The following is a 110,119-nucleotide window of genomic DNA, read 5'->3' on the forward strand; positions in this document are numbered from 1 at the left end:
GCGAAGTGTCGGTGACGGTCCTGCACATCTTCCAGGAGAACCCGTCGGGGGCGTCCGTGAACCAGGTCGGGTCGGTGCGGCGCGCGACCGAGGTCCTGGAGGAAGCGGGCGTGGAGTACAACCTCGACGAGGAGTCCGGAACGCCGTCGGACGAGATCGTCGAGCGGGCGAACGAGCTGGACGTCGACTGTATCTGTGTCGCGGGTCGGAAGCGCTCGCCGACCGGGAAGGCGTTGTTCGGGAGCGTCTCCCAGGACGTCATCCTGGACAGCGACCGGCCGGTCCTGTTCGCGCACATGGACGACAGGTAGCTCCATCGGGAGCGGCCGTCGCCGAGCGTGGCGGTCGGCGAGCCGACAGACCTTTTGTGTTCCGTGTGAGGAACTGTGCAAGTAACGATGCTGGAGGGTCTCGAATGAGGCGACGGAAGCTCATGGCCGCGGTCGGGTCCACGGCGACCGTCGCCGCGACCGCGGGCTGTCTGACCGGCGGGAACGACGACGAGGACACGACCGCGGCCGGCGACGACAGCGGTGCAGCGACGAACGCGTCGAACGCCGACGGGTCGACGACCGCAAGCGACGGTGACGGTGCGGGAGCGGACGAGGAGGGCGATGGTGCGACGACGAGCGAGGACGCGTCGAGCGGTGACGGGAGCGATGGGAGCGCGAACGTGGACTTCGAGGCGACCGTGGAGCGCGTCGAGACGTGCTCTGCGACGTGCCGGACGCTCACGTACGCCCTGGAGAACCGCGGAACTGACGTAGCGCCGGACGTCGTCGTCCGCATCCGCGTGTTCACTGGCGGGAAGAAGGTCTGGGACGAGGAGCAGGCGGTCGGGAGTATCGAGGCGGGCAGCACGTTGTCGGGTATCGGTCGCGACATCGACGTCGGACTCCTCGGTGGACAGAAGATCAAGAGCAACGACGGCGAGGTCGTCATCAAGCTCACGCCACGGGCGGCCGGCGTCTCGGAGACGTTCACGTTCGAACGCACGCTCGACGTCTGAGTGCCGCCGACGGGGGACAGGGCACGGTCGACCGACCGGGGCCGCCGCAGGCACGGTCGACCGACTGGGGCCGTCGCAGGCACGGTCGCCCGACGGGGGGCGCGCGAGCACGGTCGGCCGATCACGTCGACGAACGTGTTCGGGGGAACGACGACGGACGCGGCTCGACGACGCTAGCGTGCATGACTGGAACCGAGATCGACGTTCGTGAGGTACCACCGCAGGAGCGACATCCGATGATCCACGAGGCGTTCGAGAACGTGGCGAGCGGCGAGTCGGTGACGGTGGTGAACGACCACGACCCGAAGCCGTTGTTCTACGAGTTCGACGCCGAGGTGGAGTCGTTCGACGCGGACGGCTACGAGGTGGAGCGCGTCGGCGCGAACGAGTTCCGGGCGACGTTCCCGAAGGAGTGACGGCTGGAGACGGACGCGTGGTCGACGAGGTCGACGGGGTGGACGGCGTGGACGAGGCCCAGGAGCGCGTCGACGCGTACGGCGACGCGGTCGTGGCCACGGTCGTGGCGGACGCGGAGCGGGAACTGGCCGCGTGTCGGGGGATGGACGGTGAGGGACCGGCCCTCGACCCGGTGGAGCGCGCGGTCCTGGAGCGGTTGGCGTCGCGGATCGCCGAACGGACGCTCCCGGACGTCAGTGCGACGGCCGACGCGGGCGTTCCGGACGCGATGGTCGCTGCGACCGTCGCGGCGTTGTTCCCCGAGCGATAGCGCGGTTCCCGGGCACCGTCACCTCGTTTTCTGCTGCGGTCAGTTCGGCGCTTCGAGGTCGCGGTCCGCGGGTGGTTTGCGGACGTGGAGGACGATGGGGTGGTCGGTGTCGACGCGCATCTCGACCTCCATCGGCGTCTCGTCGGTCGGTTCGAACCCCAGCGATTCGTAGACGTGGATGGCGGTGGGGTTGTCCCGGGAGACGTCGAGCGCGACGCCGTCGCAGCCGTCGCTGGCGGCGTGCGCGAGGACGTGCTTCGTGAGTTCGGTGCCGAGGCCGCGGCCGTGATGGTCGGGGTCGACGTAGACGAGCATCTCGGGGACGGCGGCGTCCCGCGGGGCGTACGCGGCGTGCCCGACGACGTCGCCGTCGAGCGTGGCGACGACGTTCCGGCCGCGCGCCGCGAGGCTGTCGAGCCACTCGCGGATGCGTACCTCGTGGACTGGTGGGATGCCCATCGAGCGGTGTTCGGCGGGGTAGTCGCGGTACATCGCGACGAGGTCGTCGAGGAGACCGGCGGCGGCGTCGTCAGCTGCGAGCTGGACGAGGTACGGACGGCCGTCGCTGTCGCGGAACCGCGGACATCGTGGTGGGCAGGCGCTGGTGCCCTCGCAATCACCGTGCCACCACGCGCTGCACGCGTTCGAAGCCATGACTGCACGGGAATACGACGTTCAGGTCCCTGAAAGGGTCGTGTGATTCTCTCGCAGTGAGAACGAGTGGCAGTGGTAGCCCGAACTCGTTCGGTCCCGCTCCGGCGAGTCGTGCTCGCGTGACGACGTCGGTTACGCGCAGACGCTGGACCCGTTCTGGAAGTCGCCGTCGTCGACGGCGACCGTGACGGACTGGTCGGGTTTGCTGCAGCGCGTCGCGTCGACGTGGACGACGCGTTCACTGTCCGCGAGTTCGACGACGTAGACGATGGTCGGTTCGCTGTCGTACCCGTCGAGTTCGACGGTCGCGTTCCCGCCGGCGGGGACGAGCGCGCTCCCGTTCGCACCGTAGGGGCTAGCAACTGTGACGTTCCGGTAGTCCGCGTCGTTCTGCCAGAAGACGGCCTCGAAGCGGACGCGTTCGCGTCGGTCATCGGTGGTGGCCAGGAAGTCGACCGAGGAGGGCTGGTCGACGTCCTGAACGGCGTAGGCGGTGACGCGATACGTCCGGTTCTGGTCGTGGTTCTCGACGGTGACCGTCGGTGGACCGCCGAGCGGGGGGAGGGCGAGCGAGACGACGATGGCGGCGAGCACGAGCGTCGCGACGACGTGGCGCGGGCTCGGACGTTCCATGGCCGTTCCGCCTCCGCCGATTGGTAAATGTTTTCTGATACGTTCGAGGGTGGGTGGTCGTCGTCTGTCGACTCTGGTGAGTCGATGAGCGCGTGGAGCGACGGCGTTACCGGCGTGGTGCTCGATGGGCGCGTGGAGCGACGGCGTTACCGGCGTGGTGCTCGATGGGCGCGTGGAGCGACGGCGTTACGGGTGTGGTGGTCGAAGCGCGGACAGATGGCGGACTCGAACGAGGGGGACGCGTCCGGCGACGACGACACCGCCGAGCGTCGCGGCTCCCGACCAGTAGCAGGCGTGGTGCTCGCGGGTGGCCGGTCGACGCGGTTCGAGGGCGGCGACAAGGCGCTCGCGACCGTCGACGGGGAGCCGATGCTGGCGCGCGTCGTCGACGCCCTCGACGCCGCGTGCGCGTCGGTCGTCGTGAACTGCCGCGGGGACCAGCGCGACGCGTTCGCGGCCGCCCTCGACGATAACGGCGTCGACGTCGACGTCCGGTTCGCGCTCGACGAGCGCCCGGACGAGGGCCCCGTGGCGGGACTGGCGAGCGCGCTCGCTTGCGTGGACGCGCCGGTGGTCGTCGTGGCGGCGTGCGACCTCCCGTGGCTCGACCCGGCGCTCGTCCGGTGGCTCGCTGGAGCGCTCGACGGGCACGAATCCGGCCACGCCGAATCCGCGGCCGAGGACGCGGTCGACGCGGTCGTCCCGGTCGTCGACGGCTACCCGAAACCGACGTGCGCGGCGTACAGGACCGACGCGCTCGCCGCTGCGGTCGACGCGACGCTCGCCGCCGGGTCGCGCCGGTTCCGCGACGTCCTCGACGCGCTCGCGGCCCACGAGGTCGACGTTCGCGACCACGGGTTCTCGACGCGGTCGCTCTCGGACGTCGACTCGCGAGCGGACCTGGAGCGCTGACCGCGTCAGTCCTCGGCGTCCTCGGTCTCGCGCTCGCGGACGGCGTCGGCGCCGCATTCGGGGCAGGTCTCGTGGTCGGCGTGCAGTCGAGTCCCGCAGGCGCGACACGCGAACTCGGCGGTCTCCTCGGCCGTCGACTCGACGGTTCGTTTGAACTGCTCGACGCTCCGCCCGAGTTCACTGAAGAGTCCCATCTCCATCGTCAGTCGAGCGCCAGTCGGAAAAGCCCCCGCCGTCTCCCCGCGTCGTCAGTCGTCGAGCCAGATGGCGAGCTGGACCTCGTCCACGAGCTCGTCGTCGATGCGGTAGTGGCCGTCCCGCGTCGATTCGGTCGTCCAGCCGTTCGCCTCGAGGAAGGCGACGGCGGCGTCGTTCGTCGCGGGAAGGTTCTGGTAGACCTTCTCGACGCCCGCGGAGCGCGCCCAGTCGAGGCCGCGTTCCATGAGCGTCGACCCGAGGCCGCCGCCGCGGTACGCGTCGAGGACGCCGACGGTGAGCTCGGCGGTGTGAGACATGTTCGGCGCCTGGACGACCTCGACGTGCAGCCAGCCGACGGCGTCGTCGTCGACGGTGGCGACGAAGAACACGCGGTCCTCGCTCTCGTTGTGCCGGAGGAGGACCTCGTCGCGCGTCACGTCGGCGGCGAGTCGTCGCGCGACGACGTACGCTTCGTCGCTCGCGATGGTCTCGATGACGCCGAGGATGCCCGCGATGTCCTCCTGTTGGGCGGGGCGGACGGTCGCTTCGACGTCGTCGAGTTCGACGGTGGTGGCGTCGGCGTCGATCGGGATGGCGACGCGGAGCTTCCCGTCGCGCACCTCGAGGTGTCCGTCGCGTTCGAGGATGCTGACGTGGTGGTCGAACTCCTCGCTCGACATCGGCACGGACGGTTTGAGTTCGGCGCCGGAGCGCGCTGGCTTCGAGTTGCTGCTGGGCTGCACGAGCAGCGCCTGCCGGGCGTCCTCGGGGTCGACCGCGCCGTTGCGTTCGACGTACTCGTAGATCTGGCGTCGCCTGTCGTGGTCGAACTCGTGCGAGCGAGCCATGGTCGAACCCACCGCGTCCGCCCTGTTAGTTCTTGGCAGGCTACCGGGTTACCGCCAGGGGTCGGCGCCGAGGAGGTGGAGGGCGACGACGACCGCGAGCGAGACGGCGAGCAGGAGGGCGGCGAGCGGGAGTGCGGCGTCGAGACCGCTGCCGACGAACGCGCGCCAGATCTGGACGGGGACGGTGCGCGGGTAGTACGCGACGAGCATGGTGGCGCCGAACTCGCCCATCGAGCGGGCGAACGTGAGCGTGACGCCGGCGAGAACGCCCGGCCAGGCGAGCGGGAGGACGACGCGGCGGAACGTCGCGAGTTCGTCGTGCCCGAGGCTGCGCGCGGCGTCCTCGAGGGCGGGGTCGACGCGGTCGAACGCGGCGGTGGCGGTGACGACGACGAACGGGGAGGCGACGAACGTCTGTGCGGCGACGATGCCGAGGTACGAGCGCGTGAACTGGACGCCGAACGCGGTGGTAGTGGGGGCGAGCCCGTTCGGGCCGAAGACGCTGACGAGGAGGATGCCGGCGACGACGGGCGGGAGGACGAGCGGGAGGACGACGATGCCAGTGACGGCGGTGGCGAGGCGGCCGCCGGTCCGGGAGAGCCAGTACGCGAGCGGGACGCCGAAGACGGTGGCTATCGTGGTGGCGGCGGTCGCAGTGGCGAGCGAGTTCCCGACGGCGCGCAGCGTCGCGGGGTCGCCGAGGCGCGCGAGCAGTTCGCCGGGTGGCGTTGCGATGGCGAGTGCGAGCACGGGGATTGCGTAGAGCGCGAGGAGCGCGACGCCGAGGCCGGCGGCGACGAGCGGCCAGTCGACGCCGGGACGCCGCCGCGGCGTCGCCAGCGCCGACTCGTCTGCGGTCATCGGCCGGCGAGCGCGTCGGGCGCGTCCCGCGTGAACCGCGGGAACGCGCTCGGGACCTCGAACCCGTGCGCGTCGAGGTAGTCGCCTGCGACGAGCGTCTCGAAGACGCCGCGTGCGACGTCGTCGTCGGGGGAGCGAAGCGTCGCGCCGTACTCGACGACGCTCCCGCGGACGACGCCGCCGTCGGGGAGGTCGTACGACGCCTCGGCGTAGGCGTCGGCCCGGTCGGGGTCGGAGAGGTCCACGGCGGCGGGGAGGTCGACGGCGTCGTAGCCGCGGTCGGCGGCCATGCTCTCGTAGACGACGGCGGCGTCGATGGCGCCGGTCTCGAACCCGGAGAGGAGCGCGGTCTCGGGGTAGACCTGGTCGCGCGAGAGGACGGCGTCGCGGAGGCCGGGGCGGTCGTGGCGGGCGGCCAGGAGGTCGAGGAGGAAGACGGTCCGGTACCCGAGCGGGTCGAGGTCGGGGTCGGTGCGACCGAGTGCGGCGTCGTCGTCGAGGACGGGGTCGTACCAGTGGGCGTCCTCGCGGTCGCTGGCGTCCGCGACGGCGCGCCCGCCGGAGGTGTCGGCGGTGGCGACGGCGAGCGCGTTCGACGCGAACGAGGCGTGCCAGTGGTCGTCGAGGAGCCGGTCGAAGAGCGCGACGTCGGCGAGCGCGAGCACGTCCGGGTCGCGCGTGCCGTCGGCGACGAGGCGCGCGGCGGCCGCGGACCCGCGGGCTTCGACGGCGACGGGTGCGTCGACGGCGTCGCGGAGCCCCTGATCGAGTGCGCGCTGGAGGCTCCCGGCGGCGAGCACGCGCACCGGGTCGCTCCGCGTCGAGAGGGCGCTGCAGCCGGCGAGCGCGACGCTACCTACAGTCGCGGCGGTCGCACCTGCGGCTGCGAGGAACGAGCGACGTGACCGGCGCATAGCGAGCGTTGTGTCGAAAAGGACATAACGGTTTCGCCGCAAGCGTTCGGCATGGACGCCGGCTTCGAAGCGCACCTGCGGGTCGGGGACGCGACCGTCGACGAACGCGACGTCGCGCTGCTCTCGGCGGTCGACCGCGAGGGGTCGCTGTCCGCGGCGGCGGACGCCCTCGGACGGTCGTACTCGCGAGCGCACAAGCGACTCGGCGCGCTGGAGGACGAACTCGGCGCGCTCGTCGAGCGCGAGCGCGGTGGCGCGAGCGGCGGCGGGAGTCGACTCACGGACGACGCTCGCGCGCTCCTCGCGCGGTTCGCCAGGGTCCGCGCCGCGTTCGCGGACACCGCCGGGACCGAGGTGGCGGTCCTCACCGGCGAGGTCCGCGAGCGCGACGGCGAACTCGCGACGGTCGCGACCGACGTCGGCGACGTCCGCGCGCTCCTGTTCGAGGACGCCGACGACGTCCAGGTGGCGGTGCGCGCGGACGCGGTCACGCTCCACGACCCCGACGACGCACCGGCCGCGGACGCCTCTAGCGCCCGCAACCGGTTCGCGGGTACCGTCGCGGGCGTCGACCGCCGAGAGTCCGTCGCGCTCGTCGACGTCGCGATAGGTGATGGCGACGTGACGCTCCCCGTGCTCGTGACGGTCGACTCGCTGGAGCGCCTGACGCTCGAACCCGGTCGTGAGGTGGTGGCGACGTTCAAAGCGACGGCGACGCGCGCGACGCCGCACTGACCGGCGAGCGGACGGTCAGTTCGCGTCGAGCGCGTCGAGCGCCGTACCGACGGCGACCGGCGTCGCCTCCGCGATGGCCCCCTGGACGACGTACTGCTCGTACGCGTCGTCGACGTCGTGCGAGTAGAGTTCGCCGGATTGCTGGGCGAGTCGTTCGTCCGCGAACCGGACGCTGCTGGCGGCGTACCGGAGGGCGGCGCGCGCGAGGACGGGGGCGTCGCTCCGACGGGGCGCGGCGCGGAGCGCCTCGTGGGCGGTCGCGTACGCGTCGCGAACCGCGTCCGCGCCGGTCACCTCGTAGCGCGTCCCGGAGGCGACGCGCTCGCGGACCGCCCGATAGGCACGGACTGCAGCGAGTTGCCTGATCGCGTCGAGCACTCCGGACGCCGGGCCGTGGCGCGACCTGGCTGGGTCACCGGCGGTCGCTTCGAAGTGGAGTTCGTAGAGGAGGCGTTCGGTCCTCGTGTCATCGATGTCGGCGCCGGTGACGGTCATCGCGGCGTCCTCGCTCGGGAGGTCGGCGACCGCCGACTCGATTTCCTCGCGGAGTCGCTGGCGTGCGTCCACGATGGTCGGTCGGAGCGACGCGGCGTCGTCGGGCTGGCGGTCGCGGAACCGGTCCGCAATCATCCTCGCGTCCGCGAGCGACGCGGTCGCGCGCTCGACGTGCTCGCCGAACTCGGCGACGCGGAGGACGCGAACGTCGCCGTGAGAGACGTCCTCGGAGACGGACCCGGCCTCGTCGAGCAGTCGCTCGCGGCTGGCGTGGACGACGACCGCGGGCGCGGGGTCGGTGCCGACGTATTCCATCGCGTGCTGCGCGTCGGCGGCGCGTTCCGCGACGTCGGTCGCCTCGTCCTCGAGCGCGGCGACGGTGAGGCCGTCCTCGATGGCGTCCCAGCCCACGGACGCGTACCGGGCGTGAGCGCGCGCCGCGCGGAGCGACTCGAGGGTCTCGCGGGGCGTGGGCGCTCTGAGCGCCTCGTCGAGGCGGTTTCGGGCCTCCGTGACCGCGTCCGCGAGGTGCTCGCGGACGTGCCCGTTCGGGACGCGTCGTGCACCCAGGGGAGTTGGGACGTCCTCCAGCGCGTCGTTCGCTCGAATCTGTGCGTCCCGGCGGTGCGAGCGCGGAACCGACGTCGGGTACGTCGCACCGACCGCGACGACCGGGTGGTCGTCGACGTCCGGGAGCTCGGAAGCGTGGAAGGTCACTCGGTCGGAGCCGTCGTTCGAGAGCGTCGAACACCCGGCGAGCGCCGCGACCGCGCCCGTGGCGGTCGTCGCACCGAGCGCCGAGAGGAACCCACGGCGAGAGTCGTCGCCGTCGCTCCCAGTCACGCCGAATCCCCCTCCGTCGTCGTCCCGTCGTCGTGCCCGGGTGGCTCGCCGCCCGCGACCGGTTCGTGGTCGCCGGGACAGCCGCCGGTGCCGGTGCTCGACCCCATGCTTGTCACGTCATCGTGACTGAGCGCGTCCGGGAGGCGGAGGAATCGCGCTTCGGTCACCTTGGCGTCCGCCTCGCAGGGGACGTCGTACGCGAGACCGACGCGCGAGTACTCGAGGTCGATGTCGGTACTCGTCCACGACGCCCCGCAGAGTTCGAGCCGGTAACACGAGGGGACCTCGCGCTGGTCGACGTAGACGGTCTCGGCGTCGAAGTCCGTGTCGGCGACGAACTCGCGGACCGCGTCGACACCATCGATGTCCGCGTATTCCAGGTCGTCCGCGCGGGACTGCGAATCCACGACGTGCGGGCCCGGATACCGTCGGGCCTCGCGCCGGGACTGGTCGCCGCGGGACCGCCAGACCGCCGCGAGGTCTGTGTCGACGCGGAGGTACGCGTACGGCGGGGGGTCGCCGCCACCGCCGTCGGCGGGATTCGCGGGGGATTCGTCGTGCGATTCGGACGAGCCGGTGCCGCTACAGCCCGCGAGCGCGACGCTCGCGGTCGCGGCCGTCGCTGCGGAGAGGAGGGCGCGTCTGGAGGGCGACATCGTCCGTATCGTAGCCGCTCCCCGACCCATAAGTTTCGTGACTCGTCCCAGCGTCTGCAACACGAGGGATGCCCGCACGTCGCCGGCGGGGTCCCCGGAACCCGGAGCGAACGTGTTCGGGTGGATTCCCGCTTCGACAGGGGTGGACGCGACGTTTATCCGCGTCGGCCCGCAACTCGAACGTAGATGCTTTCGGACGCGTTCGGCCGCGAGGTCTCGGGCGTACGAGTGTCCTTGACCGACCGGTGTAACTTCGACTGCGTCTACTGCCACAACGAGGGCCTCGGCGACACGCGCGGCCCGCAGGAGCCCCAGGACGACGAGATGACCGCGGACGAGGTCGTGCGGTTCCTCGACGTCGCCGCCGAGTACGACGTGGGGAAGGTGAAGTTCACGGGCGGGGAGCCGATGCTCCGCGAGGACCTGGAGGAGATCGTCCGCCGCACGCCGGATTCGATGGAGATCTCGGTGACGACGAACGGGACGTTCCTCCCTGGGCGCGCCGAGGCGCTCGCGGACGCTGGCGTGGTGCGCGTGAACGTCAGTCAGGACGCGGTCGACCCGGAGGCGTTCGCGGAGATAACGCAATCCGGAGCGTACGACCGCGTCGTCGAAGGGGTCGATGCGGCGCTCGACGCTGGCCTCGCGCCCGTGAAGTTGAACATGGTCGTGTTCGAGGGGACTGCTGGATACGTCCCAGAGATGGTCGACCGCGTCGCCGAACGCGACGGCCTCCAGCTCCAGCTCATCGAGTACATGCCGGAGATCGCGGGGAACCCCGAGTGGGCGATAGACATCGAGCGCGTCCACGGGTGGCTCGCCGAGCAAGCCGACCGCGTCGAGCACCGCGAGATGCACGACCGACGGCGGTACTTCGTCGACGGCGGGATGGTCGAGATCGTCGACCCCGTCGGGAACGAGACCTTCTGTGCGAACTGTCACCGGGTTCGGGTCACGCACGACGGCAAACTGAAGGGCTGCCTGAACCGCGGCGACGACCACCGGTCGATGGGCGAGATGACCCGAGACGAGATCCGCGAGACGTTCGAGGAGACGGTCGCGAACCGCGTCCCGTACTACGGCGAGTACCTCGTCGAGGACGACGACGGCGAGTGGGTCGTCAACGAGAAGTACCTTCCTGCGCCGACGGCGGGCGACGACTGACCGCGCTCCTGGCACGGGATGGTTCGATGCCTCGGTTTGGTTCGACGTGTCGACCCGCGAGCGGTCGCTGTCAGGTGTCGAGCGTGATGCCGAACGTCGATTCGAGGACGACGTCCCAGTCGGTGGGTGGGACGGGGCGTTCCCTGGTTCGTTTCTCGATGCGGGTTCGGTCGTCGCGGCCGACGGCGTCGGGGCCGGGGCTGGTGCCGTCGTCGGCGTCGTGGAACGTGACGAGCGTGTGCGTGTCCGCGTCGAGCTTCCGGTAGCCGTCCGGGGTGGCGATGGAGAGCGTCGGCCCGGCCGTGAAGGGGGAATCGGGCGAGGTCTGGAGGTAGTCGTTGGTGGCGTCGAAGTACGAGAGCGTGCGCGGCGTGGTGTCGAAGACGTATCTGGTCTGCCAGTCGCGCTCGTGTGGTTCGCGGTACTGGGTCTCGTAGTCGGCGTCGTCGCGGTCGCTCTCGACGACGCGCCACGTGACCCCGGCGTCGTCCGTGACCTCGGTGCCGTCGAGGGGCGTCGGTTGCCGCATCTGTGGGGTGCCCATGCCGACGTCGACGACGAACGGCCGGTGGAGGTGGACGACGTTCGCGTGATGGTTCGCTGGCGGGCGCGCGTCGCCGTCCCGGCCGACGACGCGTGCGGCGACGCGGTCGACGTCGTACCCGAGTTCGGCGAGGAGCGAGTGGAAGAGTCCGTTGAGTTCGAAGCAGTACCCGCCGCGCTCGCGCTCGACTATCTTCTCGAAGATGGCGTCGGTGTCGAGGACGACGCCGGTGGCGAGGGCGTCGACAGGATTCGCGTCGTCGCCCGATGTCGCGTCCGCGCGGTGGGGGTGTCCGACGATGGCGAGGTTCTCGAAGGGGACGTGCTGGACGTGCGCGGCCTGGAGGCGCGAGAGCGTCTCGTAGTCGGGCTCGGGGACGCTGTCGACGTCGACGCCGATGCGGTCGAGGTACGCGTCGACGTCGAGGCCGTCGAGCGAGTCGGACCCTGTCATTCGGTTTGGACGTTCGGTCGCGCGGTACTTGAGCGTGTGCCGAACCCGATTGCAGGGTACTTCCGTCACCGGGATCGCCAGACGGCGTCCGGGTTCGTGACGAAAAGGATTATGACGGTGTACCGAAACGTCGGGGTATGGCTACCATCGTCGGGATGCCGCTCCCGGAGCCGTACTCGAGCACCGTCCAGTCCGTTCGAGACGACCTCGTCGCCGAGTTCGACGTGGACCCGTACGCGAATCCCTTCCCGCACTTCTCGCTGTACGCGCTCGCCGACGACGTCGACGTCGACGCCGTCGAGCACGCGGTCGCCGAGGCGGCGAGCGCACACGACCCGTTCGACGTGCAGACGGACGGCGTCGGCGTGTTCCCCGGGAACCACGTGTGGTTGCCGGTGGCGCGCCGGCCGGAGCTGACGGCGCTCCACTGCGACGTCGTCGACGCCCTCGAGGAGTTCGAGACCGCGCCGGTCCCGTTCTACGAGCCGCGACGGTGGTTCCCGCACGTCGGATTCGCGCTCGGCCTCGACGACGAACGAGCCGCGAACGTCGTCGAGCACCTCCTCGACAGGGACTTCGAGTGGACCGTCGAGATGAACGAGATCACGGTGACGCGTCCGCCAGCGGACGGCGAACGCTACGAGGAGGTCGCCTCGATCGGCCTCTGAGCCGACCTGGATGCGGCAACTGGACGCGACCGGTCAGGGCCCTTCGTGCCGCCAGAACGCGTCGTCGACCGTGACCTCCTTCTTGAACAGTGGGACCTCGTCCTTGAGCCGGTCGATGCCGTCCTCGACGGCGCGGAACGCTTCGCGGCGGTGGCCGGCGAGGACGACGACGAACACGATGTCCTCGCCGGCGTCGACGACGCCCGTGCGGTGGTGGAGGCGGACGTCGAGGACGCCGTCGCGAGCTTCGATGTCCTCGCGGATGGCGGCGAGGCGCTGGTCGGCGACGCCGTCGTACTTCTCGAACTCGAGGTGCGTGGTCTCGACGTCGTCGGCGTCGTCCTTCGCGCGGACGCGACCGGTGAACGTGGCGATGGCACCGGCGCGGTCGGCGCGCGGCGAGGACTTGACGTCGGCGACGAGCGACCCGAGGGTGTGGTACGGTTCGAGCGCGTCGACGGCGTCGACGGCGGCGTCGACGTCCAGAGCGTCGGGCGACCGAGCGCGTTCGAGGACGGGGTCGGCGACGTCGCGGTCGCCGAGCGCGAACTTCGGGAGCCTGCTGTCGCTGTAGCCCTCGACGACGACGTAGTCGTGCCGCGGCGCGAGCCGGTCGAGGACGTCGGCGAGCGTCGCGTCCGCGCCGGTCGCGAACCAGTCGCCGTCGTCCACGAGACCGTACGTCTCGCTCGCGCCGGCGGCGCGATGCCGAGCGGTGTCCTTGCCGTCGGTGTCGACGTCCGGGGCGTGCGTCAGGTGCTTGACGGTGCCGACGCGCCCGCGGTCCGCGAGGCGCTCGGTGAGCGCTTCGACGACCGTCGTCTTCCCGGAGTCGGACGCGCCGACGACGCTCACGACCTGCATGGTCGAGGGTAGCGCCCGGGGGGTCGTAAGCCTGTGGTCGTCGGGATTGCAATGTGGGTCATGGCGTCGAGGTCAGTCGTCGAGGAGGTCGCCGAGGACCTTGCGTTGCGCGGCGGCGAGGTGTTCGGCGAACGTCGACGGCGAGATGTCGAGCGCGTCGGCGACGTCGCCGCCGCTCGCGCCCCGCGGGCGGTCGAAGTACCCGAGGTGGTACGCGGTCTCGAGGACCTCGGTCTGCCGGTCGGTGAGTCGCGAACGGTCGACGAACGCGAGGTCGTCGGCGTTCGCGCGCCCGGACTGCCAGAGGCGGCGGACGGTGACGCCGCCGTGCCGGTCCCGGAGTGCTTCGACGACGTCGCGGACTGCGTCGACGTCGGTCGCGTGGAACGTGACGTGCAACTGGCCGTCGTCGGCGTGCGCGTCGACGACGGGGATGCCGTGGGATTCGACGACCTGGCAGACGCAGGGGGTCTCGCGGTCGGCGTCGAACCGGTAGACGTCCCCGGTGTCGGTCTCGAAGAGCCGGCGGCAGTCGACTGCGGGCGCGTCCTCGCTGCGGGCGTCCTGGAGTTCGAACTCGCCGACGGTGCTGCCGTCGACCCCGCCGTCCTTCGAGCGGGAGACGCGGCACGCGCGCCCGCCGGTCTCCGCGGACGCGTCGGCGACGGGACAGCCCCGCGGGTCGGCCACGACGAGTTCGGTGCGGATGGCGCCGGGTTCGGTGTCACCGGCGGCGGTGGGAGCGCTGCTGGTCATGTTCGACGCTTGGCGGTCCAGGGTGAAGACCCGCGGTCTCGCTCTCAGCGGACGACGACGAAGGCGAACATGTTCGTCGCTGGTTCTGGCTCGATGGTCCTCCCCGCCTCGCTGGACGCAGCGGCGTCAGTCCCCGTCGGGGAGGACGCGTTCGAGGTCGCGGACGCCCGGTTTGTCGAGGCGGTCAGCGTTCGCGGCGACGGCGACGCGGTCGACGCCGAGTTCGACGAAGTCGAGGTCGAGTGCGACCGCGGTCTCCCGGAGGCCGAGGCCGACGTCGACGACGCCGTCGGCGACGCGGCGCGCGGGGCTCTCGTGGCCGCGGGTTTCGAGCGCGTACCCCGATATCCCGTCGACCAGGTCCTCGCGGGACGCGTCGCGGTCGGCGGCGAGCGCGTCGAGCGCGTCGTCCAGGCGTGCGCGCACCCCGGATTCGGCGTCGCGGTTCGCGAACGAGAGGTCGGCGTCGACGAGCGCGTCGAGGCCGTCGACGCCGTCGGGGTTCCCGGCGGGGACGACGAGCCCCCAGTCGCGACGCCACGACCCGAGGACGCTGGCGGTGTCGTCGCCGTCATCGGCGAGCGCATCGTCGGCGTCGGGGCCGGCGAGTGCGGCGGCGTCGGCGACGCCGTCCCGGCGCGACCGACGGCCGCTGGCGCTGCCGGCGGCGAGGTAGCGCGGTGACGCGACGTCGTCGAGGGCGCGCGAGAGCGAGGGGTCGTCCTCGCCGACGACGAGCACGCGCGGCGGCCGCACGGACGGCGAGAACAGTTCGACGGTGACGGGGTCGCCGGCGTCGACGTAGTTCGTGTCGGGGTCGACGGGGACGACGCCGTCCGCGGCGGTGAGCGTCGTCGTCGCACCGCTGCCCTTGTCCACCGGATAGGCGAGCGTCGCGCCGTCGCCGTCCTCGACGAGCCCGACCGGAATCAGTCGGAGGCGGCCCTCCTCGCTGCGTTCGCGCGTCGCCATCGTCGCGTCGACGGTCGCGGTCCGCGTCGGCGGTCGCGCCGCGGCCGCCCGGATTCGGGGTGCGACGAACGTCCGGAAGATCGAGAGCGCGCTCACGGGGTAGCCGGGGAGCCCGACGTACGCGGTACCGTCGATGGTCCCCACCAGGGTCGGCTTCCCGGGTTTGACCGCGACGCCGTGAAGCAAGCGTTCGCCGCGCTCTTCGACGACGCGGTAGACGACGTCCATCGCGCTCGCCGAGGTCGACCCCGACGTGAGGACGAGGTCGCACTCGCTGGCGGCGGTCTCGATGGTCGCAGCCATCTCCGCCTCGTCGTCGCCGACGTGCTCGTAGACGACGGGGTCGCCGCCCGCGTCGCGGACGCCGGCGGCGATGGCGTGCGTGTTCACGTCGTGTATGTCGCCGGCGCCGTGATCGAGGTCGTCGCCGGGCGGCACGAGTTCGTCGCCCGTGGACACCACCGCGACCCGCGGTCGGCCTCGCACCGGGACCGCGTCGACGCCGAGCGCCGAGAGCAACCCGATCTCGCGGGGCGTGACGAGCGTCCCCGGGCCGAGCGCGCGCTGGCCGGCGGCGATGTCCGCGCCCGCGGCCATGACGTGCGTGCCGGGGGCGACCGCGGTCCGAATCTCGACCACGCGGTCGCGCTCTCCACTGCCGGCAGCGTCGCCGCCGTCGGCGTCGGTCTCGCGCTCGCTGGTGTCCTCGACCATCACCACCGCGTCCGCAGTAGTGGGGACGACCGCGCCGGTCGATATCTCCACGCAGTCGCCGGGTTCGAGGGCGACGTCCGGGCGGTCGCCGGCGTGGACCTCGCCGATTACGTCGAGTTCGACCGGGTCGGTCTCGCTGGCGCCGAACGTGTCGGCGGCGCGCACCGCGTATCCGTCCATGGCGGCGCGGTCGAACCCGGGGACGTCGATGCCGGCGTCGACGCGCTCGGCGAGCACGCGGCCGCGAGCGTCGTCGAGCGCGACCGTCTCCGCGCCGGGGTCGAGGTCGAGACCGGCGAGGGTCTCCCGGAGGACGTCGGGCGTGGCGAGGTCGCGGAACTCCTTGTGGTCGCTCATGGCCGATACTCCCAGTCTTCGACGGCGACGGTCGCACCCGCGTCGAGTCCTTCGACGGACTCGGGTATCGTCAGCCAGCCGTCGGCGTCGGTGACGCTCGACAACACGCTCGCGCCCGAGGCCCGAACCGGAGCGGCGACGGGGGCGTCGTCGGGCGATTCCGCGCCCGAGTCGAGGTCAGGGTCCTGGAGTGCGACGCGGACGAACTGGCGGACGCCGGGTTCGCTCGCGACCTTCCGGTCGAGCGTCGCGGTCGTCGTCGGCTGCGGTACGCTGGGGAGGTGGCCGGCGCGCTTGAGCGCGGGCCGGAGGAGCGAGACGGCGGTCACGATACACGACACGGGGTAGCCGGGGAGCATCAGGATTGGGGTGTCGTCGACCACGCCGAACCCCGCCGGATGCCCGGGCTTGATCGCGAGGCCGTGGTGGACGACCACGCCCGCATCCGCGACGACGTCGGCGATACGGTCGCGGTCGCCGACCGACGAGCCGCCCGTGGTGACGACGAGGTCGCTCTCGGCGACGCCGCGCTCGACGGCCGCGCGGAGGCGCGCGTCGTCGTCCGGAACGACGTCGCGGTAGTTCGCCGTCCCGCCCCAGGCGTCGACGTACCGCGAGACGGTGAGCGCGTTCGTCTCGACGACCTCGCCGGGTTCGGGCGCGCGGCCGGCGGTCACGTCCGCGGGGACGAGCTCGTCGCCCGTCGGAATCACGTCGACGACGGGGGACTCGTAGACCTCGACCGTGGCGCGGCCGACCGACCTGAGCAGCCCGAGGTCCGACGGGCGGAGCCGGTGGCCGTCCGCGAACAGGTCGGCGTCGCCGGGGACGTCCTCGCCGACCGGCGAGACGTTCTCGCCCGCGGTGACGCTCCCGCGTATCTCGACCTCGTCCTCGAACCGCTCGGTGCGTTCGACCATCACGACCGCGTCCGCGCCCTCGGGGAGTTCGCTCCCGGTGTGGACCGGGACGGCGGTCCGCGCGTCGACCGTCGCCTCGACCGAGCCGTCGCCGTCGGTTGCGTCGCCGTCCTCGGGGCCGCTGACGTGGAGGACGTTCGGCGAGCGGTCGCTCGCGCCGAACGTCGACTCGGCGACGACCGCGTAGCCGTCCATCGCCGCGCGGTCGTAGTGCGGGACCGGGCGGGCGGGCGTCACGGGGGCCGCGAGGACGCGGCCGTCGGCGTCCGTTACGGGGACGGACTCGGTGCGGTCGAGCGGTGCGACCGCGTCGAGGAGCGACTCGCGCGCCGCGTCGAGTCGCGTGCGGTCGCGGAAGCCGCGCCCGTCCGTCATACTGACTCCCTCGGGTTCGTCGCGGTCATCGACACTCCCTCTCGCGCTCGGCAATCATGCGTGCCCGTTGTCCCGCGACGCTCATGGATGCTTCGTGCGAGCGAGCCACGTCTCGGGGTTCTTGCGCATCACCTCGAACGCATCGAGTGCGTTCGCGTCGACGAGCGAGAGCAGGTAGTCTCGGACCGGCGTCGGGTCGCGGTCGCTCACGAGGAAGAACGCCTCGCCCGCGTCGAGCGAGGTGAAGCGCTCGCGGACCGCGTCCTTGCGGTCCTCGGGGGCGAGGCCGCGGACGTCGACGGCGTGCTCGGGGAAGTCCTCGCCCCAGACGTCGTCGTACGCCGAATCGACGGCGTCGGCGAGCGCGAGCGCGTCCTCGGGGAGCGCGTCGCGGTCCGGTTCCGGGTTCGACTGCATCTCCGGCGTGAATGGCAGTTCGGCGAGCACGGGCACATCGAGGGCGTCGAGCGGGTCGTCGCCGCCGAAGAGGTCGTGGGCGTGCCCGCACTCGTCGCAGACGAACTCGCCCATGTTCGAGACGACGCCGAGCGCGGGCACGTCGTTCTCCTCGAAGAGTTCGAGGGCGCGCGCGGTGTCGGAGACCGCGGCGTGGAACGGCGTGGTGACGAGGACGACGCCGTCGATGGGGACGTCCTGGAGCGTCGTCAGCACCACGTCGCCGGTGCCGGGCGGCAGGTCGACGACGACGGTGTCGGGGTCGCCCCACGCGGTCTCCTCGAACAGGTCGCTGAGCGCGTCGTGCGCCATCGCACCGCGCCACGCGAGCGGGCCGCCCTCCGAGAGCAGGCCGACGCTCATCGCTTCCAGGCCGTCGACGTCCACCGGAACCGGGTTGCCGTCGTCGTCGGAGTACACGGGCCCGGTCGCTGCCAGTATCTCGGGGACGTTCGGCCCGTAGATGTCCGCGTCGAACAGCCCCACGGATTCGCCGGTGGCGGCGAGCGCGCACGCGAGCGACGTCGCAACGGTCGTCTTCCCGACGCCGCCCTTCGCGCTCGCCACCGCGATGACGCGGTCCGCCGACCGCATTCCGACGTCGCGGTCCGCGACGTCCGGCGAGGGGTCTATCTGCTCGACGCGCGCCCCCCGGATGCCGTCGACGTCGCGTGCGGCCTGCACCATCGCCTGCGTCGCGCGCTGGGCGGCGTCCGGCGGGAACTCGCGGAGGTCCGCCTCGACGGTGACGCGCCCGTCGGCGACCCGGAGGTTCTCGACGATGCCCGCGTCGAGCACCGACTGGTCGGTCTCCGGGTCGCGGACGCGTTCGAGCGCGTCCTCGACGTCGTGGGTCGACGCATCGCTCGCGCCGGCACCGTCGGCGTCGTGCGTCGAGGCGGTGGTCTCGGTACTGTCGCCGCCCGATGGCGGGTCGTGGTCGTCGACTGGCGTGTCTCGCTCGTGCATGCTAGAGGTCTGGTCGTCGGTTGAGGGTGCTCTCGCCGGGCAGGTCGGCGCTCCGGTCCTCGGTCCCGCCCGTGAACTGTCTGCGGAACTTCCCGGGGTCGGCGTCGAGCGCTCGCGCGGCGGTACTGCGGACGACCTGGGGTTCGGTCTCGTCGCCTGCGATGGCGTCGAGGCGGTCGCGGGCGCGGTCGTCGTCGACGCCGGCGAGCAGGTGCGCGCTCCACTCGCGGAGGCGCTCGCTCTCGCTCTCGGTCGCGTCGAGGAGGTCGGGGAGCAGGGCTTCCCCGCGGTGCTTGTACAGCGAGACGAGTGCGTTCCGGACGACGGCGTGGTGGTCGTCGTCGAGCGCGCGCTCGATGCGGACCTCGTGCGCACCGCGGTCGATGCGGTCGAGCGCGACGACGGCCTCGGCGCGCACCCACGGGTCGGGGTCGTCGAGCGCGGCGCTCGCCGCCTCGGCGGCGCGGTCGCCGCCGAGCTGCCCGAGCGATTCGACGGCGAACTGGCGGACGTCCGCGTCGTCGTCCGCGAGCCCGTCGGCTGCGAGCGCGTCGACGACGCCCGGCGTCCGGGACTCCTCGCCGAGCGCGAGCGCGGCGCGGCGGCGTTCGACCGCATCGCCCTCCCGGAGGTCTCGGACCTTCTCGGTGGCGTCCGCGCCGACGAGCGGCGCGACGTCGGTCGCGGCGAGCTCGCGCGGCGTCGCCTCCCCGATGGTCACGTCCCGGTCCACCTCGATGTCCTCGAGGCCCGCGGGCTCCTCGCCGAACCCCGGGCTCTCCTCGGGGTGGACGCGCGGGTCCGTCGGGCCGTCGGTCGCCTCCTCGGGGTCGCGCGTCATGCCGACACCTCCGTCGCTGCGTCGGTGGCGTCGGCGGGTTCGGCCTGTCCGAGCGAGTCGGCGTCGCTGGCGACGAGGAGCGCGCCGAGGACCACCGCTGCTGCGGCGGCGGGCGTCGCCGGAACCCCGGCGGCCGCGAGCACGAGAGCGCCGGCGGCGAGTGCGAGGGCTCCGCGGCGAACCCCGGCGACGGTCGCGGCGACGACGCCGCCGGCGGCGGTGGCGACCAGCACGTGGGGACCGCCGACGACGCCGAACCCGACGAGGAGCGCGCTCCCCGCGACGTAGGGCGCGGCCGCGGTCGCCCAGAGGACGGCGGCCCCGACGCCGATACCGGCGCCGAGCGCGACGCGGTCACCTCGGAGGCGGACGACGAGCAGCGAGAGCGCGGCGAGCGCGGCGACGCTCCCGGCCTCGCGGAGCCCAGCGGGGAGGACGCCCGTGGTGCTGCCGAGCGAGAGTGCGACGGCCGCGACGAGCACGGCGGCGACGACGCGGACGCGGGCCTCGCGGTACGTCGAGGGGACGCCGAGTGCGCCGGCGAGCGCGAGCGCGCCACCGGCCGGGACCGCGAGGGTCGCAGGGAGCGCCGCGCCGTCCGCGACCGTCCCGAGGGCGCCGAACGCGGCCGCGAACAGACAGCCGACGCGGACCGACGCGGCGTCGTGGTCGAGGCCGACGGCTGCGAGCGCGACCGCGACGGCGAACGCGCCCAGCACCGCGACGCCACGGAGGACCCCCGGTCCGACCGCGAGCGGGTCGAACGGGACGTTGTGGAGCACGCGCAGCGCGGTGACCGCGGCGGTCGCGAGCAGCGCACCGGCGGCCGCGAGCAAACGCCGGTCCCGTCGCGACGCGACGACAGCGCGGACGCCCCCAGAGCGCGTTCGCGATTGCGGGTCCGAGGTCACCTCCGGCGAGGACTCCGCGCTCACGCGCCCTCACCTCCCGCTTCGTCCGCCGTCGTCCGCCCGGCGCCGACGTCGAGCCGGTCGTCGAGGTCGTCGACGTCCGCCGAACTGAACGCGTCGAGGAACCGCGCGAGCCGACCGTAGATGCTCGTCCCCGGCTCGTCGTCGAGCGCCTCGCGGAGTCCGGAGACGAGCACGCTGAGGTGGCGGTCGTGGAAGTCCAGGCGCGCGCGCCGGGCGCCCTCGACGTCGACGGCCGCGTCGACTGTCGGTGCCGCGGCGGCGACCCGGCAGAGGTAGCCCGCGAACTCGAGTTCCAGCCGGACGTGGTCGTGGTGCCGGCGCTCGTCCTGGTCGACCTCCACGCCGAAGTACTCGTAGGCGCGAGCGAGGTCGAGGTTCACGTCGTTCCACGACACCTCCGACCGGTACGCGGACTCGTAGAGGGACACGGGCGGGCCCTCGCTGTGGACGGTGCCGTCGGTGCCGTCGACGACCTCCGAGTACCCGACGACGAACAGGTCGTTGTACCGCGCCGCGAGCGTGTCCCGGTCGTCGTCGACGGTGAGGTCCGGCGGGGCCACGTCGAGGCCGGTGCGGTCGACGAGCGCCGCGAACTCGTCGTCGAGCGACCCGTCCGCGAGCGCCGCGTACAGGTCCTCGTCGGGTTCGGTGAACGTCCGCGCGGCGAGCGCGTACACCGCGCCGCGAGCGCCCGTCTCGGTGTCGACAGCGTCGGCGAGTGCGTCCGCCTCGGCGTCGGCCTCGTGGTTCGTCGCCACGGTCAGTCACCTCGCGTTCGCCGGACGCCCTCGACCGTCACGAGCGTCGTGAACACGATAGCGACCCCCGCGACAGACCAGAGGATGGCCTCGTACGGCGGCCCGCCGGTGTCCGGACCGAGCGCGAGGTAGTACCACTCGCTCGTGGACTTCTGGCCGGAGCGTTCCATGTTCGAGCCGTTCCAGACCGCGAGCGCGACGTCGACGTCGCGGTCCGTCGGGATGGTCGTCGCGTTCGTCTGGTCGGCCGCGAGCGGCCGCGAGAACACGACGTGCCAGCGGCCGTCCGCGTGGGTCGCGTTCGCCCGCACGCTCGACTGCTCGAACTCGGTCGTCGACCCGGGGCCGCCCGCGAGCAACTCCTCGGTGTCGCCCGTGGCCGTCCAGTACCAGACGTTCACCGGGTTGCTCGAAGAGCCCATCGCGAGCGGCGGCCGCGAACTGTGGTTCACGGGTACCTGGACGGCGACGGCGTCCGCGAACTCGCGGACAGCGTCGGTGTCGCCGTCCGCGGTCGCGTCCCGCCACGACACCCGGACGTAGAGCCGGTCGTCGGTGCGTGCGACCGAGAACTTCGCCTGCTCGACGGTCACGTTGCTCGCCTGCGGGACCCCAGCGCCCGCGCTGCTCAGCGGTATCGACGCCGCCGGGACCTCGCCCCACGCGTCGCCCGTCGGCTCCTGGAGGTCGCCCGCCTCGGTCTGGTAGGTGACGGGGACCTCGTACGCCGGCCGTGCGTCGACGAGCATCGGCGCGAGCGCCGCCGATCCGACGAGCACGAGCGCGAGGACGGCGGCGAGCGTGCGCTCGCTCGGCGCGCCGGGGAGCGCGTCAGTCCTCATCGTCGAACACCTCCAGGCGGTACTGGTCGTCGTTGTTCACGGTCGAGAGGATGTCCATGAGTTCCGACTCCTCGCCGCGGCGGACGCGGTCGCGCTCGCGGTTGATGGTGTTCAGCGCCTCGTTGACCTTCGGCCCGAACAGCTCCTCGAGGTAGTTCCGCGGGATGCGCTCGGCGTCGAGCGTCTCCCCGCTCTCTGACGTCTGCGGGGGCGCGAACGGCGGGATGTAGTACACGTTCGGCTCGGTGCGGTACTCGGGGTGCAGGCGCACCGCGACCTCGTACTCGTTCACGAGCTTGTGGATGGGGCCGTCCTCGTCGTCGAGGAAGCCGACGTGCCGGAGCTGGGGCGGACAGTCAGCCGCACAGCTCGGCGGCTTCACCTCGCCGTCGGGCCCCTCGCCCTCGATGCGCGGATAACAGAAGATGCACTTCTCGCTCGTCTTCTGCTCGGCGTTGTAGAACACCTTCTTGTACGGGCAGCCCTCGACGCAGTACCGGTAGCCGCGACAGCGGTCCTGGTCGACGAGGACGATGCCGTCCTCCTCGCGCTTGTATATCGCCGAGCGCGGACACGCTTCGACGCAACTCGGGTGCGTGCAGTGATTGCAGATGCGCGGGAGGTAGAAGTAGTACGAGTTCGGGTACTCGCCGGCGCCCTCGTCCTCGTCCCAGTTCGGCCCCCAGTCCGCGTTCTCCATCGGCCGCAGGGGCTCGTCGCTGCCCTCGTACATGATTGCCTCGTGGTTGAAGTCCCACGCGCGACCGTAGTCCTCGCGCTCCGGGAGGTCGCCGGGCGACCGCTTCTTGCCGTCTTCCTGCCAGCCGCCGCCCATGTCCTCCCAGTCGCGGGGGTATCCGGAGCCGGGCTTGGTCTCGACGTTGTTCCAGTACATGTACTCGCGGCCGCCGGACTCCGTCCAGTTCGTCTTGCACGCGATCGTGCACGTCTGGCAGCCGATGCACTTGTTCAGGTCCATCACCATCGCGACCTGATGGTCGATGCCCTCCGCGACGTCGACGGTCGAATCGTCGGATTTGCTCATCAATCGTCACCTCCGAGGAGTTTCCGGACCTCCGCAAGTGGCCCGTCGGCGTCCGACTCGTCGTCGAGCGAGCGGTCCGCGAGCGCGTCCTCGCCGAGCGACGACGCGTCCTTGTTCACGACGTCCGCCGCGCTCCTGGTGTTCGACCCGCTCGCGACCTTCTCGACCTCGACGCGGACGTCGCTGTTCACGCCGGTCGGCCCCCAGTAGTTCGGGAAGAAGTACAGGTGCTCGCCCGTGTCCTCCGGGTACTGCACCAGTTGGGTGGGCTTCATGTACATCGGGACGAGCGAGTTGAAGTTCTTCCTGTCCGGGTACTGGAAGCGCTCCCAGCTGAAGTAGTGCCGCGCGGTGCCGCGTTCGCCGCTCGGGTAGATCTTCGCCTGCACCTCGACGCTGTCGAGGTCGTTGTAGACGCGGACGGTGTCGCCGTCCTCGATGCCGCGCTCCTCGGCGTCCTCCGGGTTCAGGTACACGGTGGGTTCGCCGCGCTGGAGGCGCAGCATCTTCGAGTTGTCCCGCCACGTCGAGTGGATCGACCAGCGGCTGTGGGGCGTGTTGTACCCGAGCGGGTACTCGGACTTCTCCTGCAATACCGGGGCGTCCTTGTGCGTCGGGAGCGCCTCGCCGAGTTCCAGGAACCAGTCGTGGTCGATGTAGTACTGCTGGCGGCCCGTGAACGTCGGCCACGGCTCCTTGTCCTGCACGTAGTCCTGCCAGGGCGTGTACGCCTCGCCGTCCTCGATGTCGCTCGTCCAGTGGTCGCCCGCGGTCAGGAGCCGCCGGGGCTGCTCCTCGACGTCGTCGAACGTCAACTGCTCGTCGCTGCCCTCGGGATTGCTCTCCTCGCTGTGTTCGAGGATGAACTCGGCAGCGGCCTTGTCCTCGGCGAGCGCGCCGGGTTCCTCGTCGAGCCAGTCGCGAACGTAGTCGTCGTGGACCGACTGCAGGTCGATCTCGCGGTCGAACTTCCGGTCGTCGACCGGGTCGACGCCGCGTTCCTCGGCGACCGCCTGTATCTTCGCGGCGAGCTCGCGGAAGATCTGCCAGTCCGTCTTCGACTCGCCGAGCGGTTCGACCGCGGGCGTGAACGGATGGACGTAGGTGTGCATGTCCGTCACGCTCAGGTCGTGCTTCTCGTAGTGACTCGCCGCCGGGAGCACGATGTCGCTGTTGAGCGCGGTGGAGTCCATCCGGAAGTTGACGTCGACGACGAGGTCGAGTTTCGGCCAGAGTTCCTCCTCGACGGCGACGTTCCCCTTCGCCTGGTTGAAGTAGTTCCCGCGCCAGCAGAACATGATTCGCGGGTCGGGCCGCGACCCGTCCTCGCGCTCGCTCGGGTAGAGCGGCATCCAGTCCTTCTCGATGGCCTCCTCTATCTTCGCCGCGGTCTCCGGGTCGGTGTTCTCGAGGATGCCGGCGTGATAGTACGTCCATAGCGTCGTCGGGACGCCGCGGACGCTCCCGGTCGGGAACGAGAGCGTCTTCCAGCCGTGGAACGTCCAGATCTTCTCCTGGCCGACGTAGTGGTCGAGCCCGGTGCCCTGCCGGCCGAGATTCCCGGTGAGCGTGACGAGGAGCTGGATGGCGCGGTTCCCGAGGTCGTTGTGGTACCAGTCGTTCACGCCCTTCCCGTGGATGATCTTCGCGCGGTCGACCTCGGCGAACTCGCGGGCGATCTCCTGGTGGGTCTCGCGACCGACGCCCGTGATCTCGTTGACGGTGTCGGGGTCGTAGTTCGCGAGTTCGTCCTGGAGGTTCAGCCAGACGGTCCGGGTCGACACCGTCCCGCCGTCGGCGGTGTCGACGTCGCGCTCGACCGATAGCTGCGGGTCGAAGTCGAGTTCGATGCTCGCGTCCGGGTCCTTCTTGCCGTCGCGTTCGCCGAGACTTCCGGGCGCGGTGCGGAGGTCGCCGTCGGCGTCCTGCATGACGAACACCTGGTCGGGGCGGTCCGCGTCCACCTCCAGGCCCGCGACCTCGCTCGCGCGCAGGAACTTCCCGGTGTCCTCGCGCACGAGGAGGGGCATGTCGGTCTGCTCCTTCAGGTGCGGTTCATCGTAGAGGTCCTCGTCGACGATGGTCCTGGCCATCCCCATCGCGAGCGCGGTGTCGGTGCCGGGCTCGGGCCCGATCCACTCGTCGCAGTGGATGGCGGTCTGACTGTAGTCCGTGAAGATGCCGACGCGCTTCGCGCCGTCGTACCCGGCTTCGAGGAAGTACTTCGCGTCCGGGATGCGCGTGACGTTCACGTTCGACCCCCACGCGATGATGTAGTCGGCGTTGTACCAGTCCGCGCTCTCGGCGTTGTCGGTCTGGGTCCCCCACGTGATGGGTTGGCCCGGCGGGAGGTCGCTGTACCAGTCGTAGAACGAGTGACTGACGCCACCGAGGAGGTTCACGAGTCGACTCCCGGACGCGAAGCTCACGGGACTCATCGCGGGGATGGGCGTGAACCCGCTGATTGCGTCGTACTCCTCGTCCTGGACGGTGTCGACGACCTCCTCCGCTATCTCCGTGAGCGCCTCGTCCCACGACACCCGCTTCCACTTCCCTTCGCCGCGCTCGCCGACGCGCCGGAGCGGGTGCGTGACGCGCTGGTCTGCGTTCACGTAGTCCGAGAAGCACGCGCCCTTCTGGCAGCCCCGCGGGTTCGGGTCCGGGAGGCTCTCGTCGAACCGCGGGTAGTCGCCAGCCTGCTCTTCGCGCCACACCTGGCCGTTCCTGGTGTAGACCTGCCACGAGCAGCTCCCCGTGCAGTTCACGGAGTGCGTCGACCGGGCTTTCGAATCCCAGTCCCACTCCTCGCGGTAGAGGTCCTCCCAGTCCCGATACGGATACGACCCGATGGGGTCGTCGACGACCTCCAGTCCGGTCATCTCCGCGAGGTCGTCCGCGACCCCGAGGCCGGACGCACCGACCACAGACGCGACGCCGAGGCCCTTCAGGAAGTCGCGTCGGACGAGGCCGAGGCCGTCGCTCGCCGCGTCGTCGGGCACCGCGTCGTCGGTCGTGTCGCGCACGCCGCCATCCGTGCTGGTTGCGTCGCCGGTGCGGTGGTCGTCGCTGGGTCGGTCGTTCTCGCTTTCGTTACGCTGGTCGTCGCTGGGTCGGTCGTTCTCGCTTTCGTTGCGCTGGTCGTCGCTGTGTTCGTGGTCGGTCATTGTTCGTTGACGAGTACGGTCGCTAGTCCGAGCGCGACGCCGAGCGTCGCGTACGCGATACCTGCGAGCGTGCTGCCGCCGGTCTCCAGGCCGAGCGCGACGAGCGCGACGCCCGCGAGCTTCGTGATGCGGTCGAGCCAGCGGTACCGGCGCGCCGAGAGCGCGACGGTGCGGTCGGCGGTCGCGTCAGTCATCGTCCACCTCCGCGTCCTCGGCCGCGTCTGCGTCGGTCCCTCCGTCATCTCCTTCGTCGCTTTCGTCGTCCCGGAACCCGCCGAGGGTCGCGTAGACGACCGTTCCGGCGGTCGCGGGGACGAGGACGAGCGCCGCGATGAGGTACGGTTTCAGTGCGGCGGTCGACGTGTGGAGTATCTCGGCGAGGATGACGTCCATCCCGGCGATCGAGGCCACCATCACGAACGTCACGCCCGCGATACCGACCGCGGTCGGGAACGGGCGCTCCAGGGGGTTCGCGGTGAAGTGCACGGGTTCGGGTTCGCGGTCGACGAACGGCCAGACCGCGACCGCCGCGAACACGAGCCCCGGGAGCGCGAGGCCGCCGACGAACTCCGAGCTGACGTGGACGCCGAGGACGTCGAAGCTCAGCCACGACGGCGTGAGCTTCAGGAACCCGTACCCCCACATGAGGAACCAGTCCGGCATGATGAGGCTCGGCGTCGACGCCGGATCCTGCGGGCCGTACTCCGCGATGTTGTGCACCGGGAGGAATCCCGCGAGCAGCGAGAGGGTGGCCATCGTCAGGAAGAACACGACCGCGCTCACCGCCGTCTGGTTCGGGAACGCCGGCAGCCCCACGACGACGGTGTCGTCGTCGCGGTCGACCCTGGTCGCGGTCCCGCCGTCGCTGGCGGTGGCGTCGCCGCCGGTCGCCCCGTCGCTCGCGGCGGCCGGTTCGGGCCCGACGACGTCCTCGTCGCGCTGGGCCTCCGTGTGCTTCTGTTTCAGGAGGATGAGCATGTGGACGCCGATGAGGCCCGCGATGACGACCGGGATGACGAGCACGTGCAGGAAGAACAACCGCGGGATGGTCGCGCTCGACGGGAACGACCCGCCGAAGACGATCTGCGCGAGCGGGTCGCCGACGAGCGGGATGGACTTCGCGACGTTGAAGCCGATGCCGACCGCGGTGCTCGCGAACTCGTCGAACGGGAGCGCGTACCCCGTGTACGCCGCGAACATCGACATTCCGGCCAGTCCGGTCCCGACGAGCCAGTTCGGCTCGCGGGGGTTCCGGTACGCGCCCGTGAAGAACACGCGCAGCATGTGCAGCGCCATGGAGGCGACGAACAGGTGCGCCGCCCAGTGATGCATCCGCCGGATGAGCATCCCGAACGGGACGTCGTACGTGATGTTCAGGACGCTCTTGAACGCCGCTGGGAGCTCCTCGCCCTGGTACTGCGCGACGCTGCCCTCGTACTCGACGGCGGTCGTGCTCGGCTCGAAGAAGAACCCGAGGAAGACGCCGGTGGAGACGAGGACGAGGAAGCAGAACAGCGCGACCTCGCCGAGGAGGAACGAGTCCTCGGCGGGGAACGCCTTCCCGAGGTAGTCGCTGGCGTCGTCGAGGTCGAGCCGGGAGTCCGCCCACTCGTAGGCGGCTTCGAGTCGCGACATCGCTACCCACCTCCCGCGCCGACTGGCGCGTCGAAGTCGCCGGTGGCGACCAGGTAGCCGTCGCTCGACACCGTGATGGGGAGTTGCGGGAGGCCGCGGGGCGGCGGGCCGCCGACGACGCTCGCGCCCGTGGTCGGGTCGAACCGCCCGGAGTGACACGGGCAGACGAGGACGTCGCCGTCGCGGTCCGCGACCATGCAGCCGGCGTGCGTGCACACCTTCGAGAACGCGGCGTACCCGCCGACCGTGTACTCGCCCTTGACGTCACCGCCGTAGACGTCCTCCTCGAACCGCACGAGGATGGTGGGCGCGTCCTCGATGCCCGGCCGAGCTTCGGGGAACACCGTCAGTTGCTCGCCGGGCTTCAGCCGGCCCTCCTCGATGCGGTTCCCGTCCGCGTCGACGAGCGCGATGCCGTCGGAGTACACGGGGCCCTCGTACTTGCGGTCGAACACCTGCGTCAGCCCCGAGACGGGCGCGACGAGGCTGCCGAGCGCGGTGAACCCGCCGACGGTCGCGAGGACCTTCGCGTAGTCCCGGCGGCGAAGTTCGGCGCGAGCGTCCTGCCAGAATCGCTGGTAGATGCTCGGCTGAATACTCGAACCGTCGCCGTGCGGGCACGCGTCGCAGTCGCCGCCTTCGCTCGACGCGAACGCGCTACCGTCGGCGTCCTCGCCATCCGGGCGGGGGTACGATTGGTCGAGGAGGTGTTCGCGAGTCGGTTCCGGCGCGTCCGCGTGGTTGTCTTCAGTCATCAGTGATCCCTCCGTTCTGCGACCTCGACGTGCGGCATGAACCAGGCGTAGTACGACACCGTGAGCCCGGTGAGGCTCATGAACATCCCGAAGACGTAGATGCCGAAGAACTGGGTGCGGGCGAGCGTGAGGTACTCGGCGGTGAACAGCGCCGCGAACGTGATCGCGAGCACCGTCAGGCCGCCCATCGCGACGAGGCCTTCGATGGCGTCGCTCGGCGCGTGGTACTCGACGACCCAGCGGTCGCGCGTGGCGAGCCACGGGAACGTCGTCTCGGTGCCGCCGTCGGCGGCGGCGACGTCGGTCGTCGCGGGCTCGGTGGCATCTGGCCGCGCGGCGTCGTTCATGAAGCGGTGGAAGAACGCCAGGAGGGCGACGAGCGCGAGCAGCGCCACCCACACGATGACGCCGACCTGGCTCGGCGAGAGCTTGTTCGGGGTGTCGACGAACCCCTCGAGGGGCCGTATCTCGTTCACGCTGTGGTCGATGCGTATCTCCTCGCTCGGCGGTTCGCCGTGCGCCGCGACGTACCACGTCGGCGCGAGCACGGCGAGCACCACGAGGACGATTACGAGCGTTCGTCTGTCCATAGGTCTGAGTGTGTCATTGGTGGTTGGCGAGCGGTCCGCGACCACGTCAGTGCGACGTGGTGGTCCTCGTCGCGCCGCCCTCGGACGCCCTCACACCGGACTCGTGTCCGGTCGTGACGCGTGAGGGCCGGGTGGCGCGACGTCCTGCGTGCGTTCGTACACTCGCTGCCGTCGGGTGTTGGAGATGGGACCGCACTATCGCGGTGTTTTATAAGCGCTCACGCGTGGTCGTGCGCTCGTCGGGTGCTCGAACGACTGTGCCGTCCGCGGGTTTCTCGACCACCTACGGGTAGACGTCGGGAGCGAGACCCCGTCGGTCTCTCGGCGAACATCTTCGGCGGAACGCCCGTGCTCGACGGCACACGACATGGAAGTATGTTCGGTATCGGCCGCGAGCGCGACGACGACACGTTCGACCGCGCGGACGTCTTCGAACCGGCGCACCTCCCCGACCCGGGGTCGTTCCTCGGCGACGTCGACGTCCTCGTCGGCGACGAGCACCTGGCCGTGCATCGGCTGGCAGCCGAGCTCTTCGAGGAGCGCGGCGTCTACGACGTGACGTTCGGGTACAACCTCGCGCGACTGAACCGCGACCGCCGGCATCCCGACGCCGGGTTCCGGTACGGGACCGAGGTCCGTCGCGCCGATGGCACCGCGGACGACGGCGACGAGTCCGCGGACGACGCCACCGTGAAGGGCGACGACGCGGCGCCGACGCGAGTCCTCCGCGCGGAGTTCACGCCGACGACCGAGTTCTGTCCGCAGAGCGAACAGCTCGCGACCGGCGCGTTCCGGGCGTGGAACGGCCTCGGTGAGCGCCACGAGTTCGACGTGGTCGTCGTTCGCGTCGACGGCATGCACCAGGAGAGCGCGCGCATCAACGCCGCGCTCGCCGAGTTAGACCCCCGGAGCGTCGACGCGAACGCACCGTCGACGGCGAGTGCGGACGGCGGACGCGACGGCGAGTCGTCGCCTGCAGGCGGGTTCGAGTCGCCGTTCTAACGCTAGGCAGGTTCGAGTCGCCGTTCTAACGCTAGGCAGGTTCGAGTCGCCGTTCTAACGCTAGGCAGGTTCGAGGCGGCGTTCTAACGCTAGGCAGGTTCGAGGCGGCGGTCTAACGCTAGGCAGGTTCGGGTTGCCGTTCTAGCGGTCGGTATCGACCTCGCCGCGGGTTCGTCGTGGCGCGAGCGCACCGAGGACGACGGCGTGGACGCCGCGGGCGGCGTGGTGGTGGACGACGCCGACGAGGTTGCCGGCGAACGCGAGCACGCCGACGGCGGCGAGCGTTCCGGCGAGTGCGACGAGCGCGTCGGGGACTGTGAGGACGCTGGCGGCGAGCGCGCCGAGGAGTGCGACGACGACGAGCGCGAGTTCGCTGCGCGCGACCCGCGCGTCGTAGAGGTCGTCGATGCTCGGCACGGGCTCGTACCCGAGGCGGTCGCTGTAGCGTTCGACCCAGACGAGGAACGGGACGACGTGATAGCTCGTGCCGGCGACGACGAACCCGACTGCTGCGACGAGCAGGAGCGGGCCGACGTCGGGTGCGCCGAGGAGCGCGTCGGGCGCCGTCGGGTCCGAGAGCCACGCCGGGGCGCTGGCGGCGGCCCAGGCTGCGAGCGCGAGCGCGGCGACGGCGTACCGGCGCTGGAGGGCACCGGGCTCGACGCGAGCGTGCCAGAGCCGACGCGCGAAGACGACGGCGAACGTGAACGCGCCGAGGACGACGAGGACACCGCCGATTCGGGCGACGACGACGGCGTCCGCGAATCGACCGGCGGCGAGCGCGAGCACGCCCACGGGATGTGCGACCGACTCGACGCGGCGGCAGCGGTGGTCGAGCGCGTCGAGGTCGGACTGCGTGAACATCGGCGCGAGCTGGTAGAGCGCGCCGTAGACCGTCGTGAGAATCGCACCGAACACCGCGAGGGCGACGTGCGCGCCGCGAGCGGCGGCTTGGTCGACGCCGAGCGCGGCGAGGACGCCGGTCGCGTAGTTCCCGGCCATGAGGACGCCGAGCGTCGAGAGGAGGACGAACGCCACGAGTGCGACCGCGAAGTGGCCCTCGGTCGTCCCCGGGTCGTCGACGGTCAGGAGCGTCCGCGCGAGGTTGTACGCGAACGCGAGGAACCCCAGCCACATCGCGAGCGCGCCGGCGAGTAGGAGCCACCACGAGGTCGTCGCGAACGCCACCGCGAACGTCGCCACGCCACCCCCGACGAGGACGAGTTGGAGGTTCGCGAGGCGTCGCGAGTACAGCGTCGTGCCCGCCCACACGGGGACGAACTGCGTCATCGCACCGAGGATGGTTATCGCGATCCAGCCGACGAACAGGAGGTGGACGTGCGCGAGGTGCGCTACGCCCGGAACCGCACCGGCCGCGTCCGCGGCGCCGACGAGCACGCCGGCGACGAGGAACGCGAGCGCGACGACCACGTGCCGGAGCGGTACGGCGGTCGGCGGCCCACGCGTCGCGTCCACGGACCCGAGTATCGCGCTCATGTACCACGGTACGCTCGCGACGACCCTCCCGGTACTCCCGAACGCGTTCGGCCGCAGCCGGCGATTCCACCACGAGCCCCGGTCGTCGTGGACGCCAATCGCCGCAACCGCTACCTGCCTGCGGTTCAGGTTCGAAATCGACCCATGGGTTTAACCACGTAATTGATAAGCGGCGACGGGCTAGCGGCGCACCACATGCGACACACAGGCCTGAAGGTACGGATGGCGGTCGTCGGAACGCTCCTGTTCGCGTTCTACGCCGCCGCCGGTGCAGTCGTCTACGCGATGTTCGGACAGGGCGCGATACCGCTCGTGCTCGTCGGCTCGGTGGTCCTCATCGGGTTCCAGTACAAGGTCGGGAAGTGGGCGGCGCTCCGGAGCGTCGGCGCTGAGGACATGCCCGAGAGTGGCGAGTACGCACGCATCCACCAGCAGGTCGAATCGATGAGTCGCGACATGGGCATCGACAAGCCGCGGCTGATGGTCGCGGACATGGGCGTCCCGAACGCGTTCGCGGTCGGCCGCAAGGGCGCGGGGACCGTCGTCGTCTCCCGCGAACTCCTCCACCTCCTGGAGGACGACGAGGTCGAGGGCGTGCTCGCGCACGAGCTCGCGCACATCGCGAACCGCGACGTCGTCATGATGGTGCTCGGGCAGGGCATCGCGAGCATCGTCGGGCTCGTCGCGCAGTTCGTCGTGCTGCTCGCGGGCGACAACGACCTCGCGGACTTCTTCCTCGCCATCATCGTCGGGAACGTCGTGCAGTTCATCGTGATGCTGTTCGTGCTCGCCATCTCGCGGTACCGCGAGTACGTCGCCGACGCGGACGCCCGCCGCGTCATCGGGAGCGGCGACCCGCTCGCGCGAGCGCTCTCGAAGATCAGTCGCGGCGCGGAAGGCCGCGAGTCGAAGATCGACGAGGACGTCTCCGCGCTCTGTATCTTCGGCACGGGCGGCGGGTTCCTCTCGAAGCTCGTGTCGACGCACCCGCCGATGGAGAAGCGCATCGAGCGGCTCCGTAACTGATGGTCGAACCGGGTCTCACGGAGGCGCTGTCGGCGGTCCTCGGCGTCGGGTTCGGCGCGTTCATGATCGCGAAGCCAGGGATCGTCCTCGCGGTGCAGACGGCGGGGACGCGCCCGGACCGCCAGCCTGGGCCGAGCGGCGACGCCCCGAGCGAGGGCAGCGTCTGGGAGACCCTTATCCGCGTCGCCGGCGTCGGGTTCGTCCTCGCCGGCCTCTACTTCGCGTCGCTGTTCCTCTGACGACCCACCACCCCGTCTTCGGGGAGGCCTTTCTCGGTCGGCGAGGCCCGCGTCTCACGGTCGGCGAGCGTGCCGTCCCCCGCTCGGCGAGCGTGCCGTCCCCCGCTCGGCGAGCGTGCCGTCCCCCGCTCGGCGAGCGTGCCGTCCCCCGCTGGCGCGTGCAGGGGTTGCACGCTGTGCACGGGGTGCACTGAAACGCCGTCGGTTCCTTCGTCGGGGTGCGGGCCACGAACGGGGACCCGGCCCGACGAGGGGGGAGTGTCGATTGAACGGGCTTGAAGCGCCGCGTCGGGGTTCGGGGGAGCGCCGACGCAGCGGCACTTGGTCGGTCGGCTCGGCGTCTGGTTACTCGCGGAACGAGTCTATCTTCGCTCGCGCCCAGTCGCGGACCGCGGGCGTGGTCGACTCGATGAGCGCCCGTGGTTCGCCGTCCTCGTCGACGCCGACCTGCACCACGTCGTCGAGGACGCCGACGTAGAACGGGACGTCGGCCGGCGCCCGTGACAGCGTGAACCCGTCCGCTGCCTGGAGATCCGCCGCAAGTGCGGCGTACCCGGGGGCTTCGAGGAGGGTCTCGACGACCCGTGGGCCGGCGACGAGTTCGACGGTCGCGTCGCCGTCGACGACGGACTCGTGGACGGCCTCGGTCGCGTGCAGGCCGAGGAACGGGACCGCGGCGAGGACGTCGGTGCTGCGTTGTATCGCCGCGACGTGCGCGTTCACCATCGCGAGCGGATCGCCCGGTTCCGTGACGGTGACGGTTGCCTCGTCGAGGAGTCCGAGGTCGACGTCGAACGCGTCGTCGTCGACGTGCTCGAGGAACGGCCGGAGGCGGTCCGCGATGCCGACCGTCGACTCGAGGTCGAGGAACCGGTCGACGATAGCGTCGGTGCCCGGAGTCAGCGCGTACTCGCGGTCGGTCGCGCGCACCCAGCCGCGGTCGCAGAGCGCATCGAGGTTCCGCGAGACCGTGGTGCGCGACGCCGAGAGCGCCTCGCGGAGGTCCTCGCGGGTCGCCGGCCCGCGTTCCCGGAGCGTCTCGAGCAGTCGAATGCGAGTGGTCGACCGGGCCAGGAACTCGACGTCCTCGATCCTCGCTGTCCGTTCGTCCATGGTCGTTCCAAACGTTCGGAGTGAGACCTATCAGTCCTGCGGCGTGTTGCAGCGGGTGCGACGCGGGGCGGCGAGTGCGATAGCGTCGTCCAACCCGGGAGTTATGCCGTCGCCGCGAGTAGCGCCGTGTATGCTAGTGGTATCCAACAGGTTCCACGTCCACGAGGACCACGTCGAGGAGTTCGAGGAGCGCTTCCGGAATCGCATGGGCGAGGTCGAGTCGATGGACGGGTTCGTGCGCTTCGAGTTCCATCGCCCGGTCGACCACGGCCACATCGACACGGGGACGCACGCGGCGGTGACGTACTGGGAGTCGATGGACGCGTTCGAGGCGTGGACGGAGAGCGAGGCGTTCCGGGAAGCCCACCGGAATCCGGCGCCCGAGGAGTGGTTCGAGCAGGAGGGTAACGTGGAGATACACGAGGTCGGGTTCGACGCCGGCGGCGACCGGTAAGCGGGTTCGACAGCGGACGCGAGCGCTAGCGAGGCGGTCGGTCCTCGCGGACGTCGAGTGCGGCGGCGAGGACGTCGGCGTGGTCGAACCCGAGTTCGGGCGGGTCCCGTGGGTCGAACGTCCCCACTTTCGTCGCCTCCTCGCGTGCTTCGGGGGTCGCGTCCGGGTCAACGGGCTCGCAGACGTAGGCTGCGCTCGCGGTGTGTCGCGGGTCGCGGTCGGGTGCGTCGAACAACCCGACGAACGCGGTCGGTTCGACCGCCATCCCGGTCTCCTCCTCGACCTCGCGCGCGGCGGCGGTCGCGGCGGTCTCCTCGGGTTCGACGAACCCACCGGGGAGCACCCACGAACCCTCGTCTGGCGGGTGGTTGCGTTCGAGCAGGACGACCGCGTCGTCGACGAATACGACGCCGTCCGCGGTGAGTGCGCGCACGTCGTGACTCATGCGTCGGCGTTCGCGCCGACGAGCGTAAAAGACACGTCATCGAAACCGTCTTTCCCGAGCGCCGTATCGGTCTGGTTCCATGAGCGAACGCATCAACGAGGGGTTCGTCGACAAACGGACGGGTGCGCTCCAGGAGCGGTACGGCGCGGTGGACGTCGTCGAATCGACGATGGAGGTGCCCGCGGCGAAGTTCGACGAGTGCGTCGCGAACGCCCGCGACGGCTACGTCGGCGGGGCGTACGCGTGGGTGTCCCGGGAGCCGGAACAGGCGGGCTACCCGAGCGAATCGTACGTCGGCGACGGGATAGAGCGCGAGCAAGCGCTGCTCGTCCTGCCCCGCGGCGACGACGAGTGGGGCATCCCCGGCGGTGGCGTCGAGGACGACGAGTCGTTCGAGCGCGCCGCCCGCCGCGAGACCCTCGAAGAGACCGGCGTCGGGTGCGAGATTTCTGGACTGTGGCTGCTCGACCGGAAGACGTGGCAGAGTACCGATCCAGATGAAGACCGCGAGACGGTGTCGCTGCACGCGTTCTTCGACGCGGACTACGTCGGTGGCTCCATCACCGTCCAGCCCGGCGAGGTCGACGGCGCCGCGTGGTTCGCCGAACCGCCCGCAGCGCTGATGGAGGAGACCGCGATGCGTGCCGACTCGTTCTTCTGAAGAGGGTCACGCGACCGGTATTGGTCTCCACGCACCGACGTCACTCGCCGCTACCAGCGATCAGGTGCCGGCGTCGGTCGACGGCGCACTCCACGGCATCGCAAACGGCACCGCCGCTACCGCACTCCCGCTCGACGCGGTCTACAACGAGTTCCTCGCGTAGCCGTGGTTCGGGAGACAGCCCGAAGGCTCGAAGCAGCCCGAAACAGCCAGTAAGCGCCCCGATTACGCAATATCACCTTATCCACCCAGGGCGCGACTAGAAGCAGTGAGAACCATCATGAAGCAATTCAAAATGAACGTCCTCGATTGGATCGTACTCGCCCTCGTCATCGTCGGTGCGGTCAACTGGGGGCTCGTCGGCATCGGGTACTTCGTGGACTCGGCCGCGAACTGGAACCTCGTGAACATCGCGCTCGGGTCGATTCCCGAACTCGAGTTCCTCGTGTACGCCATCGTCGGCCTCGCGGGCATCTACGGCATCTACTTCGCCACCCGCATCTCGGGCGTTCGCGTGGACGACATCGACGAGATGACCGACGAGATGACCGAGCGCGTGTCCCCGAAGTAATTCGGGCTCGAACGGTTCACGCGGATTTTTCCAACTCGACTCCGACTCCGTTTTTCGTCGGTATCAGTCCGTAGAGCGAACGCGCCCATCCAGCGGTTCGTGGCTAGTGGTTCGTGGCTAGAAGTTCTCGACGTGCGGGCGGACGTCCAGTTCGAGCGTCCACGACGACCGGTCCTGCTCGACGAGGTGCCAGTACTCGGCCGCGATGCTGTCGGGGTCGAGGTAGGTGTCGGCGTCGCCGTCGGTGTCGCGGCCGGCGACGTCCGGCGGTCGTATCTGGCCGTCGATGACGACGTGGGCGACGTGGACGCCGTCGGGGCCGAGTTCGCGCGCCATCGACTCGGCCATGCCGCGGGCGGCGAACTTCCCGGCGCTGAACCCGACTGCACCGTCGCGGCCGCGGACGGCCGACGTCGCGCCGGTGAAGATGACGGTGCCGCCGTCGCCATCGAGCATGTCGCCGACTGCCTCCTGTGAACACAGCAGCGCGCCGCGTGCTGAGACCGCGAGGGCGTCGTCGAACTCGTCGACCGAGATGTCCTCGAGTCCCTTCCACGCGCCGCCGCTGGCGTGATTCACGAGGACGTCGACGGGCCCGAACGCGTCGCGGACCGTCTCGAACCCCTCGCTGACTGCTCCGGGGTCGGTGACGTCGACCTGGACGGCGATGGCGGCGTCGCCGAGTTCGTCCGCGAGCACGTCGACGTAGTCGCTGGACCGGGCGAACAGGGCAACCTGGCAGTCCTCGTCGACGAATCGTCGAGCGAGCGACGCGCCGAGACCCGGGCCGACGCCCGCGATGACGACAGTACGTGTCATGCGTTCACGCAGGACCGCCAGCGGGAAAACGCTGTGCGTGGCTCGCACGCACCCGGTGGTGTCCGGTCTGCCCTGACCCCTGGTTCGGTCGCTGTCGGTTCCTACGTCGACGTGACGCGGTCGACGAAGTCGAGGGTGTGCTCGACGGTGCGTTCGAACCAGGGGTCGTCGGTGAAGAAGAAGTGGTCGCCGGGCGGCGTCTTCAGTTCGACGTCGACGCCCGCGCAGTTGAGGACGTCGCGATAGGCGCGAGTTTCGCGACGCGTGAGCCACTCGTCGTCGTCCGCGTGATAGAGGAGCGCGGGTGGATGCTGGCCGTCGGCCTGCTCTCGCGGCGAGGCCGCTCGGTATCGGTCGGGGACGTCGGTCGGATCACCGCCCACGAAGTCCGCGGTCTCGCTCCCGGGTTCTGCACCGAAGAGGTCGTAGGGGCCGTCGAAGCAGACGACGCCATCGACGGCGGTGGATGCCTCACCGTACGGGTCGGTGGGCGTTGGCGAGTGCGCCGGCTGTGACGCTGTCGCGGCGGTGAGGGCGGCGAGGTGCGCGCCCGCGGAGTGGCCGACGAGGACGACGGCCTCCGGGTCGAATCCGAGCGGACGTTCGCTACGAACCCACCGGACTGCGCTCCGGACGTCCTGGAGGGCGGCGGGGTACGTCGCTTCGCCGGAGAGCCTGTAGTCGACGGTGACCGCCGGGAGGCCGCGGGCGGCGAGTGCACGACAGCGGTCGTCGAAGAACTCGCGGTCGCCGCGATTCCAGACGCCGCCGTGGACGTGCACCGCGACCGCCCCACGTTCGAGGTCCTCGCTCGACGCACTCGGACGGAAGCAGTTCGCGTGGAGGTCGCGTTCGGGCGTCGACTTGAACGAGACGTCGCGGTCGACGATACCGGAGGGCATAGCCACCACGTCGAATTGACTGGTTGTAAGCACCACGAACATCGGCGATTGCGCGGGGACGGACCACGGGCCAGCGGTGGAATCGCACGGCCAGCGGTGGAATCGCACGCGTCGTTCGCTTCGACTGGTCCCGGGCTCTGGAGACATGCTTTTGGGGCCCGCGAGAGTGGTCGGCCGTGATGGCAGACGGCGACGCGACGTCGACCGACGACCGTCCCGCAGCGGGCGGTCTGGACGTCCTCGACCCGTTCCGGCAGTTCCTGTCGCTGCGCCGGGACGTGCTCGTGTTGTCGGTGGCGATGCTCGCGTTCAGTCTGGCGTTCCAGATGACGAGTCGGTACGTCCCGGAGTACATGCGCGTCCTCGGTATCAGTCCGGTCCTCATCGGCGTGTACCTGAGCGTCGGGAACCTCGTGAGTGCGGTCTACCCGTACCCGGGCGGGTGGGTGAGCGACCGCGTGGGATCGCGGACGGCGCTGACGGCGTTCGGCGTGCTGTCGACGCTCGGGTTCCTCGTGTGGTACGCCGTGGAGTCGGTGTCGGCGTGGACCCCACTCGGGTTGGCTTTGCCGGCGTTCGCCGTGATGACTGTCGGCCTGCTGTTCACGCAGGCGTGGAAGTCCTTCGGGCTGGGTGCGACGTTCGCGGTCGTCAAGCAGGCGACCGAGCCCGAGCACCTGGCCGCGGGGTTCGCGAGCACGGAGACCTTCAGGCGGATCGGGTTCCTCGTCGGGCCGCTGCTCGCGACGGCGCTGCTCGCGGCGACGACCGGGTTCGTCGAGGGGTTCCAGCGCATCCTCCTCGTCGCCGTGGCGTTCGGCGCGGTCGCGACCGTCGCCCAGCACTACCTGTACGACGCGAGCGAGGACACCGTCGGGGACTCGTTCGCGGGCGTCTCGCAGGTGCTCGCGGACCTCCGCGGCCTCCCGGACCTGCTCCGACCGCTGCTCGTCGGGGATACGTTCGTCCGGTTCGCGAACGGGATGGTGTACGGGTTCTTCGTGCTGTTCGTCACCGACGAACTCGGCGTGGGATTCCGGGCGTTCGGGGTGGCGCTGCGGCCGGACGCGTTCTTCGGTGTGCTGCTCGCGGTGGAGATGGTGGTCGCGCTCGCGTCGATGATTCCGGTGGCGACGCTCGCGGAGCGCGTGGGCCTGAAGCCCGTTGTCGCGCTCGGGTTCGTCGTGTACGCGGTCTTCCCGACGCTGCTGGCGTTCTCGCCGGCGGACCAGTGGGCGCTCGTCGCGCTGTTCGCGTTCTCGGGGCTGCGGTTCGCGGGGCTGCCGGCGCACAAGGCGCTCATCGTCGGGCCCGCGGAGGCGGACGCTGGCGGCCGCGTCACGGGGACGTACTACTTCGTGCGGAACGTGGTCGTCATTCCGAGCGCGGTGCTCGGTGGCGTGCTCTACGAGGTGTCGCCCGCGCTGGCGTTCCAGGTGGCGTCGGTCGTCGGCCTCGTCGGGACCGGATACTTCCTGCTGCGGGGCGGCGAGTTCGAGCCGTACGCCTGACCGGCCGCGCCCAGCTATGGATAATTCCCCGGCCCCTGGAGAACGTTTAGATTCCCCTATAGATACCGTTAATATGATAAAGTTTGGTTATGTAATTTATATCTATGTCGAGTATGGGGCACGTTCGCGCCGACGACGACGAGAGTCGCGTCGCCGTGTCGTCGGACGGCGTGCAGGTACGGAAGTGGGTGGCGACGAACGCGGCGGCGGTGCCGGTCGTGAAGTACGAGCTCGCGTCAGCCAGGGACGACGCGGTGGCGGTTGCGGTGAACGACGTCGTCCCGGACCACCTCGACGCGGACGACGTCGGGTTCCACGACGACCACCACGGCGACTGCTGGACGCGCCCGGGACCGGACGCCCTCCGGTTCGAGGTGACGCTGGACGGGGGCGAGGAGGTGACGACGGTGTACGGCATCCGGCGGGATTCCGTCGACGACCCGGCGCCGTACCTGGACCGACCGTCGCTCGACGTGACGGTCGATCCAGGCGTCGAGGACGCGAGCGACGATGACGCGTCGACGTCGGCGGCGTCGCCGGACGCGGTCGACGAACGACTCGAGCGGGCGCTCGAGGATGCCGCCGCCGCGTCCGAGTCGCCTGAGACTCCGGGCGGCGCGGACGACGGGTCGGCGTCGAGTGACGCTCAGGCCGAAGCATCGGGGAAGTCGGACGAGGAGCCGACGGAGACGCTCTCGCTCGCGGACCCGAAGGCGAACGAGGCGGCGGACGACAGCAGCGAGGAGGCCACGGCCACCGACTCGGGTCCGGTGTGGGAAGGTGGCGAACCGGAAGCGGCGCTAGCGACGGAAGACCCCGTCGCGCTGGCGACGAACGACGCGTCGACCACCGTTGCGGCCACCGAGGAGGACCCGGAGGACGTCGGCGAAGCGGACCCAACGGCCACGGGAACAGCTGCTCCGACGGACTCGGCCGCTGACGCGACCGGCGCGAGCGCTGACGCGACCGTCGGGTCCGAGGACGCCGCAGCCGCGGTCGGGAGCGAGAGCGAGGGCGTGGTGGCGTCGCTCGCGACCGAGTTGCAGTCGTCGGACGTGGACGCCGAGACGAAGGAGGCGCTGGCGCGCGAACTCAACCTCCAGTTGTCGGCGTCGTCCTCGCAGTTCGTCGAGCACCTCCAGTCGCGGATGAAGGAGAAGCGCGGCCAGCTCGAGGCCGACATCGAGCGGTTGGAGGACTCCATCGCGGAGCTCTACGGGCTGAAGGCGGACTCGTCGACGCTGTCGTCGGTTCGCGCGGAGAAGGCGGACGCCGAACGGGTTTCGACGCTATCGGAGTCGGTGTCGGCGCTCGAGGACGCGAAGGCGGACGCTGCGGCGGTGGCGGCGCTCGAGGAGGAGCTGGCGTCGGTGGAGTCGACGGCGGCGACGACGACGGACCTCGCGGACGCCCGGTCGTCGCTCGAGGACCGTATCGCGGCGCTCGACGCGACGCTCTCGAACGTCGACGAGCGCGCTGCGAGCGAGGCCGGCGTCGAGGAGCTCGCGCGCGGCGTGCGGGACCTGGACGACCGAACGCCGAGTACCGACGCGTTCGAGACGCTCCAATCGGACCACGAGACGCTGCGCGAGGACCACGAGCAGCTCCGCGACGCGCACGAATCGCTCGCCGAGGACGCGGCGAGGGACGCGGACCTGGCGGGCGTGGAGCGGGAGCTCGCGTCCCTCGACGAGTCGCTGTCGGCGGAACTGGAGCGCGTGACGTCGCGGCTCGAGGACCGCGTCGACGAGGAGGCGACGATGCGGGCGGACGCGGTGGCGGACGTCGAATCGGAACTGGAGCGCGTCGAGTCGACGAGTGCGACGGCCGAGCGCGTCGGGAGCGTCGAGGCGGACCTGGAGCGGCGGTACGTGACCGAGGCGGACATCACGGACGCGCTGGAGTCGCGGTTGCGGACGAGTCTGTTCGCGCGCACGCTCCTGCTGGGGGCTGGTGGCGCGGTCGGTGCCGGTGGTGCGTTGCTCGCGTCCGGAACGACCGGTGGCGTGGTGCTGGTGGTGCTCGGGCTCGCAGCGCTCGCGTACTGGTGGTGGTTGAACGACGGGGAGCTCGGCGAGGGCACCGACGAGTAGCGCACGGGAGCAGTAGCGCACGGGAACGGTCGTCCAGGCGGACGAGACGCGGATGGGTGGCGACGTTGGCTGCGAGTTCGCGGCTTCGACGGACCGGAGCACGCGTTTCGAAAGTTATCTCGCAGATTTAGTTTCGCATCTGAACGTATCGGGTATCTAATCGGCAAGATGATAACAGTGCATTCGGTAATTACCGTAGATGAGTGGGTCAGAGCACGCGTCCGTCGACGCGGACGACGACAGGGTGGCAGTCACCGCAGGTGGCGTCCACGTCTCGAAGTGGATGGCCGAGACGGGGTCCGCCGTCCCGATAGTGAAGTACGAGATCAGATCCGTTCGCGAGGACGACGTCCGGGTCGCCCTCACGGACCGCATCCCGGACGGACTCGACCTCGACGACGTCGGGTTCCACGACGAGTACCGCGGCGAACACTGGCAGCACGCCGGAGCGAACGCGCTCCGGTTCGAGACGGAGCTACCGGCGGGAGAGACGGTTACGACCGTCTACGGTGTCCGGCGAGAAGCGGTCGAGGACCCGTCGACGTTCCTCGCTCGCCCGGAGCTCTCCATCTCCTCAAGCGCCAACGTGACCGACGGCGCCGACGAGGACGCCACTGGTGGTGATGACGCGGCCGGTGCCGACGACGACGGCGAGAACGCGGCCGGGGACGACGACGACGAGAACGCGGCCGGGGCCGACGACGGCGAGAACGCGGTCGACGGCTCGGACGCGACTGCTCCGTCCGTCGACGCTGTCGTGCCCGAGGACGACAGCGAGTCCGGAGCGGAGTCCGACGAAGACGAGGACGGCTCCGGGGGCGGCGACGGCAGTCCGCGGTCGACGCTCTCGCTCGCCGACCCGACGGCCGAGGGGGCAACCGCCAGCGACGCCACGACCGATGGGGACGACGACGGCGGCGGCGACGAAGCGCTCGACGACGAGAGGGGCCCGTCGATTCTGGAGACGTCGACTGCGGACGAGGAAGAGAGCGACGACGCCGGTACGGCGGACGCAGCCGCGGACGAGCCCCCGGGCCGCGAAGGCGCTGGTGACGGCGACGCGGCGGTGGTGGAGCGGTTCGTGGCGGCGCTCGAGTCCGAGTCGGTCGACGAGGAGACGCGTGCGGCCCTCGGGCAGGCGCTGAACGTGCAGTTGTCGGCGTCGACGTCGCAGTTCGTCGAGCACCTCCAGTCGCGAGCGAAGGAGAAGCGCGGACAACTGGAATCGGACCTGGAGTCCCTCGAGGACTCGGTCGCGGAACTGTACGGAACGAAGGCGGACGCGTCGACGGTGGCGTCGCTCGACTCGCAGAAGGCTGACGCGGACACCGTGGACGCGCTCGCGTCGGACGTGACGGCGCTCGCGGACTCGAAGGCCGACGTCGAGGACGTAGAGCGGGTCCGTGACGCGCTGGAATCGTTGGACGACGCTGCGGCGATGGAGAGCGACCTCGAAGCGACCGAGGACGCGTTCGACGAGGAAGTGGACGCGCTCCGCGCGGACTTGGAGGCGCTCGAAGCGTCGGCGGCGACCGCGGACGCACTCGAGAAGCTCGGCGAGGACGTGGAGTCGCTGGACCGGCGGACGCCGGCGCTCGACGCGTTCGAGTCGCTGCGCGCGGACCACGACGACCTCGAATCGGTCGTCGACGACGTCGAAGCGACGCTGGAGGCGGACATCGAGACGGTCGCCGACGACCTCGAAGCCGAATCCGCGTCGCTCGCGGACGACCTCGAAGCCGAGTCCGAAGCGCTCCGTTCGGAGGTCGACGACCTGGAGACGCTCCTGTCCGACCGCATGGAACGCGAGCGCGCCGAGGTCGACGACGAGTTGGGGGAACTCGAGGAGTCGAAGGCGGACGCTGCGGCGTTGTCGGACACGTCGAGTCGCGTTGACGACCTCGCGGCGTCGAAGGCGGACGCGGACCGGGTCGCCGCCGTCGAGTCGACGCTCGAGGACGAGTACGTGACGGAGGCCGACATCACGGACGCGATCGAGGCGCGGATGCAGCGGTCGTTGCTCTCGCGCACGCTCCTGGTCGCGGGTGGCGCCGCAGCGGGCGGTGGGACCGCACTGGTTGCGACGGGCGTCTCGGCCGGCGGCGGTCTCGTCGTCGCCGCACTCGTCGCGTTCGCGGCCTGGTACTGGCTGCACCGCCGCGAACTCGCACCGCAACCGTCTACCGAGCCCGTTCTCGATGACCGCGACGGGGCGGAGACGGAGGAGGCACCACCGGAACTCGCCGCAGCAGAACACACCGAGACCGCTGACGCCGAGGCGACCGAATCCGACGACGCAGACGAGACCGAATCCGACGACGCAGACGAGACCGAATCCGACGACGCAGACGAGACCGAATCCGACGACGCAGACGAGACCGAATCCGACGACGCAGACGAGACCGAATCCGACGACGTCGAGGGCGACGGCGAGCCCTCCGAGGCCGTCAACGCCGACGACTGACGGCACCGACGACTCCAGGAACTCCTTCTCTGCCGAGAGCGAGCCCATCGCTGAGCGTCGAGCGATCGCGTCGCAGTCGTCCCCTGGGACCCGTCGAAAGAAAGACTGGACGTCAGCGGAAGTGGGAGGGCCGCACGTCAGCGGAAGTGGGAGGGCCGCACGTCAGCGGAAGTGGGAGGACTCCACGTCAACGGGGGCCTATCGAGGGAATCGCGGCTGTGCGCCGTCAGACGGGGTGGCGTTCGAGGGCGGGCTCGAACCCGCCCGTGACGAGGGAGGTGTCGGGGTCGACGGCGCGGGACTCCCATTCCTCTCGCTCGTGCGCGGTGAGCGTGTGCCAGCGCTCGCGGAGCCGGCGGTTCGACGTCGAGAGCGCGCCGCGTTCGTCGCGCACGAGCGCCTTCCCGAGTGCGACCGCCTCGGCGGCGGGTGTCGAGCGCGCCAGGCACGCCCGGCGGACGACCGTGTGGTTCGCGCGGCACGACGGCGCGTCCTCGATGCGGTCCGAGAGCACGTGCCGCGTCCACGCCTCGCGGCCCGTGAGCGGCAGTCGCTCCACGGCGACGCGCGGGTCGCACGTCCACGTCGGGAACTGCGGTGCCTCCCGATACGTGTCGCCGAACGTGCCGAGGTCCTCGCAGCACCGCGTGGACAGTACGTCGTAGCACGGCTCGCAGACCGCGACGAGGTTCGAGAGCGCCCACTCGGGCTCGCCCTCGGCCGCGACCGAGTGCACGTACCCGAGCGACGTCTCCTCGTCGGACTGGCGCGCGACCTTCGTCCCGCAGCGACCGCAGCGGTGGCCGTAGAACGCGAGGATGGCCTCGCGGCGCGCGGGATAGTCGACGGGAGCGTCCCTGTCGGAATCGACTGCTCCGGTGTCGCCGTTGCGGTCGGGTGCTGCCGGTCCGTGGTCGCGGTCGCGGTCCACGTCGTACTCGTGGTAGAGGTGCGACCGGTCGTCGACGAGGTACGCGACGTTGTACGGCGCTACGCTCGGGTCTGCGATGAACGCTGGCTCTGACATTGGATTGGTGACTTGCTGGTGTGCGGTCGGGCGACGCGATTCCCCTCGTGTATCCACCAGCGGGCGCGAGGGCCGAGGCTGGTGGATACAGGGTTCGCGGGTCGACGCGGGCGGGCGTCGACGGTCAGAGCTCGATGAGGATGCGTGACGTGACCGCCGGCTCGTCGCCGTGTGCGGCGTACTGGTGGTCGCCACCAGTGCGGGCCTCGTTCCGGGTGGGAGCGCGGCGGGTCATCTGTATTCTCACATTGTGAGACTGAGTACTTAATTTTTACTATTATGACCCCCGTTCGGAAGCATACGGCTGTCGATTGGTTTCATTCTCCGAGAATCGTCAGGTTCCAGGAGAGATAAGCGGAGATTCCGGTAGCAGCCTGCTACGGCGCGGAGCGGTCGATAGCGAGGGCGGCGCGGGCGGCGACAGCGGCTCAGGCGTCGGGTCACCGACTCGGTCAGGCGCCGGGTCACCGACCCGGTCAGGCGTCGGGTTTGATGCGGCCGAGCCGGAGGGCGTTCCCGGTGACGCCGAGGGTCATGCCGGCGTCGCCGACGAGGACTGCGAGCGCGAGACTGACGTTCACGTACGGGACGGCGACGCCGACGGCGAGCGCGGCCTTCACGCCGAGGCTCGCGTAGATGTTCTGGCGGATGACGCCGTTCGCGCGATGCGAGAGGTCGTAGAGGTACGGGAGCTTCGCGACGTCGTCGCTCATCAGCGCGATGTCCGCGGTCTCGATGGCGGTGTCGGTGCCGGCGGCGCCCATGGCGACGCCGACGGTCGCGGTGGCGAGCGCGGGCGCGTCGTTCACGCCGTCGCCGACCATCGCCACGCCGCCGTCGTACTTCGCGTCGAGCTCGCGGACGGCGTCGACCTTGTCCTCGGGGAGGAGACCGGCGCGGTAGTCGTCCACGCCGACCTGTTCGGCGACCGCGGCGGCGGTGCGCTCGTTGTCGCCGGTGAGCATCACGACCTCCAGGCCGAACGATTGGAGTGCGCTGACGGCCTCGCGAGCGCCGGGGCGGACCTCGTCGGCGACCGCGACCAGGCCCTCGAGTTCGTCCTCGGTCCCGACGAGGATGACGGTCTTCCCCTCGCCCTGGAGGCGCGGGATGGTCTCCTCGGCGAGGTTCAGGCACCCGTGGCGGTCGCAGAGGTCCGTGACCTCCGCGGAGACGCCCGCGCGGCCGTCGTCGCCGCTGGCGCCGGCGGTGCGTTCCGCGCCCTCGGCGCCCTCGGCGCCCTCGGCGTGCTCGCTGGCGGCGTCGACGACGTGCGCGTGCTCGAGTTCGAACCCGAGGTCGTCGAACCACGCGGGCTTGCCGGCGTAGTGCGCGGTGCCGTGGAGCGCGCCCGTCACGCCTTTCCCGGTGACGGACTGGAAGTCGTCCGCGCCGGAGCTGTCGGCGTCGACGCCGACGGTGCCGTCGGCAGCGGCGACGATGGCGTCCGCGATGGGGTGCTCGCTCTTCGCTTCCAGGCCGCGCGCGCACCGGAGGACGTCCGCTTCGGTGCGGTCGCCGAGCGGGACGACGTCCGTGACGGTGAGTTCGCCCTTCGTGAGCGTCCCGGTCTTGTCGACCGCGATCGCGTCGACGGCACCCATCGCCTCCAGGTGGTTCCCGCCCTTGACGAGCACGCCGTTCCTGGCGGCGGCGGTGACGCCGGAGACGACGCTGACGGGCGTGGAGATGACGAACGCGCACGGGCAGGCGAGGACGAGCATCGTGATGCCGTTCACGAACCATTCGGTCCACGGCGCGCCGAACGCGAGCGGCGGGACGACGGCGATACCGATGGCGAGCGCGACCATGACGGGCGTGTAGTAGTTCGCGAACCGCTCGACGAACTGCTCGCGCTCGGTCTGGTTCGCCTCCGCGTCCTCGACGAGCGAGACGATGCGCGAGAGCGTCGAGTCCTGGGCTTCGGCGCGGACCTCCACCTCGACGTAGCCGGCCTCGTTGATGGTGCCGGCGTACACCTCGTCGCCGACGGTCTTGTCGACGGGGACGCTCTCGCCGGTGACGGGCGCCTGATTGATCGCGGTGTCGCCGTCGACGACGACGCCGTCCGCGGGCACCTTCTCGCCGGGTTTCACGACGACGACGTCGCCGACCGCGAGCTCCTCGACGGGAACGGTCTCCGTCTCGCCGTCCGCGCGTTTGACCGTCGCCTCGTCGGGGGAGAGTTCGACGAGTTCCTGGAGGCTGTTCCGGGTTCGGTCCATCGCGTAGCCTTCGAGGAGTTCGCTGACGCTGAAGAGGACGGCGAGCGTCCCGGCTTCGAGGTAGTAGTGCTCGCCGAACCCGACGCTCGCGGTGATGGCGGCGACGATGGCGGCGCTCATCAGGAAGTCGATGTCGAGCTGGGTGTTCTTCGCGGAGTAGTAGCCGCCGCGGAGGATCTCCTGGCCGGCGGCCGCGGTGGCGGCGAGGAACGCGACGTCGGCGACGGTGAACGAGGCGCCGAGGACGGTCGCGACGGTGGCCAACCCGTCGAACCCGAACTGCGCGAGTAGGCCGACGGCGAGGAAGGCGGCGCCGGCGTAGGTCTTCTTCGCGCGGGTGCTCCGCCAGACGCTCCGGTCGTCGCCGCCGTGGTCGTGCGCGCCGTCGCCGGCGTCGTCCTCGGTAGCGTCGCTCCCGGTGACGTCGTAGCCGGCGGATTCGATGGCGTCGCGGAGCGCGGTTACGGCGGTGTCGTCGTCGTACTCGATGCGGACGGTCCCGGACGTGGGGCGCGTGCTCACGTCGAGGACCCCGGCGCGGCCGTCGAGTGCGGCCTCGACCTTGTCGGCGCACGACGAGCAGTCCATGTCGGGGACGTCGAACGTGACCGTCGAGACGCTCGTGGCGGCGACGTCGTAGCCTGCTCCCTCGACGCCGCTCGCGACGTCGTCTGCGGTGGCGCGCGATTCGTCGTAGGTGACGGCGACCCGGCCCTGGGTGGGACTGGTCTCGATGCGTTCGACGCCGTCGACCCCGGAGACGCCGGCTTCGACCTTGTCGGCGCACGACGAGCAGTCCATGTCGGGGACGTCGAGGTCGACGGTTCGACTGGTCGAGGGCCCGTCCTCGCGCTCGTCGGGTGGTTCGTCGGGTGGTTCCGAGGCGTCCGCACGTGTCATATGCGAGGGTAGACGACGACCGTATATTAATCCCGCTACTACGAGAGCGCCGCTGATGGCCAGATATTAACAACTCGACGCCCGTAGGTTAGTAACGTCGGGCGCAAGCGCCAAGTGAACGCGTTGCTAGTTTCGAGTATGGGAGACGCCGTCATCGTCGACGCCGTGCGGACGCCCTTCGGGGACCGCGACGGCGCGTTCAGAGACACGCACCCGCAGGACCTCGCCGCCGCACCGCTTTCCGCGCTCGAATCCCGCGTCGGCTTCGACCCCGCGACGGTCGAGGACGTCGTGTACGGCTGCGTGACGCCGAAGGGCGACCAGGGGAGCAACATCGCTCGCATCGCGCCGCTCGTCGCGGGCTGGGGCGAGGACCTCGGCGACGACCCCGAGGCCGGGGACTCTTACTCGGGGCGGCACGGCCCGCCGGGCGTCCAGCTGAACCGGATGTGCGGGAGCGGCCAGCAGGCCGTGAGCTTCGCCGCCGGCCAGGTCGCGGCCGGGTTCCAGGACGTCGTCGTCGCCGGCGGCGTCGAGCACATGACCCGCGAGCCGATGGGGAGCGACGGCGGGTCGATGGCGGACACGTACTTCGAGCACTTCGAGGAACTGATTCCGCAGGGCGAGTCCGCGGAGCGCATCGCGGAGCGCTGGGGGTTCTCGCGCACGGACCTCGACGAGCTCGCCGCGGAGTCCCAGTCGCGCTGGAAGGCGGCGTGGGACGCCGGCCGGTACGACGACCAGGTCGTGCCCGTGGACACCGACCTCGACGGCGAGGCCGTGACCGTCGAGGAGGACGGCCACCCGCGCCCCGAATCCACCGTCGACAGTCTCTCCGGGGTGCCGCTCGCGTTCCGCGAGGAGGGCGAGGGCGTCGTGCACGCCGGGAACTCGTCCGGTATCGTCGACGGCGCGAGCGCGCTCCTCGTGACGAGCGAGGCGACCGCCGAGGCGAACGACTGGGAGCCGCTGGCGCGCATCGTGGACACGCAGGTCGTGGGCGTCGACCCGACGACGATGCTCACGGGACCGATTCCGGCGACCGAGCAGCTCCTGGCGGCGAACGACCTGGGCGTGGACGACGTGGACCGCTACGAGGTGAACGAGGCGTTCGCGAGCGTGCTCGCGGCGTGGCTCGAGGAGACGGGCGCGGACTGGGACCGCGTGAACGTCGACGGCGGCGCCATCGCGCACGGCCATCCCCTCGGCGCGACCGGCGCGGCACTGATGACGAAGCTCGCGCACATGATCGACCGCGGCGACGCCGACACCGCGGTGTCCACGATGTGCATCGGGTTCGGGCAGGGCGTCGCGACGCTGCTGGAAGCGCCGTAGGCACGACCGAGCGTCCACGGCGGGTCGTCGGTCCCGGGGAACCGACGGGCCGAAGCGTACTTGCCTCGGTCCGCCTATTCAGCTGACATGAGTGACGCGTCCTGGTTCGCGTTCGGCGTCTGCCTGTTCCTCTACGGCGCGTGGCTGGTGGCGAAGCCGCGAGCCTGGGCGAACTTCAGCGAGCAGCTCGACGCGATCGGCAGCGACCGCGACGGGACCGACGTCGAGGCCACGGAGTCGCACGTGACGGCGAACCGGTACGGCGGGTACGCGTTCGCGCTCGTGGGGCTTGCGATGATTTCGAGCGTGGTGTTCTGAACGCCGCTGGGAACGCGGGGCTTTTGTCCGCCTCGGCCGTCTCGTCGCGCATGACGCTGTCGTCGCTCCCGGACCGCCCGATGACGGGCGGGGAGGTCCAGTCGCTGAACGAACAGGACAACGAGCTGTCGGTGGCGCCAGCGAACTACGTGCCAGAGCAGGACCGCGTGTTCGCGGTGTACTTCATCCGGAGTACTCGTGGGCACGCGGTCGTGTTCGACGAGGGCGAGGAGGGCTGGCGGGTGCTGGAGGCGGTGGACGACGACGTGGAGAACGCGTTCGCGGTCCTCCAGGACGCGGTTCGCGAGTGGGCTGACGACGCCGAGTTCGACGACGAGTACGTCGAGGGCGAGACGACGGTGGACTTCGACGACCCGGACGCGGTCGTCGACGACCTGGACGAACGGTAGCGCTCGCGGCCCGGTCGCGGGGTGTCACCGCTCGGACACCGAAGACGTTTCAGTGAGGCTGAACGAAGGGAGGTATGGTCTCACCGGACGGCCTCGCGTACGGGCTGGCGACGGCGGTTCTCGGCGGCGGAGTCGTCCGGTTCGCGCACGTCATCTCCATGCTAGCGGGCGTCCTCCCGGTCGTGGAACCCGAGGGCGATGCCAGGACCGCGACGGGGATGCGGACGCTCCTCCTGAAGGGCACGGGCGTGTTCGTGGCCGGGGTCGGCGTGCTCGTCACGCTCCTCTCTGTCGGGAACTGACCGGGCGAGGTCGTCGGTGGAGACCGCACGACTGCGGTCCGACGGATGCGAACGTTCAAATTCGACGACCGACTAGGGCGAGCATGAACTCGCTGCTGAGTGTCGTACTCGGGTTCGCCATGATCGTCGGCGGGCTGCTCGTCTATCGGTACGCCGACGGTATCGCCGGCGTGCGGACGCGAGCGCTGCCCGCTGGCGTCGCGGGCGCCCCCGGTGACGGACAGGAGTTGAAGGTCGCACTGAACCGCGCGTTCGCGCTCGGTGCGGTCGTCCTCGGCGCCGCGACCGTCCTCGTCTCGCTGACGTGACGCCGCGGGCGGCAACGGCCTCGTCTCGCTGACGTGACACCGCGGGCGGCAACGGCCTCGCCTCGCTGACGTGACGCCGGTACCGGTCTCGGCGGTCGCCGACGGCTTCTTGCGGGTTCGGGTTCGACGCTTCGTGCATGAGCGATAGCGACGTGGTCGCGCTCGCGGACGCGCTCCGCGACGCGCGGTCGGCGGTGGCGTTGACCGGCGCGGGGCTCTCGCGGGCGTCGGGCGTGCCGACGTTCCGCGGCGAGGACGGCCTCTACGAGGAGTTCGACGAGTCCGCGTTCGCGCTCCGTCGGTTCCGCGCGGACCCGGACGCGTTCTGGCGGGACTGGCTCGCGCTCCACGAGCACTTCTTCGACGAGACGGTCGCGCCGAACGCCGCGCACGACGCGCTCGCGGCTCTGGAGCGCGACGGATTCCTCGACGCGGTAGTGACGCAGAACGTCGACGGGCTGCACGTCGCGGCGGGCAGCGAGTCGGTCGTGCACCTGCACGGGACGGGGTCGACCGCGACCTGCGAGGGCTGCGGCGACGAGGTCGACGTCGAATCCGCGAACGCGGTCGTGGAGGCCACTGACTCTGCTCCCGAGTGCGACTGCGGTGGCGTCTACAAGCCCGACACCGTCCTGTTCGGGGAGCGACTGCCGGAGGCCGCGCTCGCCGAGGCCCGGCGACGCGCTGCACGCGCGGACGTGCTCGTCGCCGCCGGCTCGTCGCTCACCGTCGACCCCGCAGCGGGTCTCCCGGCGGTCACGCAGCGCGAGGGCGGGACGGTCGCGGTCGTGAACCTCGACGCGACGCGGTACGCCGACCGCGCCGAGTTCGTATTCCGCGACCGCGTCGAGGACGTCCTCCCCGCGGTCGTCGACGCGCTCTGAAGCACGAGCGCGCGCCGCACCGACGACCCGGACACCACCGCGTCCGCAGTAAACCACGGGCGGTGGAGCCGGGGCCGGGCTCGTCAATCGAGGACCGACTCCGTCCGCCGAACGAGCACGACGTCGTACGCCTCGTCGCTCGCGACGCTCGTCCCGACGCTCTGGAGGCTCGTGACGATGCCGCCGGCGTCCGTGCTCCCGATGAACACCATCGTCGCGTCGACGTCGCGAGCGAACGCGCGGATCTCGTGGCTTATCTTCCCCGTCGGCGCGTACCGGTCGACGGTCGTGTGCTGGAACGACACCGCGTCGCTGACGTCGTGCGCGCGCTCCTGGAGCCGCGAGACGACGAGTTCGTTCCCCCAGGACTCCCCGGGGTCGAGGAGGTCACGCTCGCGCGCCCACTCCCCGTGCTTGCGCGGGACGACGCTGAACGCGACCACGCGCACCGACCGCGGCGCCAGCTCGACCGCGCGTCGGATACCGACGCACGACTGTTCCGTACCGTCGAAGGGAACGACGAAGCTCATGGTCGACGCTTGGACACCGACCGGTAACAATCGCTCGGCCGTTCTCGAAACCGAGGAAGCGGCCGGGTTTCGCGCCGCGGTGCGACGGCACGAGAGGGACAGCCGTCAGTACGAGTACGTGTCGACGGTGGTGCCGGCGTCGTCGGTGAGCGTCGCGGTGTCGCCGCCGTTGTTCCAGACCGCGGACTCGTAGCCCCAGTAGAGGTCGGTGCTCGTGTCGGTGCCCTTCCCCGTATGGACTTTCACCGTGGAGTTTACGTCTAACGTAAACCCACTCGGGAACTGGTACGTGTAGCCGGCGGCGTCCGAGAGCGTCCACCCGCTCATGTCGACCGCGCTACTGCCGCCGTTCTCGACGACGACGTACTCGTCGTTCAGCGTCGCGCCGTCCTCGCTGACGTTCGTGATAGCCATCCCGCTCGGGGACGTGCCGCCGTCGTCGCCCGTGTCGTCGAAGCCGTCGTCCTCGTACGTCACCGAGAGGACGGTCGACCCGGCGTCGTCGACGACCGTCACCGTGTCGCCGGTGTTGTTCCAGACGCCACCGCTCTCGCCCCAGTAGACGTCAGTGCTCGTGTCGGTGCCAGAACCGGTGTGGAGCGTGACCTGCGCGCCGGCGTCGAGCGAGAACTCCGAGAAGACGTACGTGTTGTCGGCGGCGTCGCTGACCTCGTAGTTCGTCAGGTCGACCGCGGCGTCGCCGACGTTCTCGAACACGACGTACTCGTCGTTGAGGTTCTCGCTCTCCGTGCCTTCGGCGTCCGCGTGCACCTTCACGAGGTCGACGTCGCCAGTCCCGGTACTGCCGCCGCTCGTCTCGAGCGCGGAGAACAGCGGGAACGACGTGTCGAACCGCGTGGTCGTCGGAACGGTCGCGTCCGAGTTCACGTTGTTCGTCGCGTCCTCCACCTGGTCGTCGCTCAGGCGGAGGTCGCTCCCGAGCGCGCTCGCGACCTCGTGGAGGTTCGAGCGCGCGGTCGCCGTCGTCTCGCTCCCGCCGACGAGGACGACCGCGCCGCCGTTCGCGGCGAACGACGAGAGCGCGTCGAGTTCGCTCGACGTGAACGCCTGCGGCGGGGAACTGACGACGACGGCTTTCGCGTCCGCGAGGTTCGTGCTCGTGACGTCGTTCACCTGGTCGTAGTCGGTGTCGACGCCCTCGAGGAACCGCTGGAAGTACGCGGTCTCCTCCGCGGAGAGCGCGTAGCCCGCGGAGAACTGGCCGTGCCCGCCGTCGACGACGACCTTCCCGGACTTCGAGCCGAGGTAGTTCGCGAGGTTCGCGGTGAACACGAAGTTCTCGTACGTGCTCGTGTCGACCGCGTAGTCCTCGGCCTGCTCGTATGACTCGTCGACGAGGGGTGCGCCGACGAGCGCGACGTTGTTCGGTTCGTCGAGGCCGGCGAGCGGGACGTCGCTATACGTGACCGACGGACTCCCGGTCTGGGTCGCCTCGCTCTCCGCGACCACCGGGACGCGGCTCGCGTCGATGGCGCCGCTACTGGTGCGGACGCTCGCCGCGGTCGGGAAGAACAGGTCGTCCGCGTCGCGGTTCCGGATGGGGTCCGAGGCGTCCGGGTCGCTCGCGCCCCAGACGTTCACGGCGTCGGCCTGCGCCTGCGATTCCGCGCTCATGAACGCGTCGTGCTTGCTGAACGACGACGAGTACACGCGAGCGTACCCGTTCTGGACGGTGCGGAGGTTGTAGAACTCGCTCCGGGTGCCGTCGCCCGTGCCGTCGTAGTAGATGTACGCCAGAAGGCGGTCGAACTGGTCGAAGATACCGGGTTCCGCGTCGTCGAACGCGATCTCGACGGTCTTCCCGGAGAGCTCGCCTTTCGCCCAGTCGGTCGCGTTCGCGCCCCAGTCGGCGAGGTACGTGAGCGACTCGAGGCCCTCCCACTCCTGGGTGCGCTCGTACTGCTGGTACTGCTCCTTCTCGGGCGTGTCCAGCCCGAGGACGCGGATGTTCTCGCGACGGCCGCTGTCGAACTCGATGTCGACCGTGTCGCCGTCGGTGACGTCTTTCACGTCGACGACGTGGTTCGCGTTCGGGTCGATCTCCATGCCCTTTCGGTCCGCGAAGAAGTCGAACGTCGCGTCGAACCGCGTCGTCTGCACGCGGTAGGACGTCCCGTTCGTGTTCGACTCGGTGTCGAGCACCTGGTCGTCGTTGAAGCGGAACGCGAGGTCGAGACCGTTCGCGAGGTCGTTCAAGTTCTGGGTCTCGTCGAAGTTCGAGTAGTCGGCGGTGTCGTGGACGAACGCGACGCCGCCGTCGTCCACGAAGTCCTTGAGCGCCGATTGCTCGCTCGCGGTGAACGCCGCGGACGGGCTCGTTATCCAGACGGCGTCGGCGGTGGAGAGGTCGTCGGCGAGCGTCGACGTCGCCGAGACCGCGTAGCTCTCCTGGGTCTCGGCGTAGTTCGCCATGTTCGAGAACGTCGTGAGGGTGTCGTACTGGTCGTGGCCCTCGTCGTAGAGCACGGTGCCGGAACCGCCGAGGTACGCGTCCCAGACGTTCAGGAGGAACTCCTCGTTCCCGCTCTGGAAGTTCGCGCCGTCGCTGACGAGTTCCGCGCCGAACCCGACGACTGCGCCGCCGCCGCTGCGTTCGTCGACGGCGACCAGCGGGATGTCCGTGGAGCCGTAGTCGACGGCGTCGCCGTTCCCGTCGTCGTCGACGTTGAACGCGGACGCCTCCGCTTTCACGGCGACGAGCGCATCGTCCGTGAGCAGGTTCCGGTTCGCGTCCAGCAAGCTCGCCGAGGAGTCGAACTCGAGGAAGTCGACGGTGCCCGAGGCCGCCGCCGCTGGCTGACTGCCGAGTGCCCCTGTCAGCCCGAGTGTGGTTGCAGTGCCCGATAACGACGCCAGGAAGGTACGTCGTCGCATACCATCAACCGGAACGCGAGGATTAAAATTCTTGGTAATTACTTTTGGTATCCCTCCATAGCCAAGGTTCGGCCGGTTGACCAATCAGGATAAGTAAAACCACGTCGGGGCAGGGTGGGCGCCCGGACGCTCCACGCCCCGCCCTCGCACACGGAACATCCTCGCACACGCCCCGGCCTCGCTACCGCCGCGCCGACGCCGCCCGTCAGTTCCCGCGAACCACGCCCGCCGTCAGTTCCCGCGAACCACGCCCGCCGTCAGTTCCCGCGAACCACGCCCGCCGTCAGTTCCTCGACACTCCCCGTGGTCGACCACGCGGGCGTGTCGACGCGCAGTCGCGTCTCCGGGGTGACGTCGACGAACTTGCAGTGGAGCGCGAACGAGCCGTCGGCGGCGACGTTCGTCGATTCGAGCTGGTCGGAGTCGACGGGCGTCACCCACGCGTTCTCGCCGGCGTGCTTCGCGTGGACCTCGCCGCGGACGACGAACTCGCTGATACCACCGCTGTTCCCGGTGACGGGATACCCGCGGTCGGTCCACTCGAAGAACCCCTCGTCGATGACGTAGACGTTCTCGAAGCCGGCGTTGATGAGCTGGCTCGCGCGGATCGAGGAGAGGTGGTGCGGGCACCCGCAGTAGCAGATGATGCGGTCCTGCTTCCCCCACTGCTTCGTCGGGTCGTCGCTGTCGCGGAAGCGTTCGGCGGCGGAGCTGAACACGGCGCCCTCGATGTGGCTGTTCTCGTACTGGTCGGGGCCGCGCGCGTCGGCGAACCGAGCGCGCCTGTACGCCCACCAGACGTGCGCGTCGTCGACCGGCAGGAGCGGGACGTCGACGCCGTTCTCGGTGACGGTCTTCAGGTTACTCGTGTCGACCTCGCGGTCCTCCGGCTTGGACTCGACCTCGTCGGGGTAGCCATCGACGTCCGCGGGTAGGCCCGAAGCCGTCCCCGGCGACCCGCCCGAGCCGGAGGAGCCGTCGTCGTTCGACCCGCTCGTCGTCTCGCCGCCCAAGCCGAACTGGCCGCCGAGGCAGCCAGCCAAGCCCGCGAGCGACCCTGCGGCCGCCGTTGCGAACGTGCGTCGCTTCATAACTTCGCCTAGGAATCGATGTGAAAAGAGGGTTCTGGTACGGGAACCGAACGGTTCGACCGCTGACAACCGTCCACCCACCCCACCGCGTCCGGAGTTCTCGCCGCGCCGTCGCGCGCCGAGTCCGACGTCAATCCGTCCGGGCGAGCGCGCCGTCGTCGACCTCCCGAGCCGCGTCGTACCCCGTGAGCGCGAGCGAGAGGTCGAGGTCCGCGCGGACGTTCGAGACGACCGCGCGGACGCCGTCCTCGCCGTCGACGGCGAGCCCGTAACAGTACGGGCGCCCGAGGAGGACGGCGTCCGCGCCGAGCGCGAGCGCGACGAGCGCGTCGGCGCCACGACGAATCCCGGAGTCGAACAGGACCGCGGCGTCCGGGTCCGCGTCGCGCACGGCGTCGGCGACCGCGGGGAGTTGGTCGAGGGCGGCGACGGCGTCGTCGACCTGGCGGCCGCCGTGATTCGAGACGACGACGCCGTCCGCGCCGGCGTCGATGCACCGGCGGGCGTCCTCGGGGTGAAGGACGCCCTTGCAGACGACGGGGAGGTCAGTGCGGTCGAACAGCCAGTCGAGGTCGTCAAATTCGAGCGTCGGGTCCGCGAAGACGTCCACGAACTCGCGGGCGGCCTCCCTGGGGTTCTCCTCGGGGTCCGAGTCGAGTCGGTCGCGGAACGCGGGGTCGGTCGTGTAGTTCGCGATGCCCTTCCCGTCGAGGAACGGGAGGTAGCCGCCCTGGAGGTCGCGTTCGCGCCACCCGAGGTGTGGCGTGTCGAGCGTGAGGCAGATGGCGTCGTAGCCGGCGTCCTCGGCGCGGTCGACGAGCGACGCCGTCACGTCCCGGTCCTTCGACCAGTACAGCTGGAACCAGGTCGGCGGGCCATCCTCGCTCCCGGCGTCGAGTTCCGCGGCGACGTCCTCCAGTGGATAGCTCGATTGCGTCGACGTGACGTAGGGGACGCCCTCGGCGGCGGCGGCGCGGGCGCTCGCGAGGTCGCCGTCGTCGTGCATCACGCCCTGGACGCCGATGGGGGCGAGCGCGAACGGCACCGGCCACGTGTCCCCGAGGACGTCGACGCGGAGGTCGCGCTCGCTCGTGTCCCGGAGGACGCGCGGGACGAGTCGATGGTCGTCGAACGCGCGGCGGTTCGCGCGCTTCGTGGACTCGCCGCCGGCGCCGCCCGCGACGTACGCGTACGCCTCGTCGCTCATCGCGTCCTCGGCCGCGGCCTTCAGGTCCTCGTAGGCGACCGGGACGTCCGGCGTGTCGCCGGTCAGCATCCCGGTCGTGAACACCTCCGTCTGTCGGTATCGACCGTACGGCGTGGACGCCTCGAAGTCGTCGTCGCTCATGGCTGGCCTCTCACGGCCGAGCGTGTTGGTTGTTGGCATGACGGCAGCGTGCTGCGCGCAGTCGTGCCAGGGCAGCGTCGCCGGTCGTTTTCATCGAGTAGGAATCACCGCCTGGTCGTTTATATACCGGACGCGTAGGGAGGAATAGGTGAAACAGGATGTACCAGGACTCGGCCACCGGAACCCGGACGCCCCAGACCCAGCAGACGCAGTCGACCGAACGCACGGAGAGCCCGCTCCCTGACGTCCCCTTCATGGGCATCGCCGCGTTCCTCGGGTTCCTCGTGCTCGTGCTCATCGCCGCGGCCGCGTACAGCCTCTCGTCGAGCCTCCAGGGCTTCACGGTCGACCCGCAGCTCTGGGCGCCCGCGGCCTTCATGCTCCTGGTCGCAGCCCTGTTCTGGGGCATCGACCGCTACCAGCCCCGCTCGCACACCCGCTGAGAGTCCCGATCCTTCAGGCTAACACGTCATAGAGCCAGGGTCTCGAACCGTACATCACGAACCCGACTTCTCCGACAGCTATCCCCTCCACGGAGCGTCAGCAGCGGCCGCGGCGAGTCACGCGAGGACGATAGGCCAGAGCGTGTAGCCGAGCAGGAGCGCCATCGCCGTCGCGAGGACGACGACGACGACGTCGAGGAGGACGCCGGCGCGCAGCATGTGCTCGCGTTCGACGTACCCGGCGCCGTACACGATGGCGTTCGGTGGCGTGGCGACGGGGAGCGCGAACCCGTAGCTCGCGGCGACCGCGCCGGTGACCGCGAAGAGGACGGCGGCGAGGTCGTTCGTGGTGCCGAGCGCGCTCGCGTACGTCGGCCCGACCTCGACGAGGAGCGGGGCGAGGATGGCGGCCATCGCGGTGTTCGACGCGAGTTCGCCGACGAGGACGACGAGCGCGACGACGCTCAGGAGGACGACGACGATGCCGGCGTCGCCGAGCGCCACGAGGGTGACGTCCGCGAGCCACGCGGTCGCGTTCGTGTCCTTGAGGGCGTTCGCGAGCGAGATGCCGCCACCGAGGAGGAGGAGCGTCCCCCAGTCGACGTCGAGGAGGTCGTCGAACTCGTTCGCGCCCGTGACGACGAGCGCCGGGATGGCGAGGACGCCGACGAGGACGTAGAAGAGGACGCCTTCGTGACCCGTGGTGCCGAGGGCGTTCGCGCCGTCCCCGCCGAAGACGGTGACGTACCACTCGGTGGGGAGGACGCCCGCGAACGCGAAGTCGAAGCCACCGAGCAGCCACAGGCCGGCGGTCGCGACGAACACGGCCACGGTGCGTTTCGCGGCCGGTGACAGCGCGCCGAGTTCCGAGCGGCGTTCGCGCGCGGTCTCGCGGGCCGCGGAGACGTCGTAGGACTCGGGCGGGTAGACGACGTACGTGAGGAGCGCCCACGCGACGGGGAGCGTGACCGCGACCATCGGGAGGCCGATGGCGAGCCAGTCGACGAACGATATCTCGACGCCGACGAGGTCGTCGAGCTGGCCGACGACGATGGCGTTCGGTGGCGTGCCGACGAGCGTGCCGACGCCGCCGAGGCTCGCGGCGTACGCGACGCCGAGGAGCATCGCGATCTGGAGGTTCGACGCGGCCGCGTCGGAGTCGGCGGCGGCGTCGGCGCTGGTGAGGTCGGTGACGCTGTCGACGATACCGAGGACGATGGGGACCATCATCGCGACCGTTGCGGTGTTGGAGACGACCATCGAGAGGAGCGCGGTCGCGACCATGACGCCGCCGACCAGGCCGCGCGCGCTCGTGCCGAACCGGACGAGGACGACGAGCGCGACCCGGCGGTCGATGCCGTGCGCCTGGAGCGCTTCGGCGAGCACGAACCCCGCGAGCAGCAGGAAGACGACTGGGTCCGCGAACCCGGCGACGGACTGCGCGAACGACGGGTAGACGCCGAGGACGGTGAGCGAGACCGGGACGAGGAGCGCGGTGAGGGCGAGCGGGAGTGCGCCGGTGACCCAGAGCACGGCGGCGAACGTCATCGTCGCGAGCGCGTACTGCCCGGCGAGCGTCAGCCCGGCCGGCGTCGGGAGGCCGGCGACGACGACGGTCGCGAGGACGGCGCCGAGGAGCGAGAGCGTGCGAGTGCGCGAGAACGACACCAGTGAATCCTCCGAACGGGCCGTCGAACGCGTCCGCCTTCAGCGTATCCCTCCCCGAGAACGCGACCGCCTCACGCGGTGGACGACGCCAGCGGTCACACGACGAACGACGGGAGGTAGAGGAGGAAGCAGACGACGGCGGCTCGCCGGTCGATACCTCGACGCCAGTAGAAGAGGCCGAGGACGACGATGGAGACGACGAGCATGTACACGAGCGACGGCTGGAGCGCGGCGACGTCGGTGACGACGACGTCGAAGAACACCGCGCCGATACCGAGCGAGAACACGGGGTCGGTGATGTTGCTCCCGAGGATAGAACCGACGCTGATGCCGCCGCGGCCCTCGTGGGCGGCGATTCCGGCGACGACGATCTCGGGGAGCGTCGTCCCGAGCCCGGTCAGCAACCCAACGACGTACTCGGGGATGCCGGCGAGTCGGGCGAGCGCGACGCCGTTGGTCACCATCAGTTGCCCGCCGACGACGACGAGAACGAGCCCGACGACGATGAGCGGGACCGCCTCGCGCGGGGACTTCCGATCCTCGACGACCTCCTCGGCGATCTCCTCGCCGCCCTCGTTCGTGTAGAGGACGTAGACGAACTGGACGTACGCGAGCATCATCAGGAAGCCCTCCGAGCGGCCGACGACGCCGTCGTCGAGCGCGAGGAGCATGACGATCATCGCGAGCAGCATCGCGCTCCCGTAGACGAGGACGTTCCGTCTGTCGGTGACGAACGGCGCGACGAACGCGACGACGGCGATGGCGAGCGTTATCTGCGCGGTCTCCGAGCCGACGATGTTCCCGACGACGAGGTCGCCGGCGCCGTAGTACGCCGCGTAGACGCTCGTCACCATCTCCGGGACGCTCGTGCCGACGGAGATGAGCGTGACGCCGATGAAGAACTGCGAGACGCCGTAGTAGAGCGCGAGGTCCGCGGCGGCGGTGACCGCTCGGTTCGCGCCGGCGACGAGCGCTGCCAACCCTACGGCGAAGAGGATGGCTTCGAGGTACACGGTCCGTGGTTCGTCTGGTGAGCGCGTAAACCTGATGCGTGAGTGCTCCTGGCGGTTCCAGAGGTCCGAGTGCGCACGTCCACGGTCTCGGCGGGCGTGAAGCGACTAGTCGACGGTCGCGAGCGCGGTGACGGCGACGAGGTAGACGACGGTGGCGGCGTCGTACGCGGCCCCGCCGACGCCACCGGTGGCGCCGAGCGCACCGGTGAACCCGACCGTGACGCCGGTGCCGCCGAAGACCGCGAGCAGGCCGGAGACGCCCGCTGCGACGCACCCGACGCACGTCGCGGGTCCGAGGACGGCGGCGGCGAGCCCGCGGGTCGCTCGCGTGAGCGCGACGTACGTCAGGTACGCGAGCGCGGCGTAGCCAGCGACGACGAACGGGACGACGCTCGCGCCGACGGGGCCGACCATGAGCGTCACGATTGGCGCCCACCCGGGGAGGCCGCCGAAGGCGGAGAGCGAGTACATCCACTCGGGCATCACGTAGACGGTGCCCGTGAACCAGAGGAGGACGGCGAGGTACGCGAGTGCCACCGCGGCCGCCAGCGCGCGCCGGCGGCGACTCCCGGCCGCGCTCGGGGCGTGCCAGACCGCTGCGGCGCCGACCGTGAGCCACACGACGGGGTAGAACGCGTACCGTGGTTCGGTGACGGCGACCTCGGCGACGACCGCGTACCCGAGGACGACGACGAGCTGGACGACCGCGAGCGCGAGCCACGGCGTCGACGCCGCGAGCGCGCTCGCCGCGCGGTCGAGGACGGCGGCGACGCGGTCGGTCGAGTCCGTCCGGGCGTCGCTCACGACGCCCGCACCTCCGGCGTGTCCGCCGTTCCGTCCGCGACCTGTGCCGCGGTCTCGTCGCCCGCGCGGCCCGCGGTGTCGTCCCCGTCCGCGGCGCTGGACGCGTCCGCGGCTGCCTCGTCGTCGAGGCCCCAGTCGCGGCGCGTGTTCGCGACGACGAGGAGACTGCTCGCGGTCATCGCGACCGCGGCGACGAGGGGGTTCAGGAGGCCCGCGACGGCGACGGGGATGGCGACGGCGTTGTACGCGAACGCCCACGCGAGGTTCCCGCGAACCCGGCCGTGGGCCGTGGTCGCGAGGTCGAACGTCGTGCCGACGGACGCGAGGTCGTCGTCGACGACGACCGCGTCCGCGGCGTCCGCGGCGAGCGCGGTCCCGGAGCCCATCGCGACGCCGACGTCGGCCGCGGCGAGCGCGCCCGCGTCGTTCGAGCCGTCGCCGACCATCGCAACGTCACCCTCGCTCGCGAGCGCCCGGACGATCTCCGTCTTCGACTCCGGGCGGACGTCCGCGTACACGTCGCTGACGGCGTCGTGGCGTTCGAACCGCGAGGCCGCGGCGTGGTCGTCGCCCGTGAGGACGACGACGTCCCGGCCGTCGTCGGCGAGTCGCTCGCAGGCGCGCTCCCAGCCGGGTCGCGGGTCGTCGTGGACGACGACGAGCCCGTGGGCTTCGTCGCCGCGAACGACGAACACGGGGAGGGCGCCGTCGTCGCGAGCCGCGTCGGCCGCGTCGGCGAGCGCGCTCGGGAGCGCGACGTCGTGTTCGGCGAGCAGGTCGCGGTTCCCGACGAGCACGCGCTCGTCGTCGACGCGACCGGCCACGCCGCGTCCCGGGTGGCGTTCGACGCCACTCGCCGCCGGAATCCCGTCCAGGTCGGTGGCGTCGTCGGCGCGGTCGACGATGGCTTCTGCGGCGGGGTGGTCGGCGTACGTCTCCAGCGCCGCGGCCGACGCGAGCACGTCGGCTTCGGTCGCGTCGGGGGTCGCGACGACGCGTTCGGCGGTCATCTCGCCGGTCGTGAGCGTCCCGGTCTTGTCGAACACGACGGTGTCGACGTCCGGGGCGCGCTCGAAGACGCTGGCGTCGCGGACGACGACGCCGCGGTCCAGGCCACGAGAGACCGCCGAGGCGACCGCGAGCGGCGTCGCGAGCCCGAGCGCGCACGGACAGGAGACGACGAGCACGGCGAGCCCGGTGAGGAGCGCGGTGGCGACGTCGCCGGTCGCGTACAGCCAGTACGCGGTCGCGAGCACCGCCGCGGTGACGACGAGCGGGACGAACACGGCCGCGAGCTTGTCCGCGAGGCGCTGCGCGCCCGAGCGCGACGCGGCGAGGTTCCACGTCGTCTCGACGAGTCGGTCGAGCGTGCTCGCCGTATCGGGGTCCGGTTCGAGGACGACGCCGCCGTCGACGACCGTGGACCCGCCGACGACGCGGTCGCCCGGCGCCTTCGCCACCGGCTTCGATTCGCCCGTGAGCAGGGACTCGTCGACCGCTGCCTCGCCCTCGACGACCGTGCCGTCGAGGGGCACGCGGTCGCTCTGCCCGACGACGACCGCGTCGTCGGCGGCAACGGCTTCGACCGAGACCGTCTCGGTCGACCCGTCCTCGCGGCGGACCGTCGCCTCGGTGACGCGCTCCTCGGCGAGCTCGCCGACGCGGTCGGCGGCGCGCTCGGTCGCCCGCCGTTCGAGGTAGTTCCCGATGGAGACGACGAGGACGATGGCGACCGTGACGTCGAAGTACACCTCGGTCCGGCCGAGGAGGAGCGCCGCCGTCGAGTACACGTACGCGTTCACCGCCGCGATGGAGACGAGGAGGTCCATGTTCGGTTTCCCGGCGGCGAGACTGACGTACGCGCCGCGGAGGATGGGGTAGCCGGTGTACGCGAGGACGATGGTCGCCATCACCCAGACGTTCGCGAGCAGGTACGTGCCGGCGCTCCCGCCGACGTCGAGGAAGGAGACGTCCCACCCGAGGTAGTCCGGGTAGAGGAAGAGGACGTACCAGAGCATCGTCATCATCCCGAAGAACCCGCCGACGATGAGGCGGCCGCTCGAACGCTCGACGTCGTCCGCGTCGTCCATCCCGCGAGCGCGGTAGCCGTACCCGGTCAGGCGCTCCGGGAGCGCGTCGGCCGCCAGCGCGCTGGAGTCGTACGCGACGCGGACGAGCCGCGAGCCGTAGGACGCGTCCGCGGCGGCGACGCCGGGTTCGCGTTCGGCGACGCCCTCGACGAACGTCTCGCACGTCGTGCAGTGCATGCCGTCGACGCGCAGGTACGTCTCCGCGTCCGCTTCCGCATCCGCCATCGCGTCAGCCCCAGCACCCCCCACCGCGTCCGCTGTTCCGTCAGCGTCCGATTCGGGTGCAGCGGCCCCATCGAGCGCACTCGCGACGTCCCCGGAGTCGACGGGCCCGTCGACGGCGACGTCGCCGACGGTCTCGTGCACCTGCTTGCAGCCCTCGCAACAGTACGTTCCGTCCGGACCCGAAACGGGCGCGTCGGGGACGTCCAGCCCGCAGAGCGTGCAGGTCTCGTCGTCGCCGACGGGAGGCCGGGTCTCGTTCACGGCATCACCCACGGGTGGAGCGGATGCATCGGGACGTCGACGCCGAGCGCGGCGAGCCCGGACAGGAGCGGCATCGTCCCGAGCGCGACCATGAGGACGCCGAGGACGCGGTGGAGTTGCTGGCGACGGGACGCACCGATGGAGCCAAGCGCCGCGCCGTACGCGAACACGAGCGGGAACGTCCCCAGACCCAGTGCCGCGAGTGCGAGGCCGCCACGCGTCGGCGACCCCGTCGCGAACGCGTACGCGAACGCCGGGTACAGTATCGGACACGGGAGCGCCGCGTGCGCCGCACCGAGAACAGCCACCTTCGGCCCACGAACCCACTCGTCGAGCCGCTCCGCGCTCGCCCCCACGACCCGCTGGAACACGCCCGTCGACGGCACGTGCCCGCTGACCTGCCGACCGAGCACGTACCACGCGCCGACGCCGACCACGAGGACGCCCGCCAGGACGCCGACGAAACCGCGCGCCGCCTCGCCGACGACAGCGACGCCACCAGCGACCACGAACCCACCGAGGAGACCGAGGACTGCGCCGACCGCGGCGTACGCCACCGTCCGCCCGGCGTTGAACAGGAACTGCTGGCGGACCGCGAACCACGACACGTCACCGCGGTCCCCGACGCGGTCGGCGTACAACGTCACGACGGGGCCACACATCCCCAGGCAGTGCACGCTCCCGAGCACGCCGAACGCGAAGAACCCGACGAGCTCCAGCGACGGCAGCGAAGGCGCCGCCATGCAGTCAGTGCTTCGCGCCGCTCGTATCCGGTTCCGTCCCGTCGAAGAGATACCACATGAACACGCCGATGACAGCGATACACGCGAACGTCCCCAACGCGAGCCACTCGCCGTTACTCACGAACAACGCCGCCGGCAGGGCCGCCAGGAGCGCGATGGCAGTCGCCATGATTCCAGGCCGGAGATTCATACGGGTCCCTATCGGTCGAATCCTCCTTAAACCCAATCCCGTTCCCATCCCGCGAGAACGCCGGGTTACAATTATTAACCACGGCTCAAACATCGCATCCGTAATGGTATCTGGCGTCTACCTTCCAGGGAGGTTGGGGTAAGATGAGTACAGACACGGAGACTCACGACGCAGAGTCGTTCGATCCCATCGGGACTGCAACCCTCATCGGCATCTACATGGCTATCGTCGTCCTGATGTGGATCTTCACGTACTTCATCGAGTTCCTCGGTCGTGGACTGACCATCGTGGGGTGATCGAGACGTGCACATTCATCGGTTCGAGAAGGTCTGGCTCGCGCTCGCGCTCGTGTTCATCCTCGGCCTCATATCGAGTATCGTGTACGGTGCCGTCGGCCCGGGCATCGAGATGATCGACGCGGAAGGCGGCACGGTCGACCCGCAGAACCTCGACGAGACGGAGTTCGCCGACCCCGGCGTCGAGCAGGTCGGCGAGAACGAGTACGAGGTGTACGTCGTCGCGAAACAGTTCTCGTTCGACCCGGGGACGCCAGCGAACGGCGTCATCCGGGTGCCCGCGAACTCCGAGGTGACGTTCTACGTGACGAGTAGCGACGTCGTCCACGGGTTCGAGGTCGTCGGCACGAACCTGAACACGATGGCGATCCCGGGGCAGGTCAGCAAGATGACCGTCGAGTTCGGTGACCCGGCGACGTACGGCATCGTCTGCAACGAGTACTGCGGCGCCGCCCATCACGCGATGGAGGGCCGCATCGTCGTCGTCCCCGAGTCCGAGTACGACGGCCCCGGTGCGACGAACGCGACCAGTGGGAACGAGACCACGACGAACGCCTCGGTCGCAGCGACTCCCCAGATAGTCGGGAGCGCCACGGAGGTGACGGCATGAGCACCGAACGCATCGAGGGGGAACTCGGCGCGTTCCGCGACGAGTACCCCCAGACCGCGAACGTCGTCCGGAAGCTGTTCGCGGTGTCGTTCGCGGCGCTCGGCGTCGGCGGCCTCTTCGGCCTCATCCAGGCGCTCCACCGCACCGGCGTCTTCCGGTTCATCCCATCGAAGGACTACTACACGGTCCTGACGGGGCACGGCGTCCTGCTCGCGCTCGTGTTCACCATCTTCTTCCTCTGCGGGATATTCACGTGGTCGATCGTCGACAGCCTCGAACGACCGCTCGAGAGCGTGACGTTCACGAAGACGTGGGTGGCGATCATGAGCGCCGGGTCGACGATGGCGGGCGTCGCCATCCTCGCCGGGTTCGTCGGCGAGATCCCGTTCCAGGCGGACGTCCTGTTCACGTTCTACCCGCCGCTGCAAGCGCACCCCATCTTCTACATCGGCCTCGCGTTGTTCATCATCGGGACGTGGCTGGCGGGCATCGACTGGTTCCGCACGTACTGGAACTGGCGCGGCGACAACCCGAACAAGTCCCCGCCGCTGCGGACGTTCATGGTCCTGATGACGATGCTGATGTGGTACCTGAGCACGCTCGGCGTCGCCGTCGAGGTCGTGTTCTTCCTCATCCCCTGGAGCCTGGGTCTCATCCAGACCGTCGACCCGCTCCTGATGCGGACGCTGTTCTGGTACTTCGGGCATCCCGTCGTGTACTTCTGGCTGATGCCCGCGTACCTCATCTGGTACACCATCCTCCCGAAGCTCGCGGGCGGCCGCCTGTTCAGTGACCCGCTCGCACGCATCGTCTTCGTCCTCTTCCTCGTGCTGTCGACGCCGGTCGGGTTCCACCACCAGTACATGGACCCCGGCATCCCCGAGGGCTTCAAGTTCCTCGCGATGTCGAACACGATGTTCCTCCTGCTTCCGAGCCTCCTGACGGCGTTCACGGTCGTCGCGAGCATGGAGTACGGCGCCCGGAAGAACGGCGGCACCGGGTACCTGTCGTGGCTCCGGAACCTCCCGTGGGGCGAACCCGCGTTCGCGGCGATGGCGCTCGCCGGCCTGATGTTCGCCGCCGGCGGGTTCAGCGGGATGGTGAACGCCGGCATGAACGTGAACTACCTCGTGCACAACACGCTCTGGGTGCCGGGGCACTTCCACCTCACCGTCGGCACCGCGGTCGCGCTCACGTTCATGGGCGTCACGTACTGGCTGTGGCCCCAGCTCACCGGGAAGCGCCTCCAGCATCGGACGCTCGCGACCATCCAGCCGTACCTGTGGTTCGTCGGGATGACGCTGATGTCGAACGCGATGCACCGCGGCGGCCTCGCGGGCATCCCGCGTCGCACCGCGGAACCGCAGTACGAGAACTTCGAGTTCGAGGCGCTGTTCGGGACCATCGGCGAGATCCGCTGGCAGATCGCGCTCGGCGGCATCCTCTTGACGCTCTCGCTCACGCTGTTCCTGATCGTGGTCGTCGGGACGTGGCTCGTCGACCGGAGCGCCATCGCGGTCGACGGCGACCTCCCGCCGGCGCTCTCGGGCCCCGAGGAGGCGCCGAAAGCGATCAACAACCTCCGCCTGTGGCTCGTCATCGCGGTCGTCCTCGTCGCGCTCGCGTACGGCCCGCCGCTGTACACGATGATACAGGACGGCCTGTTCTACCCGGGACAGCCGCCGCAGCCGACGGCGCTCGAACCGCTCTGGGAGGTGCTGCCGTGAGCGAGGACGCGCCCGAGCGGTCGGGAGACGACGCAAGCGCCGAGCCTGGCGAAGCCGACCCTGCCTCGCGAGACGCCTGGACGGACGGCGGTCAGCCCGTGCAAGCCGGGCAGATGTCGAGCGACCGCCGGAAGTACCTGAAGTACCTGATCGCGCTCGCGGTCGGCATCCCGGTCGCGCTCGAAGCCGGGACGTTCTTCGGGCTGCTGCAGGGACAGGTCGGCGACGAGCAGGGGCTCTCCGTCGGCGAGGACCTGCTCGCGGAGACCAGTCGTCCCGAGACCGTCGACACCCTGGCAGTCGCGGGCGGGACGTTCGAGCTGTCGGTGACCGTCGAGAACACCGGCGACGTCGACTATGGCGTCTCCATCTCCGAGGTCAAGCTCTCGAACGGCGAGACGCTCAGCGGTGACGCGTCGGTCGGCCCCATCGCCCCCGGCGACACCGCGACGCTCGCCGGCGAGTGGTCGCTCCCGGACGGCGTCACGCCGACCGCGCTCGTCGTCACCGCCCGCGAGTACCGCGACGGCACCGCCGAGGTCGTCGCCGCGAGCACCGTCGACCTCGCGTTCGACGGCTAGCGACGCGGGCAGCGGCTTCTCCGAATCGTCCGGATCAGTCGTCTTCGAGGCTCGGGTGCGTCTCCTGCTCCTCGGGATGCGGCTTGGCGAACCGTTCCCGCATCACGTCGAGCGACTGCTGCTCGCGGTCGGCGCGCTCGGCGTCGTCGATCTCCTCACAGCCCGGCGGGAGGTCGCGGCCGCGGTCGGTGAAGTAGCCCTCCGGCGCGACCCAGTCGTGGTAGAACGGCCGGTCGTCGTCCTCGAGGAGCGTCACGGCGACCTCCGCGCCGTGGCCGGCGCAGACGATCGCCTGATGGGGTTTCTCGGCGAGACGCCCCGCGGCGTAGAGGCCGTCGACGCCGGTGCGGCCGCGTTCGTCCGTGTCGACGTACGCCTTCCCGCGGTCGATGACGCCGACGCCGTCGACGCCCCGGAGGTACCCGACCTCGTTCTTCGTCGCCGCGACGACGTACTGCGACCGATAGCGCTCGCCGTCACCGGCGCCCTCGCCCGCCTCGGCCTCGCCGCCCTCGGTCTCGACGGCGAACCCGTCGTCGGTCGTCTCGACGCGCTCGACGGTCGCCGTGACCTGCTCTGCGCCCGCCTCGCTCGCCTGTTCCTCCAGGAGGTCGAGCAGTTGGCGGGCGTTCACGCCCGCGGGGAATCCCGGGAAGTTCTCCAGGTGCGCGTTCCGCCGGAGGATGGACTCCCCGGCGTCGACGACCAGCGTATCGAGTCCGTGGCGCGCGGTGAACGTCGCCGCGGAGAGCCCGGCGACGCCGCCACCGACGACGACCACGTCCTTCGGGACGGTGCTCGACATCGGTCAGACCCCCTCCGTGTCGATTTCCGCCGCTCGGTCGCGGTAGCCCCCCCGGCAACGGGTGTGGGACTGGGCGCGAGTGCGGGCGTCCGTCCACGAGTCCGCCCGTGGGGCGGCGTTCCCGTCGTCGTGCGTGCGTCGTTCGATGTCGGCGTTCGATTCGCTGACGTCGTCTTCCATGGACGCTAGGCGCCCGCTAGAGCTGAAAAGCCCTTCGGAAATTAGGCGGACCTAAATATTCGGTCGCGTCGGGCGGGAACGCGCGAGCGGAGACGACCGCGCTCGACGAGACCACCACCGAAACCGCTAGCGTGATGACCCCGGCGCGAGTTCGTGCTGGTATGCTGGATGCGTTCTCGCACGCGACAGGCGCGCACTGCGGGTCGACGTCGCTGCACGACGTCGCGACGTACGGCGCGTGGGACCTCCCCGAGCCGGTGTGTTTCGGTATCGGTGGCGGGCTGGGGTTCAGTTACTACGAGCGCGACCGCTCGCCGAGCCGGGAGTTCGTCGGACGGACGCCGTGGCTGGAGACCGCGTTCTTCGACCACCTCGGGGTCGACGTGGACGAAGGACGAGGCGACGACGCGGAGACGGCGTTCGCGGACCTTCGAGCGTACGTCGACGGTGGGCGTCCCGTCGTCGCGTTCGTCGACATCTTCTATCTGCCGTACTTCGACTCGGACGTCCACTTCAGTCCGCACGTCGTCGTCGTCGTTGACGCCGACGAGGACGGCGTCTCGCTCGCGGACAGCGAGTTCGACGACCTCCAGCGGGTGTCGCGCGAGGACTTCGACGCGGCGTGGAGTAGCGACGTCGGCTTCTACGGACCGCTGGACCGCCGGCGGATGGTCGCTCGCGGTGAACCGGACGCGACGAAGGCAGCGGCGATGCGCGCCGGCATCCGCGCGACCGCCGACGGCCTGCTCTCGCCTGGCGATGCGTACGACGGCATCCCGGACGCCGGCGACGGCACGAACGGCCTCGACGGGATGCGCGCGATGGCGCGGGACCTCCCGGAGTGGCCGGCGCTCGAGGACGCCGACTGGTGTACGCGGTTCGCGTACCAGAACGTCGAGAAGCGCGGCACGGGCGGCGCGGCGTTCCGCGGGCTGTTCCGGCCGTTCCTCGAGACCGCGAGCGACGTCGTCGACGGCGTCACGGACGCAGACGTCGAGGCGATGCGCGACGTCGAGGACCGATGGCACGCCGTCGGCGAGGACCTGAAGCGCGCCGGGCTTGCCGACGACCCGAGCGATGCGCAGGCCGCGTACGAGGACGCCAGCGACGAACTCCTCGCGGTCGCCGACGAGGAGGAAGCGCTGTTCTCGGGGCTCCTCGAGCGCGTCTGAACGCGACGGAGCTACTCCTCGCCGGGCGCTTCCTCGTAGGGTTGCACGACCACGAACCCGCTGGTTCCGTCGAAGCTCATCTGGTAGGTCTCGTCGCTCGACGTTCCGATGGCGTCGCCCAGACTCGTGTTCCGCGAGATGCTCGGCGAGAGGTCGCTGCTCCAGGCGACCGTCGCCTGCGGGTCCGTGTTGACGGGCGGTGAGAGCACGAGCGGGTCACCGTGGGTCGTGATGGCGACCATCCCCGGTCCCGTGAGGTAGACGTTCGTCAGCCCGCCGGCGGCGGCGCCGCCGATGCTCCCGATGGTCTTTATCTCGTAGTCGACGGCGTTCTCCCAGGCGAGGACGTCCGGGCCGTTCACGGAGATGGACTCGCCGCCGTCGAGCTTCAGGAGCTGGACCCGTTTGCCCTGGTCGGCGACGTAGAGGTGGCCGTTGCCCTCGACCTCCATCACGGGGCTGCCTTCGCCGGTCGCCTTCTGCTTGATGAAGCCGGTGAGGCCGCCTTCGGCGTTCGACGTCCCCGTGAATTTGAGGTCGCCGTCGTACGCGACCATCGCGCCGGCTTTCGTCATCACCGACCCGTCGACGTCGATGTCCAGTAGCTTGCTGTTCTCGAGTTCGAACGTCTCTGTACTCTCCTCGGGCGCGTTCTCGTTGACGAATCGTTGAACGTCCATGGTGGTATCACGAGCCACGGTCTGGCGGCTCACTGCCTCGGTTCGCCCACCTGCAGCATAACTTTCGTCGCGAATATCTGACACTTTCTCGGAGGGCGCCGGACCGTCAGCGGGCGGTGTCGCGGTCGGTGTCACCACCGGCGTCGTCGAGTTGCGTCTCGACGAACGCTCGTGCCTGCTCGGCGTACGCCTGGACGTCCTCCAGGTCGACGCCGTCTTCGGGGTCGCGTTCCCCGGCCCCCCAGAAGTACGGTTTCGCGGGTGCGAGCTCCTCGACGAGCTTGTAGTTGAGCGCGGCTCCTACCAGGAGGGCGACCGGGAACAGCCAGTGCGGGAGGACGATGACGAGCAGGACGGTCAGGGGCGCGTACGCGAAGTACGACACGAGCTTCACGGGCGAGGACACGACCGGGAGCGCTTCGACGTAACAGTAGACGCCGTACGCGCCGAGGAGCAAGCCGACGTCGAGGTAGAGCCCCACCCAGAGCGCGCTCTCGTCCGCGAACAGGACGTGACTGAACAGCGCGAGCGCGCCGGTGATGGTCGTCAGGCGGTTGACGTACGTTCGTTCGAGGAGGACGCCGACGACGAGGAGCGAGAGCTGGAGGAGTGGCGCGCCGACCCACTGGGGCAGGTTCTCGGCGACGAATACGGGGAACATTTCGCCGTGTCAGGTCGGAACCTCGCCCGCCGACCGCTAAAGCGTTCGTTCGAACTCAGCGTTCGATACGCGGAGCGTCGACGACGCCAACCACGGTGACAGCCCCTCGACCACAAGAGGTTAATTTTATCAACACACATTACTGAATAGTGAGTAGTTATGTGTATGTCCCACCGATCCAGAATCGGCGGTGAGCGACGATGAAGTCGACGACCGTCACCGTCGAGAAGATGGACCTCCTCTTCCTGAAGTGGAACTCCCACATCAACGCGTCCGGACTCTACCGCGAAGCGATCCGCGAAGTGATGCAGGAGCACGACGTCACGCCGCACGAACTCCGCGAGCTCGTCGAGCGCGCCGAGGACGCCGGGTTCGACCTGGACGACATCGTCGAGGAGACCGACCGGTTCGACGACCTGGAACGGCTCGTCGAGGAATCGCAGGAGATTGCCTGATAAGTATACGGGCGACCGCGTGGCGCGTGGCCCGCTCGTTCCGTGGTAAGCGCCGTCTACGGGTTGTTCGGGCGTTCGTGTGAGAACGAATAACAGCACCTTTTATATTGGTCGGGAAACTATCGAACTTCAACATGAGGCGACGGCGTCTTCTGGGGGCACTCTCCGCGAGCCTCGTCGCGACCAGCGGGTGCCTCAGTACCGTGGAGACGCCGTCGTTCCGCGGCGAGGAGTCCAGGCCGCCGCTCGCTCGCGAGGACTTCGTCACCGACGACGAGAACGCACAGCGAGATGCCGTCGTGCCGAACATCTCGCTCCTTCCGGTGTCGACGGCCGCGGGCGGCCCGGACGATGAGACGGCTCGCGTCGCACCGGCGCCAGGGACGGAGACGGTCGACGAGGAACGGGCCGCGGCCACGTCGGGGAACGAGTCGACGTCGTCGACCACACCTCCGCCCACGGTCGACGCTCCGGACCGCGATCTCGGGAAGCAAGGCCTGTACGTGACCGACGACTTCTGGCGGTACCGCACCCACGTGCATCGGTACGCGCTCGACGAGGTGACGACGACGGTGTTCCCGACGGAACCGTCGACTGACACGCCGGTGAAGGTGGTCGTCGCCGCGTCGGTGTATCCGCGCGGTGGATTGGTCGATAGCGCGTCGAGCGACCCGGTCCGTCCGGAATCGTCCGCCCAGCAGGTGACGGTCCCGATGGACCTCTCCGCGGCGCCGGAGGGCGTTCCGTTACAGTACACCGCCGCGGTCGTCCCGGAGAGCGTCGACCGCACTGACGTCGAGCAGGACGACCTGTACGCGTTCATGGAGACGGACCCGTTCGTCGTCACGGACGACCACATCGAGCGAGCGGACCGACGCGGGCAACTCGACGCGGCGTCGGGGAGCGCGTTCGAGCGGGAGCCGGTCGAGGGCGGATACGTGCAGACGCTGCGTGGACGGACGAACGGTCGGTCGTGGGCGGTGAGTTACCTGGCCTTGGAGAGCGCGTACGCGGCGGCGTCGCTGCGGTCTCGAGGGCGGGCGCGAGCGGAGTACGTCTCGTTCGAACTCCTCGAGGGGGCGGCGAACGAGATCGCGGAGTTCCTCTACGAGGCCGCGGAGAACAACGGGTTCACGGGCGAGTTCGAACGCATCCAGTTCGCGTTGAGTTTCGTGCAGCGCCTGCCGTACGTGGAGGATTCGGTGTCGAGCGGGTACGACGACTACACGCAGTTCATCATGGAGACGCTCACGATGCTCTCCGGTGACTGCGAGGATACGAGCATCCTGTTCGCGTCCATCCTCGAGTCCGAGCCGTTCAACTACGACGCCGTCCTCCTGGAGCCGCCGGGGCACATGGCGGTCGGACTGCTGATGCAGAAGGACTTCGACGGGTTCGCGTACATCTACGACGAGCGCAAGTACTACTACGTGGAGACGACGACGGAGGGCTGGGGTATCGGGCAGATCCCGGACCAGTACCGCGAGTCGAAGGCGAGCGTCTACGACGTCTGACGGCGCGTCCGAGCCATCGGCCGTTCCGCGTCGCCACGACGCGTCTTCGTGTAGGGAAAGATACAACCTGTGGGGGTGTCTGTCTGCGCGTAATGAAGCCGGGTGCCTGGGTGAACGTCGATGAGTGAGACGCGGACGATCCGCGTGGGGGAGACGGTCGACGGCGACGCCGTCGAGCTACCGGTCGTGGAGCTGTTGACCGGTCGCGGGTTCGTCACCGGGAAGTCCGGGAGCGGGAAGTCGAACACGGCGAGCGTCGTCTGCGAGGAACTCCTGGACGCGGGGTTCCCGATGCTCATCATCGACTGCGAGGGCGAGTACTACGGGTTGAAGGAGGAGTACGAGCTCCTGCACGTCGGCGCGGACGAGGAGTGCGACATCCAGGTCGCGCCCGAGCACGCCGAGAAGGTCGCGGACCTCGCGCTGAACGAGAACATCCCGGTCATCCTCGACGTCTCCGGGTACCTCGACGAGGACGTCTCGAACGAACTCATCCTGCAGACCGCCAGACACCTGTTCGCGAAGGAGAAGAAGCTCAAGAAGCCGTTCCTGCTCGTCTGCGAGGAGGTCCACGAGTACATCCCGGAAGGCGGTGGGATGGACGAGACGGGGAAGATGCTCATCAAGATCGGGAAGCGCGGCCGCAAGCACGGCCTGGGCATCGTCGGCATCAGTCAGCGGCCCGCGGACGTCAAGAAGGACTTCATCACGCAGGCGAACTGGCTCGTGTGGCACCGGCTGACGTGGGAGAACGACACGAACGTCGTCGGGCGCATCATCGGGTCGGAGTACGCCGACCGCGTGACGGACCTCGACGACGGGCAGGCGTTCATGCAGACGGACTGGGCGGAAGCGGACCTGCGGACCGTGCAGTTCCGTCGGAAGCGGACGTTCGACGCGGGCGCGACGCCGGGGCTCGACGACTTCGAACGCCCGGAGTTGAAGTCGGTGAGCGACAACCTCGTCGGCGACCTCCAGTCCATCACGGAGGACAAGGAGGAGCACGAGAACCGCATCGCGGAACTCGAAGCGGAGATCGAGAAGAAAGACCAGCGGATCGCGACGCTCGAGGACGAACTCGAGGACGCCAGGGACATCTCGCAGGCGGCGAACAAGATGGCGGACGCCATCGCGGGGAACACCGGTATCACGGCGCCGAGCGACGACGACCAGCAGACGCTCGACGAGGTCGAGGGCGACAAGGAAGACCACGAGAAGTCGAACGCGGAGATCGAGCACGAGCGCAACGAGTTCCGGAAGCGAGCGCGCGAACTCGAGGAGCGACTCGACGACCTCGCGACGACGAAGGCGGACCTCGAGGACCGCGTGGAGGCGCTCGCGGCCGAGAAGAGCGAGCTCGCCGACGAACGCGACGAGTTACGCGCGGAGCGCGACGAGCTGGCGACGCGCGTGGACGAACTGGAAGCGGAGGTGGAGTCGATGCACGCGGAACTCGGGGACGAACGCCAGAAGACCGAACAGCTCGAGTCCGAGACGGACGAGGGCGAGGTCATCTCCGACCAGGCCGACCGCATCGCGTTCCTCGAGATGGCGCTCGAGCAACTCCAGCGACGGCTGTCGGACGACGACGGCGCGGGCGGCGACCTGGAGTCGGTGTCGACGATCGACCTCCTGCACGAGGACCCGATCGAGGAGAAGGTCGAGGCCGCCATCCGCGAGTCGAACTGTCGCCGCGAGCACGCGTGGGACGTCATCGCGGTGCTCGCCGACCGCGGCCCCATCCGGACGCGCGACGTCGAACCGCTCGTCGATGCAACCGGCCATCACATCTCGAGCGCCATCATCGAACTCCGGAAGGTGAACGTCCTCGAGCGCGACGAGAAGGGCCGCCACGAGATCAACCGCCGGTACGTCGAAGGCATCCTGGAGACGAAAGCCGAACGCGAAGGGCTGGCGGCGTTGAAGAACCGGTCGCGGCAGTAGTCGGTCGTGCTCGAGTGGCGTCGATACTGCGTTTCGTCAGGCGCCGCCGCTGACGCTGTGGAGGCCGACGATCCCGCAGACGATGACTGCGATGAACCCCATCCTGGCAAGCGACGCCGGTTCGTCGAAGAGGACGACGCCGAGCGTCGCGGTGCCGACGGCGCCGATACCCGTCCAGACGGCGTACGCTGTTCCGATGGGGAGGTTCTGGACTGCTTTCGCGAGGAGCACCATGCTGATGACGAGCGCGACCGCGGTCGCCGCGGTCGGGACGGGTTTCGTGAGGCCGTCGGAGTACTGGAGGCCGATTGCCCACGCGATCTCGAACAGGCCGGCGACGACGAGGAGCGTCCAGGACACGTTCGTTGGTTCGCGACCGTCGGCTTCAGTCCTGCGACGTCGCTGCTTCGGGTGACCCTCGCAGTCCAGGGGTGACTTCGCTCGTAATCGCCCGTCACCGTTATGCCCTTGCCGTCGTTCGTTCCGCTCGAATGAGACGACGTGCGTTGCTCGGGGCGCTCGCGGTGGGGGGAACGGCCGGCTGTCTCCGGCTCGAAGGGGGCAGTGGGACGACGAACGCGACGGGCACGGACGGTGCAGGAATGGGGACCGTCGAGACCGCCACGGCGACGGCGACGGCGACCGAGACCGAACCGGAGACCACGACGGAGCGCGGCGACCCGACGTATCCGTTCGGATTGAGCGACGACGGCGTCGAGTCGTACCTGTACTCGACGTGTGATTCGGCGGTCGCGGAGCTGTCCTACCGCGCGCAGTACACGAAGGTCGACGTCGAGAGCGGGAGTCAGAAGTGGCATCGCGAGTACGAGGCCGCGGACGGTATCGCGCTCGGGCACTGGAATCGGAAAGGTGGTGGACCCGTCGACGCGTTCCATACCATCGGCGGCGACATGCTGTGGCGAGAGGAGGTGGCCGACGGCGATACGTACGGGTTGAGCACGCGACCGTCGTTCGAGGAGATATTCTGGGCCGAGGAGATCCAGCCGCTCCTGAAGGGGCCGGCGTGGGGGTCGCCCGAGCGCGTGAACGACGATCGGCCGGCCGTGTGGGAGGTGCGCGCCGATTCGGTCGGGGAGACCGTGCGGTCGCCGGGCCACAGCGAGGGAGAACTGAAGTCCATCGAGGGCGCGCGGATGCGCGTCGACGAGAACGGTGTCATCCGACGAATAGAGGCGGTGTACGACTCGTCGAACTTCGAGGGTGAGGTGCGCCGGCATCGGTTCCGGTTCGAGGTGTCGGACGTCGGGGCGGTGTCGCTCTCCGCGCCGTCGTGGGTGGAGACCGCACGAGAGGAACGACCTGACTTCTCCGCGCAGTTGACCGACGACCGGAAGTACGTCCGCCTGACGATGGAGTCGGGGTCGATAGCGTCCGACTCGCGCATCTCGGTGTTCCAGCAGCCGGACGCGGCGCGAAAGTACGTCGCGCGCACCGACCGCGAGGTGTCCGCCGGTGACGAACTCTACATCCACGCGAAGACGGATTCCGGGAAGTTCAACGAGGCCGGCATCGGGTACGGGACGCGGTCGTCGGTCGGAACGCCGCCGACGCTCGACGAACGGTATCACGTGGTCGCGTTCCGCCGAGACACGAAGTACGAACCCGGCGTCGACGTCGCACCGCCGAGCTAGGTCGCTACAGCGGTCGCGGTCGTCGCGGTGGTCGTCGACGGCTCAGTACTCGTACTCGACGACGGTCGTGCCGTTCGGGGTTTCGACGTAGACGACGTCGCCGTCGTTGTTCCAGATGGGGCTGCTCGCGCCCCAGTACAGCGAGTCGGCGGTCGCGTCACCGCTGCCCGTGAACAGCGTCAGTTGCTCGCCGGGGCGCAGCGCGACGCCGTCGGGCACGGTGTACGCGTGGTTCGCGTCGTCGCGGACCGTGTACCCGGAGAGGTCGATGGTGCGGTCGCCGCGGTTCTCGAGGACGACGTACTCGTCGTTGAGGTTGTCGCCGTCCGGGCCGTCGGCGTCCGCGTGCACGGTCGCGACCGCGAGGCCGCTGTCGCCGACGGCGCCACCATCGTCGCTGGCGGCGCCCGCGCCGTCCGTGTACGCCCAGAGGCCGGCGTTCTGGGATTGCGCGCTCGCTTCGAGGCTCGCGAACCGGTCGCGTTCCGTGAACTCGCTGTCGTACATCCGCGCGTACCCCTGCTCGAGGAGTTCGGCGTTCACGTTCTCGCCGTCGACGTAGACGTAGACGAGGAGGCGCCCGTACGAACCACGGCGGTCGGCTTCGGGGTCGGTCGCGATGCGGACCTCGGCGTCGGCGACGCGCTGAATCATCCACTCGCTGGCCCTGTGCCCCCAGTCGCGGAGCCATTGGCGGCCGTCCTCGGTCTCGGGAATGCCCTCGAACTCGTCGGGCGTGACGCCCGTGTGGACCTCGGGGGTGTCGACGCCGAGCAAGCGGACGTTCTCGACGCGACCGTCCGGGAACTCGACCTTGAGGGTGTCGCCGTCGACGACCTCGACGACCTCGACCGTCCACTCGGTCGCCGTCCCGACACCGCCTCCGTTCGCGTCGTTCGAGCCGCCAGCGCTCGCGTCGATACCAGCGGAGAGACAGCCACTGAGAGCGACGAGAACGACGAGGGCGACGACGATGACGGACCGCTGATGCATGTACGGATGGTGGTCCCCTCGCGAGATGAGTGTACCGCCGACGCGACCGGTACGCGTCTTCCCGCCGACGCGGCCGAGGCGCCCATTCCCGCCGACGCGGCCGAGGCGCCCATTCCCGCCCACGTGGCCGAGGCGCGTCCGCAGTCGCGGGAAGTACTGCGGACGCGGTGGTGTGGCCGAGCCGCGATTCGCGGGGTATCCCGTCCTCTGCTGTGGGTTTTCTCCGGACGTGGCGGGGTGGTGCGTTCGCTGGGCGGCGTCGAACCGCGGACCGGGCGGTGTCGACGGGCTACTGGCGTGGAACAGCGGACGGGGTGGGGGTCGAACCCGTAACGGGCGTCCCCGTGGCGCGCGTGAAGAACCGTGTGGAACAGCGGACGGGGTGGGGGTGGGAGTGAGGGTGGGAGTGGGGGTGGGACGGGGAAGGTTCCTTGTCGCTGCACGCCCTCGGTACGCTCGTGCCTACGTGTAGCGAGGAAGACTGCGAGCGTGGTGCGGCGTTCGAACTCCACGTCCCGTGGGCCGAGAACCGTCTGGTCTGCGCGCCGCACGCTCGCGTGCTCGCTCGCCAGGACGGCGTCGTCGCGGACGCCCTCCCCGACGCGAGCGACGAGCTTCCCTGAGCGGTCGCGGCCGCCCAGCCGATGCGGTCGCTCTCGTGCAACCTCCGAAAGAAGTCGTTCGACCGTGGTCGCCCGATCGCGTCAGACGAGGTGCTTCGCCATCATGACCTCGTCGACGTACGCGTCGTCGATCTTGTAGTGGTCGTCGCGGACCGCTTCGGTCTGCCAGCCCTGGCCTTCGAGGAACTCGATCGCGCCCTCGTTCGTCGCCGGCACCGAGTTGTAGAGGCGTTCGTAGCCGCGACTCGCCGCCCACTCGACGCCTCGCTCCAGCAGGTGCGAGCCGATGCCGTGCTCGCGGTACTCCTCGAGGACGCCGACGGTGAGTTCGGCGGTGTGACTGAGTTTCTCGACCTCCGGGTGGTCGATGTGCACCCAGCCGACGACCTCGTTGTCGACGCACGCGACGAAGAACATCCGCGTCTCCAGTTCGTTGCGTCGGAGGAGGACGCCTTCCTCCTCGAGGATGTGCGCGACGGATTCCGCCTCGACGTAATCGCCGCCCTCGACGGTGCGACGCATCGCGCCGACGAGCCCCGTGAGGTCCTCCTCGCGCGCCTGCCGGATGGTGAACGCCACCTCGCCGCTCTCGTACTCCTCCTCGGCGCCGGACTCGTACGCGATACGGAGGTGGTCGCGGTCCGCCTCCTCCAGGACGCCGTTTCGCTTCAGGATGGCGATGTGGTGCCCGAACGCGCGCTCGTCGAGCCCGACGGACTTCCGGAGCTTCTCGTAGCGGACGGTGCCGTGTGACTCCACGTAGTCGTAGATCGCCTCGCGGTCCGCGTGGTCGAACTCGAGCTTGCCAGTCAGTTCCATGCCATCTGGTACCACCCCGCAGTACTTAATGGTTGTTCGGAATACTACGACGTGAAACCGGCGACAACTACTTGATGCGGGCGGGCGACGCGGCAACCATGCCCGCCGCCCCCGTATCACCACCCCGTCGGTGGTGGCAGTGGTAGACGCCGTCTTCTGGGCGCTCGTCGCGCTCGCCACCGTCACGAGCCTCGTCACCGCGTGGGCGCTCGGCGCGAACTCGAACTCGCCACCGTTCGCGCCCGCCATCGGCGCGAACGCCATCTCCACGATGCGCGCCGCGTTCCTCATCGGCATCCTCGCCGCCCTCGGCGCCCTCACGCAGGGTGGCAGTATCTCCGAGACCGTCGGCAGCGGCCTCGTCGACGGCGTCGCAATCACGAGCCTCGGCGCGACCGCCGGCCTCCTCACCGCCACCGGCTTCATGGCGTTCGGTATCTACAGCGGCTACCCGGTGCCCGCGGCGTTCGCGACCACGGGCGCGATGGTCGGCGTCGGCCTCGGGCTCGGCGGCGACCCAGCCATCTCGACGTACCAGCGCATCGCGACGTTCTGGGTGCTCGTTCCGCCCGTCTCCGGCGGGCTCGCGTACCTCACCGCGACGCTCCTCCGCCGCGACGACGTCCCCGACACCGTCGGCATCCCGCTCCTCGCGGCCGTCGTCGGCGGCATCGTCGCGAACGTCCGGCTGAGCATCATCCCCGCGCCAGGGGACGCGACCCAGGGGAGTCTCGCCGCATACGGCGCGAGCTTCGTCGACACACCGAGCGTCGAAGGCGTCGACGTCCTCGTCGTCGTCCTCACGCTCGCGTTCGCGGCCGCGAGCTTCCAGTTCATCCGCCGCCGCACGCAGGCGTCGGTCGACAAGGGCGTGAAGACGTTCCTCCTCGTGCTCGGGAGCATCGTCGCGTTCTCCAGCGGCGGCAGCCAGGTCGGGCTCGCCACCGGGCCGCTGGAGAACCTCTACGGCGTGGAACTCGGCCTCCCGAGCATCGTCCTCCTCGGGCTCGGTTCCGCCGGCATCCTCGGCGGCGCGTGGATGGGCGCGCCGCGACTCCTCCAGGCGACGAGCCGCGAGTACGCCCAGCTCGGCATCCGACGCTCCATCGCCGCGCTCGTCCCCGGTTTCATCATCGCGCAGGCCGCGATCGTCCTCGGCATCCCCATCTCGTTCAACAACATCATCATCAGCGGCGTCATCGGCGGCGGTCTCGCCGGCGGGAGCGCCGGCGTCTCACGCCGGAAGCTCCTCACGACCGTCGTGTTCTGGCTCATCACGCTGTTCTCGTCGGTCGCGGTCGGGTTCGGCGTCTACACCGCGTTCGCCACCGTCCTCGGGTAGCGTCGAACCCACCCGGACGAGACGTGCCGGCGGGTAGGCGCGCTCCAGCGTCCCGATTGCTACGCGCGCTCCAGCGTCCCGATCGCCATCTCGACGCCCGGACTGTAGTGGACGAGCGACGGCTCGCCCGCGGGGTCGATACCGGCGGCGTCGAGGAGCGAGCGTTCGGTGACCGTCGCGTCCGCGGGCTGGACCGGCCACGGTGGATGCCCGACGGACCCGACGAGCCGCGAGCCCAGCGGGCCGGTCGCGACGTACCGCTCCCGCTCCACGAGGAACGACGAGAGCGTGTCCGGAGCCGTCCGCCCCGGTTCACCCGCGGGCGTGAACGTCACCGCCAGTCGCGCCCGGTCGTCGCCGCGACGACGCGTGAGGACCTCCGTGCGGTCGCCCTCCTCGCGACGCCCGACCGACGCGTGGTGCGCTGGCAGTCGGAACAGGTTCCGCATCGCGTCCGCCACGAGCCGGTCGTTCACGTCCAGTGAGAGGAAGTGTATCGCTCGCTGTCCCGCCGGCGTGATGACGTACGTCCGGAGGATGACCGCCTCGACGTCTCGCCGCACCGGGAACCCGAACGCGTCGAACCGGTCGATAGAGACCATGATCGCCGAGACCCACGCCGAGTCGTCGAAGCGATCGGGTTCGGTCCAGTCCGGGATTCGACTGCGGATCGTCCCGGTGGACACCGGCCAGTGCGCCAGACAGGCGTCGGAGAGCGCGAGCGAGAGCGGCCGGACTGCTATCGGCATACTCCACCTATCGGGTTCCAGGGGCTTGAGGTATCGGCCGCGCGATCGGCCGGTTCCACGTTCGAGTGCGACGGTACGCGCGGTGATCGCCGGCCCTCAGTCGCGAACGACGGTGACGGTCGTCGGCGCTTCCGCGACGACGGTGGTCGCGACCGTGCCGAGGAGTCGGCTCGCGAGCCCGGAGTTCCCGCCGTGGCCGCCCATCACGACGTGGTCGATCGCGTGGTCCTCGGCGTACTCGACGATCGTCTCGGCGGGGTCGCCGGATTCGACGACGGTGTCGACGTCGCGGCCCGCTTCGGCGGCCGTGTCCCGAGCGCGTTCGACGAGACGGTCCGCTCGCTCGCGCGCCTCGACCTCGCGGTCGCTGTCGGTGACGTCCTCGAGGATGCCGCCCTCGCTCATCGGCGCGTCGATGGGGACGACGACGTTCAGGACGGTGATCTCGCAGTCGAACGTCTCCAGAGCGTGTGCGAGCGCCGCGTCCGAGAGCGGAGACCCGTCTAGCGGGACGAGCACGTTCGAGGGAGCCATTTGTTCTTCATCCGAGCGGACGCGCTAAGTAACCTCGCCCTCGCGCTCGTCGGCGACCGGTCGGGCAGCGACCCCTCGAGCGTTCCGCGACCGACCCCACGCCCGGACCAAACACCGCCCAGACCAGACACTTCCCGGATACGATTGCGAATTTCGAATCAACACCCGGTTTCTCAAAGCCATAAACCAATATACTAGGAGGTATATTTGTATAATCGAACCATCGAGGCGTTTTCAGATGAGAGACAAACCAGCCGACCACCGGCTCGACGACATCGACCGTCGCATCCTCCACGCGCTCATGGGAGACGCGCGGCACACGACCGCCGCGTCACTCGCGGACGCCCTGAGCGTCTCGGGCGCGACGGTTCGAAATCGCATCGCGAAACTCGAGGAGAGCGGCATCGTCCGCGGTTACCACGCGCAGGTCGACTTCGAGCGAGCCGGCGGCAAACTCACGAACCTCTACATCTGCAACGTCCCCATCCCCGAGCGGGAAGCGCTCGCACGCAAAGCGCGGTCGGTGGCGGGCGTCGTGAACGTCCGCGCGCTCATGACGGGACGGGGGAACCTCCACGTCCTCGCGGTCGGCGAAACGACCGCCGACCTCCAACGGATATCGCGGACGCTCTCCGGGTACGGCATCGAGATAGAAGACGAGGACCTCGTTCAGGACGAGTTCCACTCGCCGTACGAACCGTTCGGGCCGGACACCGAGCGCGCGGACGCACCGACCGACTTCATCAGTCTCACCGGCGAGGCGGATGTCCTCGAAGTGGGCGTCCACGCCGATGCCCCCATCGCAGGCCTCTCGCTCGCGGCCGCGATGGACCGCGACGTCATCGACGAGGACACCCTCGTCATCGGCATCGAGCGCGACGACAGGGAACTCACGCCCCACGGCGACACGGTCGTGTCCGCCGACGACATCGTGACGGTCCTCTCCCGGAGCGCGTCGCCCGAACCGGACCTCGACGCGTTTCGCGCACGACCAACGACGACCGGGGACGGGTGAGTTCGAGATGCGACACCTCCTGCGTCGACTCCTCGGCGCCACGCGCGACGTCGTCGTGGTCTCCGAGTGTCGGAACTGCGGAACGACCGTCGAACCGACCGTCGAACGCTGCCCGGTGTGCGGAACCCGAGATATCAGTCACTACGAGATTCACTGACCATGCCCGAATCACTCACCGGCCGCGTCGTCGTCCCGGTCGCCAACGAGGACGACGCGCGCGAGACCGCGACAGCACTCGAACCGTACGACATCGGCGACGTCACCGTCGTGCACGTCGTCGAGAAAGGCGCCGGCGTCCCGGACAAGACGCCGGTCGAGCAGTCCGAATCCGTCGCCGAGGACGCCTTCAGCGCGTTCCGGAGCGTGCATCCCGCGGCTCGCACGCGGACCGCGTACGGCCGTGACGTCGTCCAACGGATCGTCGACGTCGCGGACGACGTGGACGCCACCGCCATCGCCTTCCTCCCCCGGGGTGGGAACCGCATCGTCCAGTTCCTCGCCGGCGACCGCTCACTCAGGCTCGTCACCGAAGCCGACCACCCCGTCGTATCACTCGCCAGACCAGACGCTTCGGACGATGCATGAGCACGCCCGACTAATTTCGGTCGACGGACGCGAACGCCTCGTCCTGTCGACCACGAGCGTCGACGCGACGTTCGACGACGGACCGCACCCCCGCATCGAACTCCAGCGATGAGTGCCGCGACCGAGATCGTCGGTATCGTCGTCACGATAATGGGCGTCGGGGTGGCCGCGCAGGTCCTCGCGGACCGACTCCGAATACCGAGCGTCCTCTTCCTCATCCTCGCGGGCGTCGTCGTCGGCCCCGAGGGCCTCGGCCTCGTCGACCCCGCCGTGTTCGGCGACGCTCTCCCGGCAATCGTCGGGCTGAGCGTCGCCATCATCGTCTTCGAGGGCGCGTTCCACCTCCACGTCGACCGGCTCCGGGAAGCACCCCGCGAGACGCTTCGGCTCGTCACCGTCGGCGCCCTCCTCTCGCTGGTCGGTACAGCCGTCGTCGTCCGGTTCGCCCTGGGGACTTCGTGGGCGCTCGCATTGCTCGTCGGGGCGCTCCTCGTGGCGACCGGGCCGACGGTCATCACGCCGATCATGGACGTCGTCCCAGTCCGGGATCGGGTGGCGTCCGCCCTCGAGACCGAGGGCGTCGTCAACGACGTGACCGCGGCGATACTCGCGCTCGTGACGTTCGAGTACCTCCTCCTGGGTTCGAGCGGCCTCCCCACGCTCGTCGGGATGTTCGCGACGCGACTCGCGCTCGGGGTCGCCGTCGGGTGTCTCGTCGCAGCCGTCGTCTGGTACCTCCTCAACGACGTCGGTCTCTCCGTCGAGAACGCCCCGCAGAACGCGCGCCTCATCGTCCTCATCGCGGCGCTCGGCGCGTACGGAGTCGCGGAGATACTCGCGGCGGAGCTGGGTGTCGCCGGCGAGCTCGGGTCCGAGTCCGGGATCGCCGCAGTGGCCGCGGCGGGCTTCCTCCTCGGGAACGTCTCGCTCCCCTACCGGGAACAGATAGAGCAGTTCAAGGGCGACCTCACGCTCGTCGTCCTGACGTTCGTGTTCATCACGCTGGCGTCGCTCCTCACGCTCGACGACCTCCTCGCGCTCGGCGTCGGAGGTATCGTGGCCGTCGTCGCCATCACCGCCGTGGTTCGCCCGGCGCTCGTGATGCTATGCACGGTCGGTGACCGGTTCGCGTTCGCGGAACGACTCTACATGAGCGCCATCGGCCCGCGAGGTATCATCCCGGCGAGCGTCGCGACGCTGTTCGCGCTCGAACTACGCCCGGCGAACCCGCAGGCGGCGACGACGCTCGTCGGCGCGGTGTTCCTGGTCATCCTCGTGACCGTCGTGTTTCAAGGGGGACTGGCGCGTCACATCGCACAGGGTCTGAACGTGATTCCAATGCGAGCTATCGTCGTCGGCGGCGGGCGAGTCGGCCGCGCGCTCGGCGAGCGGCTCGAGGACCGCGGCGAGGAGGTCCTCCTCATCGAGGCCGACGGCGACGTCGTCGAGAGCCTCCGCCAGGACGGGTTCTCCGTGCACGACGGCGACGGCAGCGACAGGGACGTCCTCGACCACGCTGGGGCGGACAGCGCGAAGGTCATCGCGGCGGCGACAGGCGACGACGACGTGAACCTCCTCGTCGGACAGCTCGCGAAGAACACCTTCGGCGTGGACACCGTCGTGGCGAGGGTCAACGAACCGGACAACGTCGAGGCGTTCGAGAACCTCGACATCGAAGTGATATCCACCGGGATGTCGGTGGCGTGGTCGATGGACAACGTCATCGAGCGACCCGGTATCGCGCGTTGGATGACGGAACAAGACCGCGAGGGGGACGTCCAGGAGGTCGAGGTGACGAGCGACCGAGCGGTCGGGCAGTCGGTGGCGGAGCTCCGCGCGGCGCTCCCGAACGACTGTCACCTGGCGTTGGTCACGCGCGGCGGCGACAACCGACTCCCGGAGCCGGAGGACGTCGTCGAACGCGGCGACCACCTGACGTTCATCGGCGGGAAGGCGGCCGTGCGAGAGGCACAGGACTACTGCGACGACACCGGCGTCCTCTGAGCGTCCTCGGCTCAGTCGTCCCGCCAGGTGACGTCGACGTCCGTGAGGACGGCCGCGGTGTCGACCGCGTCGTGCGTGTCGAGCAGGGTCTCCGCTGCCGTTCGGGCGGTGACGTCGGGGTTGCAGTCGACGCCGTGGCACGCCGCGAACAGTTCGAGATACGTGTTCAGTCCGACTTCGAGCGCGTCCCAGGCGTCGGACTCGAAGTACACCCACGAATCCTCGGTGCGAGCTTCGATGTACGTCGCCGCGGCTTCGCCGACGCCGTCGCGAGCGAACGCGAGCGCGCGCTCTTCGTCCGGGGGCGCGGTGGGCGCGCTGAACTGCTCGCGCGCCGTCGTCGCGCGCTCGCGGAGCGCGACCGCGCGAGCCTCGTAGTCGCGGCGCTCACTCGACCGCGCGTCAGTCCACTCGTCTCGCGACGCGTCGGCCACGCTCGGTCACCCCTGCTTGAACTCGACGCCCTTGTTCCCCGCGGGATGATTCCAGTCGGTGTCCGCGACGACCGCGCACGTCCCGCACTCGACGCAGGGCTGCGTGTCGAGACTGACGACCCGCTCCTCGCTCCCGTTCGTCTTCACGGTCTCCGAGCGATAGCAGCCACCGCCGAAGTCCTGCGCGCTCACCGGACACGCCGACACCGCAGCGCCGCTGGCCGCGTAGGACTCGTCGAGCAGTTCGATGTGCGGGTCGCCGACGTCGTACGTGAGGTCGCCGATGCGGTCGTCGAGCGCCGGCGGCTCGATGGTGTTCTCGCCGGTGACGCGGTCGCCGAGCGTCTCCCCGATGACCGTCGGGAGCGTCACGTACGGCGTCTTCGTGTCCGGCATCAACATCGACATGAACGGCGACGAGTACGCGCGCTCGACGACGCCGAGCGAATCCGCGACCTTCAGCCCGACCTTCCCGACCGGCGACTGGAGCAGTGAATCCGTGATGTCCGTGACGGCGTCGCGCTCGCCGAGCGCGGCCGCGACCTCGTAGCGCTTCGGGCGGAGCTTCCCCATCACGCCCTCGGTCTTGAGCTTGCGCTCGTAGAGTTCGCCCGCGGTCGGCTCGGACTTCCGGCTCTTGCGAGCACGGGACTCCACGAACGCCTCCGCGGCGAGCGCGCCCGCGGTGACGGCGTGGTTCATCCCCTTGATGATGGGGCCCTGCGCCTGCATCTGCCCGGCCGCGTCACCGACGAGCACGAGTCGCCCGCGATGGGGCGAGGTGTGCGCGACCTTCTTCGAGTCCGGCACGAGCTTCGCCGAGTACTCGAGCTCGTCGTACTCGCCGTCGAAGTACTCGTCGAGCATCGGGTGCGTCAGGAGCGCGTCCAGCAACTCGTGCGGTTCCGCCTCCTCGGCGACGAGACTGTCGAGGTGGAAGACGGTGCCGACCGAGAGCGTGCTCTCGTTCGTGTACACGAACCCACCGCCGCGGACGCCCTCGAAGAGGTCGCCCGAGAACAGGTGCGCCGCACCCTCGTCCTCGCCGATACCGAACCGGTCCTCGACCGCGCCCTCGGGGAGGTCGACGACCGCCTTCACGCCCTGGAACCACTCCTCGGGCTCCTCCCAGTCCATCAGATTCGCCTCGCGCGCCAGCTCGCTGTTCACGCCGTCCGCCGCGACGACGAGGTCCGCCTCGATGGGGTCGAGCTCCTCGCACGTCACGCCCTTCACCTCGCCGTCCTCCTGGATGAGGCCGTCCACGTGCACGCCCGTGACCACGCCACCGCCGGTCTCCCGAGTCCGCTCGTGCACGCGCCGCTCGAGCCACGAATCCATCTTCCGACGCAGGACCGCGTCCGACCACTCCGTGTCGTGGTCGTGGAGGTCCGTGATGTCGTAGCTCTTGACCTTGTCCCCGGCGACGTTGTGGATGTGGTACTCCGTGATCGGTCGCTCGCTCGCGTACTCACGGAATCCCGGGTAGAGGTCGTCGATCGTGTACGGCGCCGACTCCTCCGCGTAGATGAGCCCGCCGGAGACGTTCTTCGACCCGGCTTCGACCCCGCGTTCGAGGACGAGCGTCTCGACGCCGTTGTCGGCCAGTACCGCCGCCGCCGCGGCGCCGCCGGGACCGCACCCGACGACGACCGCCTCGTAGTGTTCTCTGTCGTCAGTCATTGTAGTCAGTCGTCTCCGGCCGCTATCTCCTCAAGTCGTAACTCGCCCGATTCGACCGCTTCGGTCAACCGCGGGAGGACCTCGAAGAGGTCGCCCTGAACGTAGTAGTCCGAGAAGTCCCGGATGTCCGCGTCCGGCTCCGTGTTTATCGAGATGATGACGTCGGACTCGTCCATCCCGACCTTGTGCTGGATGGCGCCGCTGATGCCCGCAGCGATGTAGACGTCGGGTTCGACCACCTGGCCGCTCTCACCGATCTGGCGGTCCTCGCCGATGTACTGCTCGACGTGCCCGTCGAAACTGTACGAGGACGTGATGACGCCCCGCGAGAGCCCGAGTTCCGCGTCCTCGAACGCGTCACGCAGTTCGAGGCCGAGTTCGATGCCCTTCGTCGGGTCGTCGCCGATGCCGCGACCGAGCGCGACGACGACGTCGTACCCGGTCAGGTCGATGCCTTCCTCGAGCGTGTCGAAGTCCTGGACGTCCACGCGGAACCACTCGTCGGGCGCCTCCAGGTCGCTGTGCACGACCTCGCCCTCGCGCTCCGCGTCGGCCTCGGGTATCTCGAAGCTCCCGGGGATGACGCTCCCGCCCTGCGGGTGGAAGTCCCGATGCGGTTTGTCCAGACAGAGGATCGTCGAGTACTCGAACCCGGAGAAGTCCGGGCGCTTCATGTGGAGGACGCGCTCGAACTGGCGCTTGCCCTCCCCACCCGTCTTCGCGGGGTTCGAGATGACGGTGTCCTCGATGTACAGCCCCGAGCAGTCGCTCGCGAGCCCGGAATCCAGTTCCGCCTGCACCTGCGCGGACAGGTCCCGGCCGTTGTTCGTCGCCGGGAACAGCACGTACCGCGGTTCGTCGTAGTCGTGCCAGTCGCGCTCCTCGCGGTCTTCGCGGCCGAACTCGTGGCCGTCGCCGCGCGCCACGTCGCAGAACACCTCCGAGTACGCCTTGTGCTGGAAGCGCGCCATGCGTTCGTCCTCGTGAACGACCACGAGGTCCGCGCCGTACTCGATACAGGTCTCGGCGTGCCCCTCGACGTCGTCACCCATGAGGACCGCGACGACGCGCTCCTCCTCGTCGTACTGGTCGTTGTAGTCGTCCATCAGCTGGCGAGCCTTCCCGAGCATCTCCAGGCTCACGTCGACGAGGTCGCCCTGCTGGGTCTCGCAGTACACCCACATGTCGCGGTACTCGCCGTCGTCGATACCGTGGACGTACTGCTTGTCCGCCGTCGGATGGTCGAGTTCGGGGTACTTCTCCTCCGGCGGCACGTACTCCTCCTCCTCGCCGTCGTCGTCGCTCGACTCCAACTGGTCGAGACGCGACTGGATGCGGTCCTTCGCCGTCGACCGGTCCTCGCCCGCTTCCTCGCGTTCGAGCATCCCGCGGAGCGCGTCCGCGTCGTCGACGTCGCGCACGAGGTTCGCCATCTCCGCGACCGTGTACTCGCCGGGGTCGAGCGCCTCGTAGTCGATTGCGTCCTCGTCCTCGTCGTGGAGCTTGTCGATGCGGCTCTGGACGAGCGTCTTCACCGCGTCCCGGTTCTTCCCCTCCTTCTCGCGTTCGAGGACCTCCTCCAGGTCGTCGGCGTCCTCGACGTCCTTCACCTTCGGGCCGAGTTCGCTGATGTCGAAGTCGTTCGGGTCGAATACAGCCATGGTCAGTCACCTCCCGCGTACGGCGCGAGTTCCTCGACGACCTGCTCCATTCCCTGAGAGTCAGTGGGGTCGACGTCCGTCGCCTCCCGCTCGCTCGGCGCCTTCGGGATGGGGTCGACGCCGCCGACGATCGTCGGCGACCCGTCCAGCCCGATGTAGTCCGGGTCGAGATTCAGGTCCTCGTGGTCCCACACCGTCATCACGGACTCGTGGTCAGCCGCGCGCGCCTGCGTCTCCTCGCGGAGGTCCTTGTGCTTCAGGCGGTGCTCGGCGCGCCGGTACGTCGGCTCGAACTCCGGGTCCGTGACGACGAACGCCGGCAGCTCGGCCTCGACGGTCTCGATCTCCTCGACGTCGCCCTGCACGAGTCGCTTCGCGCGGACGACGCCCTCGTCCTCGTCGACGTCCAGCGAGATCACGTGCGTGAGGATCGGCCAGTCCATACACCACGCCGCCTGCGGGCCGGTGTGGCCGGTCTCCCCGTCAGCGGTCTTGAACCCCGCGAACACGAGGTCCGGTTGTTCCTCTAACTTCTGGATGCCGGTCGCGACCGTGATCGCGGTCGCCCACGTGTCAGCCGCCGCCATCTCGCGGTCCGAGAGGAGGACGCAGTCGTCGCCGTAGACGTCTTCCATCCCCTCCCGGAGGACGTCGCCGTACCCCGGCGGCCCCATGCTCATGAGTGTCACGTCGCCGCCGTGGCGGACCTTCGTCTGGAGCGCCGCGCGCGCGGCGTGCTTGTCGTTCGGGTTCATCACCGTGGGGGTCTCCCCGCGCTCGAGGTGGCCGTCCTCGTCGAACGACACCACCCCCTCGCGGAAGTCGGGGACCCCTTTCGTCAGTACGACTGAATACATGCTATCTATCACCGAGGGTGTGTTCGACTAGCAAGGCGGAGGGAGGGATTATCACTGTGTCGGTGATTATCACGTGACGCGACCGTTCCGTCGGCTACGAGAGGACACGGCTCGAAGCCGCGTCCGCTTCAGGCCCGCAGAACGTACAGCGTCCGCTTCACGACGTCAGTAGACGCACCGTTGCGACGACCGACCGGTGGTCGTGCACGCCGTCGAACCGATCGGAGAGGGCGGCAGGATAGCGTCCGTCAGCTCCGACCGGCGCGCCCGGGGTCGACGTCGATGGCGTCGACGGGGCAGACGTCGACGCAGAGCATGCAGTCGATGCACTGGCTCTCGTTCGCCGGGTCCGCCTTGATCTCGCTCTCGGGGTGATCGGGCGTGTCAACCCACTCGAAGACGTCCACCGGACAGTCCTCGACGCACGCGCCGTCGGCGATACAGATGTCGAAGTCCACGGCGACGTGCGTCCCGTGGATTCCGAGTTCCTCGGGTTCGTCCACCGGCCCCCACACGTCGTGACCGTCGTGCTGCTCCACGACGTCGCGATTCTGCTCGAAGTTCGGGTCTATGGCCATTGGTACCCTACACCACTCAGCCCTAGTACTTAAAACTTCGACCAGGAACATCCCGTGACCGCAAGCAAGCGCGGCGGCCGAATCAGTTCGGGTGGCGAATGTCGGCGGACCGTTCGTACACGTCCCTTCGCGTCCACCACCCTGAACCTCACGGTTCCACCGCCACGCACACCGTCGGCGGCGCGGACTGACACGCGAACCCCACGGACTGACACGCGAACCCCACGGACTGACACGCGAACCCCACGGACTGACACGCGAACCCCACGGACTAACACGCGAACCCCAGACCCACTGCCGAATCCGGAACGACCGTCCGCCGAGACAAGCCTTTACGGCCGTCGCACCTACGTTCGGGTATGAGCGAGACAGCGACGTTCGGCGGCGGTTGCTTCTGGTGCGTCGAGGCCGCGATGAAGGAACTCGAAGGCGTCCACGAGGTCACGTCCGGGTACGCGGGCGGGCACGTAGAGAATCCATCGTACCGCGCGGTGTGCTCGGGCGATACCGGACACGCCGAGGTCGTTCGCGTCGAGTTCGACCCCGACACCATCGCGTACGAGGACCTCCTGCGCGTCTTCTTCACCATCCACGACCCCACCCAGTTGAACAAACAGGGCCCGGACGTCGGCACCCAGTACCGCTCCATCGTCCTCTACGAGACCGACGAGCAGCGCGAACTGACCCAGACGTTCATCCAGGGGCTCGCGGACGAGGACGTCTACGACGACGACATCGTCACCGAGGTCGAGCCACTGGAGACGTTCTACGAGGCCGAAGCGAAGCACCAGGACTACTACGAGAAGAACCCGAACGACCGGTACTGCACGTTCCACGCCGACCCGAAGATCAAGAAGGTCCGCGAACAGTTCCGCGACCAGGTCAAAGCGGACTAACAACGCGGCCGCGTCGAACCGGCTGCTGTGGGCCAGCCGCTGGCAAGCGGTCACGGCGGCGAGCGTTTCTCTCAACCCGAGAACCACTCTCTCTTTATATGGGGACGGGTATCGTCTCTCTACTCGTTGAACTAATATGGCATCCATCCCCACCACCAAACAATCCGCGAACAAGTTCGAGAGCACCATCGGCGGCATCACCGTCAACGGTCAAGCCCACTCCCTGAGCGCGTGGTTCGTCCTCGCACTCCGACTCATGTTCGGCTACGCGTTCCTCAGCGCCGGCCTCAGCAAGGTCCTCGAGGGCGCCTGGACCGCACAAGGCTACCTCGCGTTCGGCGCCGCAGCGAACGGCAACCCCCTCGCGGGGATGTACGCGTGGATGGCTGACACCACCTGGTTCCTCGCGTTCATCGACATCGCCGTCCCGTTCGGCCAGATCGCGATCGGCCTCGGCCTCATCGTCGGCCTCCTCGTCCGCCTCGCGGCGTTCTTCGGGGCCTTCATGATGACGATGTTCTACTTCGGGAACTGGGCCGTCGAACACGGCTTCGTCAACAGCGACATGGCGTACGTCCTCGTGTTCCTCGCCATCGCCGCGTTCGGCGCCGGCCGCATCATCGGCCTCGACCGCTACGTCGAGACCTACGAGTTCGCGGACGGCCAGACGCTCCTCGAGAAGTACCCGCGTCTCGACTACATCCTCGGCTAAGTCGCCGAGTCTTCGTTCGGCTCTTTCGGCCCGTTTTCAGCTCGCTTCACTGACCGTCCTCGAGCGGCCGCTCTTTCACTCCGAATACAGCGAGTACGTGATGATAGCGAACCCGATGGCCGTCAACGCCGACTCGATGACGAGCGCGGTATTGCGCTCGAATCCGGTCGGGAACTGGTCGAACACGCCCGCGAGCAGCGACCCGAGCGTGATGACGCCGAACCCGAGCGCGAGATAACCGAGTGCTCGCGCGTCCGTCCGCCGGTACGCGCGATACGAGAGGTACGAGATGAGGCCTCCGAGAGCCAGCGTGATTGCTTTCAGTGCGACGACCAGAGCCGGTGTGTGACTGCTCATGTTTCCTTACGTACCTCGTTCCAGAGTTGTGCGAGTTGCTCGTCCGCCGACTGCGCGGGCCGCGAGATATCGACAGCGAACTCGCGGTCCTCGGTCAACCCGATCTCGACCGCCTCGAACGCGAGCACGTACTTCGTCGTATGGTGGCCGTCTGACCGGATCTCCGTGCGTTCGTCGAGAATCGACGCCTCCGTCAGGAGGTCGAGTTTGCGGTACGTCGTCGACAACGGGATGTCGGTCGCGTCCGACACCTCGTTCGCCGTCATCGCCCCCGACATCGCCTGGACTATCTTCCGACAGTTCGGGTCGTCGAGCGCGTCCAGGACCGCCTGCAGGTCCGGCTCGGCGTCGTCAACGAACGGGTCCCGCACCATCTGTTTCGGCCTCCTCGGGGAGTCCTCAAAAACCTGCCGACGTCCCGCCCCGAACGCGTCGGCCGAATTCACCACCTCGCGACGCCGGTTCCACGACCTTCCCGGGGTCGAATCCGAACGGGTTCGGGTCGGCACCCCGCCCGTTCCAATCTCGTGAGAACGGTTTTTCGGCGTCGAGAATCAGCGAAGCCGGGTTCAAGTAGGGGTCGATAGGTGTAGGTGTACAATGACGGAACGTATCGGCGCTCCCGGCACTGGCGTATCGCGACGCGAATTCGTAGCGGCGACCGGTGGCATGGGCGCGGTCGGCCTCGCAGGGTGCACGACCGCGTTCGAAACTGACCAGACGACGACCACGACGAACGACGTCGGCGCGACGACCGCGGACCTCCCGGAGACCAGTCCGCCAGAGGTCGTGAACGTCGACGAACAGGGCGGGGCCGTGACCATGAAGTCCCAGCCCGCCGTTCACAAGCCCCACCCCGGCGACGCCATGGGTGGCCCCGTCGAATTGCCGCGGGTGTGGGCGTTCTCCGCCGACGACGGCGACCCGAGCGTCCCCGGCCCCATCCTCCGCACTACCGAAGGCGAGGACATGGCTGTGACGCTCGACAACACGGACGGAAAGCGCCCGCACACGCTGCACTTCCACGGCGTCTCCAAGAAGTGGGAGGACGACGGCGTCCCGACGACCACGGGCATCCGCGTCGACCCCGGCGAGAAGCACACGTACACGATTCCCGCGAACGTCCCCGGCACGCACATCTATCACTGCCACTACCAGACCCAGCGGCACATCGAGATGGGGATGTGGGGGATCTTCCGCGTCGACCCGAAGGGCTACGAACCCGCTGACAAGGAGTACTTCCTCGGGTTCAAGGAGTGGGATTCGCGGCTCTCCCGCCAGATGGCGGGCGAAGACGTCCAGTACGACCCACGGAACCGTAGACCCGACGTGTTCACCGTGAACGGGAAGTGCGCACCGCGCACGCTCCACCCCGAGGACGGAAGTCCGATAATCGTCGAACAGGGCGACACCGTCCGCCTCCACCTGGCCAACGGCGGTTACATGAGTCACCCGATGCACATCCACAACCATCGGTTCACGCGCGTGGAGAAGGACGGCGGGACGATTCCGGAAGCGGCCCGACACGAGATGGACATCACGAACATCGCGCCCGCTGAACGCCACACCATCGAGTTCGAGGCCGACGCCGACCCCGGCATCTACCTGATGCACTGTCACAAGGTCAACCACGTGATGAACGGGAACTTCTACCCCGGCGGGATGCTCGGCGGCCTCGTCTACAAGGAGGCGATGGGGACGGACATCTTCAAGCAACTGATGGAGTACGCCGGCTACGACGGCTGAACGCGCGTCGTCCGCGACGCTCCACGCACACCTTCGAATCACGGAACGGGACGCCCACCACGGACCAAAGAAACGGACCAGAACTCAACTGATGACCGACGAATTCACTGGCCGCGCAGCGCGGTACGACAGACGCACCGTCATGAAAGCAGGGCTTGCAGCGGCCTCGACAGCTGCCGTCGGCGCCGCCCCGGCTGCCGCGAGCGGCGGATCCGCGAGTGCGAGCGCGGACGCCTCGCTCGAGGATTGGCTGAAGAACGTCGGGAACTTCGACGGTATCGTCGACGAACGCGGGAAGTCGACGGTCACCGTCGAGGTCGGTGCGAAGGGGAACAACGGCTCGTACGCGTTCGGACCGGCCGTCGTCCGCGTCGACCCGGGGACGACCGTCGTCTTCGAGTGGACCGGGAAGGGCGGGTCGCACAACGTCGTCGCGGAGGACGGCAGCTACGAGTCCAAGATGCAGGGCAACGACGGTGATACGTTCGAGCAGACATTCGAGGAAGCCGGCGCCAGTCGGTACTACTGTGGGCCGCACAAGCCGATGGGGATGAAGGGCGCCGTCGTCGTCGGTGACGTCGAGGTCGCGGTTCCGTCCACGGGCGGCGCTGCGAGCGACGCCGAGAACGGTTCCGGTGCTGGGGACGACAGCATCGACTACGACGGGTGGTTCGAGAACGTCGCGAACTTCGACGGGACGGTCGACCGTACCGGCGAGAGCGAGGTCACGATAACGGTCGGTGCGGAGGGGAACAACGGTGCGTACGCGTTCGGGCCCGCGGCAGTCCAGGTCGACCCCGGAACGACGGTGACCTGGGAGTGGACCGGCGCCGGCGGGTCGCACAACGTCGTCGCGGAGGACGGCAGCTACGAGTCCAAGATGCAGGGCAGCGAGGGCACTACGTTCGAGCGGACGTTCGACGCCGCTGGCATCTCGAAGTACTACTGTGGGCCACACAAACCGATGGGGATGAAAGGCGCTGTCGTCGTCGGCTCCCCGAACGCCGCCGGGGGACAGGAGAGCGACGGTGCTACAGACGGCGGTGACGACCTCTGGCTGTACGGTCTCGTCGCTGGGTTAGTAGGCGCACTCCTCTCCCCGCTCCTCTTCGGTGCGTTCCTGCACGCGAAAGACGACGTCACGGAGACGTCCGAACCACCCCGGGGCCACAGGTCGCACTGACGTCCAAGACTACTGACCGCACTGACGTATGAGCTCTTCGAGGGACCGTATGAGTCCGTCGTGGGACCGTATGAGTCCGTCGAGGGACCGTATGAGTCCGTCGGGGAACCTGTGAAATCGTCTGATGAATCGCGATCGCGCGCGGTTCGCGGGCCGTGGTTCCGGAGCGGTCGAACCACCGGCGGACGTCGAAGTAGTTGCTAGCTACTCGATTATTTCGATTCCCGGTCATTCGAACGACGGTGAAAGAGGACCACCTGCTGGTCGGTTCCTCGCCGACCGCGTCTCGCGTTCTTCGACGGTCCGAGCTAACCGTACAACGCGAGCTCGCTCCGCTGTACAGCACGAGCGAGGTCGTTCAATGTGGGCTCGTATACCGTGTCCGAGAGAGCACAGATGGCGATTCCGTGACAACTGTCCTGGATTCCTCCTCAGTCGTCGGTATCCAGCCAGTATGAGGTACTTACTCACGTAGGTAGAGCAACAATCGAGGGACATGGCCGACCAATCGTTCGTGAAGCAGTGGGAGCCGCTCTCCCGTCCAGCCATCCCGTTCGTCGTCGCGTTCGTCGTCCTGGCGATCCGCTACCTCGCCGGTGCAATCACTGGCAGCCCCGCGCACGGCGTCACCATCGTCGGAATCGTCGCTGGGACCGTGGGCGCAGTCATCGCATCGGGCTTCTTCAAGCACCAGTACCCCGATGGAGTGTCACCGACCGAACGGTTGGTCGCTCGCTACGTCGGCGGTGTCTGGAACGACGCTCGCGGGAACGTCAGTTACGCGGTTGCGCTCGTCGCCGGCGCGCTCGCTGGCGGCGTCTTCCCGACGCTCTTCCACGGCGTCTTGGGACTCGAGAGTCAGTACATCACGCATCTGTACTACGCCCACCTGACCGCTGTTCTCTGGGGAATTGGACTCTTCTTCGTCACGTACGAAGTCTACGAAGCCCTGGGGGCGTTCCCGAGAGAAGACGCGGCATCGATCGGTGTGTTCGCCAAGCGAGTCGCGGTCTTCACCGTCGCGTTCGCGGTCATCGTCGGCTTCTCCCAGTTGCTCTGGCTCCCCTTACTGGGGTACTGAGGCACTGCCTGCTCGATTGTTTCCTGTCGCTGTCGAGTCGCGCTTCGACCATCACCTGTCGAGTTCCCATCCAACCACCACCCCCCACCGCGTCCGCTGTTCCACGTTGGCTGGCGGTGTAGGAACAACGGACATCGTGGGGTGTCGGCTGGGATCGCACAGCGATAACTGCGGACGTCGTGGTGTTATTGCGGATATCGTGGTGTTATTCGATCGTTGGTGCAACCGGTCGTGCCGGATGGATCGCGTTCGCGTCCGGCGGAAGCTCCGGCCGCGACGGAAGGTTCCGCCTGCATCAGCGAGAAGGAGAGCGGATTCTGGAGCGTAGAACGATATCGAGCAGCGCTGAGAGGACGGTTCTGCCGTTCACTCGCCAACGCCCGTTCGTAGCGGGTCACCGTTCGTCCGACCCCGAGGTCGACCGGGTGACGACAGCTGACGTCCACCTGGAGTCACATCGCGGGCGACTGGATTGTCGACGAACGACTTCTGACACACCCACCCCACCATGTCCGCAGTTCTCGGTGAGTGGAGTGGGGGTGGGGTGCTGACGTTGCGTTCGTACAGGACGACAGCAACGAAACAGGACGGGGACGTGAAAACAGAAAGACACTTCCTGCCGTTAGCTGCTAGCTCTCTTACCATAACTTCTTATCATAAAACTGGATTTGGAGAGGCTACGGACCAATAGCCTAGCAGGGGTAATAAACTTTACCGTCATTCAGAGTTCCTCTATGACCCCTCCCCCCACCTCTCCCACCGACAACAGCGGACACAGTGGGGGGAGTGTGTTCGCGGGGCTGACTTAAAGAAACGAGAACAGCGGAAACCGCGGACACTCCGGACACGGTGGTTTTATGGTATCCCCTCACATCCTTCCGTGTAAGATGGCGCTGTTCGAGCGAGACACGAACATCTACACCGACCGGGATGCGCTCCGGGAGGACTACCAGCCCGAGGAACTGGTCGGACGGAGCGACGAACTCGACACGTATCAGGCAGCCCTCCAACCCGTCATCAACGGAGAACAACCTGACAACATCTTCCTCTACGGGAAGACCGGCGTCGGGAAGACCGCCGCGTCCCGATACCTCCTCGCGCACCTCCGAGAGGACGCCGCCCAGTTCGACGACATCGACCTCACCGTCGCGATGCTGAACTGCGACGGCCTCACCTCGTCGTACCAGGTCGCAACTCGACTCGTCAACGAGTTCCGCGACGAGACGAACCAGATCTCGACGACCGGGTATCCGCGAGCGTCCGTCTACGAGATGCTGTGGAGCGAGTTCGAAGAAGCCGCCGGCACCATCCTCGTGGTCCTGGACGAGGTCGACCACCTCGAGGACGACTCCATCCTCTACCAGCTCCCGAGAGCGAGAGCGAACGGGAACCTGGAGACCGCGAAGATCGGTATCATCGGTATCTCGAACGACTTCTCGTTCCGCGACGACCTGTCACCGAAGGTCCGCTCGTCGCTGTGCGAACAGGAGATCCACTTCCCGGCGTACGACGCGAACGACCTCAGACAGATCCTCTCGCAGCGCGCGAACGTCGCGTTCCACGACGACGTCCTCGCGGACGAGGTCATCCCGCTCTGTGCAGCTTATGGTGCGAAGGACGCCGGGGACGCTCGCCAGAGCCTCGACCTCCTGATGAGCGCGGGCGACATGGCGCGCGAAGCAGGGACGGAGACCGTCACCGCGGATCACGTGGAGGCTGGACGGGACGAACTGGAACGCGGCCGCATCCAGGAGGGTATCGGTGGCCTCACCGAGCACGGGCATCTCGTCCTGTACGCGCTCGTCACGCTCGACCTCGAGGGCGATACGCCGGTGCGGTCGAGAGACGTCCGCCCGCGGTACACGCGGTTCGCCGAGCTGGCGAACCGCGATCCGCTCGTTCCACGCCGGATGCGCGATCACCTGAGCGAGCTCGCGATGCTCGGCATCATCAGCGTCACGGAGCGGAACGAGGGGCGTCGCGGCGGGACGTACCGCGAGTACGCGCTCGACCTCGACCCCGCACTCGTCCTCTCGGCGCTCGAGGAGACCGTCGAATCGGTCGGTATCCACGACTCAGTGATGGACTTCGTCGACATCGACCCGCGCGAGGTCGTGACCGACGGCGAGAACGCGACGCTCACCGAGTACTGAACGGGCTCTCGAGAGAACCGCGGTGTTCTGGATGCGAGGGCGTCACCGGAGGATGCGAGGGCGTCACCGGATGGTGTTCGGCGGGCGACGATACGTGTCGTCGAGGTCGGCGCCGCCGAGTGCGGTGTAGAGGTCGACGAGGTCGGCGACGTCGCTCCGACAGTAGTCTTCGAGAAGGCGAGTGAGTTCCCTGTGGACGCTGGTCGCTTCGATGCCGGCGGTGACGTTGTCGACGTAGCGTTCACCTATGACTCGACCGATGTGTTTCCCCTGCATGGCGTTGCCGTCGATCTCGTCGAGGTACGTGTCGGGGAACTCGTAGTCGTCGTACCAGACGCTGTCGTTGTCGATGCCTGCGAGGTCGTATGCTTTCCAGTCGGGGAGGATGTGTTGGTCGTCCCAGAGTTCGTCGGCGTACTCGTCGGCGGCGGCGAGTGCGACGTCGACGTGATTCTCGAAGAGGCGCTCGGTTCGGGCGTGTATCTCGTTGTCGGAGGTCGCGTCGAGGTCTGCGGCCCAGTTGAGGAGGTGCTTGGCGTCGAACCACGCACCGTTGTACGTGAGGACTCGGTCGACGGTTCGCTGTTCGCAGTAGTCGAACAGTCGTTCGAAGAGGTCGGTCGTGTGGGTGTCAGCCCAGTCGCCGCGGCGGAACAGGACTGCGGTCTCCGGGGTGTCGTCGAGGTCGTCGACGTACGCGAGTGCGACGGCGAACCATTCGAAGTACCGCGTCTCGTTCGCGTTCTCGGGTGGTTCTTCGAACGGGCTCGCGGTCTCGATGTCAAGTACCAGTGTTCCCATTGGCGGTTCAGTCCTACGCTGTCGTTCGGTTCGGGCGTAGATGTGACTTTGCATCCGGTCCGTCGTAGCAACCGGGGGACCAATCCCGTTGTTCCGGTCGAATCGGGAACGGGGTGTCTACTCCTTCGAATCCGTCGGCGTGGTGTCGCGGTCGAGCACGACGTCGGCGAGTTCGGCCCCGCTGACCGCTCTTAGTGCCTGGTCGAGCCGATGGAGACCGTCTGCACGCGCATGTGGGTCGGCCGTTCGGAGCGTGTTCGCGGCTCGCGAGAACGTCCGCACCGCTGAGTCGTCACCCCGAACTGAGTCGTCACCTCGATCTGAGTCGTCACCTCGATCTGAGTCGTCACCCCGAACTGAGTCGTCACCTCGATCTGAGTCGTCACCTCGAACGAGTCCGTCGGCACGCGCCGTCTCGAGGGACTCACGCACGGCGTCGACGCACGCGGAAACCGTGGAATGACGCTGCGCGTGCGTGGTTCGTTCGACCACCACGTCGGCGTACGTGGCTTCGAGGAACTCGCCGGGTTCATCGAGGTCCGCTCGTTCGGCGTACGTGTGGAGTTCGGCGTCGAGACGTCGACGCCACGCGTCGTTGCTGTCGTCGACCGCGTCCCCGTAGGCACGTGCGATGACGTTCGCGACGAACGCAGCCGGGTCCTCTGGTCGCTCGCGGCTCGCGGTCGCTACGAGGCGCTCGACGACGACGTCCAACCATTCGGCGACGTTCACGTGCTCGCTGTTGGTGCGACCGACGACCACGAGTGCCCGTGCGTACACTCGCTCGAGAGCGTCCACGCTGTCGTCGGTGAGGCGCTCCATGGTGTCTTGGTCCTCGAGGCTATCGAGGACTGCTGTGACGCCGAACCTGACCGATTCGGCGTTCGTTTCGACCGCGAGCGCGAGCGCGGTTCCGAAGACGGTACTGACGTACGCGACGGGATGTGGAGGGTTGTCCACGGCGATCGCCGCCGTCCGAACCAGTTCCAGGACGCGTCGTCTCAGTCGGTCGGCAGTCCGTTCGCCGACGTCGGTTCGCGCCAGTACCGCTCGGAGGACGGCTGCGTCGGTCTCGGCGAAGGCGTCGAACCACGCCACCTTCGAGGGCCCGTCGATCCGCCAGCGGCACTCGCGGAACGCGGCGACGAGGGAGTCGACCCACTCCTGAGTCCGACTCGACGCCCCGTCGCCCGCCCAGTTCGCTGCCGCACCGCCGAAGACGTCACCGAGGAACGTCACGGGATCCCCGACCGCGGTGGTCGAGACGGCGGTGGATTCGATGCAGTCGGTGAGTGCGTCGAACCAGACGCGCTCGCCGCGCGGCGAGATGCCCGTCGTGGAATCGTCGTCGAACCCACTGACGTGCGTCGACAGCGCCCCGCGATAGACGGCGGCCAGGGCACGGGTGGCCGGCTGCGTACGGGTGGCCGGCCGCGTACGGATGGCTGTGGTACTGGTTCCACGCTCCGGACTCGCACCGGTATCCACCGACCGTCGTAGCGCTCGGTCGTACGCCTCGATCCAGTCCTCGACTCCCGGGGCGTCGGGGAACGGCAGTGCGCCCGAGCCGAACGCGCTCTCGCCGGCGCCGTCCGGGTCGTCCCGTTCGACGCGAGCGAACGCCGCGAACGCCGCTGCGTGCAAGCGCACTCGAGCGTCCTCCTCCGGCTCGAACGGTCGAGATTCGTCCGCTGTCTCGACGAGTCCCGAAGCCGCGAACGCGTCCGCGAGTCGCTCGGCCGCGTCGAACAACGACTCCGCGCGGTCGCGCTCTCGGGAGTCGACGACGCGACGGATCGCCTCCTCGTGGACGTCGACGACGAACGAGGCGGGGTCCTCCGGGGCAGCGGTCGACGCAGAACGGCAGAGGTCCGAACCGACCGCCTCCAGCCACGGTTCGAGGCGGTCGCCGGGACCGTCGTACTCGAATGCCCAGCCCCCGATAGCGTCCGCGTAGGCGGTTCGGAGGAGTCTCGTTCGGTCCTCCTGTCGCTGCACGAACGCGACCGATTCCCTGATTCGCGCGCCCACCGCGTCCACCCACGTCGACAGGTCCTCGGGGTTCGCGGACGACCCGGCAACGGCGCCGAGCGTCGAGCCGAGACTGGTCCCGATGACGAACGCCGCGAACCGGTCGTCGTTGGTCGCAGCTGCCTGCTGCACGAGCGCCGCGACCGGTGCGAGCGCGCGCTCCGCGGTCGACGCGTCCCCCACGTCATCGACGACCTGTCGTGTCAACTCGCCGTAGACCCTCGCGAGCAGCGTCAAATCCGGCTCCTCCGTGAGTGCGCCAGCGTCGACCGTTCGATGCAGGACGTGGTCGACGCACGCGAGCGCACCGTGCTTCGGTCCCGTTCCGTCCGTCGGCCGTGCGAGCGTCCGCAAGGCGAGCGCGAACGCGTGCACGAACGGCTCGCGGTCCCCGCCGACGGCGTCGCGGCCGTGCGGGGTCGCCGTCTCGTTCGTCAGCGCGACCGCGCGGTCGGCGACTGCTCGAACCCACTCGTCGGTCGTCGCGTCCGCCGCCGCCACGGCCGCCATCGCAGTCCCGTAGACCGACCCTCGGTACGTGATGGCGCCGTCGGAATCGCACCGGTTCCGTCCGACGTCCGCGACGAGGTCATCGACCAGTTCGAGCCACGTCGCTGCGGCGGTCGGTCGAGCCGTGCGCGCGACGACGCGGATGGCGTCGGCGACCACTCGACCCACGAACGACGGGTCGAGAGACGCGTCCGGGATGCCGACGATCGCCGCGAACGTACTCTGCGCGGCAACGCCGTCGACGTCGACCGTGTGGCGAGACGGGTGCGTGGTCGTCGGCCAGTCCATCGCCGACAGCAGGTCGTCCGCGACGGACCGAGGAGTCCGCGCGGCGTCACCCGCAAGCTGGGCCAGCGCGAACTCGCTTCGGTCGCGCCAGCTCGCGACGTCACCACAGTCGGTGCGTTCGACGGCAGCGGCGAGCTGCTCGCGGTACTCGTCGTCACAGATGAGTAGCGCGCCGGAGCACGTTCCGTCGGTCACCCAGTCCGCTAGCGCTCGAACGCCCGCCTGGTTCACGATCTTCGCTGGTTCGGCGCCGTACGTTGCGACCACGACCGCGTCGGGCGTCGCATCGACGGCAAGCGCGATACGGTCGGGCTGGCGGAGGTCGGGGAGTCTGACCGTCGAACCCCTTGCAGCGAGTGCCGTGGTGACGCGCGCCGCGAGGCGCCGCTTCCCGCTCGCGTTCGGCCCAGAGACGACGACCAATCCGCCATCGAGGGCGTCGACTACCTCGTCGACGGTCACCCCTCCCACGCCGTCTTCATCCGGGTCGTCGACGTCAGGGTCAGGGAAGGCTCGGGCTTCGGCAGCCGCGTGTAGCGCGTCGGGGTCGTCCCAGTGCCAGGCGGCAACGAGCGGCCACGAGCCGTACTCGTCGGGGCCTATCGCACTCTCGTCGAGCGTGGCACCGACCGCTCGCATCGCCGCTCGAACCGCGCCGACCGCTTCACTCGCATCTGCGAGCGCGCTCTCGCTGTCGTCGGGGGGACACTCGCTGGTTGCGTGGGCGGCGAGTCGCGCTTCGATACTCGCCCGCGTCGATTCGGCGCCGAAGGCGCGGAGCGCCGCGACCGTTCCCGGTGCCAGGCCGACGGCGTCCTCGATCGCTTCGGCAGCCCCGGCCAACGGTCGATGTCGAACGAACGCGTCGAGCCACGCGGTATCGTCCGCGAGTATCGAACTCGCGACGAGCGCGAGCGCTGTGGCGTCCGCCGACCACCGTCCACTCCCCGGGCGTCGCTCGCCGTCGGAACGCGGATCGAGCGCGGAGAGGGCGTGGAACGTCGCTTCGTCGACCGGGTCGACGGTGACGTCGTGGTCGTCGACCGCTGCTCTGATGTCCGACCCGACGAGGACCGTCTCCGACCCGTGCTTCGAGAGCGACAGGAACGCCGCGGGGACGACCGTCTCCTCGACGACGCCGACGCCTTCACGGAGTTGCTCGTCGACGAACGCGTACCTGGGGTACGTGGCCCGTTCGACGAGTGCGGACCGCTCCGCCGGCGTCAGTCCAGGAGGGCTTCGCTCGCTGAGACGGTCCCGGATCTCGTCGACCGCCTCGTCGCTGTCAGCGGGCGGCGTCCGCACGACGAGCACCGTGTCGAGGGACTCGAGCAGGGCGCTGGAGTCGATGAGTCCCCGCTGGCACAGCCAGTCGAGGCTCCGGGGGCGCGTCACGAGCACGACGCCTCCCGGGTGAGCGAACGCGGTCCGCAGCTCGGACCGCGCTTCGTCGACCGACCACGGGACGTCGCGGGGACGCATCACTGCGGAGGCGAGGTCGTCGACGATACCGAGTTCGTCGTCGTCCACGGCAGTCAACGCATCGAAGCGCTCGACTGACGCGCCGAGACCCCGCAATCGATACGACTTCCCGACCCGCGGCGCCCCGAGGACGAGCGTCGCCTCGCCGGGGGTGACCGCCTCGCACAGTTCCGCAGGTGTAACCGTCTGTATGATGCCTTCCATGACTCCTCCGCGACCGACTCCGTCACGCGCGCCGACCGGACGGAGCCCGCCGAGTATATCCTTCGACATCTCCGCCACCGAATATAACTGTTCGCTGTTCCGCGTCTCCGCAACTCGGATTGGACCGAACCGGGTCGAATGGTGGCGAACCGGATCGAAGGGTGGCGAACCGGATCGAAGGGTGGCGAGCGGGGCCGAACCGGGTCGCGAACGGGAGGGCGTCCGCGTCTCGATGTCGTTGCCGGCGATAGCTTATGTCGGTGGAGGCCAGTACTGCCGACATGACGTGGTGGCGCAATCCCGCGACCCGGACCACCGTGTCCGGGTCGTTCACGCGAGGCGATGGTCGCTGTGAGTGACCGGCTTCCCGCTGAGTACCTGCCGCCGCTCCCGGCGGAGGTCGACGCGGTCCTCGCAGCCGTCGGCTACGAGCTGGCGACGGCCATCGATGCGATCGACGACGCGGTCCCCGGATACGGTGGGTTGTTCGACCCGGGGACCTCGCACAGCGAGCTTCGGGACGCCCTCGACGACTTGCAATCGACGGACCTCGCGCGACCGGCGGTTCCCGAAGCGACGGGTGACGCGTTCGTCCTGTACGTCGACGGGAGTTCGCGTGGGAACCCGGGGCCGGCGGGAGCGGGTGCCGTCATATTGGACGCCGAAGGCGCGGAACTCGCGCGACTCGGCCGACCTGTCGGGTCGCGAACGGGGAACAACACCGCCGAGTACGTCGCACTCCAGCTCGGCCTCACGGAGCTCATCACGCGCTACGACCCGCGGAGCGTGGAGGTCCGCATCGACTCGATGACGGTCATCCGCGACGTCTGGGGCGGCGACGACCCGACCGAACCCGGCGTGGATGCGTACAGCGACGCCGTCACCGAACTGCTCGCGGGCATCCCCGACCACCACTATACGCATCTCGCGGATAGCGACCCGAACCCCGCTGACGCGCTCGCAACGGTCGGCGCCGACATCGCAGGTCTCGGCCCGCAGTGAGGCGAGTGCGGGCAGTGTTGAGTGGGAGTCGGTTCGACCGACCGCATTCGGAACCTCGTCGAGGGGGCGTCCGCGAGGACTGCTTCAACGTCGGACCCCCACCGCGTCCGGAGTTCTTCTCGTCGCCGTCACTCGTCGCTCCGATACGGGAGTGCGACGCCCGCGACGCTCGCGAAGCCGGTTGGAATGACGCTGAACGGGCCGAGGGCTGCCGCCGACGAAATGGGCCGAGGGCCGACGACGACGCAGGCTCTGGCGCTCGTGACGAGGACGAGAAACGCCACGAGTGCGGTCGCCGTGCGGGAGCCGTTCGTGGCTCTACGCCACCCGTCTTGGGGACGCCCTCGGTCGGTGAGAGGGGTACAGCGAGATCGGCGAGGGGCCGGTGAGGGGCCGGTGAGGGGCCGGTGAGCGGACGGTGAGGAGACGGCCGCGAGTCGGCCGAAAATTCGGCACGGTTCCTGGAGCAACCGCACTCGCGTTTCTGCGGACGCGGTGGTGTTCGACTCCAGCGCCGGCTGGGGTCGTGCCGGTCAGACGACGCCGGTCGCGTCGTCGGCGTCGACCTTGTCGCCGTCTGCGTCCCTGACGAACGAGACGGTCTGGGAGCCGTAGACGTCGTCGACGTACTTCAGGTAGCCGCTGGTGGAGACGTAGACCACCTCGCTGGACGCGTCGCCGTCGACGTCCGCGATGGTGACGGGTGCCTTCGCCGCGTCGACGCTCGGGATGGTCGTCTTGCCCTCGCCGCCCTGTGCGGTGGGTTCGCCGACGACCTTGAGGTCGTTGCTGCCGTCGATGGTGACGACGGTGACGACGCCGTCGTCGTCGAAGTCGGCGACGGAGCCGGAGCCGATGCCGTTGTTCGACCCGGTCTGGCCGTTGTCGACCTTCTCGACGCCACCGCTCGGTTCGACGTACCGGAGCTGTTGGCTGCCGTCCGCGAACAGCAGTTCGCGGTCGCCGTCGCCGTCGACGTCGCCGGGGCCGAGCACTGCTTGTGCGCCGTCGCTGGGGCTGGCGACGACGGTCGGGCTCTCGCCGGGGGCGACGCGGTAGATGGTGTCGTGGTTCTCGTCGACGAAGTAGACGCTCGGGGTGTTCCCGTTCCACGCGGCTGCGGTGACGCGCGTCTTCGCGCCCTCGATGGTGCCCGAGATGTCGCTGCTGGTCGCGAGCGTCGTCGTCTCGTTCGTACCGTTCGTGATGGCGATGGCGTCGCCGGTGGTCACGTACGGGACGTCCGAGCGGCCGTCGCCCGTGACGTCGACGTCCGCGGTGCCGAGCGCGTCCAGGCTGGACGTGGCGCTCAGCTCGATGGGGTTCTCGCCGGGTCGGAGGACGGTGATGTGACCGCTGGCGTCGCTCGTGAGGACGGTCCCGCTCGTGCACGCCCACCCGCTGGTGACGCTCGGGTCGACCTCGAACGTCCGGAGGACGTGGTCGGTGTCGCCGTCGGGTGCACTCCAGACGACGCGGACGGTCGATTCGGTGGGGTCGACGGCGACGGCGTCCTCGGCGGCGAGGCGTTCGCCGGCGAGCGCGTCCGGGTCGTCGAGCCCCTGGACGGTGATGCGGTCGCCGTCGAGGCGGTCGCCGCCGCGGTGCGTGAGTTCGAACTGGCAGGACCCTGTCGGTTCGAGCCGGAGTCGTGCGGTCGGCGCGGGCGGTTCGTCGTCGGCGATACCGAAGACGATGGCGCCCGTGACGGTCGCGAGGAGGACGACTATCGCGACGAGCAGCGCTCCGCCGACGACGGGAGAGATGGCACGCTCGCGAGAGAAGAGACCAAGGCGACGCGACATATCAGCAAGCAACTGATTCGTGCGGGTATGTCTTACGGGCGAGGACGAGTTCGGGCGACCAGTAGGGCCGCCGAGACCCGGTTTGAGAGTGTGCGGGACGCGTGCCGCCCGTCGACCTGTTCGATACCAGTAGCGTCGTGGGTGTCCCGCTCGTAGGTGGCGGGGAGGTGGTGTGACGACACCATCGCGGTGACACCACCATGTCCGCGGAAGCCCCGAAGGGTTATGGTCGACGAGCGAGCACGACGGCACATGGTCCACTGTCCGGAATGCGACACGACGCTCGACTCGATGGACGACGTCGCGTTCGACGACACGGAGTCACGGATCGGGATCGTTCGCGCGTCGAAGCGGTTCTACGTCGTCGAGTGCGCGCATTGTGGGTACTCGCTCGGGAGCGGCGTCGCCGGTGCGGGCGGCGGTGGCGGCGGGGCGGCGGGCGCGCACTGACGACAAAGCATTTGTATCAGGTGCTGGAACGGTTTCCTATGGTTCACTGTCCGGAGTGCGACGCGACGCTGGAACGACAGGAGGACGTCGAGTTCGCGGACATGGGTGCAGAGACCGGGTTCTTCAAGGCCTCGAAGCGGTTCTACCTCGTCGCCTGCGGCGACTGCGGCGCGGCCATCGGGAGCGGCGTCGCGGGCGCGCGCTGACGTCCACGATTCGATCGTCGACGGACCAACCCGACCGTCGGAAGACTCGACCCGACCGTCGAGGTACTCGATTCTGAATTGCGTACGTTCAAGAGTGGGGCGCGTGCACTCGGAGGTATGCCTCGCGTCTCGCTCCCGGACATCGAGGCGGCGCGCGCCCGCGTCCGGGACACGCACATCGTCGAGGAGACGCCCATCGAGTACTCGCGGAGCCTCTCGGAGCGCGCGGACGCGGACGTCCACCTGAAGATGGAGCACCTCCAGCGGACGGGGTCGTTCAAGACGCGCGGTGCGCACAACAAGATCAGTCTCCTCGCCGATGACGACGCGTTCTCGGGGCGCGTGGTCGCGGCGAGCGCGGGGAATCACGCGCAGGGCGTCGCGTTAGCAGCAACTACTAACGACATCGAGTCCACGATCGTGATGCCGGAGACGGCGCCGCAGGCGAAGGTGGACGCGACGCGGAGTTACGGAGCGGACGTCGAACTGGTCGGGCAGACGTTCCAGGAGGCCGTCTCGCACGCACGAGACCTCGAGACCGAGCACGGCTGGGAGTTCGTGCACGCGTACGACGACCCCGCCATCGTCGCGGGCCAGGGGACGCTCGGTCTCGAACTCTACGAGCAGTTCCCGGACGTCGACACGGTCGTTGCACCCATCGGCGGGGGTGGTCTCATCTCCGGGGTCGCCACCGCGATCAAGGAGCGTGACCCGAGCGTCCGCATCGTGGGCGTGCAGGCCGAGGACGCGGCGACCGTCCCACAGAGCCTGTTGAAGGGTGAACCGGTCGGGAACGACGACCCGCAGACGATCGCGGACGGCATCGCGACCGGCGGCATCTGCGACTTGACCTTCGAGCACATCGACGCGTACGTCGACGAGGTGGTGACGGTGAGCGACGACCGCATCGCGCAAGCCATCCTCCTCTTGCTTGAGCGCGCGAAGCAACTAGTCGAGGGCGCGGGCGCGGTGAGTACCGCCGCGTTGCTCTCCGACGACCTCGACGTCGCGGGCGAGACGGTGATACCGCTCCTCTGCGGGGGGAACATCGACGTGTCGGCGCTCCAGGGAGTCCTCACGCACGCGCAGGCCGCACGCCACCAGCTCCTGCATCTCCGCGTCCGCATCCAGGACCGCCCGGGGAAGATGGCGGAGGTGTCGCGGGTGCTCGCTGACCAGGGCGCGAACATCCGCTCGGTCCGCCACGAACGCGCCGTCGACGACCTCAACGTCGGCGAGGCGTACCTGATGTTCCGCGTCGAAGCGGCCGGCCGCGAGCACGCCGACCAACTCCTCGCGGGCATCCGCGACGCCGGGTACGACGTCGAACGCCTCGCGCATCCGGAGTGAGGGGCGGGACGACTCGCGACCCGGTGGGTCGTCGTGGCTTCGTCCCTCGGTTCGTTTAACCGGTCGCCCGTCCTCGGTGGTTGTATGCGTTCGTCTCCGGGGTCGCGGCTGGCTGTCGTCGGGCTGCTCGCCGGGAACGCGATCCCGCTGGTCGGCGTCGCTTTCTTCGGGTGGGGGGTGCCGGCATTGATGCTCGTGTACTGGCTGGAGAGCGCGGTCGTCGGTGTCGGATCGGTCGCGAAGATACTCCGCGCAGCGGGCGAGGACGACCCGGCGGAGTTGCCCGAGATGAGCTTCAACGACCGGTCGGTCGCGTCGTTCGTCGGACGGTCGAAGCGGTCGGTCGCGGGGTTCTTCGTGCAGCATTACGGCGTGTTCTGGCTCGTCCACGGCGTGTTCGTGCTCACGGTCTTCAGGGGGTTCGCGCCGCTCGTCGACGGCGAGTGGGCGTCGGTGGTGATTCCCACGGTCGGGTTCGTCGGGTATCACGCGCTCTCGTATCGGTTGAACTTCGTCGGGTACGGCGAGTTCGAACGAAGTGGTCCGGTGACGTTGATGGTGGAGCCGTACCGGCGCGTACTGGTCCTCCATCTGACCATCGTCCTCGGCGCGTTCGCAGTCGGCGGGGTGGGCGCCCCG

Annotated in this window: 110 protein-coding genes (2 of these 110 only partly in view); 50 read left to right on the plus strand and 60 right to left on the minus strand. The window is 69.3% G+C overall.

Annotation, left to right across the window (positions count from 1 at the left end; translation table 11 throughout):
* The 4 genes from ACZ48X_RS00995 to ACZ48X_RS01010 all read left to right on the plus strand — a co-directional run.
* Window positions 1-311: the 3' portion of a universal stress protein gene (locus ACZ48X_RS00995; protein ID WP_336351442.1), read on the plus strand. 88 nt of this gene lie to the left of the window's left edge; 311 of the gene's 399 nt are visible here — the last part of the coding sequence; the start codon falls outside the window, past its left edge; it ends in the stop codon at window positions 309-311.
* A gap of 104 nt (window positions 312-415) precedes the next feature.
* Window positions 416-1,009 carry a hypothetical protein gene (locus tag ACZ48X_RS01000; protein WP_336351441.1) on the plus strand — a complete coding sequence of 198 codons (594 nt, stop codon included), beginning with the start codon at window positions 416-418 and terminating at the stop codon, window positions 1,007-1,009.
* 182 nt (window positions 1,010-1,191) lie between these two features.
* Window positions 1,192-1,425: a DUF2249 domain-containing protein gene (locus tag ACZ48X_RS01005; protein WP_336351440.1), complete on the plus strand. Its 234-nt coding sequence runs from the start codon at window positions 1,192-1,194 to the stop codon at window positions 1,423-1,425.
* A 17-nt stretch (window positions 1,426-1,442) separates the two neighbouring features.
* On the plus strand, window positions 1,443-1,736 hold the full coding sequence (locus ACZ48X_RS01010; protein ID WP_336351439.1) for a hypothetical protein: 294 nt from the start codon (window positions 1,443-1,445) through the stop codon (window positions 1,734-1,736).
* Window positions 1,737-1,775: 39 nt separating this feature from the next.
* Here the strand turns inward: ACZ48X_RS01010 and ACZ48X_RS01015 are convergent, their stop codons facing one another.
* Window positions 1,776-2,390, minus strand: coding sequence for a GNAT family N-acetyltransferase (locus tag ACZ48X_RS01015; RefSeq protein ID WP_336351438.1), 615 nt, complete (start codon window positions 2,388-2,390; stop codon window positions 1,776-1,778).
* 132 nt (window positions 2,391-2,522) lie between these two features.
* Entirely contained in the window at window positions 2,523-3,023 is a 501-nt protein-coding gene (locus ACZ48X_RS01020; RefSeq protein ID WP_336351437.1) for a hypothetical protein, read from the minus strand.
* A gap of 216 nt (window positions 3,024-3,239) precedes the next feature.
* On the opposite strand from ACZ48X_RS01020, the gene mobA reads away from it, so the two are divergent.
* Window positions 3,240-3,935, plus strand: a complete 696-nt coding sequence (mobA, locus tag ACZ48X_RS01025; RefSeq protein WP_336351436.1) for a molybdenum cofactor guanylyltransferase — start codon at window positions 3,240-3,242, stop codon at window positions 3,933-3,935.
* A 5-nt stretch (window positions 3,936-3,940) separates the two neighbouring features.
* On the opposite strand, the gene ACZ48X_RS01030 is transcribed toward mobA, so the two are convergent.
* The 4 genes from ACZ48X_RS01030 to ACZ48X_RS01045 are packed head-to-tail and all read right to left on the minus strand — an operon-like array spanning window position 3,941 to window position 6,756.
* Complete coding sequence (locus ACZ48X_RS01030) at window positions 3,941-4,129, minus strand: hypothetical protein (RefSeq protein ID WP_336351435.1); 189 nt, start codon at window positions 4,127-4,129, stop codon at window positions 3,941-3,943.
* A 54-nt stretch (window positions 4,130-4,183) separates the two neighbouring features.
* On the minus strand, window positions 4,184-4,981 hold the full coding sequence (locus ACZ48X_RS01035) for a GNAT family N-acetyltransferase (protein ID WP_336351434.1): 798 nt from the start codon (window positions 4,979-4,981) through the stop codon (window positions 4,184-4,186).
* A 48-nt stretch (window positions 4,982-5,029) separates the two neighbouring features.
* Window positions 5,030-5,842: an ABC transporter permease gene (locus ACZ48X_RS01040; protein WP_336351433.1), complete on the minus strand. Its 813-nt coding sequence runs from the start codon at window positions 5,840-5,842 to the stop codon at window positions 5,030-5,032.
* Window positions 5,839-6,756 carry an extracellular solute-binding protein gene (locus ACZ48X_RS01045; RefSeq protein ID WP_336351432.1) on the minus strand — a complete coding sequence of 306 codons (918 nt, stop codon included), beginning with the start codon at window positions 6,754-6,756 and terminating at the stop codon, window positions 5,839-5,841. The genes ACZ48X_RS01040 and ACZ48X_RS01045 overlap by 4 nt, the downstream gene beginning before the upstream one ends.
* A 51-nt stretch (window positions 6,757-6,807) precedes the next feature.
* Between ACZ48X_RS01045 and ACZ48X_RS01050 the strand changes: the two genes are divergently transcribed.
* Window positions 6,808-7,491: a TOBE domain-containing protein gene (locus ACZ48X_RS01050; RefSeq protein WP_336351431.1), complete on the plus strand. Its 684-nt coding sequence runs from the start codon at window positions 6,808-6,810 to the stop codon at window positions 7,489-7,491.
* A 15-nt stretch (window positions 7,492-7,506) separates the two neighbouring features.
* Here the strand turns inward: ACZ48X_RS01050 and ACZ48X_RS01055 are convergent, their stop codons facing one another.
* Together ACZ48X_RS01055 and ACZ48X_RS01060 are read right to left on the minus strand one after the other, a co-directional pair.
* On the minus strand, window positions 7,507-8,829 hold the full coding sequence (locus ACZ48X_RS01055) for a hypothetical protein (RefSeq protein WP_336351430.1): 1,323 nt from the start codon (window positions 8,827-8,829) through the stop codon (window positions 7,507-7,509).
* Window positions 8,826-9,485: a hypothetical protein gene (locus tag ACZ48X_RS01060; RefSeq protein WP_336351429.1), complete on the minus strand. Its 660-nt coding sequence runs from the start codon at window positions 9,483-9,485 to the stop codon at window positions 8,826-8,828. Before ACZ48X_RS01060 ends, ACZ48X_RS01055 begins: the two co-directional genes overlap by 4 nt.
* A 186-nt stretch (window positions 9,486-9,671) precedes the next feature.
* Between ACZ48X_RS01060 and moaA the strand changes: the two genes are divergently transcribed.
* Window positions 9,672-10,649: a GTP 3',8-cyclase MoaA gene (gene moaA / locus ACZ48X_RS01065; RefSeq protein WP_336351428.1), complete on the plus strand. Its 978-nt coding sequence runs from the start codon at window positions 9,672-9,674 to the stop codon at window positions 10,647-10,649.
* Between the two features lie 70 nt (window positions 10,650-10,719).
* Here the strand turns inward: moaA and ACZ48X_RS01070 are convergent, their stop codons facing one another.
* Window positions 10,720-11,646 (minus strand): arylamine N-acetyltransferase family protein, encoded by a 927-nt coding sequence (locus ACZ48X_RS01070; protein ID WP_336351427.1) that lies wholly within the window; start codon window positions 11,644-11,646, stop codon window positions 10,720-10,722.
* 137 nt (window positions 11,647-11,783) lie between these two features.
* Between ACZ48X_RS01070 and ACZ48X_RS01075 the strand changes: the two genes are divergently transcribed.
* Complete coding sequence (locus ACZ48X_RS01075; RefSeq protein WP_336351426.1) at window positions 11,784-12,314, plus strand: 2'-5' RNA ligase family protein; 531 nt, start codon at window positions 11,784-11,786, stop codon at window positions 12,312-12,314.
* A 33-nt stretch (window positions 12,315-12,347) separates the two neighbouring features.
* Here the strand turns inward: ACZ48X_RS01075 and ACZ48X_RS01080 are convergent, their stop codons facing one another.
* The 15 genes from ACZ48X_RS01080 to ACZ48X_RS01150 form a co-directional block, all read right to left on the minus strand.
* Window positions 12,348-13,178 (minus strand): molybdopterin synthase, encoded by an 831-nt coding sequence (locus tag ACZ48X_RS01080; protein WP_336351425.1) that lies wholly within the window; start codon window positions 13,176-13,178, stop codon window positions 12,348-12,350.
* Window positions 13,179-13,250: 72 nt separating this feature from the next.
* The gene (locus ACZ48X_RS01085; RefSeq protein WP_336351424.1) at window positions 13,251-13,934 is read right to left on the minus strand and encodes a helix-turn-helix domain-containing protein; all 684 of its coding nucleotides are present in this window, start codon (window positions 13,932-13,934) and stop codon (window positions 13,251-13,253) included.
* Between the two features lie 126 nt (window positions 13,935-14,060).
* Complete coding sequence (locus ACZ48X_RS01090; RefSeq protein WP_336351423.1) at window positions 14,061-15,977, minus strand: molybdopterin biosynthesis protein; 1,917 nt, start codon at window positions 15,975-15,977, stop codon at window positions 14,061-14,063.
* Window positions 15,974-17,272 carry a molybdopterin molybdotransferase MoeA gene (locus ACZ48X_RS01095; protein ID WP_336351422.1) on the minus strand — a complete coding sequence of 433 codons (1,299 nt, stop codon included), beginning with the start codon at window positions 17,270-17,272 and terminating at the stop codon, window positions 15,974-15,976. Before ACZ48X_RS01095 ends, ACZ48X_RS01090 begins: the two co-directional genes overlap by 4 nt.
* An 81-nt stretch (window positions 17,273-17,353) precedes the next feature.
* Entirely contained in the window at window positions 17,354-18,697 is a 1,344-nt protein-coding gene (locus ACZ48X_RS01100) for a P-loop NTPase (protein WP_336351421.1), read from the minus strand.
* 1 nt (window position 18,698) lies between these two features.
* Window positions 18,699-19,538, minus strand: coding sequence for a HEAT repeat domain-containing protein (locus ACZ48X_RS01105; protein ID WP_336351420.1), 840 nt, complete (start codon window positions 19,536-19,538; stop codon window positions 18,699-18,701).
* Window positions 19,535-20,473 carry a hypothetical protein gene (locus ACZ48X_RS01110; RefSeq protein WP_336351419.1) on the minus strand — a complete coding sequence of 313 codons (939 nt, stop codon included), beginning with the start codon at window positions 20,471-20,473 and terminating at the stop codon, window positions 19,535-19,537. The genes ACZ48X_RS01105 and ACZ48X_RS01110 overlap by 4 nt, the downstream gene beginning before the upstream one ends.
* A complete protein-coding gene (locus tag ACZ48X_RS01115) occupies window positions 20,470-21,231 on the minus strand; it encodes a molecular chaperone TorD family protein (protein WP_336351418.1) in 762 nt (253 codons plus the stop codon). Before ACZ48X_RS01115 ends, ACZ48X_RS01110 begins: the two co-directional genes overlap by 4 nt.
* 2 nt (window positions 21,232-21,233) lie before the next feature.
* A complete protein-coding gene (locus ACZ48X_RS01120) occupies window positions 21,234-22,073 on the minus strand; it encodes an ethylbenzene dehydrogenase-related protein (RefSeq protein WP_336351417.1) in 840 nt (279 codons plus the stop codon).
* The gene (gene narH, locus ACZ48X_RS01125; RefSeq protein ID WP_336351416.1) at window positions 22,063-23,118 is read right to left on the minus strand and encodes a nitrate reductase subunit beta; all 1,056 of its coding nucleotides are present in this window, start codon (window positions 23,116-23,118) and stop codon (window positions 22,063-22,065) included. Before narH ends, ACZ48X_RS01120 begins: the two co-directional genes overlap by 11 nt.
* Window positions 23,118-26,282, minus strand: a complete 3,165-nt coding sequence (narG, locus tag ACZ48X_RS01130; RefSeq protein ID WP_336351415.1) for a nitrate reductase subunit alpha — start codon at window positions 26,280-26,282, stop codon at window positions 23,118-23,120. Before narG ends, narH begins: the two co-directional genes overlap by 1 nt.
* Window positions 26,279-26,476, minus strand: a complete 198-nt coding sequence (locus ACZ48X_RS01135) for a hypothetical protein (RefSeq protein WP_336351414.1) — start codon at window positions 26,474-26,476, stop codon at window positions 26,279-26,281. Before ACZ48X_RS01135 ends, narG begins: the two co-directional genes overlap by 4 nt.
* On the minus strand, window positions 26,469-27,917 hold the full coding sequence (locus ACZ48X_RS01140; RefSeq protein WP_336351413.1) for a cytochrome b: 1,449 nt from the start codon (window positions 27,915-27,917) through the stop codon (window positions 26,469-26,471). Before ACZ48X_RS01140 ends, ACZ48X_RS01135 begins: the two co-directional genes overlap by 8 nt.
* Before the next feature lie 2 nt (window positions 27,918-27,919).
* Window positions 27,920-28,672 carry a QcrA and Rieske domain-containing protein gene (locus ACZ48X_RS01145; protein ID WP_336351412.1) on the minus strand — a complete coding sequence of 251 codons (753 nt, stop codon included), beginning with the start codon at window positions 28,670-28,672 and terminating at the stop codon, window positions 27,920-27,922.
* Complete coding sequence (locus tag ACZ48X_RS01150) at window positions 28,672-29,262, minus strand: hypothetical protein (RefSeq protein ID WP_336351411.1); 591 nt, start codon at window positions 29,260-29,262, stop codon at window positions 28,672-28,674. The genes ACZ48X_RS01145 and ACZ48X_RS01150 overlap by 1 nt, the downstream gene beginning before the upstream one ends.
* Before the next feature lie 375 nt (window positions 29,263-29,637).
* Here ACZ48X_RS01150 and ACZ48X_RS01155 point away from each other — a divergent pair, with 375 nt between their 5' ends.
* Entirely contained in the window at window positions 29,638-30,264 is a 627-nt protein-coding gene (locus ACZ48X_RS01155; RefSeq protein ID WP_336351410.1) for a hypothetical protein, read from the plus strand.
* A 141-nt stretch (window positions 30,265-30,405) separates the two neighbouring features.
* Here the strand turns inward: ACZ48X_RS01155 and ACZ48X_RS01160 are convergent, their stop codons facing one another.
* Window positions 30,406-31,761, minus strand: a complete 1,356-nt coding sequence (locus ACZ48X_RS01160; RefSeq protein ID WP_336351409.1) for a hypothetical protein — start codon at window positions 31,759-31,761, stop codon at window positions 30,406-30,408.
* 222 nt (window positions 31,762-31,983) lie between these two features.
* On the opposite strand from ACZ48X_RS01160, the gene ACZ48X_RS01165 reads away from it, so the two are divergent.
* Together ACZ48X_RS01165 and ACZ48X_RS01170 are read left to right on the plus strand one after the other, a co-directional pair.
* Window positions 31,984-32,787, plus strand: coding sequence for a M48 family metallopeptidase (locus ACZ48X_RS01165; protein ID WP_379762717.1), 804 nt, complete (start codon window positions 31,984-31,986; stop codon window positions 32,785-32,787).
* Window positions 32,787-33,026, plus strand: coding sequence for a DUF6199 family natural product biosynthesis protein (locus ACZ48X_RS01170; protein ID WP_336351407.1), 240 nt, complete (start codon window positions 32,787-32,789; stop codon window positions 33,024-33,026). Before ACZ48X_RS01165 ends, ACZ48X_RS01170 begins: the two co-directional genes overlap by 1 nt.
* Window positions 33,027-33,371: 345 nt before the next feature.
* Here ACZ48X_RS01170 and ACZ48X_RS01175 read toward each other — a convergent pair whose 3' ends face one another.
* Window positions 33,372-34,139, minus strand: a complete 768-nt coding sequence (locus tag ACZ48X_RS01175; protein WP_336351406.1) for a helix-turn-helix transcriptional regulator — start codon at window positions 34,137-34,139, stop codon at window positions 33,372-33,374.
* Window positions 34,140-34,269: 130 nt separating this feature from the next.
* Between ACZ48X_RS01175 and ACZ48X_RS01180 the strand changes: the two genes are divergently transcribed.
* Window positions 34,270-34,593 carry an antibiotic biosynthesis monooxygenase family protein gene (locus ACZ48X_RS01180; protein ID WP_336351405.1) on the plus strand — a complete coding sequence of 108 codons (324 nt, stop codon included), beginning with the start codon at window positions 34,270-34,272 and terminating at the stop codon, window positions 34,591-34,593.
* Window positions 34,594-34,618: 25 nt separating this feature from the next.
* Here ACZ48X_RS01180 and ACZ48X_RS01185 read toward each other — a convergent pair whose 3' ends face one another.
* Entirely contained in the window at window positions 34,619-35,038 is a 420-nt protein-coding gene (locus ACZ48X_RS01185; RefSeq protein WP_336351404.1) for an NUDIX domain-containing protein, read from the minus strand.
* Window positions 35,039-35,117: 79 nt separating this feature from the next.
* Here ACZ48X_RS01185 and ACZ48X_RS01190 point away from each other — a divergent pair, with 79 nt between their 5' ends.
* Together ACZ48X_RS01190 and ACZ48X_RS01195 are read left to right on the plus strand one after the other, a co-directional pair.
* On the plus strand, window positions 35,118-35,699 hold the full coding sequence (locus tag ACZ48X_RS01190; protein WP_336351403.1) for an NUDIX hydrolase: 582 nt from the start codon (window positions 35,118-35,120) through the stop codon (window positions 35,697-35,699).
* 280 nt (window positions 35,700-35,979) lie between these two features.
* Window positions 35,980-36,270, plus strand: coding sequence for a DUF378 domain-containing protein (locus ACZ48X_RS01195; protein WP_336351402.1), 291 nt, complete (start codon window positions 35,980-35,982; stop codon window positions 36,268-36,270).
* A gap of 117 nt (window positions 36,271-36,387) precedes the next feature.
* Here the strand turns inward: ACZ48X_RS01195 and ACZ48X_RS01200 are convergent, their stop codons facing one another.
* Both ACZ48X_RS01200 and ACZ48X_RS01205 read right to left on the minus strand, forming a co-directional pair.
* Window positions 36,388-37,089, minus strand: coding sequence for an SDR family NAD(P)-dependent oxidoreductase (locus ACZ48X_RS01200; protein ID WP_336351401.1), 702 nt, complete (start codon window positions 37,087-37,089; stop codon window positions 36,388-36,390).
* Between the two features lie 101 nt (window positions 37,090-37,190).
* Complete coding sequence (locus tag ACZ48X_RS01205; RefSeq protein ID WP_464379801.1) at window positions 37,191-37,991, minus strand: alpha/beta hydrolase; 801 nt, start codon at window positions 37,989-37,991, stop codon at window positions 37,191-37,193.
* A gap of 179 nt (window positions 37,992-38,170) precedes the next feature.
* Between ACZ48X_RS01205 and ACZ48X_RS01210 the strand changes: the two genes are divergently transcribed.
* The 3 genes from ACZ48X_RS01210 to ACZ48X_RS01220 all read left to right on the plus strand — a co-directional run bounded on the left by ACZ48X_RS01210 (window position 38,171) and on the right by ACZ48X_RS01220 (window position 44,059).
* Complete coding sequence (locus ACZ48X_RS01210) at window positions 38,171-39,502, plus strand: MFS transporter (protein ID WP_336351399.1); 1,332 nt, start codon at window positions 38,171-38,173, stop codon at window positions 39,500-39,502.
* A gap of 113 nt (window positions 39,503-39,615) precedes the next feature.
* A complete protein-coding gene (locus ACZ48X_RS01215) occupies window positions 39,616-41,595 on the plus strand; it encodes a hypothetical protein (protein ID WP_336351398.1) in 1,980 nt (659 codons plus the stop codon).
* 199 nt (window positions 41,596-41,794) lie between these two features.
* The gene (locus tag ACZ48X_RS01220) at window positions 41,795-44,059 is read left to right on the plus strand and encodes a midas domain-containing protein (RefSeq protein ID WP_464379802.1); all 2,265 of its coding nucleotides are present in this window, start codon (window positions 41,795-41,797) and stop codon (window positions 44,057-44,059) included.
* Window positions 44,060-44,285: 226 nt separating this feature from the next.
* Here ACZ48X_RS01220 and ACZ48X_RS01225 read toward each other — a convergent pair whose 3' ends face one another.
* Window positions 44,286-45,086 (minus strand): HNH endonuclease, encoded by an 801-nt coding sequence (locus ACZ48X_RS01225; RefSeq protein WP_336351396.1) that lies wholly within the window; start codon window positions 45,084-45,086, stop codon window positions 44,286-44,288.
* Between the two features lie 476 nt (window positions 45,087-45,562).
* Window positions 45,563-48,211, minus strand: a complete 2,649-nt coding sequence (locus tag ACZ48X_RS01230) for a heavy metal translocating P-type ATPase (RefSeq protein ID WP_336351395.1) — start codon at window positions 48,209-48,211, stop codon at window positions 45,563-45,565.
* A 138-nt stretch (window positions 48,212-48,349) separates the two neighbouring features.
* Between ACZ48X_RS01230 and ACZ48X_RS01235 the strand changes: the two genes are divergently transcribed.
* The 6 genes from ACZ48X_RS01235 (at window position 48,350) to ACZ48X_RS01260 (ending at window position 51,768) form a co-directional block, all read left to right on the plus strand.
* Window positions 48,350-49,546, plus strand: a complete 1,197-nt coding sequence (locus ACZ48X_RS01235) for a thiolase family protein (protein ID WP_336351394.1) — start codon at window positions 48,350-48,352, stop codon at window positions 49,544-49,546.
* Window positions 49,547-49,633: 87 nt separating this feature from the next.
* Window positions 49,634-49,864, plus strand: coding sequence for a hypothetical protein (locus ACZ48X_RS01240; RefSeq protein WP_227132963.1), 231 nt, complete (start codon window positions 49,634-49,636; stop codon window positions 49,862-49,864).
* A 50-nt stretch (window positions 49,865-49,914) separates the two neighbouring features.
* A complete protein-coding gene (locus ACZ48X_RS01245; RefSeq protein WP_336351393.1) occupies window positions 49,915-50,274 on the plus strand; it encodes a DUF7964 domain-containing protein in 360 nt (119 codons plus the stop codon).
* 74 nt (window positions 50,275-50,348) lie between these two features.
* On the plus strand, window positions 50,349-50,576 hold the full coding sequence (locus tag ACZ48X_RS01250) for a hypothetical protein (protein WP_336351392.1): 228 nt from the start codon (window positions 50,349-50,351) through the stop codon (window positions 50,574-50,576).
* An 83-nt stretch (window positions 50,577-50,659) separates the two neighbouring features.
* Entirely contained in the window at window positions 50,660-50,884 is a 225-nt protein-coding gene (locus ACZ48X_RS01255; RefSeq protein ID WP_336351391.1) for a hypothetical protein, read from the plus strand.
* Between the two features lie 137 nt (window positions 50,885-51,021).
* Window positions 51,022-51,768 (plus strand): NAD-dependent protein deacylase, encoded by a 747-nt coding sequence (locus ACZ48X_RS01260; protein ID WP_336351390.1) that lies wholly within the window; start codon window positions 51,022-51,024, stop codon window positions 51,766-51,768.
* A gap of 83 nt (window positions 51,769-51,851) precedes the next feature.
* Here ACZ48X_RS01260 and ACZ48X_RS01265 read toward each other — a convergent pair whose 3' ends face one another.
* The 4 genes from ACZ48X_RS01265 to ACZ48X_RS01280 form a co-directional block, all read right to left on the minus strand.
* Window positions 51,852-52,298: a universal stress protein gene (locus tag ACZ48X_RS01265; RefSeq protein WP_336351389.1), complete on the minus strand. Its 447-nt coding sequence runs from the start codon at window positions 52,296-52,298 to the stop codon at window positions 51,852-51,854.
* 105 nt (window positions 52,299-52,403) lie between these two features.
* The gene (locus tag ACZ48X_RS01270; protein WP_336351388.1) at window positions 52,404-55,193 is read right to left on the minus strand and encodes a lamin tail domain-containing protein; all 2,790 of its coding nucleotides are present in this window, start codon (window positions 55,191-55,193) and stop codon (window positions 52,404-52,406) included.
* A gap of 257 nt (window positions 55,194-55,450) precedes the next feature.
* Complete coding sequence (locus ACZ48X_RS01275; protein WP_336351387.1) at window positions 55,451-56,284, minus strand: rhodanese-like domain-containing protein; 834 nt, start codon at window positions 56,282-56,284, stop codon at window positions 55,451-55,453.
* 130 nt (window positions 56,285-56,414) lie between these two features.
* Complete coding sequence (locus tag ACZ48X_RS01280) at window positions 56,415-57,632, minus strand: alpha-hydroxy-acid oxidizing protein (RefSeq protein ID WP_336351386.1); 1,218 nt, start codon at window positions 57,630-57,632, stop codon at window positions 56,415-56,417.
* Window positions 57,633-57,790: 158 nt separating this feature from the next.
* Between ACZ48X_RS01280 and ACZ48X_RS01285 the strand changes: the two genes are divergently transcribed.
* Window positions 57,791-58,075: a hypothetical protein gene (locus tag ACZ48X_RS01285; RefSeq protein WP_336351385.1), complete on the plus strand. Its 285-nt coding sequence runs from the start codon at window positions 57,791-57,793 to the stop codon at window positions 58,073-58,075.
* A 117-nt stretch (window positions 58,076-58,192) separates the two neighbouring features.
* On the opposite strand, the gene ACZ48X_RS01290 is transcribed toward ACZ48X_RS01285, so the two are convergent.
* The 6 genes from ACZ48X_RS01290 to ACZ48X_RS01315 all read right to left on the minus strand — a co-directional run bounded on the left by ACZ48X_RS01290 (window position 58,193) and on the right by ACZ48X_RS01315 (window position 65,069).
* The gene (locus ACZ48X_RS01290; RefSeq protein WP_336351384.1) at window positions 58,193-59,743 is read right to left on the minus strand and encodes an SLC13 family permease; all 1,551 of its coding nucleotides are present in this window, start codon (window positions 59,741-59,743) and stop codon (window positions 58,193-58,195) included.
* A gap of 95 nt (window positions 59,744-59,838) precedes the next feature.
* Entirely contained in the window at window positions 59,839-60,756 is a 918-nt protein-coding gene (locus ACZ48X_RS01295; protein WP_336351383.1) for a sodium:calcium antiporter, read from the minus strand.
* Between the two features lie 105 nt (window positions 60,757-60,861).
* Complete coding sequence (locus tag ACZ48X_RS01300; RefSeq protein ID WP_336351382.1) at window positions 60,862-61,560, minus strand: DUF7546 family protein; 699 nt, start codon at window positions 61,558-61,560, stop codon at window positions 60,862-60,864.
* Window positions 61,557-64,136 (minus strand): heavy metal translocating P-type ATPase, encoded by a 2,580-nt coding sequence (locus ACZ48X_RS01305; RefSeq protein WP_336351381.1) that lies wholly within the window; start codon window positions 64,134-64,136, stop codon window positions 61,557-61,559. Before ACZ48X_RS01305 ends, ACZ48X_RS01300 begins: the two co-directional genes overlap by 4 nt.
* Window positions 64,133-64,879, minus strand: coding sequence for a sulfite exporter TauE/SafE family protein (locus ACZ48X_RS01310; RefSeq protein ID WP_336351380.1), 747 nt, complete (start codon window positions 64,877-64,879; stop codon window positions 64,133-64,135). Before ACZ48X_RS01310 ends, ACZ48X_RS01305 begins: the two co-directional genes overlap by 4 nt.
* A gap of 4 nt (window positions 64,880-64,883) precedes the next feature.
* A complete protein-coding gene (locus ACZ48X_RS01315; protein WP_336351379.1) occupies window positions 64,884-65,069 on the minus strand; it encodes a hypothetical protein in 186 nt (61 codons plus the stop codon).
* Window positions 65,070-65,212: 143 nt separating this feature from the next.
* On the opposite strand from ACZ48X_RS01315, the gene ACZ48X_RS01320 reads away from it, so the two are divergent.
* The 4 genes from ACZ48X_RS01320 to ACZ48X_RS01335 are packed head-to-tail and all read left to right on the plus strand — an operon-like array spanning window position 65,213 to window position 68,283.
* Window positions 65,213-65,365: a cytochrome oxidase gene (locus ACZ48X_RS01320; RefSeq protein WP_336351378.1), complete on the plus strand. Its 153-nt coding sequence runs from the start codon at window positions 65,213-65,215 to the stop codon at window positions 65,363-65,365.
* Window positions 65,366-65,372: 7 nt separating this feature from the next.
* Window positions 65,373-65,975, plus strand: coding sequence for a cytochrome c oxidase subunit II (locus tag ACZ48X_RS01325; RefSeq protein WP_336351377.1), 603 nt, complete (start codon window positions 65,373-65,375; stop codon window positions 65,973-65,975).
* Window positions 65,972-67,702: a b(o/a)3-type cytochrome-c oxidase subunit 1 gene (locus tag ACZ48X_RS01330; protein ID WP_336351376.1), complete on the plus strand. Its 1,731-nt coding sequence runs from the start codon at window positions 65,972-65,974 to the stop codon at window positions 67,700-67,702. The genes ACZ48X_RS01325 and ACZ48X_RS01330 overlap by 4 nt, the downstream gene beginning before the upstream one ends.
* Window positions 67,699-68,283 carry a hypothetical protein gene (locus ACZ48X_RS01335; RefSeq protein WP_336351375.1) on the plus strand — a complete coding sequence of 195 codons (585 nt, stop codon included), beginning with the start codon at window positions 67,699-67,701 and terminating at the stop codon, window positions 68,281-68,283. The genes ACZ48X_RS01330 and ACZ48X_RS01335 overlap by 4 nt, the downstream gene beginning before the upstream one ends.
* Before the next feature lie 34 nt (window positions 68,284-68,317).
* On the opposite strand, the gene ACZ48X_RS01340 is transcribed toward ACZ48X_RS01335, so the two are convergent.
* Window positions 68,318-69,088 carry an FAD-dependent oxidoreductase gene (locus ACZ48X_RS01340; RefSeq protein ID WP_336351374.1) on the minus strand — a complete coding sequence of 257 codons (771 nt, stop codon included), beginning with the start codon at window positions 69,086-69,088 and terminating at the stop codon, window positions 68,318-68,320.
* 3 nt (window positions 69,089-69,091) lie between these two features.
* Window positions 69,092-69,268, minus strand: a complete 177-nt coding sequence (locus ACZ48X_RS01345; RefSeq protein WP_336351373.1) for a hypothetical protein — start codon at window positions 69,266-69,268, stop codon at window positions 69,092-69,094.
* A 161-nt stretch (window positions 69,269-69,429) separates the two neighbouring features.
* Between ACZ48X_RS01345 and ACZ48X_RS01350 the strand changes: the two genes are divergently transcribed.
* Window positions 69,430-70,440, plus strand: coding sequence for a BtrH N-terminal domain-containing protein (locus tag ACZ48X_RS01350; protein ID WP_336351372.1), 1,011 nt, complete (start codon window positions 69,430-69,432; stop codon window positions 70,438-70,440).
* An 11-nt stretch (window positions 70,441-70,451) separates the two neighbouring features.
* Here ACZ48X_RS01350 and ACZ48X_RS01355 read toward each other — a convergent pair whose 3' ends face one another.
* Entirely contained in the window at window positions 70,452-71,120 is a 669-nt protein-coding gene (locus ACZ48X_RS01355; protein WP_336351371.1) for an AIM24 family protein, read from the minus strand.
* A 106-nt stretch (window positions 71,121-71,226) separates the two neighbouring features.
* Entirely contained in the window at window positions 71,227-71,781 is a 555-nt protein-coding gene (locus tag ACZ48X_RS01360; RefSeq protein WP_336351370.1) for a hypothetical protein, read from the minus strand.
* Between the two features lie 200 nt (window positions 71,782-71,981).
* On the opposite strand from ACZ48X_RS01360, the gene ACZ48X_RS01365 reads away from it, so the two are divergent.
* From ACZ48X_RS01365 to ACZ48X_RS01375, 3 genes are all read left to right on the plus strand, one after another.
* Window positions 71,982-72,236 (plus strand): hypothetical protein, encoded by a 255-nt coding sequence (locus ACZ48X_RS01365; RefSeq protein WP_336351369.1) that lies wholly within the window; start codon window positions 71,982-71,984, stop codon window positions 72,234-72,236.
* Between the two features lie 134 nt (window positions 72,237-72,370).
* On the plus strand, window positions 72,371-73,750 hold the full coding sequence (locus ACZ48X_RS01370) for a hypothetical protein (RefSeq protein WP_336351368.1): 1,380 nt from the start codon (window positions 72,371-72,373) through the stop codon (window positions 73,748-73,750).
* Window positions 73,751-73,870: 120 nt separating this feature from the next.
* Window positions 73,871-75,694 (plus strand): helicase HerA domain-containing protein, encoded by a 1,824-nt coding sequence (locus ACZ48X_RS01375; protein WP_336351367.1) that lies wholly within the window; start codon window positions 73,871-73,873, stop codon window positions 75,692-75,694.
* A gap of 36 nt (window positions 75,695-75,730) precedes the next feature.
* Here ACZ48X_RS01375 and sugE read toward each other — a convergent pair whose 3' ends face one another.
* Entirely contained in the window at window positions 75,731-76,054 is a 324-nt protein-coding gene (sugE, locus tag ACZ48X_RS01380) for a quaternary ammonium compound efflux SMR transporter SugE (protein ID WP_336351366.1), read from the minus strand.
* Between the two features lie 131 nt (window positions 76,055-76,185).
* Here sugE and ACZ48X_RS01385 point away from each other — a divergent pair, with 131 nt between their 5' ends.
* Window positions 76,186-77,346 carry a hypothetical protein gene (locus tag ACZ48X_RS01385; RefSeq protein WP_336351365.1) on the plus strand — a complete coding sequence of 387 codons (1,161 nt, stop codon included), beginning with the start codon at window positions 76,186-76,188 and terminating at the stop codon, window positions 77,344-77,346.
* 42 nt (window positions 77,347-77,388) lie between these two features.
* Here the strand turns inward: ACZ48X_RS01385 and ACZ48X_RS01390 are convergent, their stop codons facing one another.
* Window positions 77,389-78,339, minus strand: a complete 951-nt coding sequence (locus ACZ48X_RS01390; RefSeq protein WP_336351364.1) for a thermonuclease family protein — start codon at window positions 78,337-78,339, stop codon at window positions 77,389-77,391.
* Between the two features lie 458 nt (window positions 78,340-78,797).
* On the opposite strand from ACZ48X_RS01390, the gene ACZ48X_RS01395 reads away from it, so the two are divergent.
* Window positions 78,798-78,962, plus strand: a complete 165-nt coding sequence (locus tag ACZ48X_RS01395) for a hypothetical protein (RefSeq protein ID WP_336351363.1) — start codon at window positions 78,798-78,800, stop codon at window positions 78,960-78,962.
* 81 nt (window positions 78,963-79,043) lie between these two features.
* Here the strand turns inward: ACZ48X_RS01395 and ACZ48X_RS01400 are convergent, their stop codons facing one another.
* A complete protein-coding gene (locus tag ACZ48X_RS01400; RefSeq protein WP_336351362.1) occupies window positions 79,044-79,781 on the minus strand; it encodes a GNAT family N-acetyltransferase in 738 nt (245 codons plus the stop codon).
* 139 nt (window positions 79,782-79,920) lie between these two features.
* Here ACZ48X_RS01400 and ACZ48X_RS01405 point away from each other — a divergent pair, with 139 nt between their 5' ends.
* The gene (locus ACZ48X_RS01405) at window positions 79,921-81,123 is read left to right on the plus strand and encodes an inorganic phosphate transporter (protein ID WP_336351361.1); all 1,203 of its coding nucleotides are present in this window, start codon (window positions 79,921-79,923) and stop codon (window positions 81,121-81,123) included.
* A gap of 59 nt (window positions 81,124-81,182) precedes the next feature.
* Here the strand turns inward: ACZ48X_RS01405 and ACZ48X_RS01410 are convergent, their stop codons facing one another.
* Window positions 81,183-81,872, minus strand: coding sequence for a YqjF family protein (locus ACZ48X_RS01410; protein WP_336351360.1), 690 nt, complete (start codon window positions 81,870-81,872; stop codon window positions 81,183-81,185).
* A 96-nt stretch (window positions 81,873-81,968) separates the two neighbouring features.
* The gene (locus tag ACZ48X_RS01415) at window positions 81,969-82,406 is read right to left on the minus strand and encodes a universal stress protein (RefSeq protein ID WP_336351359.1); all 438 of its coding nucleotides are present in this window, start codon (window positions 82,404-82,406) and stop codon (window positions 81,969-81,971) included.
* Between the two features lie 238 nt (window positions 82,407-82,644).
* On the opposite strand from ACZ48X_RS01415, the gene ACZ48X_RS01420 reads away from it, so the two are divergent.
* From ACZ48X_RS01420 to ACZ48X_RS01435, 4 genes are all read left to right on the plus strand, one after another.
* Window positions 82,645-83,421 (plus strand): Lrp/AsnC family transcriptional regulator, encoded by a 777-nt coding sequence (locus ACZ48X_RS01420; RefSeq protein WP_336351358.1) that lies wholly within the window; start codon window positions 82,645-82,647, stop codon window positions 83,419-83,421.
* 7 nt (window positions 83,422-83,428) lie between these two features.
* The gene (locus ACZ48X_RS01425; RefSeq protein ID WP_336351357.1) at window positions 83,429-83,578 is read left to right on the plus strand and encodes a zinc-ribbon domain-containing protein; all 150 of its coding nucleotides are present in this window, start codon (window positions 83,429-83,431) and stop codon (window positions 83,576-83,578) included.
* A gap of 2 nt (window positions 83,579-83,580) precedes the next feature.
* Window positions 83,581-84,006, plus strand: a complete 426-nt coding sequence (locus ACZ48X_RS01430; RefSeq protein WP_336351356.1) for a universal stress protein — start codon at window positions 83,581-83,583, stop codon at window positions 84,004-84,006.
* A 108-nt stretch (window positions 84,007-84,114) separates the two neighbouring features.
* Window positions 84,115-86,010 (plus strand): cation:proton antiporter domain-containing protein, encoded by a 1,896-nt coding sequence (locus ACZ48X_RS01435; protein ID WP_336351355.1) that lies wholly within the window; start codon window positions 84,115-84,117, stop codon window positions 86,008-86,010.
* A gap of 11 nt (window positions 86,011-86,021) precedes the next feature.
* On the opposite strand, the gene ACZ48X_RS01440 is transcribed toward ACZ48X_RS01435, so the two are convergent.
* The 5 genes from ACZ48X_RS01440 to ACZ48X_RS01460 all read right to left on the minus strand — a co-directional run bounded on the left by ACZ48X_RS01440 (window position 86,022) and on the right by ACZ48X_RS01460 (window position 91,223).
* A complete protein-coding gene (locus ACZ48X_RS01440) occupies window positions 86,022-86,444 on the minus strand; it encodes a hypothetical protein (RefSeq protein WP_336351354.1) in 423 nt (140 codons plus the stop codon).
* Window positions 86,445-86,450: 6 nt separating this feature from the next.
* On the minus strand, window positions 86,451-88,127 hold the full coding sequence (locus ACZ48X_RS01445) for an FAD-dependent monooxygenase (RefSeq protein WP_336351353.1): 1,677 nt from the start codon (window positions 88,125-88,127) through the stop codon (window positions 86,451-86,453).
* Window positions 88,128-88,132: 5 nt separating this feature from the next.
* Window positions 88,133-89,788, minus strand: a complete 1,656-nt coding sequence (locus tag ACZ48X_RS01450) for an electron transfer flavoprotein subunit alpha/FixB family protein (RefSeq protein ID WP_336351352.1) — start codon at window positions 89,786-89,788, stop codon at window positions 88,133-88,135.
* 2 nt (window positions 89,789-89,790) lie between these two features.
* Entirely contained in the window at window positions 89,791-90,645 is an 855-nt protein-coding gene (locus ACZ48X_RS01455) for an electron transfer flavoprotein subunit beta/FixA family protein (RefSeq protein WP_336351351.1), read from the minus strand.
* A gap of 248 nt (window positions 90,646-90,893) precedes the next feature.
* Window positions 90,894-91,223 (minus strand): 4Fe-4S dicluster domain-containing protein, encoded by a 330-nt coding sequence (locus ACZ48X_RS01460; protein WP_166042126.1) that lies wholly within the window; start codon window positions 91,221-91,223, stop codon window positions 90,894-90,896.
* Between the two features lie 359 nt (window positions 91,224-91,582).
* Between ACZ48X_RS01460 and msrA the strand changes: the two genes are divergently transcribed.
* Together msrA and ACZ48X_RS01470 are read left to right on the plus strand one after the other, a co-directional pair.
* Window positions 91,583-92,119: a peptide-methionine (S)-S-oxide reductase MsrA gene (gene msrA, locus ACZ48X_RS01465; RefSeq protein WP_336351350.1), complete on the plus strand. Its 537-nt coding sequence runs from the start codon at window positions 91,583-91,585 to the stop codon at window positions 92,117-92,119.
* A 136-nt stretch (window positions 92,120-92,255) separates the two neighbouring features.
* The gene (locus ACZ48X_RS01470) at window positions 92,256-92,831 is read left to right on the plus strand and encodes a DoxX family protein (protein ID WP_336351349.1); all 576 of its coding nucleotides are present in this window, start codon (window positions 92,256-92,258) and stop codon (window positions 92,829-92,831) included.
* Between the two features lie 75 nt (window positions 92,832-92,906).
* Here the strand turns inward: ACZ48X_RS01470 and ACZ48X_RS01475 are convergent, their stop codons facing one another.
* Complete coding sequence (locus tag ACZ48X_RS01475) at window positions 92,907-93,188, minus strand: DUF7521 family protein (RefSeq protein WP_336351348.1); 282 nt, start codon at window positions 93,186-93,188, stop codon at window positions 92,907-92,909.
* On the minus strand, window positions 93,185-93,562 hold the full coding sequence (locus ACZ48X_RS01480; RefSeq protein ID WP_336351347.1) for a helix-turn-helix domain-containing protein: 378 nt from the start codon (window positions 93,560-93,562) through the stop codon (window positions 93,185-93,187). Before ACZ48X_RS01480 ends, ACZ48X_RS01475 begins: the two co-directional genes overlap by 4 nt.
* A gap of 226 nt (window positions 93,563-93,788) precedes the next feature.
* Here ACZ48X_RS01480 and ACZ48X_RS01485 point away from each other — a divergent pair, with 226 nt between their 5' ends.
* From ACZ48X_RS01485 to ACZ48X_RS01500, 4 genes are all read left to right on the plus strand, one after another.
* A complete protein-coding gene (locus ACZ48X_RS01485) occupies window positions 93,789-94,934 on the plus strand; it encodes a multicopper oxidase domain-containing protein (RefSeq protein WP_336351346.1) in 1,146 nt (381 codons plus the stop codon).
* A gap of 91 nt (window positions 94,935-95,025) precedes the next feature.
* Complete coding sequence (locus ACZ48X_RS01490) at window positions 95,026-96,117, plus strand: halocyanin domain-containing protein (protein WP_336351345.1); 1,092 nt, start codon at window positions 95,026-95,028, stop codon at window positions 96,115-96,117.
* Between the two features lie 496 nt (window positions 96,118-96,613).
* On the plus strand, window positions 96,614-97,198 hold the full coding sequence (locus tag ACZ48X_RS01495) for a hypothetical protein (RefSeq protein WP_336351344.1): 585 nt from the start codon (window positions 96,614-96,616) through the stop codon (window positions 97,196-97,198).
* Between the two features lie 887 nt (window positions 97,199-98,085).
* Entirely contained in the window at window positions 98,086-99,351 is a 1,266-nt protein-coding gene (locus ACZ48X_RS01500; RefSeq protein WP_336351343.1) for a Cdc6/Cdc18 family protein, read from the plus strand.
* 63 nt (window positions 99,352-99,414) lie between these two features.
* Here ACZ48X_RS01500 and ACZ48X_RS01505 read toward each other — a convergent pair whose 3' ends face one another.
* Both ACZ48X_RS01505 and ACZ48X_RS01510 read right to left on the minus strand, forming a co-directional pair.
* Window positions 99,415-100,152 carry a hypothetical protein gene (locus tag ACZ48X_RS01505; protein ID WP_336351342.1) on the minus strand — a complete coding sequence of 246 codons (738 nt, stop codon included), beginning with the start codon at window positions 100,150-100,152 and terminating at the stop codon, window positions 99,415-99,417.
* A gap of 117 nt (window positions 100,153-100,269) precedes the next feature.
* A complete protein-coding gene (locus ACZ48X_RS01510; RefSeq protein ID WP_336351341.1) occupies window positions 100,270-104,667 on the minus strand; it encodes a hypothetical protein in 4,398 nt (1,465 codons plus the stop codon).
* Window positions 104,668-105,009: 342 nt separating this feature from the next.
* On the opposite strand from ACZ48X_RS01510, the gene ACZ48X_RS01515 reads away from it, so the two are divergent.
* Window positions 105,010-105,669 (plus strand): ribonuclease HI family protein, encoded by a 660-nt coding sequence (locus tag ACZ48X_RS01515; protein ID WP_336351340.1) that lies wholly within the window; start codon window positions 105,010-105,012, stop codon window positions 105,667-105,669.
* Between the two features lie 533 nt (window positions 105,670-106,202).
* Here ACZ48X_RS01515 and ACZ48X_RS01520 read toward each other — a convergent pair.
* Window positions 106,203-107,474 carry a type IV pilin N-terminal domain-containing protein gene (locus ACZ48X_RS01520; RefSeq protein WP_336351339.1) on the minus strand — a complete coding sequence of 424 codons (1,272 nt, stop codon included), beginning with the start codon at window positions 107,472-107,474 and terminating at the stop codon, window positions 106,203-106,205.
* 252 nt (window positions 107,475-107,726) lie between these two features.
* Here ACZ48X_RS01520 and ACZ48X_RS01525 point away from each other — a divergent pair, with 252 nt between their 5' ends.
* From ACZ48X_RS01525 to ACZ48X_RS01540, 4 genes are all read left to right on the plus strand, one after another.
* Window positions 107,727-107,924: a hypothetical protein gene (locus ACZ48X_RS01525; protein ID WP_336351338.1), complete on the plus strand. Its 198-nt coding sequence runs from the start codon at window positions 107,727-107,729 to the stop codon at window positions 107,922-107,924.
* A 38-nt stretch (window positions 107,925-107,962) separates the two neighbouring features.
* Complete coding sequence (locus ACZ48X_RS01530; RefSeq protein WP_323676093.1) at window positions 107,963-108,130, plus strand: hypothetical protein; 168 nt, start codon at window positions 107,963-107,965, stop codon at window positions 108,128-108,130.
* Between the two features lie 117 nt (window positions 108,131-108,247).
* Window positions 108,248-109,480 (plus strand): threonine ammonia-lyase, encoded by a 1,233-nt coding sequence (gene ilvA / locus ACZ48X_RS01535; protein WP_336351337.1) that lies wholly within the window; start codon window positions 108,248-108,250, stop codon window positions 109,478-109,480.
* Between the two features lie 84 nt (window positions 109,481-109,564).
* On the plus strand, window positions 109,565-110,119 hold the 5' portion of the coding sequence (locus tag ACZ48X_RS01540; protein WP_336351336.1) for a DUF6498-containing protein. 120 nt of this gene lie beyond the right edge of the window; only the first 555 of its 675 coding nucleotides appear in the window; its start codon is at window positions 109,565-109,567; the stop codon falls past the right edge of the window.

It is taken from the genome of Halorubellus litoreus, from assembly GCF_055378595.1.

What these genes read in the sequence shown, in the direction of transcription:
- ACZ48X_RS01000 (WP_336351441.1), top strand. Translation starts at nt 416, where the DNA reads ATGAGGCGACGGAAGCTCATGGCCGCGGTCGGGTCCACGGCGACCGTC.
- ACZ48X_RS01005 (WP_336351440.1), top strand. Translation starts at nt 1,192, where the DNA reads ATGACTGGAACCGAGATCGACGTTCGTGAGGTACCACCGCAGGAGCGA.
- ACZ48X_RS01015 (WP_336351438.1), bottom strand. Translation starts at nt 2,390, where the DNA reads ATGGCTTCGAACGCGTGCAGCGCGTGGTGGCACGGTGATTGCGAGGGC.
- ACZ48X_RS01020 (WP_336351437.1), bottom strand. Translation starts at nt 3,023, where the DNA reads ATGGAACGTCCGAGCCCGCGCCACGTCGTCGCGACGCTCGTGCTCGCC.
- mobA (WP_336351436.1), top strand. Translation starts at nt 3,240, where the DNA reads ATGGCGGACTCGAACGAGGGGGACGCGTCCGGCGACGACGACACCGCC.
- ACZ48X_RS01030 (WP_336351435.1), bottom strand. Translation starts at nt 4,129, where the DNA reads ATGGGACTCTTCAGTGAACTCGGGCGGAGCGTCGAGCAGTTCAAACGA.
- ACZ48X_RS01035 (WP_336351434.1), bottom strand. Translation starts at nt 4,981, where the DNA reads ATGGCTCGCTCGCACGAGTTCGACCACGACAGGCGACGCCAGATCTAC.
- ACZ48X_RS01040 (WP_336351433.1), bottom strand. Translation starts at nt 5,842, where the DNA reads ATGACCGCAGACGAGTCGGCGCTGGCGACGCCGCGGCGGCGTCCCGGC.
- ACZ48X_RS01045 (WP_336351432.1), bottom strand. Translation starts at nt 6,756, where the DNA reads ATGCGCCGGTCACGTCGCTCGTTCCTCGCAGCCGCAGGTGCGACCGCC.
- ACZ48X_RS01050 (WP_336351431.1), top strand. Translation starts at nt 6,808, where the DNA reads ATGGACGCCGGCTTCGAAGCGCACCTGCGGGTCGGGGACGCGACCGTC.
- ACZ48X_RS01060 (WP_336351429.1), bottom strand. Translation starts at nt 9,485, where the DNA reads ATGTCGCCCTCCAGACGCGCCCTCCTCTCCGCAGCGACGGCCGCGACC.
- moaA (WP_336351428.1), top strand. Translation starts at nt 9,672, where the DNA reads ATGCTTTCGGACGCGTTCGGCCGCGAGGTCTCGGGCGTACGAGTGTCC.
- ACZ48X_RS01070 (WP_336351427.1), bottom strand. Translation starts at nt 11,646, where the DNA reads ATGACAGGGTCCGACTCGCTCGACGGCCTCGACGTCGACGCGTACCTC.
- ACZ48X_RS01075 (WP_336351426.1), top strand. Translation starts at nt 11,784, where the DNA reads ATGGCTACCATCGTCGGGATGCCGCTCCCGGAGCCGTACTCGAGCACC.
- ACZ48X_RS01080 (WP_336351425.1), bottom strand. Translation starts at nt 13,178, where the DNA reads ATGCAGGTCGTGAGCGTCGTCGGCGCGTCCGACTCCGGGAAGACGACG.
- ACZ48X_RS01085 (WP_336351424.1), bottom strand. Translation starts at nt 13,934, where the DNA reads ATGACCAGCAGCGCTCCCACCGCCGCCGGTGACACCGAACCCGGCGCC.
- ACZ48X_RS01090 (WP_336351423.1), bottom strand. Translation starts at nt 15,977, where the DNA reads ATGAGCGACCACAAGGAGTTCCGCGACCTCGCCACGCCCGACGTCCTC.
- ACZ48X_RS01095 (WP_336351422.1), bottom strand. Translation starts at nt 17,272, where the DNA reads ATGACGGACGGGCGCGGCTTCCGCGACCGCACGCGACTCGACGCGGCG.
- ACZ48X_RS01100 (WP_336351421.1), bottom strand. Translation starts at nt 18,697, where the DNA reads ATGCACGAGCGAGACACGCCAGTCGACGACCACGACCCGCCATCGGGC.
- ACZ48X_RS01105 (WP_336351420.1), bottom strand. Translation starts at nt 19,538, where the DNA reads ATGACGCGCGACCCCGAGGAGGCGACCGACGGCCCGACGGACCCGCGC.
- ACZ48X_RS01120 (WP_336351417.1), bottom strand. Translation starts at nt 22,073, where the DNA reads ATGAGGACTGACGCGCTCCCCGGCGCGCCGAGCGAGCGCACGCTCGCC.
- narH (WP_336351416.1), bottom strand. Translation starts at nt 23,118, where the DNA reads ATGAGCAAATCCGACGATTCGACCGTCGACGTCGCGGAGGGCATCGAC.
- narG (WP_336351415.1), bottom strand. Translation starts at nt 26,282, where the DNA reads ATGACCGACCACGAACACAGCGACGACCAGCGCAACGAAAGCGAGAAC.
- ACZ48X_RS01135 (WP_336351414.1), bottom strand. Translation starts at nt 26,476, where the DNA reads ATGACTGACGCGACCGCCGACCGCACCGTCGCGCTCTCGGCGCGCCGG.
- ACZ48X_RS01140 (WP_336351413.1), bottom strand. Translation starts at nt 27,917, where the DNA reads ATGTCGCGACTCGAAGCCGCCTACGAGTGGGCGGACTCCCGGCTCGAC.
- ACZ48X_RS01145 (WP_336351412.1), bottom strand. Translation starts at nt 28,672, where the DNA reads ATGACTGAAGACAACCACGCGGACGCGCCGGAACCGACTCGCGAACAC.
- ACZ48X_RS01150 (WP_336351411.1), bottom strand. Translation starts at nt 29,262, where the DNA reads ATGGACAGACGAACGCTCGTAATCGTCCTCGTGGTGCTCGCCGTGCTC.
- ACZ48X_RS01155 (WP_336351410.1), top strand. Translation starts at nt 29,638, where the DNA reads ATGTTCGGTATCGGCCGCGAGCGCGACGACGACACGTTCGACCGCGCG.
- ACZ48X_RS01160 (WP_336351409.1), bottom strand. Translation starts at nt 31,761, where the DNA reads ATGAGCGCGATACTCGGGTCCGTGGACGCGACGCGTGGGCCGCCGACC.
- ACZ48X_RS01165 (WP_379762717.1), top strand. Translation starts at nt 31,984, where the DNA reads ATGGCGGTCGTCGGAACGCTCCTGTTCGCGTTCTACGCCGCCGCCGGT.
- ACZ48X_RS01170 (WP_336351407.1), top strand. Translation starts at nt 32,787, where the DNA reads ATGGTCGAACCGGGTCTCACGGAGGCGCTGTCGGCGGTCCTCGGCGTC.
- ACZ48X_RS01175 (WP_336351406.1), bottom strand. Translation starts at nt 34,139, where the DNA reads ATGGACGAACGGACAGCGAGGATCGAGGACGTCGAGTTCCTGGCCCGG.
- ACZ48X_RS01180 (WP_336351405.1), top strand. Translation starts at nt 34,270, where the DNA reads ATGCTAGTGGTATCCAACAGGTTCCACGTCCACGAGGACCACGTCGAG.
- ACZ48X_RS01185 (WP_336351404.1), bottom strand. Translation starts at nt 35,038, where the DNA reads ATGAGTCACGACGTGCGCGCACTCACCGCGGACGGCGTCGTATTCGTC.
- ACZ48X_RS01190 (WP_336351403.1), top strand. Translation starts at nt 35,118, where the DNA reads ATGAGCGAACGCATCAACGAGGGGTTCGTCGACAAACGGACGGGTGCG.
- ACZ48X_RS01195 (WP_336351402.1), top strand. Translation starts at nt 35,980, where the DNA reads ATGAAGCAATTCAAAATGAACGTCCTCGATTGGATCGTACTCGCCCTC.
- ACZ48X_RS01200 (WP_336351401.1), bottom strand. Translation starts at nt 37,089, where the DNA reads ATGACACGTACTGTCGTCATCGCGGGCGTCGGCCCGGGTCTCGGCGCG.
- ACZ48X_RS01205 (WP_464379801.1), bottom strand. Translation starts at nt 37,991, where the DNA reads ATGCCCTCCGGTATCGTCGACCGCGACGTCTCGTTCAAGTCGACGCCC.
- ACZ48X_RS01210 (WP_336351399.1), top strand. Translation starts at nt 38,171, where the DNA reads ATGGCAGACGGCGACGCGACGTCGACCGACGACCGTCCCGCAGCGGGC.
- ACZ48X_RS01215 (WP_336351398.1), top strand. Translation starts at nt 39,616, where the DNA reads ATGGGGCACGTTCGCGCCGACGACGACGAGAGTCGCGTCGCCGTGTCG.
- ACZ48X_RS01220 (WP_464379802.1), top strand. Translation starts at nt 41,795, where the DNA reads ATGAGTGGGTCAGAGCACGCGTCCGTCGACGCGGACGACGACAGGGTG.
- ACZ48X_RS01225 (WP_336351396.1), bottom strand. Translation starts at nt 45,086, where the DNA reads ATGTCAGAGCCAGCGTTCATCGCAGACCCGAGCGTAGCGCCGTACAAC.
- ACZ48X_RS01230 (WP_336351395.1), bottom strand. Translation starts at nt 48,211, where the DNA reads ATGACACGTGCGGACGCCTCGGAACCACCCGACGAACCACCCGACGAG.
- ACZ48X_RS01235 (WP_336351394.1), top strand. Translation starts at nt 48,350, where the DNA reads ATGGGAGACGCCGTCATCGTCGACGCCGTGCGGACGCCCTTCGGGGAC.
- ACZ48X_RS01240 (WP_227132963.1), top strand. Translation starts at nt 49,634, where the DNA reads ATGAGTGACGCGTCCTGGTTCGCGTTCGGCGTCTGCCTGTTCCTCTAC.
- ACZ48X_RS01245 (WP_336351393.1), top strand. Translation starts at nt 49,915, where the DNA reads ATGACGCTGTCGTCGCTCCCGGACCGCCCGATGACGGGCGGGGAGGTC.
- ACZ48X_RS01250 (WP_336351392.1), top strand. Translation starts at nt 50,349, where the DNA reads ATGGTCTCACCGGACGGCCTCGCGTACGGGCTGGCGACGGCGGTTCTC.
- ACZ48X_RS01255 (WP_336351391.1), top strand. Translation starts at nt 50,660, where the DNA reads ATGAACTCGCTGCTGAGTGTCGTACTCGGGTTCGCCATGATCGTCGGC.
- ACZ48X_RS01260 (WP_336351390.1), top strand. Translation starts at nt 51,022, where the DNA reads ATGAGCGATAGCGACGTGGTCGCGCTCGCGGACGCGCTCCGCGACGCG.
- ACZ48X_RS01265 (WP_336351389.1), bottom strand. Translation starts at nt 52,298, where the DNA reads ATGAGCTTCGTCGTTCCCTTCGACGGTACGGAACAGTCGTGCGTCGGT.
- ACZ48X_RS01270 (WP_336351388.1), bottom strand. Translation starts at nt 55,193, where the DNA reads ATGCGACGACGTACCTTCCTGGCGTCGTTATCGGGCACTGCAACCACA.
- ACZ48X_RS01275 (WP_336351387.1), bottom strand. Translation starts at nt 56,284, where the DNA reads ATGAAGCGACGCACGTTCGCAACGGCGGCCGCAGGGTCGCTCGCGGGC.
- ACZ48X_RS01280 (WP_336351386.1), bottom strand. Translation starts at nt 57,632, where the DNA reads ATGAGCGACGACGACTTCGAGGCGTCCACGCCGTACGGTCGATACCGA.
- ACZ48X_RS01285 (WP_336351385.1), top strand. Translation starts at nt 57,791, where the DNA reads ATGTACCAGGACTCGGCCACCGGAACCCGGACGCCCCAGACCCAGCAG.
- ACZ48X_RS01310 (WP_336351380.1), bottom strand. Translation starts at nt 64,879, where the DNA reads ATGGCGGCGCCTTCGCTGCCGTCGCTGGAGCTCGTCGGGTTCTTCGCG.
- ACZ48X_RS01315 (WP_336351379.1), bottom strand. Translation starts at nt 65,069, where the DNA reads ATGAATCTCCGGCCTGGAATCATGGCGACTGCCATCGCGCTCCTGGCG.
- ACZ48X_RS01320 (WP_336351378.1), top strand. Translation starts at nt 65,213, where the DNA reads ATGAGTACAGACACGGAGACTCACGACGCAGAGTCGTTCGATCCCATC.
- ACZ48X_RS01330 (WP_336351376.1), top strand. Translation starts at nt 65,972, where the DNA reads ATGAGCACCGAACGCATCGAGGGGGAACTCGGCGCGTTCCGCGACGAG.
- ACZ48X_RS01340 (WP_336351374.1), bottom strand. Translation starts at nt 69,088, where the DNA reads ATGTCGAGCACCGTCCCGAAGGACGTGGTCGTCGTCGGTGGCGGCGTC.
- ACZ48X_RS01345 (WP_336351373.1), bottom strand. Translation starts at nt 69,268, where the DNA reads ATGGAAGACGACGTCAGCGAATCGAACGCCGACATCGAACGACGCACG.
- ACZ48X_RS01350 (WP_336351372.1), top strand. Translation starts at nt 69,430, where the DNA reads ATGCTGGATGCGTTCTCGCACGCGACAGGCGCGCACTGCGGGTCGACG.
- ACZ48X_RS01355 (WP_336351371.1), bottom strand. Translation starts at nt 71,120, where the DNA reads ATGGACGTTCAACGATTCGTCAACGAGAACGCGCCCGAGGAGAGTACA.
- ACZ48X_RS01360 (WP_336351370.1), bottom strand. Translation starts at nt 71,781, where the DNA reads ATGTTCCCCGTATTCGTCGCCGAGAACCTGCCCCAGTGGGTCGGCGCG.
- ACZ48X_RS01365 (WP_336351369.1), top strand. Translation starts at nt 71,982, where the DNA reads ATGAAGTCGACGACCGTCACCGTCGAGAAGATGGACCTCCTCTTCCTG.
- ACZ48X_RS01370 (WP_336351368.1), top strand. Translation starts at nt 72,371, where the DNA reads ATGAGGCGACGGCGTCTTCTGGGGGCACTCTCCGCGAGCCTCGTCGCG.
- ACZ48X_RS01375 (WP_336351367.1), top strand. Translation starts at nt 73,871, where the DNA reads ATGAGTGAGACGCGGACGATCCGCGTGGGGGAGACGGTCGACGGCGAC.
- ACZ48X_RS01385 (WP_336351365.1), top strand. Translation starts at nt 76,186, where the DNA reads ATGAGACGACGTGCGTTGCTCGGGGCGCTCGCGGTGGGGGGAACGGCC.
- ACZ48X_RS01390 (WP_336351364.1), bottom strand. Translation starts at nt 78,339, where the DNA reads ATGCATCAGCGGTCCGTCATCGTCGTCGCCCTCGTCGTTCTCGTCGCT.
- ACZ48X_RS01400 (WP_336351362.1), bottom strand. Translation starts at nt 79,781, where the DNA reads ATGGAACTGACTGGCAAGCTCGAGTTCGACCACGCGGACCGCGAGGCG.
- ACZ48X_RS01410 (WP_336351360.1), bottom strand. Translation starts at nt 81,872, where the DNA reads ATGCCGATAGCAGTCCGGCCGCTCTCGCTCGCGCTCTCCGACGCCTGT.
- ACZ48X_RS01415 (WP_336351359.1), bottom strand. Translation starts at nt 82,406, where the DNA reads ATGGCTCCCTCGAACGTGCTCGTCCCGCTAGACGGGTCTCCGCTCTCG.
- ACZ48X_RS01420 (WP_336351358.1), top strand. Translation starts at nt 82,645, where the DNA reads ATGAGAGACAAACCAGCCGACCACCGGCTCGACGACATCGACCGTCGC.
- ACZ48X_RS01425 (WP_336351357.1), top strand. Translation starts at nt 83,429, where the DNA reads ATGCGACACCTCCTGCGTCGACTCCTCGGCGCCACGCGCGACGTCGTC.
- ACZ48X_RS01430 (WP_336351356.1), top strand. Translation starts at nt 83,581, where the DNA reads ATGCCCGAATCACTCACCGGCCGCGTCGTCGTCCCGGTCGCCAACGAG.
- ACZ48X_RS01435 (WP_336351355.1), top strand. Translation starts at nt 84,115, where the DNA reads ATGAGTGCCGCGACCGAGATCGTCGGTATCGTCGTCACGATAATGGGC.
- ACZ48X_RS01445 (WP_336351353.1), bottom strand. Translation starts at nt 88,127, where the DNA reads ATGACTGACGACAGAGAACACTACGAGGCGGTCGTCGTCGGGTGCGGT.
- ACZ48X_RS01450 (WP_336351352.1), bottom strand. Translation starts at nt 89,788, where the DNA reads ATGGCTGTATTCGACCCGAACGACTTCGACATCAGCGAACTCGGCCCG.
- ACZ48X_RS01455 (WP_336351351.1), bottom strand. Translation starts at nt 90,645, where the DNA reads ATGTATTCAGTCGTACTGACGAAAGGGGTCCCCGACTTCCGCGAGGGG.
- ACZ48X_RS01460 (WP_166042126.1), bottom strand. Translation starts at nt 91,223, where the DNA reads ATGGCCATAGACCCGAACTTCGAGCAGAATCGCGACGTCGTGGAGCAG.
- msrA (WP_336351350.1), top strand. Translation starts at nt 91,583, where the DNA reads ATGAGCGAGACAGCGACGTTCGGCGGCGGTTGCTTCTGGTGCGTCGAG.
- ACZ48X_RS01470 (WP_336351349.1), top strand. Translation starts at nt 92,256, where the DNA reads ATGGCATCCATCCCCACCACCAAACAATCCGCGAACAAGTTCGAGAGC.
- ACZ48X_RS01475 (WP_336351348.1), bottom strand. Translation starts at nt 93,188, where the DNA reads ATGAGCAGTCACACACCGGCTCTGGTCGTCGCACTGAAAGCAATCACG.
- ACZ48X_RS01480 (WP_336351347.1), bottom strand. Translation starts at nt 93,562, where the DNA reads ATGGTGCGGGACCCGTTCGTTGACGACGCCGAGCCGGACCTGCAGGCG.
- ACZ48X_RS01485 (WP_336351346.1), top strand. Translation starts at nt 93,789, where the DNA reads ATGACGGAACGTATCGGCGCTCCCGGCACTGGCGTATCGCGACGCGAA.
- ACZ48X_RS01490 (WP_336351345.1), top strand. Translation starts at nt 95,026, where the DNA reads ATGACCGACGAATTCACTGGCCGCGCAGCGCGGTACGACAGACGCACC.
- ACZ48X_RS01495 (WP_336351344.1), top strand. Translation starts at nt 96,614, where the DNA reads ATGGCCGACCAATCGTTCGTGAAGCAGTGGGAGCCGCTCTCCCGTCCA.
- ACZ48X_RS01500 (WP_336351343.1), top strand. Translation starts at nt 98,086, where the DNA reads ATGGCGCTGTTCGAGCGAGACACGAACATCTACACCGACCGGGATGCG.
- ACZ48X_RS01505 (WP_336351342.1), bottom strand. Translation starts at nt 100,152, where the DNA reads ATGGGAACACTGGTACTTGACATCGAGACCGCGAGCCCGTTCGAAGAA.
- ACZ48X_RS01510 (WP_336351341.1), bottom strand. Translation starts at nt 104,667, where the DNA reads ATGGAAGGCATCATACAGACGGTTACACCTGCGGAACTGTGCGAGGCG.
- ACZ48X_RS01515 (WP_336351340.1), top strand. Translation starts at nt 105,010, where the DNA reads ATGGTCGCTGTGAGTGACCGGCTTCCCGCTGAGTACCTGCCGCCGCTC.
- ACZ48X_RS01520 (WP_336351339.1), bottom strand. Translation starts at nt 107,474, where the DNA reads ATGTCGCGTCGCCTTGGTCTCTTCTCTCGCGAGCGTGCCATCTCTCCC.
- ACZ48X_RS01525 (WP_336351338.1), top strand. Translation starts at nt 107,727, where the DNA reads ATGGTCCACTGTCCGGAATGCGACACGACGCTCGACTCGATGGACGAC.
- ACZ48X_RS01530 (WP_323676093.1), top strand. Translation starts at nt 107,963, where the DNA reads ATGGTTCACTGTCCGGAGTGCGACGCGACGCTGGAACGACAGGAGGAC.
- ilvA (WP_336351337.1), top strand. Translation starts at nt 108,248, where the DNA reads ATGCCTCGCGTCTCGCTCCCGGACATCGAGGCGGCGCGCGCCCGCGTC.